This window comes from Pseudomonas sp. LG1D9 (assembly GCF_002949995.1).
Taxonomy (GTDB): Bacteria; Pseudomonadota; Gammaproteobacteria; order Pseudomonadales; family Pseudomonadaceae; genus Aquipseudomonas; species Aquipseudomonas proteolytica.
Genome location: NZ_CP026881.1, coordinates 6,164,663 through 6,275,535, shown reverse-complemented (window position 1 = coordinate 6,275,535; position 110,873 = coordinate 6,164,663). Strand labels below are relative to the sequence as shown.

Below are 110,873 nucleotides of genomic sequence, written 5' to 3'. Positions count from 1 at the left end.
CACCGCGGGTGACGAGGTAGGCGAGTGTGGTGTCTTCAGCACTGCCGACAGGCCCGAGGAAAGCATGCTGAAAGGTTGCGGCGAACAACTTTGCCTGAAGCCTGCGAGGATCGAGTTGCACAGTCTCCAAACCACGATTGCGCAACTTCACCGCCGTCACCCAGTAATCACCGAGTCGCCAGGCGGCGATGGGCGTGCTGGACACGTTTTCGGTCGGCAGCAAGGTCGGCAGTTCGCTGCGCAGCTTGAGCGGGACGCGGCGTACACCGGGCAGGGACTCCACGGTGCGCAGCGGCGCGTACAGGCTTTGCGCGGCGTAGCGCGTCAACGCGACCGGGATCGGTGTGCGTTCTGGAACAGGGACGGCGCTCGATTCAGCCTCGGTAGCTTGCCCCTGAGCATGCTTGAGAATACGCACCGGCTCCAGCGGTTGATCGCCGGGCGTGGTCGCGATATCCAGCAGGATGATCTCACCCGTCGCGACCGATTGCAGTTGCAGTCGGGTCGGGGCAATGGCTTCCGACGCGCGCAGGTACAGAGTGCCGCCGGTGGATTGCACGCGCAGCTTGCCCGTCAAGGTTGAGGGCACGCCGACGCGAACAGCCTCATCGACAAATACCACTCGCTCCTGATTGATCACCAGCGGGACCGCGAGGGGGAGGCGTTCCCAATGCATCAGCTCGACGGCCTGTGCCGCGACTCCCCACAGCGTTAGTGCGACGGTGAGTCCCAGGGTCGACATCCGCTTCATGGTTCACCTCCAGGCAGGAAGATTTTTTGCGGAGTGCCCTGGTAGCAGTCCAGAGCCAGCCCCCACTTGTTGCGCTCGGGATCCAGGTCAAAACGCACCACGCGTAATGGATAACGCACCACCACCCGTTTCACCGGTTCGGCGGCGTAATACTCATCGGCATTGAGGTCGAGTTTGACCAGCCAACTGTCGCGGTCGAGTTGCTTGACCCTGAGTTCCGGGTCTTCGCTGTAGCCTCGGCCCAGAATTTCGTAGACGCCACGCACCCGCTGGCGCAGCTCGCCGGCGGCCTTACGGAACTCATAATCACCGTCGAGGAAGGCCTTGCAGGCGGGTGTCAGGTAGGACTGCAGGCCATAGATGGCGCGACGATAATCCTGCTCGCCATCCGAGGGCCAGCGGTTGAGCTGACCGAAGATGTACAGGGCAAAGGCATAGACATTCTCCGAGGGGATATCCCACCACTTGCGCGTGCTGCCCGAGCGCAGATCTGGCGGTACATGTACGGTCAGATCGGTCGGTGCCGAGCGCCAGCCATACCAGAGTCCGGCACAGAGCAGAGCAAGGATCACTACCGCCAGACGCAGGCTGAAGATGTGTGCCTGTTGGGCATCGACCTTGTTCCGAAATCGGCTCATGGCTGCCACCGTGACAGGGCAGGACGCAGCCGACTTGAACGGCGGACCGTCCAGGCACCGGAGTGGAGGATCAGACTGCCGCGACCCAAGCGCCAACGGCTGGCGAGCATCCATTCGAGTTTGCGGTACAACCAGGTCTCGGGGCGAGCCCGTTTGGCCCGGCGCAGTAGCGTGCCACCGGCCAATAACACCAGCGCCATGCCGGCGATCATGCCGGTCGGCGCTATGGCAATGGAAGCGGTGGCAATCGCTAGAGGGACGCCCAGCAGCAGGCCAATGACGGCGCCAGTGCCGAGTGCTACCCACATCTCATCATTGGTCAACCCTCGCAATACGGCGGGATCACGATTGAGTCGCTCTGGAAGAAAGACCAAGGTGCCGTCGGCAAGGCGTTCGATAGTGTCGTTCATACCGACCTCACAGAATGGCGGCCGCCTTGGTCAGGAACCAGATGATGATCACCACCAGCAGGGCACCGATGCCGACCACTGCACCCAAGTCCTTCCAGGTCTTTCGTTGGTTTTGCACGTCGGCGTACACGGTCAACGAGTGCCACGCCACCCCCAAGAAAGCGAGTAAGGCGATCAGCAGACCGAGCAGGATGCCGCCGTCGTAGGCATAGTTTTTGATCGTCTCGATCAACCCGGAGCCTTCGCCGCGCGAAGGGGCTTCCATGGTGGGGAGCTCGGCAAAAGCCAGGCTTGGGCCGAGCACCAGCAGCAGTCCGATCAAGCGCTGGCTCGCACGATCACGCAGGTTGTTTTTCAGAGGGGTAAAACACTTGAGCATGGCGGCGATCTCCTGGGTTAGGACAGGGTGAAGAACATCAAAACCAGCAAGGTGAGCAGCACGCGTGCGGCGCTGCCGCCGAAGGCTCCAAAGCGCACGCTGCCGCTCGCCCAACCCCGGTAAGCCGTCCACATCACCCAGGCGCACCACAGCAAGGTCAGGACGAGAACCAGGGACAGCCACAGCGTCGAACTGCTCTGCGGTGCGAAGCCGGCGGCGTTTTGGAACGCAGCGATCTGAACGTCAGTCATACTCATGGCGAGGGCTCCGCAATCGGAGTGTCGAGGCGGTAATCACCGACCAGTTCACTGGGGTCGCGGGGTTGCGCACGGGAGGGGTACAGATAGCTCTGCACCCCTTGGCGGATGCGCTGAATGTCCTGGGTCAGTCGGGGGTAGTCGAATCGATAGCGTTCGATTGGTTCAAGGGTACGGGCTGCCTCCGCTCGCGTCGCAAGGCGTTCGAGAGTGTCGAGTTGCTGCTGGACTAGGCTGAGCTGTTCCTGTTCCTGCTCATGAGTCGATGCGGCATAGCCGCTGACATGAGCGATGGCCAGTGAAAGGAATAACAAGCAGCGAAAGACGGTAGTCGACATGATGCTGGTCCATGTGGAGATGGCGCCAGCATCAAGATAGGGGTTGAATTACTCAGTATGAAACGCGAGATGGGATGTATCGCTTTTTTGGAGGCGAGCGGAAGAAACTTACTCACAGATACACGAGCAATCGATTGGGCGAAAAAGAGAGCACAGTCTAGCAATCCTTCCCCATTAGTAATGTGTTGCTCATAGGGCAATGAGTGAATTCACTTCTGCTTGAAACGCGTATGGGTGACGAAGAGTCAATCATCGCTTAGCATGAGGGCGTTCACTTCTCATTTCCCTAACCTGAAGGAAGTTTCACATGTCTCGTTTGGCTGAATTTCGCAAGCTTGAACAACAACTGGCTGAACAGCTCGCAGAGCTCGAGTCGATGAAAAGTGACTCCGGTCTGAAAAAAGAAATGGAATTTGAGAGCAAACTACGTGCGTTGCTTGGCGAGTACGGCTTCAGCTTGAAGAACATCATTGGCATCCTGGATCCAGAAGCTGGTCGTCGTACCTCGACACCAATAGCTGCCCCCGTAAAGGCAGTCCGTAAGGCTCGCGAAGTGAAGATTTACAAGAATCCAAACTCGGGTGAGGTGATCGAAACCAAAGGTGGAAATCATCGACAACTTAAAGAATGGAAAGTCGAGTTTGGCGCAGACGTTGTTGACTCGTGGCGTACTCAGTAAGATCGGTTTGATGATCAGGGGCCTGTAAAGGCCCTTTTTTATTGGTGAGAATTATAAGTCAAGAGTGCAAGTCTTGACCCAGTCCTGCACCAGTTTAATTGCTGGTTAGATCCTTGAATTCCGCCCAAATCTTGGAAGCCTACATTTCATCTGATGCTCTAATCCATAGTGGGAGTCGAGGACGACCTCTAGCAGCTTTATTTGCATCCGTATGGTGTGTCAGTTTTCGGCCGCTGGATAACTATCCTGGCATCGGGACATGTAAAAAAAACTGGTTTTTCCGAATCAGAGATACTTCTTGAATGTCGTTGCCGTGATTGCCGTAATGATGCCGAGCATCACAGCACAAGGGAAAAACACAGCCATGGGATTGAGTGAAAAGGGTAGAGACAAGTAGATAACCCAGGGCACGATCAGCAGTGGTAACACGGCTCGTTTAGCTCGATGGTAGACAAAGCTACTTTCTCTCCCTGCGCCAAATTTACGTAGGTCCCGGCGTATCAGTCCATCGACAAAACCAGTGAATATGGCCAGCAGAAACAGGGGGATGGCCAGGACCAGAATGGTCAGGCGCGCCACGAAGGTTAAGGTCACATACACTGCAGCCAGTACGAAATCCTCGATGCTCACGTATAGCTGATTGGTCCAACTCCAGAAGCCGTTGCCCTGGCTCGACACCCGAGCCTGCCGGGCAAAATCCGCAAAGCCAGTCTCGACCAGCAGCCACTGATTTAGAAAATCCAGTACTTGAACGATCGTTTGCCCGGGTTGTTGGAGGATGAGTGAAGCTTTGAAGTGCTCGCCGAGCCATCCCAATTCGCTATTCAACATGGCCTGGCTGTGTCGCCAACCCTGATCCCCCCAGAACAGTAGCAGACCTGCGAACTCGATGAGGATCGAGAACAGCAACGAGGCGATCAGCAATCCGATGATGCGGAGAACCAGGCTGATCACCGAGATGATCAACCCCGGGCGCTGGACCGATTGTGGCGGCGTGTTCTGGACGGAAGTCGCCATCGTTCACTCCATTGCGCACTGCAGAGTTGAGTTGGGCACGACGTCTTCCGGATCGCTTTCTGTTGAGTCGAAACCTAGGTCAGGGTAGGGCTACCCCACCTGATCTAAATCGAAGTTTGTTGTTGGGCCGCCACCGCTTGCGCTCCACCACTGACCCGCCTGCGCGTTGTAGGCCGCCCGCATCCGTTGAGTGAGTTCCTGTAGGTCCTTGGGCATGGCGTCGTCGTTGGAGGGTTTTGGCAACGGCATGCGGACTTTCCAGAGCTGCCCACCGGCCTGGAAGGAGAACATTTGCCCCTTGGGCAAACTGACGATATGAGCAGGCTCGATCAACGGCACACTGGTGCTGCTGACACGGTCCTGTGAGGACGAGGTGAAGTCCGTGTTGGCCTCCGGATCGGAGGTGTCGGTCGCACCCGACACCAGGGTCTTGGTCAGCACGTTAACCTTGGGTATCTGCTGGGTGAGCAGTTCAGCGGTGGCGGTTTCGCGCACGCGGAGCATCTGCAGGGTGTTGAAGTTGCCAATCACCTGGCCAGCTTTGGCGCGGTTGCCGATACGTGCTTCGATATCGCTGAGGGTCTGGGTGTAGGCGGTTACCTGGATACCGGCGCCGCCACCTTTGTTGATCAGGGGGATGAACTCATCGCCCATCAATTCGTTGAACTCATCAGCGTGCAGGTTGATCGGCAGCTTGTCACTGCTGCTGCCTGATGGGGGCAGGCCATGGTCAATGCCGTGTTTGTAGATGTGGCCCGCGACCGAGACCAAATCAGCAAACATGGAGTTGCCCACAGCGGCTGCGACTTCGGCGTCGGTCAGCGCATCCAGGCCGATGTAGACGATGCCGCGTTTGCGAATGATCTGCATCCAGTCGAATATTGGTCGCGGGTCATCTAGGTCGGTGTAGTTGGGGGCCAGCAGTTGGGCGGTCTTGCCGGTGGTGAGTTTCTCCAGCAGCGGCAGCAGCGAAGCAACGATTTTGTCGAAGTAGGTGCGGTCGTAACGTACTGCCGAGCGCAGTCCATCCAGCACCGGATCGAATACCCGTTTCACCGCCAGGTACTGTTCGATGGCCACCACACGCTTTTCGCGTCCCACCATATGCCGGGGAATGTTCTTCTCAGTGAGTTTGCCTTCCAGTTGGACGATCACTTCCCAGGCTTTCGGATCGGTTTTGGCGAAAAACTGCTGAGCGTATTCGACGAACAGCGCGTCGATATTGACCACATGTCGCTGGATCTGCAGGTAGTCCGGACGCCGGCCGAGCTCGATCAGGGCACGGGCGATGATATTGACAAAGCGCCAGGCGAACTCACGGAAGGCCGCAGAGTTACCTTCACCACTGAGCTGCCCGGCGATGCGTGACGCCACTTCCGAAATGCGTCCGAAACGTCCCACCGCGTTGTAGCGCGCGGAGATCTCCGGCCAGCCCAGATGGAAAACATAGAATTCCTTTTCCCGACCGGCCCGTTTGGCTTCGACATACATCCGCTTGAGCAAGTCAGCATCGCCTTTCGGATCGAAGACGATGACTACCTCATGTTCGATGCGATGAATGTCCTGGGTGATGTACACCTCGGCGAGTCGCGTCTTGCCGACACGGGTAGTGCCGAGCACCAGGGTGTGTCCGACCCGTTCGCCCAGCGGCAGACTGACTTCCGTTTCATCGGGCTCGACCCCATGCAATAGTGGCGAGCCACCTACCGGGGGCAAAGGGCGCATCGGATTGAAGGCACTGTCCCAGGCCGTGACACGGGCCAGTATCGAGAGTGGAAACGGTGCATGCTCCAGGCGCCGTTCGAGACCACGGGCCAAGCGGTAGCTGGTCGGTTGGTCGACATAGTGGGCGACCGCCGGATCCTGGGCCTCGACCAAGCGCTGGGTGTGCAGGCGGGTCCAGCGAAAGCCGCGACCCATGAACAAACGCTTACGGCTGACCGGAATCTGGCGACTGGTCAGTTCGTAGCGGGGCAGCCGACGGATATTGCGCCGATAGCGCAACACCTCCCATGCTTGGCGCAGACGAATCAGGCCAAACAGGGCATAGGCCAACGCTGCAACCAGACCGATCTCGGGTGACAGGGCCACGGCCCAGGGCGAGTACACACACAGCACAACGGCGGCGATGCAGATCGCCACGGTGTACAGCTCCACCGCTGGCCGGAGCTTGGACTCCATTGCATGGTCGGCCATGGCTTGGACTCACTGTTCCAGTGATGTGGCGGTGATCAATACGGGGTAGTGCTCTATCTGCAGGCGAGTGGCGATGTCGTTGCCGTTGACCGGCAGGATGGTGATGCTCGGAGCGGCTGCTCGAATCCGGTCCAGGGCTTCATTATCGGCCACTTCGACGGCGAGGCCGGCCGCGCCCATTTCCTGCAGTTCAGCTGCGCGTTGACGCAACCAAGCCAGTGATTGGGGATCCTCACCGACCAGGAAAAATGGCCGCAAGCCCGGCATGTTCAGGGCGCGAGGCGTGATTTTGCCGGGGCTCAACTGAGAGCTGCGGATGGGCAGTATCCAGGCTTCATCGGTAACCGTGGACAGGTCCGCATGCATGGCCCGATCAGGCTGGGTCCTGTTGTTTATTGGCGGTCTGGAAACTTGAAAATGGGGCCGGGTGAAGTCGCTGGGCTGATCCCCGGCTACGCTCAGTTCCGGCTGGGCGAAAGGTGCCAAGAGCAGGGTGAAATAGTAGGTAAGGGGGATTCGCTTCATGGTGGTGTGCCCTGTTCGAAGGAAATCAGCAGCTGTTCGAGTCTCTGGGAAAAGCCAGCACGGTAGCGTGCTGCCGGCGCGCCTCCTGCCGGACGATGATAGCGCCCGGCAGCCAAGACCCAATCACCGGTGGCAGCGTGATGCTCCTGCAGCAGTGCGGCGGTCACCGCGAGATTTCGGTAGGGATCAAGGGCTTCGCAGGGACTGGAAAAGCGTTGTCCGTGGTAACCCAGGTTGGTTTGCCCGAGACCGACATCGACCCGCTTGGCGTCATGTCGGGCGAGTGCCTGAAGTAAGGCGTGACAGGCGGCCTGGCGAGTGGCGAAGCGGTAAGGGCTACCGGCGATGTTCAGGGTCCAAGGCCAGGGCCGCAGGCGACCACGGACGCGGATACCACTCTCCTGCAGGGCAATCGCGAACAACACCGTAGAAGGAATGTCGGCGTCATGCGCCGCCAGTTGGTAGGCAGGAGGCGGCAATTCGTCAGCTTGGACGGCGAGCATCGTCAACAGGAGCGCAATAGCACTCAGTCGAGGCGTTGCCATTGTCCGTTCACCTGTTGAAATGTGGCAGGCAATGGCCCCGGGGCACCCAGGTTGAACCAGCGACCACGGTCATGGTTCAGGGTGATCTGCCGACGTTGGACCCTTGCCGGATCGATGTCCGCTTGCCGAGCCCAGCTACGGATGCGTTCATCCTGGCCTTGGCTGCCCACCAGATAGATATCGAACGCCGTGTCACTGCTTTGCAGACGCTGCGCTTCGGCGGTGCACGCTGGGCAGTGGTCCTCGACAAACAGAGCTTGGCGCGGCGCGACCGCTGAGTTGGTAGGGGATGGGGATGCCATGCCCTGGATCGGCAGCAGCCCGGGAAACAGCTTGGCCCAGGCTGCGGTGTAAGCGTTCTGGTAGGCCAGTTCGCGCTCGGCGCGTTTGGCTTCCAGCGCTACCTGTAATTCGGCATAGCGCTGGCGTTCCTGGTCGGTCTGGGCCTCGACCCCGAGCGCGGTCAACGGATCGAGGTTCGGGCTCCAGAACCCGCGCGGGCCGGCTTGGATCTGTTCGAAGCGCGTCCACTCCTGCTCCGTCAGCCCCCAACTCGCCGCCTGTTCAGAGTCAGAGCGCCCCAGCGGAGCAGACTGCGTGTCCTGGGTCCGAGACTGTGTCGTGACGGGGTTGCCCATCGCAGCGCCCATGGCCAGTAACGAAGCGAGACAGACAACGGTGGGCAGTAGCGCTCTGTTCATGATCACTTCTCAAGGGAGGAGCACGGTCTGATCTGACTGAGCGGCCACCGCGAAGATGGCTGAGTTCGGCTCCAGCACTTTCAGGTGCCAAGTTCCGAGATGCTCGCCGCTATGCAGCAGTCGAACATCCATGAGAGCGCGACTGTCATGAGGTGCGATCGCCAGAAAGCGCTCACCCCCGCGGGACTCGACACCCAACACCGAGAACGGGGGGGAGAGCGGGACGGGCTTGGGGCGAGCGGCTTTTCTCGGTTTGGTTACGGAAGACGTCAGCGGTGGGTGGGATGACTGGGTCCTGAGGTCCAGAAGCTGCTGCTCGACGTGCTCAAGGCGTGCGTGTAGCGCTGTTATGTCTGCTGCGTTGGCGCGGGCTGCCAGACCATCGCGCAATTCCTGTATCTCTTGCGCCCACTGATCCAACATCGGATCAAGGGTATTGACCTGTTGCTCACCAGTATCGACCATCTGCTTCAGGTCTTTCAGCGCGTACTGCAGCTTCTCCTGTGCATCCTTGAGGGCGTTTGAATCACGTTGCAGGATGTCCAGGGTTTGTAGGTGTTGAGTGTTCGTGCTCTGCAGTTCGGCCACGCGTTGATACTGGTTATACAAACCACCACTCAGGCCGGCGACCACTAGGCATAGCAGCCCAATGATGAGGGTTTGAAACGTCGAGGCTTTCATGGGCGTAACTCCGACTGATCGGGCGAGACGGGTGTGATCAGAGCGATGCCGGCATCAGTTTTTTTCTGTTCGAAGCAGACCGAACGGCTGACATCATCGGTCGTGAGTTGCCAGGCGGGGCCAGCGAGCACTTGCAGCGCGCTGTGCAACGGGATTGGGCCAAGCCGGTAATGGGCCGCGGGCAGAGGGCGGGTAAACAGCACCTTCACCGACGCGGAAACAGGACAGAGCGCATAGCCCGAGCGTTGCAATACATACTGCAACGCATCCTGCACTGAAGGGCTCAGGCTGGATGGGATGTTCACGTCAATAATTTGGGCAAGAAGATCGCGTTGTTCCATGGTGGGCTCGGTGCTGACCAGTGTGTAGCGGCCATAACGAAGTTCTGCCGGATGCCTTTCGTCGGCTGTGGCCCTCGAGTGCTGGGCCCGATTGGAGCCACTGTCTATCTCTGGATTGGTCGGCAAAGGGTCGGGGATTTGCGCGGTACAGGCGCTCAACAAACCCAGCAGGCAGACAGGCGTGAAAAAACGCTCCATGGAAGAAACCTCATGTCAGATTCAGTGCAGAACCTGACATGAGGTGAAGGAGCGATTCAGTGAGAAAGTTGATTCAAGGTGGGTCGTGTTAACACTGAACACGTTGCTATTCATCGAAAATGGCGAGCCCATCCTAGACGGCAGCGTCGGGGTCGAAGATCAACAATCGCACATCCGTCAATGCCGCCAGATACAGTACGTTGACCAAGGCTTCCGGTGTGCCTGCGCCGAGTTGTTCTTGTCTCAAGCTCGAATAACGATTGCCCTCAATGTTCAACAAGTTCTCGTCCGTCCATGTCATGCCGATCAGTTTGCAACCGATACCGCAGCAATCTGGCAGCGTAAAAAGCTCGAACAAGAGGCCGGTTTGCCTCGGAACGAAGTGACTGACCCACTCCTGCAGATAAAGCATCGCTTCTTCGGGAAGGTGCGCGGTACTGATTTCCCAGGCTCGACTGTAGTGTCCCGATTCGAAGCTCAAGCCACGAACCATGGCTTTTGCCTCTTCCAGGGAGTACAGGTCGCCGACGTGATACGGCTCGTTGAGCATTTCGCCCATCACAGCGTAGATCACTTGGCGCACCAGTCCGGTGGACTGACAGCGTTCATCCAAATCATCCGGAATGGATTGGCCTTCGCTGATCACGGCGAAATCGTCATTGAACAGGCAGGGGAACAGTTGCAGCGTCGGGCAGATGGGTCTGTGCGTCGTGTACGGGTCGAAAGCAGGGAGGGCAGTCGTCTTCGTAGATGATCAGTAGCAGCCGATCGATATGAAGGTTGTCGTAACTGCGAGCAAATGGGTTTGAGGCCGCCAGCAGGGCTGCAGCTTGGTGTGTGGGGTTCATGAAGGTTCTCCAGAATGAAAATGAACAAGGCGCCCGAAGACGCCTGTGAGGGTTAAAGCCAGCCATGTTCGGCAAGGGAGAGAGGACGACCTTCACCGACGATGAAGTGATCCAGTACGCGCACTTCGACCAAGGCCAAGGCCTCCTTCAACCGTGCGGTCAAGATGCGATCCGCCTGGCTGGGTTCCGTACAACCTGAGGGGTGGTTGTGAACAAAAATGGCGGCCGCGGCGTTATGCGCTAGGGAGCGCTTAACGACTTGGCGGGGGTAAACGCTGGCACCATCAATGCTGCCGTGAAAGAGGACTTCGAACGCCAACACCCGGTGTTTGGCATCGAGAAATATCACACCGAAGACTTCATGCTCTTGTTGCACAAGGTGCAGTTTTAGGTATGAAGCCACGGCGTCAGGCGACGTCAGGTTAGGGCCGCGGGCGAACAGCCGACGATCCAGAATATGCAGTGCTTCGTCGATCACCTGGTTTTCTTGGACAATGCGATCAGCCTCGAAATCCGAGGTCTCAGTCAGTGTGAGTTGGGTGCTCATGGTGGTACCTCCGAAGGGAACAATCAGGGGTACACGCCCGAGGGGAGTGGTGTCCCCGAGGTGGGTGTGGAGTCGCGGGCGTTAGCAGATGGCGCGCTGTTTACAGTCGCGTGAATCGATGGCGTTGACCGTGTAGGGGCGAACTACAACCGTCGCAGGGCAATGGGGAGAAGGTTCTTATTCCACGGCCTGTTTCGGGATCGAAGTCGGCGCTGATGGGCATTAACCGAACCAGTTCTCGATGGATGCCGGCGATGCGTTTCTCAATTTCATCCGTTGTGTAATAGAGCGATAACGTGCTGTAGTCCTCGTAAGCAGTAGCAAACAGGCAGTCGTCGCAAAGCCAGAAGGATTCCATGTCGTTCTCCTGTGCTATTGAAGAAAAGGCGCTCGAGGGAGCGCCTTTATGTGGAACATCGTTGACTGTTCAGGCGGACTGAACGGTACGGGTGGCATCACGGCGGGCCGTGTGGGGAGTGGGTAAAGATTCAGGTTCGACCTGAGCCTCTGTTGGTTCGTCGGTCCCCTCAGCTTCGGCCTCAGCCGATATTGGAGATGGCTCACTGGTGGGCGCTTGCTCAGCAGGTGCTGTTGCTTCCTGCCTGGCGGGCGCTTTGTACTCGAACGTGCCGTCGACCTTGATCCAGTCGATGAACAGCAAACGACCTTTCAGACTGGCGCCTGGTTGACCTTGTTTAACGCCTTTCTCGTAGAGAAACGGATCGATCCAGAGATCGCCGATACGGAACGACAGCAAGACCTTTTTCTCGGCGTTGACGGCGTCCATATAGAGACGAATCAAGCGTTCAGCTTCATCCCCTGCAACTTTGCAGTCGAAGCGGGTGTACTCCACCGCATCGGTGGCGCCGTGCAGGGCTGCGATATCGCAGGCCATGAATGGCTGGCCGCGGCGGACTTGGACTTCACGAACACGGTTAAGGTAACCGATACCGATGGTGTGCAGGTTGAAGTAAGTGGTCGCTTCTTGGGAGTGGTTGGCATGGGCCATGGTGGTTCTCCTGTTTCAAGGGAAAACGGCGACACACAATCCCTGAAGGGGAAGTGAGCCCCCGTCGGGTGGATAAGGTGAAGGCGAGCGATGAACGACTCGCCACCGGCAAGCCGATGGCAAGCAAGACGATGTGTCTGGAGGAATAGCGGTGCAACTGAGGAACGTCTGCGGTAGTGGTCCGCAAACATGGGGTAGTGGGCATTCATCACCGCTGAAGCGGTAACCGTGCGAGCTTCCGAACGCTGATCGCTCTTGGGTAAACCACCACGAACGTGGCGTAGCCTTGAAGGTTCTGGCTACCTGGGCTGGGCTGTCAACGACAGCAAACCACGCCCCTTGTATAAGCCTGTCACAGGGGAGCGTCAAGACGCTGCAACCGGATTTTTTAAGGCCGGAATACAATGGCAGTCACTGGATTGAAGAAAGTGAAGAGCGGGCCTGGCGGGGTGCCAGGCGAGGAACAGAAAAGCCACCTTTGGCGGTCTTACGCAGTCGACAAGCTCCTCGCAAAACTTGGTTTAACTGCGCCATGATTCGCCAACCGACCCTTGTCATGGCCTGGGTCGGAAGCTGCTGGCACGCATCCGCGCACAAAGGGTGCCCAGTGTTTCCCCGGCGGGCTCCGGGACTGAATACGATCGTCGAAGCGGATGACCGCTATTGCCTGGCAGAGGCAACAGTGGTCATCCGCCACCACAATCAGGTCGAGCACAAAATGGGAGTGAAATTCCGCAGAAGAGAAGGCTCCGAACTCTAGGAGTCCGACCGAGCTGCCCGGAGCGAATCGGTCTTGGGTCGCCGTTGGCGGTGATCCTGAGGCACTACAGCAGAGAGGGTGGGACGACGTCAAGACAGAGGGCGTCCCTCAGAGCCCCCTATATCGAATGCGAGCGAAGGAGCTCACTTGTTGGCGAGATGAGCGGCTAATTGTTCGACGGTTGCCAAGATATAGGCACGGTCGCTTTCTTTCAGTCCACTCAGCAGACCTGCGATCATCTGGCCCTGGTCATTGGGACGATTGCTCGACTCCGTCAGCAGTTCATCCATTCGGCAGTCGAAAATGTCCGCCAACTGCATCAGCTTGACCACGGAAAGCTCCACTACACCCCGCTCCAGGCGCGATATGGCTTCACTGCCGATCCCCATGCGCTCAGCCACCTCTTCCTGGGTCAGATTACGCTCGGTCCGGTGTTTCGCGATCATGCGCCCGATTTGGGCTTGGGTTGGATGTTTATGTGCCAAGGGATGAGTTCTCCAGTTCAACCCGAATGGTTGAGCAAAGACCCATTGACATGAACATCCTTAACGGTTGAGTATCGACTTATTGGGTTGCTATATTGGCTGAAATCGCTGTGTAATGCGACGTGGGTTCTATTCCTCCAGGAATCAGAGTCCAGGGTGGCCCGTGAGAATGAATGGTCTGATAGGGCCAAGCTGAGGAATGGTTGAGCATGGAAGAGCAGAGCGAGAACGTCATGGATCTGATCTGGGATCGAACACTGGAGCTGTTCATCAAGATTCATGATTGCCCTGATAACCACGAACACTTCGACAGCCTTGTCCGTTGGCTCAACGAAAATCCTGCTCACCTGAAAGCGTTCAACGAACTAGGGCAGATATGGATTTCGACAGGCATCGCCTTGGCGCGTGAAATTGGACAACCACTCAGCGACTTAGAGAGGTATCAGCCGCCGTTGATGATGCACTGACCAGTACATCGCCTCCAATATTCATGTTGATCTTCAATGGCGCGTCATGGGCGACACGAATCTTTTCTGATGGGCACAGTGCCTTTGCAGTCTGGGTAGTGGGAGCACGACCAAAATGGCCCTGATTTCCCCTTTCGTCTGAGTGTTGAGGCATTGCATATGGGGCACGCTGGACCGGCTTCGACAGGTACCGCCAAGGTGAGCGTTCCGCAGTGTTCGACCAATTGCGCAATCCAAGTCGCCTGCTTGGCGACGAACGCATCCAGGGTCAGACGTCCCACTTCGATTTCGTCCAGAGCCTGTTCCCAGATCGCGGTCATACCCGGATCCGCGACCGCAGCAGGTACCGCCTCGATCAGGGTACGGGCCGCTGCGGAGGCCATCAAGGCGCGTTTTTTCTTCAGCAAATAACCGCGATCAATCAACGCCTTGATGATACCGGCTCGCGTGGCTTCGGTGCCGATACCGGTGGTGTCCCGAAGTTTTTGTTTCAGGCGTGGGTCGTTGACCAGCTTGGCCACATTTTTCATGGCCTTGATCAGATCGCCCTCAGTGAGTGGTTTGGGAGCGGCAGTGCGCATGGACTTGAGTTCGACGTCGTCCACTGCGCACTGAGTACCTTGTTGTAAGTCTGGTAAGACTTGAGACTTTTGACTGGGCGCATCGTCCTCGGTGTTGTCGGAGAGCAAGCCTTTCCAGCCCTGGACCAGGATCTGTTTGCCAACAGCGGTCAATCGTTCTTCGCCACACTTCAGTTCGACCTGGGTCCGATCAAACTCATGATGCGGAAGAAATTGCGCGAGGTAGTGGCTACGAATCAGTTCGTAGACTTGGCGTTCTTGTTCGGACATCCGCGCCAGGTTCGCCGGCTCGATGGTGGGGATGATGCCGTGATGCGCTGTGACCTTGGCATCGTTCCACGCACGGGAGTGCAGTAATCGATCGAGTCCTCCCAGTGCGGGCAGCAGTGCGGGATCTGTTTTGAACAGGGCATCGAATACCGCGGGTACCTCGTCGAACATACTCTCAGGCAAATATCGGCAATCGCTGCGCGGGTAGGTGGTGGCTTTGTGGGTTTCATACAGAGCCTGGACGATGTTCAGGGTTTCCTGAACGCCGAGTCCCAGCTTGCGTGAGCAGACTTCTTGCAGTGTGCTCAGGTCTAAGGGCAGGGGCGGCGGTTCTCGGGAATGCTCAGTCTGCAGCGAGAGTACTGTGGCGGTCTTACTGCTAGAGATCGCTTGGACCGCGTGACGGGCAAGCGCCTGCTGCAGGCAACGACCGGCCTCATCTCGTCCTGAGCTTGGTGGTAACCACGATGCGATGAATGGTTGCCCCATTGAGGACAGGTGCACATCCACGTCCCAGTAGGGTACCGAGACGAAGCTGGCAATCGCGCGATCCCGATCGACTACCAGACGTAAAGTGGGTGTCTGGACGCGTCCAACCGACAATACGCCGTCGTAGCCCGCCCGCCGTCCGAGGAGGGTAAACAAGCGACTAAGGTTCATACCGATCAGCCAGTCGGCGCGGCTGCGGGCGAGGGCTGAATGATAGAGCGGGAAGGTCTCCTGGCCGGACTTCAGCGAGGACAATGCTTTGCGAATCGACGCCTCGTTGAGTGCGGATAACCAGAGGCGCTGAACGGGGCCTCGATACTTGCAGAGCTCCAGTAACTCGCGGGCAATCATTTCACCTTCGCGATCGGCGTCGGTGGCGATAACGACGGTGGAGGCTTCGCTGAGCAGGTGTTTGATGATTTTGAACTGCGCGGCAGTCTTGGGTTTGACCTCAACCTGCCACTGCGTGGGAATGATCGGTAGATGATCCAACGACCAGGATTTGTACTGATCGGCATAGGCTTCAGGTGGGGCTGTCTCGAGCAGATGTCCGATACACCAGGTGACGGTTGAATCGGTGCCGATCAGGCAACCATCACCGCGTCGAGTGGCTCCGAGAACCTTGGCGATGTCACGACCTTGGGAAGGTTTCTCGCAGAGGAAGAGACGCATGGAACTACTCCGGATTGAGTTCGGAGCAGCGTTGTTGGAAACAGCCGTTGCGAGATATGAGAAACCTGAATGGCAGGTTCCTCATATTAGTCGGTGAGGACGGGCATAAATGGTCCGAGGCCGCTAGCCGATTGTAGCGTGGACGATAGTGTGGATCTTCACGAGCAGCGAGTAATAACAACCAGCTACTTCGCGCAAAGGCGCAATTTTTATGCCTGAAGTCAGTCCGTAGATGGCTGTCCTCTGCGCTTTCTGGGTTTGGACGTAGCTGAACTGGCCTGCTCTGTATTTTGCCCGACGTGCGTCGCAGATGCCGCCGGTTCACTGGAGCGTTCCCGCATGACCACACTGTGCACCCGGCGAGGTAGGATGCCGACTCGACGGGCCTCGATCTTGAAGGTCACCCGCGCATTGTCTTCGCTGTCCTCCCACTCATCGCGTACGGTGCGGCCTTCGACCAGCACACGCATGCCTTTCTGGTACAGCGTGCTCCAGTGTTCAGCCTCGCGGTGCCAGAGCTCAACCGGCGCCCAATAGCCGCCTCGATCTTCATAGCTGCCCTCGCGTGGCACGGGGTTGTCGAAGTACACATTCAGCCGTAGCAAACGCCGTGGCTCGTCATTGCCTGAGGCGAATTCCTGGAACTCTGGCGCACTGCCGATGTTGCCTTCGCCGACGAAAAAAGTACTCATCGTGATACCTCCACTGCGGTTGTGAACTGGCGCAGCAGCCGTTCGGCACTGTCCATTTTGATCGCACAGGTCGTGGCCTGGCGGTAGAGCGAATGCACCACACTCATCTGTAGATTCAGTGCGATGCGATTGCATTCGAAACGGCGCAATCCCTCGCGTACTACCTGCGTCAGGGCTTTGTTGGAGATCTGGCGTTCCCAGACCGCCACCCCCATACGGGTGAAGTCACGGGTGCGCCAACGCAAAAAGGTGCTGCCAGCGCTGGTGTTCTGCAGCACCAATCGGATACCCAGCAGTGAGTAAGGGGGCTGTCCGGCTTGCTGCACCACAGCCTCCATCAAGTCACATAACTGCGCCTCGATTTCCCTCGCCATCTGCGCCAGCTGCTCCAACTCCCCCTTACCCTTAAAAGGTTTTAAAAGGCCTTTTAGGGAGGCCGCGTGTTCGAGCTGCCGATAAGCATCCGGTGTCAACGCTTCGAAGGGCATTGGTTGAATCGGGATCATGGGATTCATGCTTCGTCCTCCGACTCATCCACTGTCGCAGATGGCTCTCCGGCTTCCTCTGCCAACGCGTCAGCATCATCCACTGCTACCGCACCACGACGAATGATTGGCGGCGCGAACTGGGAGCGACGAATACCTTCAAGGATGTCCATCGGGGGCAAACCCAGTTTCTCAATGGCCGCAATGGCACGGGCGTTGTTCGCCGCCATGTCGTCGCGGGTGACGCCAGCATGCCGATAGCGTTGCGCTTGGCCGAACAGGCTGCGCAGCAGATGGGCACCGTCGTCGATCCAGGCTTCCATGTCTCTGCGACCGATCAGGGCGGTGTGATGGGCCAATAGGGTACGACGCACCAGGGTGTCGTAATCGGTCAGCAGGTAGACCGCCAGAAAACCCAGCTGGCTGCCGATATACAACGGCAAGGTCACGGGGTGGATATTGAGGTTGTCGCCCATATCGATCTGCGTCGGCAGGTCTTGTCTGATCCGATCTAGCTGTTGGGTCAGTTCCAGCATTCCGATCTTGGCTTGCGTCAGTTTTTCTTCGAGTTGCACGATGGCCCAGTCGGCATAGGGATCATCCTGGGCCGCGGTTTGTTTGATCAGGTTGGTGGCACTGATGTAACCGGCCATGCCCATGATCGAGTGGACGCCTTCGCGTGCGGTCCGACCTTGCCAGATACGGGCGGCGTGGTGAGTGTGCAGGGTCAGGGTAATGCTGCTGCGCAATGAACCCAGATTGAGTTGATAGTGATCGGCCACGGTGATGTCCTCGCATTCGCTTGGAGGGGAACGTTGCGACAGATGAGAGGTAAAGACAGCCAAAAAGCTGAATGCGGTCTGTTCGGTTTGGTTTAAGAGTGCTAACTATGTAGACGTCAGTAGATTTGATGCCAGTGGCATCAAATCTACTGACGTCCACCGCGTTTGCCACGCAGTTGGCGTAGCTCATTCAGGCACGCTAGTGCGAGGGCGGATGCGGGTTCGCCCTGTTGTCGCGTTGATCGCGAGGTGGCCGGTAGGGGCGGTTCTGCAATGGGTAAAGGTTCTGCCTGACCTGCCCAAGGACGAAAATCGCCTTTCAGCGCACGCTGGATTAGACCCATCAGATAGGCCGCTGGCTTGCGGATTCCACCGGCCGCACAGCGTGCCCCCGCTTCGTTGAGCACCGCCTGCCGATCCGCTGGTTTAAGTTTGTTCAACGCCACGGTGACGGCCTGATGCTCGCTTGGGCTCAGGTGCAGTGGGGTGGGCCAGAGCAGGTTATCCACCGCCGGGGTCGCGCGCGGTACAGTACAAATACTTTCTTTTAATACAGTACAGGCGGCGTTCGGATTCCGAACGGTGCCGGAAACGCTGGTGTTCAAGCCTGGTTCGGATTCCGAACGAAGGTCTGCACGATTCCGAACGCGGTGATCGCCACCCCGTTCGGAGTCGCGTAACGCGTCAGCGGTTGCCCGATCCAATCCTTGCTGTGTCCAATGTTCGCCCCAACTGTCGAGCCGCGTCGGTAACCGATCCCGATCGATATTCGTGTCCTGGCGGACCTCCTCCACTACGTGCTGGGCGACAATACGCACCGCTTTGGTGGCATGAGCGAGGGCATGTCCGACCAGCTCCAGGTAATCCTGATCCAGTTCCATGGCCTCTGCGGGGGTTAACGGCTCATCGTGTAGAACATACAGAGAACCTTGATGACGTCCGCTGATCTGATCGCGGGCGCGACTCACCAAGCTGAGCCAGCGGGTCAGTCTGAGCATCGTCAAGACGCGGGCGATGGTTTCACGGGAAGCTGATGCACCGTAGGGCACGCTCGAAAGGTACGGCTGCAAATCTTCATAGCGCGGCGTGACCACGCCCTGGCCTTGCAACATGAGTCGAAATACTTGCCAGGCATTACGTTCCAACGGCGTCAACCGACTATCCAGCAGCAGTCGACGCGGCACGACTTCGTGTGATTGACCACTGAACAGAAAACCAGCTTGCAGAGCCTGGTAAGAGGGCTGTTCAGTGGTAGGGCGTGCTGGCCAGCGTTCACTCAGCTGTTGGGTGCATTGCTGCAGGACACGCTGCCAGCGACTGGAAGGGGCGGTGTTCATATTTCGTTGATGTAATGGTCGATCTGCTGCCACACGATGGTCAAGCTGATCTGTTGTTCTTCGGCCAGCATCATCATGGCGTCGAGCTGATCCTCGGTACCGTCCTGCGCGCGTAGCTGGCACCATCGCTGCCAGAGCGCATGTTCCTGGGCTTCGCTCAAATGCTGAGGACGGCCCTTACGGGTTTCTATCTTGAGCAGGCGTCGACGCAGGGCGGTTTCCGAATGCGCCAAGCCGAAGCAGCGATACATGATGGTGCTGCTGGCGCCCAGCTTGAGCGCTCGATTGATCAGCCGTTCGTTCTGCTCGTCGCGTTCGGCTTGCTCGATCAACCGATGTAGCACCGGCGAGTCAATCTTGACCTCAACCCAAGGTACGGTGGCATGGGCCAGGCGCGACAGCGTGGTGGGCGGTAAGGATTGCAACAGGTAGATGTCGTCCTCACCCAAGCCGAGTGCTTTGCAGCGTTGCAGGTTACCCAGGCGCAACTCGTGAAGGACCTGGGTCAGCATGGCCTGGTTGAGCACATTGAAGGATAAGCTCATGGCAATTCCTTCGGTGAGTTGACTTCATGGGGAAGCGTTAAGTCGATCAGGCGACGGGCTAGGCGGATCAGGCGATACAGTTTGATGAGCAAGCCGTCGGGCAGTCGCTCCAGTCCCACATCCACGGCGGGACGATCTGTCAGCGGGAGTTGGTAGACCCCCAACAACAACTGGCCGAACAGGGCTGAGGGCAGTTGCTTGCGGTCCTCCCAGTTAACGTCGTCTTGAGCGCGTAGCAGGGCCAGGAGCAGTAGGTGAACGCCGGTCGCGCGAGGCGCTGCAAGATCAAGTGGCTCGATGTTGAGGGCAAAACCCAAGCCATGCGTCTGATCGATGATGCTCTCGGGATGTCCGGCATAGGTCGCCATTTCCCGCGCCAGTCCGGCAATGGCTAAACGCAGTTCTTCGGGGCTATCCAGTGTGGGTGCGATGATCCAGATGTCGTCGATCGCGCATGCCTCGACGGTCGGTGCTGTATCGATTGAGATCTCGCGCTCGATCTGTTCACGAATCTGTTGAACACGTGACGGAGGGCTGACCTCTGAAACGACATTCGTTTCGTGCGGTGTGAGCCGTTCCTCTCGCGCTGTTTCGGTCAGGGACTTGGTCTCAGTTGATTTGGGATGCTGCTCGGAGGAGAGAGGTTCTGCCGCGGCTTCATTAACGCTCGGCAGAGGGGTGTTCTCTGAGGGCGTGGTGATGACAATGCCAGGCGTCGAGATGACTCGTTGGGTATCGCTCAGCTCCAGGGCCAACATACGGTAGGACTGTCCGAGTAAACGGCTCATGCGTTCAAGCAGTTCATCCTGGAGCTGCTCAAGATCGAATGACTCGGGGTCGGTGTCAAAGTCGCCCAGGGTATCGAGCCAAAACTCGGCGAACGCAACAGTGACGGTTGGATAATGGTTCCAGGTTCGTTCGGCCTGGCTACGCAGACCGATTAGTCGTTCGATCTGTGGTTTACCCAATCCGGCATACAGGGTTTGTGGAATGGCGGGCAGTACGTGTTCAAGGGTGTCCAACATACGGCTGATGTGTGATTGCGAAATCGGATAGCCTCCAGCGGCAAGACGTCGTGCCAGCTCACGTTGTGATAGCACAGCTCCCTCTCGTTCGAGCATGGCTTTGAGTTTGGCTACCGCCAGAGCCCGTTCGATGAACGTGAGTTGGCCATGTAGATCGCTTTCAGCCAGATGGCCGAGTAGGGCGGTGATTTCATTGCTCCAAGGCCGGAACAGGCAATGAATGCGAAAGAAGCGCTCGTCGCGGGTTTCCTGCCACAGCTCGCCGAGAATCGCCAATCGCGTATTACCGCCGTTGCGGATGATGAAATAGGTCTCTCCGGGGCGGCGGGTAATCGGTGGCGGTTGATCCAGCCCGCGTTCACGGATCGAAGCTTTGATATCGTCGTATAGAGGATTACGGATGAAGCGCGGGTTGTGTTCGTACGGCCGCAACTGCTCCAGCGTCACCAACATAGGCGTGTCAGCAAGTGGATCGGACAGCCGCTCCAGTTCTGAAGCTCGAGGAAAATGGTCCTGATGCAGCTTGTCGGTGACTTCCTCCTGACTGAGCTTTTTCATCTGAATAACCTCAGTTAACGGCGGTTGTGCAAATGATCACCGACCTCGAACTTGACGATCTCGGCAGTCCCTGAACCTTCGAAGTGTCGGGAAAGTTCTGCGAGGAACCAGTTCATGGCCGAACGCCCACCCTGCAGGCGAAAGACCACAGTGCAGTACTCCTCACAAGGTCGGTGGTGGGGTTGAATGGAGGGTGGAACGATGATGGGCAGTTGATCCAACATCAGAAGACTCCTAGCCAAACATGGTTGGTCTCAAGGTCGATCAAACTCAATGACGGGGTGAGAAATGCCAGTTGGGTGATTTGTCTCATTGAACATCCGCGCATCTGTTCACCGTAGATATCGCCTCGCGCCATTCCGGAAACAACTCAATGGCCAGCGCTTGCATAGTTTCCAATGCTGGTGGCGAGCGTCGTTCGCGTGACCGGCGCGTCTCGATTCGGTGGACTGGTAGGCCGAGGGAGGCGGCATTGAGATACGCCACTCGGTCTGGAACTATGGTTTCTAGAACCGAGATGTTGGTAGCCCCAGCGAAGGTCTCGCGCAGGCCTCGGATGATCATTCGCGTGTCTACTCGGATGCTATTTACCTGGTTCAGCAGCAGTCGCAACGGTGGCGGCGTAATACCCAGGTGACGAAATGATTCGAGATCACTGAACAGCCTCAAAGTGCCGCGGCGTAGTTCGCGGGCGGCTAGCATTTCCGGTGAGATGGGGGAGAGGGCGATATCGCAGGCGAGGATGGCCATCTCTACTAGCACGCTACGTGCGCCTTGGGTGTCGATCAAAAGCAGGTCATAACGGGGGCGAAAATCGTCGAGCAAATTGCGCAGCCGTAATCTCCCGTCAGGGGCGTGCAGCAGTAATGTACTCAACTGGCCCTGAGCGTCGTTGGAGATGATGAGGTCGAGCCCTGCAATCACGGTCCTGGAAATAATCTGTGCAGGCGTTGTTAACTTGAGTGCAATGAGCTCGTGAGCGCCAGCAACAGCTTTCTGGCTCAAGGCGTAATAGCTGGAGAGGGTGGGTTGGCTATCCAGATCGAGCAGTAGAACACGTAGACCAGCATCCGCCAGCAGACCGCCGAGATTGGCGGCTACTGTGGTTTTGCCTACGCCACCTTTGGTGGACACCACTGATACCACGCGCATGGCATCAGGCCTGCTGCGCCAAACGTTCATTGATCCATTGCTCGATCTCCAGCGAGTCCCAGCCAACTGCGCGCAGCCCAATGCGTTTGGCTTGAGGGAATTTACCTTCCTTCATCAAGTTGTAGATGTGCGCGCGCTTGAAGCCGGTTTTACGCTCCACCTCCTCACGCCGCATGATGTGACGTTCGAGCGGCGGTTGGAGCAAGTCTGCAATAGGTGAAAGCTGATTGGACATGATGGTCACTCCTCGCGTCGATTGGCGCGTAGTGGGAAGTGACCTGAATTGAATAGCAGAAACGGTAGAGAGTCATTGCACTGCAATTGGGATGATTGCGGTGCAATGGGACTCAGCGCTTCGAGAGACTTCGTTTGGCAGCAGCGAATTTTTCATCCAAGGTGCGCTTGGAAATGCCAGACAGGTTTTTATGGTGAGCGGTCAGCGCGTCGACAATGGCAGCTTGGGATCTGAAAACTGAATGAGGTTTTCCCGAGGGGGAGTGATCTAGGAAAAGGCTGACCATTGCACCGATGATGTGGAGGTACGCGGTTTCGCTCCGGTCGCTAACCTTACTATTGGTCTTGAGCAGGTGATGTATGTTCTCCTTTTCCAATCCGATACTTTCAAGTTCATTTAACAACTGCTGATAGGCTATTTCTATATTTTTTAACTGTAGTTGCAAGGCGTCCCGATCACATTGTAAGGTTAAATATGCACCTATACTTATAGTATTCTGCTGCTTGAGTGAGCCTTCAAAAAGAAACGCCGGTCGCTGGTCAGGATAGTATCGCGACATCCAGAACCTAAGATCAGTATGACGCACGGTTATTTGGTTGCAGTCAATGGGTGTTCCAGTTGCGACTGGCACGCCGAAGCAACCGTAGGCGAGTTCTCCATGTTGAATCCCATCCAAAATTTTTTCGGTATTTGCATGCAAACATGGCCACTGTGGGAAGGCGATTTTGAGCATGGTGGTGCAATGCCGCCCTGCCTCAAGAATTTCCCTCTCGAAGGCCATTAAGTTACACCAACGTAAGGCCGCATCAATGGGCCGATAAAAAATCTTCGCGTTGGGATGGCAGCTTCGAGTTGCGTACATAACAGTTTCTCCTCCTTGAAATCCGTTGCTCCTGAAGAGTTTATTTTTGAGTGTTTTCTTGAAAAATTTAGGCTTACTAAATTTAGGGGGCATCCAAACGAGCTTTGATGGAACCAACGGTTTTAACTGCTGCGCGAGCTTAATTCAGATCGGCTGAAAAAAAATGACAAAAAGTTGATGATTTCCGCCAATTTTTTTGCTGATTGACCTTTGGAAGCTCTTACGTAGTTGATAATTTCTCTGTTGTCAAACGATCAACCTATATTTTCATGCTCTGAAAGTGAGTTGAAGCAGTTGAACACCTAGAGCAGTTATCAATCGTCATAACGGTCTTACTGCGTCCGTTTTCGCTCAGCCGCTAATAACAGCCTGACGCCGGAAGAGTTTGATATACAAACCTTTTCCTCGTTTGGCGAGGCTGCAGGTGCCAAAGTATTTGGCGGGTATTAGGGAAATGTTATCGGCGTATACTACGCCGATCGAGAAACCTAATAGTGAGGAAACCTTTTAAGGAGTCATCCAACGGCTAATATTTCTTGCATGACTGACGGCGGATCAGATCAAAGGCGGCGGGATTGGAGACTGAATATTTTTACATTTGGGACGAGAAAACTTGACTCTCACTGGTTAGCTACTTTCATACGGCGAGAGTAATAAGAAAGGCCGAATTGCTGGGCGTGATAAAAGTCTGGAGGCCTATTCAGTAAAAACTTCAGATGAACGTAAATGTTCCCTGTAGGCCGGTGCTGCGGGCAAAACTGTATTAGCCTTCTGCGTTCTACGCGTGGTCGCGTCTCTAAATCTTGAAAGGATAATTGATACAGCATTTACTTCTTCGTAGTTGCAAAAGAAAATCTGGAATGGAAGAGGTTGGGCTCCTGTTGATAGGGGCACGTATTGGGAGGCTTTGGCTTGGCAGTTCTCTTTTTCGTAGACGGAAAAATTCGTGGTTTAATCTCAGTGAGAACTTCTAAGTACCGTAAAAGTGAGCGAGACCTATCGACACTGGTGCGTGAGGCTACTGGAAAGATAGAGCGTCTTTCTTCTTCGGGTATTATAACAATCAAGTTTCTTTGTTTGGATTCAAGAATTCGCCAGCATTAGGTTTGTTTCAGCTTGCTTTAAAGAAAAATACGATATTTTATAAGCGTAAGAAAGAATTTATTATTAGACTCCTAATAATTTAGATTCATTCGTCGTGCTTAGAGTGTGTTCGGTGTTTTCGCTGCGTGTTCGGCTTTTTCTTGTTGGCAGTTGGAGGAGGGGCTGATCAGTTTGGCTGAAATCGTCAACGTTTTGTCTCTTTTTAATTTGAGCGTTCAGTTACAGTATTTCGTAAGTAGATGCGCTGCTTGACGCATTAGTTTGTTGGCTGTGGGGAATGTCTAAAAAGGTTTTGGTTATAGGGTGTCGTCTTTATTTTTTTGACGGGTTCGGAGTTGACTATATGTCGGGCGCCATAAAAAGTGTCATGGAGTTTGAGGAGGAAATGGATGGCACTTTTAATTCTGCAGTTATAGGTTTTCTTGATCTCCTGGAATATCACCACCAGAGCTCTGCAAGGTGGGGGTTGAGGGGGCAGGAGTTACAAATGGTTGGCTGATTGAGTGTTGCTGGATTGATAAAAAGTTCAAGGATGATCATGTTCAACTAATACAATTACAGGGCTTATGAACCATGGACCAGTCACTCAAACTCTTGTGGTATACACTCGCGGCTCTTGCCGTGCTGGTCATAAGCGCTTGCGGTAAAGCCCCGGAAACCGCCGCCAGCATGCCGGCCGCCAAAGTCAGCGTGGCCAAGGTGCTGGAACAACCGGTGAATGAATGGGACGAATTCACCGGGCGCCTGGAAGCCCCGGAAACCGTTGAAATCCGCCCACGGGTTTCCGGCCAGATCGATCAAGTGGCCTTCACCGAAGGCGCCCTGGTGAAAAAGGGCGATTTGTTGTTCCAGATCGACCCACGTCCATTCCAGGCTGAAGTGCGCCGCCTTGAAGCCCTGGTCGCCCAAGGCCGGGCCAACGCCACCCGCAGTGAAAACGAAGCCCAGCGCGGTGAGCGCTTGCGCACCAGCAACGCGATCTCCGCCGAACTGGCTGACTCGCGTACCAGTGCGTCCCAGGAAGCCCGTGCCGCCGTTGGCGCAGTCCAGGCGCAACTGGACCTGGCCAAACTCAACCTGAGCTTCACCCGCGTCACCTCGCCGATCAGTGGCCGTGTCAGCCGTGCGGAAATCACCGCCGGCAACCTGGTCACCGCCGATACCACGGCCCTGACCAGCGTGGTTTCCACCGACAAGGTCTATGCCTACTTCGATGCCGACGAACGTGTGTTCCTCAAGTACACCCAGCTCGCGCGCCAAGGCCAACGCGGTGTCACCACCCCGGTATACCTGGGCCTGTCCAATGAAGACGGCAACCCGCACCTGGGCCAGATGAACTTTGTCGACAACCAGGTCAACCCGAAAACCGGCACCATCCGTGGCCGCGCGGTGTTCGACAACAGCGACGGCACCTACACCCCAGGCCTCTATGCTCGCCTGAAGCTAGTGGGCAGCGGCACCTACTCCGCCGTGCTGATCAACGACGAAGCCGTGGGCACCGACCTGGGCAAGAAGTTCGTGCTGGTGATGGACGGTGACAACACCGTCTACCGCTCCGTCGAGTTGGGGCCGAAGATCGAAGGTTTGCGCATCGTGCGCAGCGGCCTGAACAAGGACGACACCATCATCGTCAAGGGCTTGCAGCGGGTGCGTCCAGGTTCGCCGGTCACCCCTGAAGTCATCCCCATGGCCAGCAAAGAAACCCTCGCCGCTCTGGCGCAACAACGACAAGCACTGGAAGCCAGCAACCTGCCTCAAGCCACGCCCGTCAAAAGCGCGCCTGGTAGGGCAGTGAAACTGGCCAGCACTGCGGCTCCACGCGGTTAAGGGACGACAACTCCGATGAATTTTTCCCAATTCTTCATTTCACGGCCGATCTTCGCCGCGGTGCTTTCGCTGCTGATTTTGATCGCTGGTGCGATTTCGCTGTTCCAACTGCCGATCAGCGAATACCCGGAAGTGGTTCCGCCCACTGTGGTGGTACGCGCCAACTTCCCGGGGGCCAACCCCAAAGTCATCGGTGAAACCGTGGCGGCGCCGCTGGAGCAGGCCATCACCGGCGTCGAGAACATGCTGTACATGTCCTCGCAGTCGACCGCCGACGGCAAGCTGACCCTGACCATCACCTTTGCCCTGGGCACCGACCTGGACAACGCTCAGGTGCAGGTACAAAACCGTGTAACACGGACCCAGCCGAAACTGCCTGAGGAAGTGAGTCGCATCGGTATCACTGTGGACAAGGCCTCCCCGAACCTGACCATGGTGGTGCACTTGACCTCGCCGGACAAACGCTACGACATGCTCTACCTGTCCAACTACGCGATTCTCAACATCAAGGATGAGTTGGCCCGCCTTAGCGGTGTGGGTGATGTGCAGTTGTTCGGCATGGGCGACTACTCCCTGCGCGTCTGGCTGGACCCGAACAAGATCGCGTCGCGTAACCTGACCGCTACCGATGTGGTGACCGCCATTCGCGAGCAGAACCGTCAAGTGGCCGCTGGTGCCTTGGGCGCCCAACCAGCCCCGAACGCGACCGCCTTCCAGTTGTCGGTCAATACCCAGGGCCGTCTGGTCACTGAAGAAGAGTTCGAGAATGTCATCATTCGTTCCGGCGATAACGGTGAAATCACTCGGCTGAAGGAGATTGCGCGGGTCGAGCTGGGCTCCAGCCAATACGCGTTGCGCTCCTTGCTTAACAACCAGCCGGCGGTGGGATTGCCGATCTTCCAGCGTCCTGGCTCCAATGCGATCCAGATATCAAACGACGTTCGTGAAAAAATGGCTGAGTTGAAGAAAAACTTTCCGCAAGGTATGGATTTCGCCATCGCCTACGATCCAACCGTCTTCGTGCGTGGCTCTATCGAGGCGGTGGTCCACACTCTGTTTGAAGCCTTGATTCTAGTGGTGCTGGTGGTGATCCTTTTTCTGCAAACCTGGCGCGCCTCGATCATTCCGTTGGTGGCCGTGCCGGTGTCGCTGATTGGTACCTTTGCGGTCATGCACCTGTTCGGTTTCTCGCTTAACGCGCTGTCATTGTTCGGTTTGGTACTCGCTATCGGTATCGTGGTGGACGACGCCATCGTGGTGGTGGAGAACGTTGAGCGCAACATTGAGCTGGGCCTGGAGCCCCTCCCGGCCACTCAAAAGGCCATGAGCGAAGTCACTGGTCCGATCATTGCCACGGCACTGGTGCTGTGTGCGGTGTTCATTCCAGCGGCCTTTATAAGCGGCTTGACCGGGCAGTTTTACAAACAGTTCGCCCTGACCATTGCGATTTCCACGGTGATTTCGGCGTTCAACTCGCTGACCTTGTCCCCTGCTCTGGCCGCCGTGTTGCTGCGTAGCCATAACACGCCGAAGGATCGTGTCTCAAAAGCGCTCGACAAACTGTTTGGTGGCTGGTTATTCCGTCCGTTCAATCGCTTTTTCGAGAAAGCCAGCCATGGCTACGTCGGCGCCGTGGCGCGTGTAATCCGCAGCAGCGGTATTGCCTTGGTGCTGTACGCGGGGCTGATGGTCCTAACCTTCTTTGGTTTTTCCAACACCCCGACCGGTTTCGTACCTGGCCAGGACAAGCAATACCTCGTGGCCTTCGCTCAACTGCCGGATGCGGCGAGCCTTGATCGCACCGAAGACGTGATCAAGCGCATGTCCGACATTGCCTTGAAACAGCCGGGAGTGGAAAGCACCGCGGCGCTCCCAGGCTTGTCGATCAACGGCTTCACCAACAGCACGAACAACGGTGTGATATTTGTCACCTTGAAGCCGTTCGACGAGCGTAAAGACCCAAGCATGTCCGCCGGCGCGATTGCCGGTGCGTTGAACGGAAAATTCGGCGAAATCCAGGAAGCCTACATGGCGATCTTCCCGCCGCCGCCGGTACAGGGCCTGGGCACCATTGGCGGGTTCCGCCTGCAGATCGAAGACCGGGGCAACCTGGGCTACGACGAGCTGTACAAAGAAACCATGAACATCATCAACAAAAGCCACGGCGTGCCGGAACTGGCTGGGCTGTTCACCAGCTACACGGTGAACGTGCCCCAGGTCGATGCCGCCATCGACCGCGAAAAAGCCAAGACCCACGGCGTGGCCGTCAGCGACATCTTCGACACCCTGCAGATCTACCTGGGTTCGCTGTATGCCAACGACTTCAACCGCTTCGGTCGCACTTACCAGGTCAACGTCCAGGCTGAGCAGCAGTTCCGCCTTGAACCGGACCAGATCGGCCAGCTCAAAGTGCGCAACAACAAAGGCGAAATGATCCCGCTGGCGACCTTCATCAAGGTCAGCGACACCTCGGGCCCGGACCGCGTGATGCACTACAACGGCTTTATCACCGCTGAAATCAACGGCGCCGCCGCGCCCGGCTACAGCTCTGGCCAGGCCGAAAAAGCCATCGAGAAACTGCTCAAGGAGGAACTGCCCAACGGCATGACCTACGAGTGGACCGACCTGACCTACCAGCAGATTCTCTCGGGCAATACCGCGCTGTTCGTGTTCCCGCTCTGCGTATTGCTGGCGTTCCTGGTGCTCGCCGCCCAGTACGAAAGCTGGAGCCTGCCACTGGCGGTGATCCTGATCGTGCCGATGACCCTGCTCTCGGCCATTACCGGGGTGATCCTGTCGGGGGGTGACAACAACATCTTCACCCAGATCGGTTTGATCGTACTGGTGGGCCTAGCGTGTAAGAACGCGATTCTGATCGTCGAGTTTGCCAAGGACAAACAAGAGGAAGGCCTCGACCCGCTGGCTGCGGTGCTGGAAGCCTGCCGCCTGCGTCTGCGGCCGATCCTGATGACCTCGTTCGCCTTCATCATGGGTGTGGTGCCCCTGGTGTTCTCCAGTGGTGCCGGTGCCGAAATGCGCCACGCCATGGGTGTTGCGGTGTTCTCCGGGATGCTCGGGGTGACCTTCTTCGGCCTGCTGCTGACCCCGGTGTTCTACGTCCTGATCCGCAACTATATGGAACGCGGTGAGGCTCGCAAAGCGGCCCGCGCCCCGAAGTTGGAGGCGCAACAATGAGCCTGAAAGTCTTCCTGCCGAGCCTGTTGGCCGTGGCCCTGAGCGCCTGCGCCGTGGGCCCGGACTACAAGCCCCAGAACCTGGAGGCGGCCCATATCACGGCCGCCACCGATGGCGCCGCCGGGCAAAAGAACTTTGACCGAGCACGCTTTGAAGGCATCTGGTGGCAGCAATTCGAGGACCCGATCCTCAACCAATTGGTGACCCAGTCGTTGCAGGGCAACCGCGAACTGCGGGTCGCCTTTGCCCGGCTGCGGGCGGCACGGGCGATTCGCGATGACGCCAGCAATGACGCCATGCCCACCATCACCAGCCGCGCCAGCAGTGACCAGGCCAAGGGCCAGATCCCTGGGCAAACCACCCGGCGCGTGAAAAGTGAACGTTACGACCTGGGCCTGGACATGGCCTGGGAGCTGGACCTGTTTGGGCGTATCCAACGCAACCTGGAAGCCAGCGACGCCGACCAGCAGGCCGCCGAGGCCGACCTCTACCAACTGCAAGTCAGCCTGATTGCCGAACTGGTGGACGCCTACGGCCAACTGCGCGGCGCCCAACTGCGGGAAAAAATCGCCCTGGCCAACCTGAACAACCAGCAGGAGTCACGCAAGATCACCGAAAGCCTGCGTGATGCCGGGGTCGGCGATCAGCTCGACGTGGTGCGCGCCGACGCGCGCCTGGCCTCGGTTGAAGCCAGCGTGCCGCAACTGCAAGCCGAACAGGCACGCCAGCGCAACCGCATTGCCACCCTGCTCGGCGAACGCCCGGACAAACTCACGGTGGACCTGAGCCCGGCGCAGTTGCCTGCAATTGCCAAGGCCTTACCGATTGGTGACCCGGGCGAACTGCTGCAACGGCGCCCGGACATTCTCAGCGCCGAACGCAAACTGGCTGCGTCCACTGCGCGCATCGGCGTGGCCAAGGCCGACCTGTTCCCTCGGGTCAGCCTCAGCGGCTTCCTCGGCTTTACTGCTGGGCGCGGTTCGCAGATCGGCTCCTCGGCCGCCAATGCCTGGGCGCTGGGCCCGAGCATCACCTGGGCTGCGTTTGACCTGGGCAGTGTGCGGGCCCGCTTGCGCGGCGCCGATGCTGAAGCGGATGGCGCCCTGGCGACCTACGAACAGCAAGTGCTGCTGGCCCTGGAAGAGTCGGAAAACGCTTTCAGCGACTACGGCAAACGCCAGCAGCGGCTGTTCTCGTTGATTCGTCAAAGCGAATCCAGCCGCGCCGCCGCCGACCTGGCCGACATTCGCTACCGCGAAGGCACGGTGGACTTCCTGGTGCTGCTCGACGCCCAGCGCGAACGCCTGGCGGCTGAAGACTCCCAGGCCCAGGCCGAAGTTGACCTGTACCGCGGCATCGTTGCCATCTACAAAGCCTTGGGTGGCGGCTGGTCACCGGAAACAGTCGCCAGCAAGTAACCAACAGAGCTCCTTTGGTTGGCCGCATCCAACCAATGTTTTGTCCCGTGACCTATTCGGTCGCGGGGCTTTTTTTTGGTTCTTCACGGAATCCCGAGAAACACAGAAACAAGAACGCCGATTTGATTGATGATGTTCGTGCGAGCAAACACATCTAAAAAACCGGCGTTCTTATGCACGATATTAATACGTTCCTTCCTTTTTGGGAGGGCTTTTCTGTTGTCACGATCAGGCCTGATGGCGACGCGATTCAGATCGACCTGATTCCCCACGTCACCCGTTCCCTTCCTGTAGCGGCGGCCAAAAACGCTGTTCAACCACGCCTGAGTATTGCGAGCGAACTGTCCGGGATTTACCAATTCTCGGGCGGACGCTGCGCCTCAGCGTGTTGCTCAGGCGTGTTGGCTGTCGTGACTGCGGTAAACGTATGGAGGCCGTCAGTTGGCTGGACCGCTATGCCCGCATGACGCGGCGTTTGGCCGAGGCGGTCATTCAAGCCTGCGAGCGCCTTCCCACACTGCACGTGGCTCAACTGTTTCGGCTGCACTGGGGCACCGTTCGGTTGCTGGAGCGTCGAGCCTTGCAAGCGGCGTTGAGCGTTTTGCCAAAGGTGCGACCGCGACGTCTGGTGATGGACGAATTCGCCCTGTTCAAAGGTCATCGTTACGCCAGCGTGGTCCTGGATGCGGATACACGACGCGTGCTGTGGGGCGGTGAAGGCCGCAGCCGAGCAGTGGTCAGGCCTTTCTTCGAGCAACTGGGGCCAGAGAGTTGCGCTCGAATAGAAGCGGTGGCGATGGACATGAACACCGCTTTTGACTTGGAGGTTCGTCAGCAATGCCCTAACGCGCGAGTGGCCTACGATCTGTTCCATGTGGTGGCCAAAAATATGGCCGAGAGGTGATTGATCGGGTCCGCGTCGACGAGGCTAACCGGTTGCGTCACGACAAGCCTGCCCGCAAGGTCATCAAGGAGGCGCGATGGCTGTTACTGCGCAATCCGCAGAACTGGAAAACGCCGGAACAACAGGTCCGACTGGAGGATCTGCTGGCGGCTAACCAAGCGTTGATGACGGTCTACTTGATGAAATCTGAACTCAAAACACTCTGGACGCCGAGTACTGCATGGGGTTGGCGATCGGCCTTGAAGCAATGGCTGCGCCATGCGCACGAAAGCGAAATACCAGCTCTGATCCAGTTCGCCAAATGGCTAAAGGGTTACTGGCGGGGAGTGGTGAGCCGGGTTCGTTGGCCGATGCACACCGTTCAGTTGGAAGGAAGAAACAATCGAATAAAGGTCATCAAGCAGATGGCGTACGGTTACCGGGATAGCGAATTCTTTTTCATGAAGATTAAGAGCGTCTTTCCCGGTAATCCGTGAGGAACCTGATATTAGGGGGGGCCACATCGCGACTACTTTTTGCAGCGCTCGCGCAGGCTTGAGCGGATGTACTGCTTGGCCAGCAAACTGGGCAGTTCAGAGGCGGCTTCAAGCGCCACACTTACTTCGACATCCAGTCGATCACTGCCTTGTAATCCTCAGCAGTGCAGTTCATGCACAGGCCACGCGCCGGCATGGCGTTGAACCCTTCGGTCACATGCTTGACCAGTACATCATTGCCTTGCTCCAGGCGCGGTTTCCAGGCCACCTTATCGCCTTTTTTCGGCGCCATAGGCAGTTGGCCGCTGTGACACATCGTGCAGGAGCGATTGAAGACCGCCTCAGGATCCTGTGCAGCATGGGCAGTAGAAAATGCGAATACCAAGGCCGCAGCCAATATTTTTTTCACGGTTGACCTCAACGAGTATTTTTATAATAAGAAAGCTCGCACTCGAAGTGGCGCATGCCCTCCGTGGCGTATGAAACGTGCTGCCGCTTGCTCTCACGGCAGCCGCGATCCAAGTCTATTGAGAGGCTTTGAACAGTCAAAGTGCGACGTTCTGCCGCAGTGTGTGGCTGGGGCTTGAATACCATCGAGTTTGGGCGGCGATGCTTTTATATGTGGCGGATTGTCGCAGCCTCGCCCGTCATCGGCTGCGTGCTAAATTTGAGGATGACGCGATGATTTCTCTTGGCAGGGTTAGAGTCGTGTTATCAAACGCCTGTGCCCTGAAATGGGATAGGCGTTTTTTTGTGGTGCGCCAGGCATGGCGCATCGCGCCTTGACGGGGGTGTTGGCGCTCGCCTCTGCGAGTAGTTCCACAACCCAGAATTCTGAAGTGCTTGCGCGATTCATTGATCGCGCTGTGCAAGCATGTCTACGTGGTGAGTCCTGATGTCCAAACCAACGGGAAACCCAGCGCCAGGTGCGCTGCATGCTTTAATCAGAAGACTGCATTTTTATATTGGTTTTTTAGTCGGTCCGTTTTTGCTGGTGGCAGCGGTCAGCGGCGTGCTGTATGCACTCACACCGCAAATCGAAAGCCGCCTTTACGACCATGCTCTTCATACCGATTCTCAAGGGCCGTCCTTGAGCCTCGCGCAAATAGTCCAGTCAGCTCAGGTAGTGGTGGGGCCTTCCGCGGCGGTGACAGCGGTGCGCCCCGCCCCTGCTCAGGGCGATACTGCGCGCGTGTTAGTTGCGATGCCTGGGCTGGGGCCTTCCGAATACCGTGCGATATTCGTTGATCCCGTCAGTGGGCAGGTGCGTGGCGACATGAAGGTGTATGGCACCAGTGGCGTGCTGCCACTGCGGACCTGGATCGATCAGTTCCATCGTGGGCTGATGCTGGGTGATATCGGCCGCATTTATAGCGAACTGGCAGCCTCCTGGTTGTGGGTCGCCGCACTAGGCGGTTTGCTGCTGTGGTTCGCACAACACCGCAAAAAGATGCCTGCAACGAGGCCAGCGAAAAAAGGCCTGCGCCAGCTTCATGCAACGCTTGGACTTTGCCTGCTGCTGGGGCTGCTGTTCTTCTCGGCGACCGGGTTGACCTGGTCCCAGTGGGCGGGCGACAACATCGGCATACTGAGAGCCTACTGGGGTTGGTCCACTCCCAGCGTGTCTACCACGCTGGGGCAGACTCACGCGACGAACAGGCCGTCGGATGAACATGCAGGACACCACATGGCCGGCGTGACGATGCTCACATCGACCCTGGACCTCTCTCTGTTTGATACGGTGCTGGCCAAGGCGCACGCTGAGGGGATTGATGCCGCCCGAGTCGAAATACGCCCGTCCTCGGCACCGGACAAAGCCTGGACCGTCACCGAGATTGACCGCCGTTGGCCAACCCAGGTCGACGCCGTGGCGATTGACGCCGCCACCCTGGCCGTCGTCGACAAGGTTGTGTTTGCCCAGTACCCACTGGCAGCCAAGCTGACCCGCTGGGGCATCGATGCCCACATGGGCGTGTTGTTCGGGCTGGCGAATCAGTTGGTGTTGATTGTGTTCGCCACTGGGCTGGTGGTGTTGGTCGTCATGGGTTACCTGATGTGGTGGCGCCGTCGGCCTACACGAGCACTGAGCGGGGGGAGGGCTGCCACGCTGCTCAGCGCTTGGCGTACGTTGAGCCGCGGCGCGCAAGTCGCGGTAGTCAGCGTCGCGCTGTTGCTGGGTGTCGCACTGCCTGTATTGGGTTCCAGCCTGTTGGTGCTGGTCGCTTGGGATGCATGGCTGACCGTCATGCGCAGCCCGGTCGCGCTTGCTGAAGACAAGGTCTGACCGCACCGTGATCGCCTGATGGGAAACCGCCGCCGGATTGGAGCATGGCTGAGTATGTTCGCCATGTTGAGATCTATATCGGTTCGCTGAAGAAGGCAATGATCCAGATGGCTGTAGATTTCACGAGGAGTGCAGAAACACTTGCTGGTATGACGAAAGGTTGAATCTCCAAGACTTACTGCGCGTTCCATTTCAGGGGCGCGCCGTGAGCATTCATTCACGGCGAATGTTATGAGTCAGCGTCCAGTGAACACACCTTTGCTTTCTGGCATTCGAGAGTATGGTGCCGGTCTGTGTTGAGTAGGCATTACTCCGTTCAATGTTAGGGTGCCGATGCCACCATCGAATGGCTATCTCTTCACCGCGACTACTCTGACTCAAGCGTTACAAATTTACCGGATGCGTTAAATTTTTAGGTCAGTCTTCGCATCAACTCCAGCTTTCCAGGCTGAAGACCATGAACATCAGACCCAAGGAATCAAAACGATCACTGCAATGGGAAGTGCTAGTGCTGCAAGCAAAGTTTGACTAGCAATTATCCCCGCCATGAGAGGTGCGTCTCCACCTAGCTGTCTCGCCATGATGTAGGACGACGAGGCTGTAGGCAGTGCCTGGAAGAGCAATGCCGCTATAGCTGCTTTGCCGTCTAATCCAAACACATGACATGCGCACAGCGTGGTTAGTGGCATGATCATGAACTTGACCACCGATGAATATGCGACGGGCCGAATCCAGCTGCGCACAGAGCCAAACTCAAGTGCTGCCCCTACACACAGTAAGCCCAGTGGTAAGGATGCCTGCCCTAAAGCCTTAATCATCGGCTCAATGCCAGCAGGCAGGCCCAATCCTAGTGCCTGAAGCAGTATCCCTCCGAAACAGGCGAGTACCAGTGGGTTCAGTGCCAACTGCTTGGCAACATTGCCCGCAGACATCCTGCCACCTGTGCCGTAACGCGCGAACACCAGTACGCACAGAATGTTCACGGTCGGCACTATGGCCGCATTGGCTACGGCAGCCAGAGCGATGCCCTGAGCACCGAACAAGCCGGCCACCACTGAGACGCCCACGTAGTTATTAAAACGCACCCCTCCCTGGAAGACGGAAGTGAACGCTGCGTCGTTACCCTTAATGATCCCACGGGCGCCGACCATCAGCAGTGCGACCATGATCGTCGAGAGTACAAGCGCCATGATCATCCCTTGGACTGGCACGTTGTCCAATTTGGCGGTCGCCAGACCATGCAAAAACAGCGCGGGTAGGAGAACGTAGTAGCCTAGGCGCTCTGCCTGTGCCCAGAAACTGTCTTCTAGAAACCGACTGCGCTTGAGCCAGGCGCCCATGGCAATCAGCAGGACAATAGGCGCGAGGGCAATCAAAAGTTCGGCAGTCACGAGTACGCCTCGAGCGCACGAACCAACCGTTTACACCCTTCAACCAGGGTAGCTTCGTCCGTAGCAAAAGAAAGCCGAAGGTGGCCAGGCAGCCCAAAAGCACTTCCGGGAACCGTTGCGACGCCGACTTCGAGCAGATCAAGCGCGAGAGTTTGATCGTCTACACCCGTTTTGATCTGAGGAAGTAAATAAAACGCACCCTCTGGGCACGATACCTCCAGTTTATTGCTCGACCGGAGGACATGAAGTGCAGCATCTCGGCGCTGACGATAGATCGCATTGCGCTCAGCTAGAAAGTTTCGTGGCCCTTCAAGTGCTGCGACCGCAGCGAGTTGGCTCAAGGTGCTGGTCTGCGTGCAGTTTTGAGATTGTACGGTAGTGATCGCCGAAATCAGCGACCTCGAGCCGCACCCCCAACCTACACGCCAACCTGTCATGGCATAGGCTTTAGATACGCCATCGACGATGAGGATACGTTCTGCCAGGTCTGGCGCTACCGATGCCAATGTCAGATAAGGGTCTTGGGTGAATCGAATTTCCGCGTAGATATCGTCTGACAGCACCATCACATCTGGGTAATGGCGCAGAACTTCAGCCATCGCTTGCAACTCGGTCTCAGAATACAAAGAGCCGGAAGGATTACCAGGTGCATTGAGAATTACCCACTTTGGCAATTTAGCCAGGCGCAGACCTGCTGCCAAGTGCTCCGCTGTCAATCTGAATCCTTCCGAAGCGGTAGTCGGAAGAATGATCGGTTGCGCACCGCACATCTTGATCATGGCGGGATAGCTGGCCCAGTAAGGGGCGGGGAGAATAACGTCATTACCGGGCTTAAGGGTCGCTTGGAAGGCGTTAAAGATGATCTGTTTTGCGCCACACCCAACCGCGATTTGATCATCACCGAAATCTAATCCTCGGTCTTCACGTGCCCGCATACGGATAGCCTTGCGAAGCGGCTCAATACCGTTTGATGGGGAGTAGGTTAGACGGGCACCTAGCGCTAGGTGCGCTGCATCCAGCACGTGCTCAGGCGCATTGAAATCAGGTTCGCCAAGCGTTAAGTCAATAACATCCCGCCCCTCAGCGCGCATGGTGGTAGCGCGTTTGGCCATGAGTAGAATGGGTGACTGGAAAGCGCTGGTTGGAGTTTCGTTGCCGTGCATGATGCCCTTCGAAATGCGATTGGATGGGCACTACGATAAGGAATCGATACCTAAAGTAAAAACGATATAAAATTCATGTTTCGACAAGTTTTACTCATTAGTCGTTACATGGGGGCGTGCTTTTTGACAGCCTCCGCCAGGGCCGCTGCCAGCCGACCTAATGGCCTTTCTTCTTGCTCCAAAAGCACAACACAACGCGTTTTTTGCGGTGATCCGAATGGCTGGACTTCCAGGTGTTTGAGTTGTTCGAGGTTCTGGCTGGAAAGTGGAACCACTGACACCCCCAGACCACTGGCAACCATCTGGATGATCGCATCCTGACTGTCTAACTCCATACTGGTTTGCACGCGAAGGCGCAGCCGACGAAGCTCCCGGTCAATGGTACGCCCGGCCCAAGCCCTGCGGTCAAAGCGGATAAACGGTAGTTGCTGAAGTAGCTGTCTAAAATCTAAACCTGCGCATGAGCCCGGAGCAATGATCCAAAAGCCTTCTTCGTAGAGTGTTGTACTAACCAAACCGTAAGGGTGCGGTTTCACAGGTTCTGTGGTGAGTGCGACATCCAACTCACCAGCCTCTACGCGCGTGGCCAATTCGGCAGACATGCCTGAGGCTACGTTTATGCGTAGATGTGGGTGCTCGGCAGCTAGCGCGGCCAGGGCCAAAGGCAACGCACTGGCCAGTGCAGTCTGGATGGCACCAATTTTCAGTCGACCCCGCAGCTCGTGATCACCTCCAATGTCCGAAGCAATGCTGTCGTAAAGTGCAACGATCTCGCGCGCCCGCTCCACCGCTAAGTGGCCTGCGTCGGTTAATACGGGCGATCGACGCGAGCGGTCAAACAACGAAGCGTTGAACTCCTCTTCAAGTGACTTTATGTGCAGGCTCACTGCTGATTGTGTGAGATGAACTGTGTCTGCGGCTCGCGCAAATGAACCGTGCTGAGCGATAGCAATTAAGGTACGAAGCGCGCGTAATGACATAGTGATCTCTCATGTGTTGCGGCCGGCAAGCACACCTCAGCGGCAGGAGCTCGTTGGTAAGCTTATTGGAGCGTTCCAAGCATGGCTGTTCGTTTTGCTACATTGTCCAGCAGGTATCATCCAGCCACCCAGCAAGTTTGCGTCCATGTGAGGTATGGGATTGAGGGCCACGTCACGAATGATGATCTGATCTGCTAGCAGTCATTCTCCTTGATCAGCGACCTGTTGTCGCATAGCACGGCAACAAGGCCAGCGTGACACCGCCAAGTACGACGGCTGATATCATCAATAGGTACAGCGATATCGGCTCGTTCAAAATTCGTACGCCTGCCAACAACACAATGATTGGAGCGCTTAACTGAAGAGTGGCGGCTTGCTGGGAACTGATATGTCTGACGATGCGGTACCACAGCGCAGAGCCAAAACCTGATGTCAACACACCCGATGCAAGCGCGTACATCACTCCGGGAAATCTCATGTGAAGGCCACTTCCGAACACGGTTGCTGGAGCCAGTAAAGCAGAAAGGTGAGGCATCTCGCAAAATTGTCAGCGGTTTCCGCGAGTGGATTCACGGCTGATTTTCCGAACACTGAATAGGCGCCCTACGCCACGCCGGAAATCGTCATTAGCAATGCGGCTACCCAAGGGAGATGAACTGGCGCTTGGTAGCAACAACACGAACAACCCGCAGGCTGCCACCAGCATTCCGATTACCACGTTCTTCTGGAAGTGTTCACCTTGCGTCCAGGATAAAGTAAACATTGTGACTTGCACCGCGCCGAACAAAATCAGAAGCAGAAACAAGCCGCCGCTGGCTAACAGTATCGCCGTGAACGACTCGGTATCGATTTGACCCTCCATTAATTCCTGCCGACAAAAAATTGAATTTGCCGTAAATGCCATTGAACATAAGTCACTTAGAATATCCAGCATGGGCGGTTAGAACGGCCTCGCTCAGCATTTTTATTTATGATTATTGCCAAAAACCATGTAAATAGCAAAATTTTACCGTACTGGGTAGGTGATTACGCAGTAGCACTGAAAATATTGAATAAGTTCTATGCTTGTCCAAATTTGAGCTCGTTTAGAACAACGATCTTCTATGCTGATCGGGTCTATGTTCAGCGCTCCGAAGCGTGATGAGTTGTCACGACACGATTCATCAGAAGTCGTTCATAGGGAGCGTTTTTTGCGTTGAATACCCTGCGTTAGTAAGCGGACGCTCAACATTCCTTTACAAGGCTTTCACGTTATTCGGTTTCGATGGCAGCTTCTTCCCCAATGCTTCTTGGCCTGCCTAAGAGCAGCAGCCAGAGTGAACCCCAGCAGCAGGTTCGAACAGTTACTCAACAATCGGGTATTTTGGAGTGTTTGAAACGAATGGCCTGAGCGGTTAATCAATTAACTTATTTTTTATCACGCTCAGTTTTGCTTTATGCGCCGAACTGATGATGGCCTCAGCCGTTTTCTTCCATTTGAAGGGTTTGGCTGAATGCTCGTTATGAGCTTCGATAAATTGACGGATAGCTGTTGTCAAATCGGCCACGCTGGTGAAGGCGCCCCGGTACAGCGCTCGTCTTTCCACTTGTGCAAACCAGCCCTCCACGGCGTTCAGCCAGGATGCGCTGGTCGGGATGAAGTGCAATTTGAAGCGTGGATGCTTTTCCAGCCACTACTTGATGAAGGCAGTTTTATAAGTTGAGCTGTTATCCAGAAGCACATGCAAGTCCATTCCAGTTGGCGTGTTGCGATCGATCTGTTGCAGAAAGGCCAGAAACTCCTTGGCGCGAAGGCGCTGGGTAATCCGTCCGATGACTTAGCCGGTCATGATGTCGAGGGCTGCGTACAAGCTCGCTGTTCCATGACGCTTATAGTCGTACGTGCGGCGTTCGATCTGACCTAGGCGCAGCGGCAACATCGGCTGAGTACGAACCAAAGCTTGGATCTGAGTTTTCTCGTCAACCGACAGCGCCAGCGCGTTATCCGGCGGGTTCAAATAGAGCCCAGCCACGTCGACCGACCTTGTCCGCGAAATGGGGATCATTGCTGATTTTGAAGATCTTCAGACGATGGGGTTTGAGGTCGGAAGCCGCCCAAAGCTGTCGAACCTGCCACGTGCTGACCCCAGCATATTTGGCCATCAAGCGAACGCTCCAATGTGTGGCCTCTTTAGGGACGCGCTTGGTCGTCAGCCTGAGAATTTCGTTGATTTTTTCCGGCCACAAGCTTGAGTGATTGACCGCTGCGCGGCAGATTCTCCAGTCCCTCAATACCGGCTTCCAGATAGCGCTTTCGCCACTTAAATACCGTCGGCCGTGTGACCTGCACCTGGTCGATGACGGCCTTGGGTGTCATTCCATCACCCAACAGAAGTAGGATGCGAGTCTGCTCAACAAGGGCCTTTCCCAGGGTACTCATCCTCATCCAATCTTGCAGGGTAATGAGATCAGAAGGCGTTAAAGCGAAGGGAGAATCTGGCCGAGGCATATGTATAACCAATCCATGACATTCGGCGCTTAGGATATCGTCGTTTGTAGGGAAATAAATTAACCGCTCAGGACACTAGAGTTTTAGTACATGGGTATGGCGACCTTGAAGCTGGCATAGTGGACGACTATCTTTCGCTCGGCGCCATCGATCGCATCGATGCAATGTATTCAGAGCGCGGCTGTATTTAAAGCAATACTCCATCTAGGCAATTTTATTTTTGTGTAAATAATGTGGCTGCCACGCAAAGTGACTTAGGCCGCTATTGATTTTTTTACAATGCACCACATCTACTCTGTGGGTATTTTACTCAAGCGCTGGTCGAGTAATTCAAGGGCTTGTTGTTGGATTTCTCTCTGTTATCGTATTTCGGCGACGATTTCCTGCTCACGCTTATTGTTTGTCCACAAGGGTGTTAGTGAGCGTTTAATGTTGGAGTCAACCGTTCCCAAGTAATGCCCGCCTGGTGTGTAGAACTCCAGTGAAAGAAACGACTCCGGTTCTGATGCGCGGTTGTTGATAAGCCGCGTTTTTATATCCAATTTTGCGATGAGTGGCGAGTCGCTGCGTGAAGCTTGTTCAATTGATTGATAGTTATGCACTTCGCCGAAGCGTTTTTTAAGTGCCTGGGTGACGCCGTTTAAACTCAAAGCAGGATCTGAGGTCTCTACATATGCTTGGCGTATGGAGTCCATGTAAAAACGAGCGGTCCAGCTATTTTTATAATGGTTGTTGTAGGTGCTCAATTGTCTGATCGTTTCAGTTGCTGAATCAGAGATGATAAGGGCGATAGGACCGTGCGGTAATTTTGTTGGGGGCGAAGATTTATGGTCAGTTTCTTCGTAATGTTGTGTTTTTGCACAGCCTGAAATAACCAAAAACAAGATTGCCGACAACATCGGCTTCAGTAGGTTGAGTGGCTTCTTTGAGCGTTGAGCGCGCAGATAGTTGTATGAGATACACATGGCAGTACTCAAATATTGATATGGGGTGAAATGGCTGAAGGATGCATCTATTTGCAAGTCGCTGCCCGGAGGCTATTTTTTTACGGTTACGCTGAGGCAGCGCAGCTTAATGTGGCGGTATTTGAAACCTCTCCGAAAGATAGTCTGGAACACCTGGATGCTAGGAGTTTGAGAAGAACCTGCAATGACTTGGAGGAGAAATGAGCTAGCATGGAGGCCGCATCATACCAAACTAACTCTATCAGCCACTCGCCGGAGCTTGGGTTCTTTTTAAATGTGCCGCCAGCACAACGAGGAGAATTCTTTTTAATGTTATTCAAGAGCAACAGTATTTCAAGATGTAGGCTCTCATCCATTTGAGTTTCAAGCTCGATGATGCTGCGTACTAATTTTGCCATGGTGAAGTTCTCTGAGGAATTACTCGCGCAGAATGAGTGTTGAGTGTCTAACTAGATTAATGATATGACATGAGATCAACTAGGAATCTTTTGCGAGTTGTATGAAGACTTCACTCGTTGGGTGTGCATTTTTCAGGCTGTAAAATAACTATAAAATAATCTGGGTTCTTAGGAATGCCAAAACGTTGATCATTTCCGCCATTTTTGACGATTTTTATGTTTGGCCTATTCCTTGCTATGCGTAACGGTTTCGCTACTACTGATCAGTCGGCCTTCAAGGTTTTGACCTCAGAGCCTGCGACAATCTGCCTCAGTCATCGAGTTAGGCGTTGTTGCAACCTGTAATACGGGTGAATGCTTTTTGGTGTGGCAAATTGTCGCAGTGCAGATTGCCTATAGGTGAGTGCTACCTTTGTGCATGACAGGCGATTTCTCTTGGCAGGGTTAAAGCGTTGTCATCAGGCGCCAAGGCTTGAAAAAGCCTTGGCGCTTGTTCTTATGTTCGAAGTTCAGGATTTGGGCTCGGTGCGCAGACTAATACCATCTGATCTGTGCGTCTTACCTTACTGTGGTGACGTCTTGCCTTATGAAAATCGCGCGCAATGAACGCTCTCTCGTCGCATGGATTCTCTATGGATGCATCCTGTTCAGCGCGTTCACCTGCGCCATCAGTCATGGTCAGATGGCCGGGTTGCAACTCGCTGGCCTTGATGGCCCGTCTTGTTCCATGGGTGGCAACTTCAACGCGGATGATCAGCTTGATGATTCCGGCCTAGTCACGCCGATTACTGCCACAGACTCCACGTGCGTGCTGGTTAGCCTGTTCGGTGCCATTATTCTCGCCGCGTTTTTTTGTCTATGGGGCTTACTTCTTGCCGACCAGACACGGCCTCTTCCCAACGTGCAACTCTCGCGACTAAATCGGTATTGCTGGCCTGCGGCCAATCCTCGCGCATCCCCCTTGGGACTTCCCTCGCTCTGAAATTACCCGTTCAGTTTGGCTGTCATGCCAAGCAGCGTGCGGATTTATCGAATAAAAAGTCTGGAAGTTCTCTATGTTTCGCATGACTACTCTGACGCTGCTCGTCGGTAGCAGCACCCTTGCGTGGGCGCAAGATGACGCCCTGAAACTGCCTGCCGTCAACATATCCGCTGTTGCTGCCGAGTCTAAAGAGGCAACCGCTCTTAGTCTGGACAAGACCATCGACAGCGGTTCGCGCCTCAACCTGAGTGCACGTGAGAACCCCGCATCAGTTAGCGTGGCCGACCGTCAGACAATGGAGCGCATTGGGGCGCGCAACTTTCAGGACGCGGCCAATGCGCTGCCTGGGGTGAATGCCTCTGCACCTCCCGGCTGGGGAGGTTATGTCGCCTATCGTGGTTTCAACGGTGCGCAGATCGGCCAGCTATTCAACGGTATCAATCTGCAATCTGGCGGCGCGGCCCGTCCTGTCGGCGCCTGGATCTATGATCGAGTCGAGCTGCTGGGCGGGCCCTCGTCCTTTCTCAATGGCAGCGGGGCAGTGGGCGGTAGCCTGAACTTCATTACCAGGCTGGCCAGCCGCGATAAGGATAGTGTCGAGGGGCGGGTGAGCTATTCGCGATATGACACGTGGGAAACTGCCATCGGTGTCAATCAGGCCCTCAACCAGGGAGATGGGCCTCGGCACTATGCGCGCCTGGACTACAGCCGCACTCACACCAATGGCTACATCGATCGTCAGGAGAACGGAGCCGGTAATCTCGCGTTTTCACTGTTGAGCGACGTCAACGACCAGCTATCCCACACACTCGCCATTGAGTATCTGGAAGAGCAGGAAGACAGCCCGTATTGGGGGTCGCCGGTGTTGCAACCGCTGACTGGCAAGCTGCATATCGATAAACACAACCGCTTCAACAATTACAACGTTGATGATGGGCGTTACGAACAACGTACGCACTGGCTGCGCTCAATCACCAACTACCGTCTGGATGATGCTACCCAACTGCGCAACACCTACTACCACTACGATGGCCAGCGCGATTATCGAAACCTGGAGGTGTATCGCTACAACAGCGACAACACTGCCGTGTCTCGTTCTGGCGCCTACCGCCAGCGACATGACCAAGAGGTAAACGGTAATCGCCTGGAATTGACGCATACAGGCGAGTTGTTCGGTCAGGCCAGTGACTGGGCCTTCGGCTTGGAATACAGCCGCAATAAACAGTTCGTCTATCCGCTGTCTATCAATAGCCAGTTCGGGGCGGCGGTAGATCCGAATGGCTTCGATCCAGGTAACTTTCTCGACATTCCAGGCATGGATGCCCCCCGTACCAAGAGCCGTAGTACCTGGACGGACACTTCGTCGACATTTGTGGAAAACCGCACCCGGCTGACCGATCGCCTGGCGCTGGTTACTGCGTTGCGCTACGACCATATCGATTTCGAAGTGGTTGATCATACGGCTCGAAATACGCTGAATCGCCGGTGGGACGCCTTCACCGGTCGGGCCGGATTAGTCTACGACGTGAGCGATACCGCCAGCGTCTACACCCAATACAGCACGTCCGCCGAGCCACCGGGCGGAAGCCTGACCAGCGCCAGCATCGGCCAGGTCGGTAACTTTGACCTGAGCACAGGCCGACAGGTCGAGGTGGGTAGCAAACTCGACTTTCTCGAGGGGCGTGGAGCGGCCACGGCAGCGGCCTATCGGATCGTGCGCAAGAACATCTCCGTACCATCTTCCACCCTGCAGAACACCACGGAGCAGGCGGGTCAACAGACCTCCACCGGTATCGAGTTGGCGGCATCGTTCAAAGTAACGCCGCAGTTACTGGCTGCCGGCAACTTCGCCTGGGTGCGTGCCGAATACGACGAGTTCAATGAAACCGTTGGCGGGGTGGTGCATTCACGCAAGGGCAAGAACCCGGTGAACATTCCGGACCGTGTCGCCAACCTCTGGCTGACCTACGATTTGACTCCGGCGTGGCAAGTCGGGGCTGATGCGCGCTACGTCTCTTCGGTCTACGCCAACACGGCCAACACCATGTGGGTGCCGTCTTACACCGTTTACGGACTGTCCATCAAGCACGACCTTGACGCTCATACCGAGCTGAGCGCACGCCTGCGCAACCTCACCGATGAGACCTACGCGCGCTTCATTCATCAGACCAACACCCAGTATTACCTGGGTGAGCCACGCAGCCTGGAAGTGGCTGTGCAATGGCGCTACTGATGCTGTAACAACGCTGGGTGAGCGTTAACGCTACCCCACTTAGCCAACCCGGTAGGCGTCTATTTCCGATACCGCCTGCCTAACTGAATAGGTAACCCCATGTTCCTGAAAAAATTCTTGCTGGCGTTCTCGCTCCTGTCTCTGGGGCACATTGCTCATGCACACGAGTTTCAGGCAGGCGACATTACAATAGTTCATCCGTGGTCACGTGAACTCCCTGCGGTGGCACCAACAGCTGCTGCGTATTTCGTTCTCAAAAATCAGGGTAGCGAAGCTGATCGCCTGCTTTCTGCAACTACTAGTGTCGCTGGCAGAGCAGAGTTGCACGAGCATGTACATGCGGGTGGTGCGATGAAGATGCAGCAGGTAATGAGCGTAGAGATTCCTGCTGGCGGTGAGGTGAAATTCGAACCCATGGGCTATCACGTGATGCTGCTCAATTTGAAACAGCAAGCCAAAGCCGGTGAGCACTTTCCTCTTACATTGATATTCGAAAAGGCCGGCGCGCTAGAAGTCGACGTCGTCGTACAGAAGGACGCCCCTACGGAACACCAACCTGTGCATAGCCATGGCGAAGGCCACCAACACTGACACTCAGGGTGGCAGGGGGGGGCTTTTGGTGTGCCGCGCAGCCCCCTCGTTGTAACGCGCAAGAATATGTGCGTCGCGTGGAGACATGCCCTGAACGCATGTTTTATAGCATTCTCACTAGCGAGCTCGCATCGAGTTCTGATTGCAATTTCTGGAGATGGAAATGCGTCGTTTGCTGATGTTGGTGACCGCTGTATGTGCGGTGGGCGCAGGACTTTTCTATTGGGTTATGAAGGCAGAACTGTTGGATGAGTCGGCGCTGGCGAACGCCGGTATTGTGCTGCTGCCCAGCCCGCATGTGCTACCAGATGCGCGATTGGCAACGGTAGATGGCCAGGCTTTCGACTCAAAATTCTTCGCCGGAAAGTGGACATTGGTACTTTTCGGCTACACCTTTTGCCCAGACATTTGCCCAACTGCCCTCAGTGAATTGCGGCAGGTGTATCTCGCTCTGCCGCCTGATGCGCGCAAGCTCATGGGGGTAACAATGGTCAGCGTGGATCCGCACCGAGATACACCCGAGCGTACCCAGCAGTACGTGAGTTTTTTCGACCCAAGCTTCACTGGCATGACCGGCAATCTTGCAGCGGTGCAGCAAGCCTCCAACGACATTGGTCTGCCATTTGTGCCAGGGGACATTGATCAGCCTGACTACACAGTCGTACACACCGGAAACCTTGCGCTGATAGATCCAACAGGCAGGCAGGTCGGTTTTGTCAGAGGGCCGCTCAGGGTGAAGGAGCTGATTCGGATTCTGCCTGGGCTTTTCGCTCAGAGCGTTTCGGAGTGATGCCTAATGTAAGTGTCAGGTGTGGGAGTGATTTAAAAGGGCGCGCGGAGAGGGCGCCTACTCCGCCATTGGACCCGGAGCAGAACTGACCGCCCATGCCGTTGAGGCTGGGTCGGTCATCTGCCAATACTGCAAATGGACTGAACAGGATGCAGGCGTAGAGCACCCAGGCGCTCAGCGAGCGGTGAGTGTGGACTACTTCAATAGCAACTCGTCAATGCATCTTGCTATGTTCCGGGGCGCCCAAGGCTCGGGCCGGGGCCTCGACCTGGATCGACTGCTTTTCACCCTTGGCGTCTTCGACGGTCAGGGTCAGCGGTACCTTGTCGCCTTCCTTAACCTGAGCCACCAAATCGATCAGCATCACATGGTAACCGTGAGGGCTCAGGCTGACCGCTTTGCCTGCCGGCAGATCCACCGACTCCACTTGTTGCATACTCATCACATCGTTTTTCATGCTCGACTCATGAATTTGTACGATCTTGGCCACTGGCGAGGTCGCGCTGATCAGCTTGCTGTCGCTAGTGGCGGTGAGCGTCATGAACGCCCCGGTCGCTTGCTGACCGGCTACCGTTGCCCGAACCCAAGGCTCGCTGATATTGACCTGGGGTTGCGCCGCGGCCTGTCCTGCTAGCGTCAGCAGGGACACGCTCAAGAACAGCTGTTTCAGGCGTTGGTTGTTGGTTTTTTTTGCAGGATTAGGGTTCATGAACGAACCTCCATGACAGTGAGTAAATCTTCCGCACATTCCTGTGCGGTCAGTGAAGCGGACAAACTCAAGCGCAGTCTGCCCAGGGAGTCATAGACATAACTGGTGGCGGTATGAGACAGGGTGTAGGTGTCTCCACTTGGGATTTTTTCATAAAACACGCCGAACTCTTTAGCCGTGGCCGCAGTTTGCTCCAAGGTCCCATAGAGCGCCTGGAAGCTGGGGTCGAAGGCTTTGACGTATGCATCCAAGACCTTGGGCGTATCCCGTTCGGGATCCAGGGTGATGAAGATCACTTGCAGCCGGTCACCGTCACGGCCCATCAGCTTCTTGATTTGTACCGCCCTGGCCAAGGCGGTAGGGCAGACCGCCGGGCACTGGGTGAAGCCGAAGAATATCATCGGCACCACGCCTCTATAGCTGGTGAGCATCCGTGTTTCACCTTGTGGATCCTTGAGCTTGAAAGAGCGGCCCATGATCGTGTTGCTCAGATCCTTTGCGTATTTGAAGGACGGCTTGTTGCTGTCACATCCCGTCAACAGGCCCAGGCCAAGCACGCTCAGGCTGCCAAGTACTGCGCGCCGTGAAAATACCGATTTCATAGGGGGATCCTTTCTACAAAGAGTTCAAGAAACTGATCAGTGCTTCGCGTTGCGCCTGGTCAAACTGCAGTACAGCGTTACGCGAGCCTCTTGCTTCCCCGCCGTGCCAGATGATGGCTTCCATCAGATTTCGCGCGCGCCCGTCATGCAGGAACAAGGTATGCCCGCTGACTTGTTGCGTCAGACCGATGCCCCATAAAGGCGGCGTACGCCACTCATTGCCGTCAGCCAGATATTCGCCACGTCCGTCGCCCAACTCATCGCCCATGTCGTGCAATAACAGGTCGGTGTAAGGGTAGATTTTCTGTTGGCTCAACTCGGGTTCTGCCGCCTCTGCAGTGACATAGGAGGGCACGTGGCAGGTCGCGCATCCGGCTTGGTGAAACAGGGCTTTGCCCCTCAGGGTTTGCGGCGTATCCACGTCTCGGCGCATCGGCACCGCCAGGTTACGTGTATAGAACAGGATGCTGGCCAAGATGCTGTCGCTGACCTCAGGGGTGCCACCGTTCAGGGCTTGCTGGCAGGCGACCTGATTCTTCGTGCAGTCGTCTTGGTTCAAAACACGGCTGGTCAGCCCCATGTCGCCGGCAAAGGCATGGGCATTCTGCTGGTTGAGATTGGGTTGGCCGGCCTTCCAGCCAAAGCGCCCGATGACGGTTTTACCCTGGACGTCATCCCACACCAGGTTGGCCTTGCCGCTGACGCGTCGTGAGCTTTCGGCTTGCTGCACTGCATTGGCGCGGATGTCGTTGTCGCTAATGGCCTCCAGCAAGCCCAGACCGATCATCGGTGGGGCGATGCGGGCTGAGAATTGGGTCTCTGGATGCATCGGGCCATAGCCGAGCGAGTCGATGTGCATGTGTGGTTTACGCAGGCTAATCGGGCTGCGGTCGGAAAAAACCATGGGGATCTCGGTGTATTCGACCCGCACGCTACCTTCAGGCAAGTAGCCTGCTATCGCGGCATCCTGCAGTTGCCCCCCGTAGGTGGGCTCTGGCACCACGCCACCACGCTGTAACTGGTAGGAGTCCGTGGCGCTGGGCTTGATCGAGAGCCGGACCAACATCGATACCGCGGGGCCGTTGGCACCGGTCGGTGGGTGGCCGCGTCCATCCTTGATGTGGCAGCTCTGACAGGTGTCGGTATTGAACAGCGGGCCCAGGCCGTCACGTGCGTGCTGTTGCGTGGTCGCAACCTTCCAGGGATTGCGGAAAAAGCCGTTACCGACAAAAAAATCCATTCGCCTAAGGGGCGACAGGTTGGCAGAGGGCATGGAAAACCCATTACTGTCTGTTTTGGCAACACTGGTCGAACCGCCAGAGAGCTTTTCACCAGGCTCCGGGGTGGCGAACTCCTCTGACGGCTGGCAGCCGCTTAGGGCGATCCACAATGCACACGCCAGCAGGCCACCGCTGGAGGCACGCCAGGGTTTTTGAGTGGTTGGCGAGGCTGTTGGGAAAGTATGCCAAAGGTGCCTTTTGAGCATTGCTTAAGACCGGGCCGCAGGAGGGGCCGTAAGTCTAACGACGCTATTTATTCTTAATAACCTGCGACATTCTGGCACACCTGTGATGTGCCGCTCGCGAGCGTTGGCTCTGTTGTCGGGGTGTGGCAGGTTGTCGCAGTATGAGTTCCCCTGATAGGGCGCCGCCCCCTGATGGCCGATGCTTTGTGTCGCAGTTTACGCGACCCTAATCGCGCTTCAATCCACGTGCTGTTCGGTGTTAGAGTCGCCGCCATGAAACTGACCCGCTCAGACCGCTCGCTCATTGCATGGACGTTATATTTTTGCGTCCTGTTCAATGTGTTCGCCTGCGGGTTGGCTCATGGGCAGATGATGGGCCTGGAGCTCAATGGTGTAGGCGGGCAGTTCTGCTCGTCCCTAGGCAGCCCTGCACCGGCATCGAAAACGGATCTCACCGATCTGTCCGTCAGTGGTTGGTCAGGTAGTTTTTCCTGTCCGATCTGCTCGGCCGTGACCTTAAGCATTGCCTTGCTGTTTTGTCTTGGCTGGTTACTGCGCATTGGCCAAGTACGCCGGCCTGACCGCGAACAACGCTGCAAAGCCCCCCCTCGTTATTCCTGGCCCTCTGCCAACCCTCGTGCATCCCCTCTGATCTGACCTATGTAAACGGTTAGCTGTAATTAACTAAACACCGCTGGTTTGCTGCCGCCCCTTTTTTGCTCTTGCTATGCAGGTGTGAGCGGGCAGGCGCTATTCAATAGTGATTATTCAGAGCGTTGCCGTATGCCTTTCTTGTGTTGCCTGCTGACAGTGCGCCTTGGCGCAATGTGTTATCTGAGCGGGCTGGCCTGATGCGCTGGGGTGGAATGAGTCGCGCCAGCCATCAGAACGCCTGGGTCGCAGCGTTCTTGGCGATTGTACTCAAACTCATGGCGCTGCCGATGGCCAGCGCCTTTGGCACTCTGAGCCTGGAGCAGTTGCTGACGGGCAGCTTTTGCTCGTCGGGTGGCGTGCAGCAAGTCTCGCTCACGCTGGAAAAAAAAGAGCCATCGCTCTCCGCCAAGGCGGATCAAGCCCATTGCTGTTGCTCCCAGTCCGTCGGGGCAGTACCGATTCCGGCGCAAGCGCTCGCGGTGCCAGAATTTATCGCCGCGCTCCTGTTGCGGCCGACCGAACCCTTGCGCTGGCTATCGCCCCGAAGCCGCTGGCCATCGATCAACCCTAGAGCCTCTCCAGCACCTTAAGTATGACCGCGTTTATCTAAGCCCTCTCTTGCCCGTGGTAACGCAGGCATCGTCGATGCGTTGCGAGGGCTCCACGGTTAAAGGTGACATTGGAGAAGCACAAAAATGGCTCATGTATGTGAAAGTCTGAATCGCCTGTTACTGCCAGGTTTTGCAGCGCCTGATGACTTAAAACGCAATTCGACACGAACAGCGAAACCGATTAGCTGGAGGTCACTATGCGCGTGCTAGCCGTTCCATCCGGTGTGTCTCGATTGCTTAGCAAATCTTCGCGGCTACGCACTCAGGGCGAGCTTTTACTGCCGTTTCCGGATTATCCCGGCAACGCGCGCAGCTTCGTGCACCTCGATACCAGGCTGCTGCCTTACTGGCATACCTTGTTCGATGTGTGCCCGGGCTTACTCAAGCTCGATCCGCCCGACGGCCTGAATATATTTCGCGGTTTCATGACCTGGGCCTATCGCAATCACCCACCGCTGAACTGGACCTATTACTTGAGCGTGTGTCGCTGGCTGCTGGGCTCCAAGTATCAGGCACGGATTAATGAGGAGCATATCGAGGCCTTTATGAGTGCTGCCGCGGCACGCTGGGTCAATAGCGATGACAGCCAGGCACGAGGGTTGGTACTGGCCTGGCAAGACTCGCCTGAGAGGGTGTTCGATTGGAAGTTGGCGCCGCGTCTTGTGGCCGGGTATGAATCTGATCTGGAGGAGCTTCCGCCTGTACCTTGGGACTTTGCCTGGTGCCCTTTAACCGGAAAAGGCGGTGTTGGGTTTCGCCGGTGGTTGCCGATTCCGTGATGGGGTTTACCCTGGGAATCCGTTCATCAGCACTCTTGATCTGCGACAAAACACCACGTCTGATCAGGCCTTTTCACAAGCGTCGCCAGGCGCGTGGATCGGACCGAAAAGAGAAGTTTGCGCGTCCGATTGTCGCAGTTGTTGCCTGTAGGCTGCCCACATAAAGTGTGCGGGCTTTGAGCGGAGGCAGACACTTCCACGGTAGCTCGAGGCTTCGCAATTTAACCAGTGCACGTTCTGGTTGCTCCGCCCTCTGCCCAGGGGGCTTTTTTTTATCTGAAAAACCAGGTCATCACTCCAGGGTTAACCCTGGCTCTTATGAAATGACCGGCTTGCCTTGTGCGCATCACAGGGGCAGGTGATTGGGTACAGCAGACAGGGGATACATGATGTTCAAGGATTCACTGAGCAAGGAAATCACCGTCATCTTGGTGATCAAGCTGTTCGTAATTTTACTCATCAAGTTCATCTGGTTTGCCCAGCCCACACTTCCAGCCCTCGATACCCAACCCATCGTTGAGCGTGTGTTGGGCTCTGGTGAAAAACCATCTGAAGGAGAGCCGAGATGATCTCGGAAAGCGTTGTTGATCTATCGCGCTTGCAATTTGCAATGACCGCGCTCTATCACTTTCTATTTGTGCCGCTGACGCTGGGGTTGTCAGTGATCCTGGCAATTATGGAGTCGGTCTATGTAATGACCGGAAAAGAAGTCTACAAAGACATGGTTAAGTTCTGGGGCAAGTTGTTTGGTATCAACTTTGCCCTCGGTGTGACCACTGGCCTGACTATGGAGTTTCAGTTCGGCACTAACTGGGCATATTACTCACATTACGTCGGGGATATTTTCGGAGCGCCACTCGCTATTGAGGGCTTGATGGCGTTCTTTCTCGAGTCGACGTTTATCGGCTTGTTTTTCTTCGGCTGGGATCGGCTGTCGCGACGTCAACACCTGGCGGTAACTTGGTTGGTGGCACTGGGCTCAAATCTATCGGCTTTGTGGATTCTGATTGCCAACGGTTGGATGCAAAACCCAGTGGGGGCCGAATTCAACATTGAGACCATGCGCATGGAGTTAGTGAGTTTCAGCGCACTGCTGTTCAACCCTGTGGCCCAGGTCAAGTTTGTACACACCGTGGCTTCGGGTTATGTCACGGGCGCTGTGTTCGTGTTGGCCATCTCTAGCTTTTATTTGCTGAAAAAGCGCGATCAGGGTTTTGCCCGGCGTTCATTTGCCATTGCATCGGCGTTTGGCCTTGCGGCTATTGCATCGGTGATAGTGCTCGGCGATGAGTCTGGTTACGAGATCGGTGATGTGCAAAAAACCAAGCTGGCGGCCATTGAAGCCGAATGGCACACCGAACCTGCACCGGCAGCGTTCACTTTGTTCGGGCTACCCAACCGAGAAACCATGCAAACAGACTACGCGGTAAAAGTGCCGTATCTGTTGGGGCTGATTGCTACCCGCTCGCTGGATAAACAGGTCACCGGTATCAGCGATTTGTTGGTGCAGCACGAGGTGCGGATTCGTAACGGCATGATCGCTTACGGATTGTTGGAACAAGTTCGTGGTGGCGACAAGTCAGCAACCACCTTGGCGGCGTTTTATGCGGTCAAGCAGGACCTGGGGTACGGCCTGCTGCTGAAGAAATACACCACCCGTGTGGTGGATGCCAATGCTGAACAGATTCGGCAGGCAGCGCAGGACACCATCCCCAATGTGTTCAGCCTGTTCTGGAGTTTTCGCCTGATGGTTCTCTCTGGCGTGCTGATGCTGGGCCTGTTTGTCTGCGCGTTCTGGGCCTCGGCGCGCAAAAACGAAGAGCGCAAACCCTGGTTGCTGAAGTGGGCCCTGTGGAGTCTGCCGCTGCCATGGGTAGCGACTCAGACCGGCTGGTTTGTGGCTGAGCACGGTCGGCAACCCTGGTCGATTGCCGAAGTGCTGCCGACCCATTTATCCGCCTCCAGCGTGTCCAGTTCGGATGTCTGGGGCTCGCTGATGGCGCTGGTGGCGTTCTATAGCGTGCTGCTGGTTATCGAAATGTACCTGATGATCAAGTTTGCCCGGCTTGGCCCAAGTAGTTTGCACACGGGGCGCTACCACTTTGAACAGACGCTGATCCCACAGCCTGCCCACGCTTGAGGAAATAAGCATGTTTGATTACGAAACAATGAAGTTGATCTGGTGGGTACTGATCGGCGTGCTGCTGATCGGCTTTGCCCTCACTGACGGTTTTGATCTGGGCGCTGCGGCACTCATGCCCTATGTGGGCAGGAGCGACGACGAGCGGCGCGTAGTTATCAATACCATTGCACCGCATTGGGATGGCAACCAGGTGTGGTTCGTCACGGCAGGCGGGGCGTTGTTCGCCGCTTGGCCCATGGTGTACGCCACCGCATTTTCGGGTTTTTACTGGGCGTTGCTGTTGGTGTTGTTCGCTCTTTTCGTACGGCCCGTGGGGTTCGATTACCGCAGCAAGCTACAAAACCCCCGCTGGCGCGCCAGTTGGGACTGGGCCCTGTGTACAGGGGCGATCGTGCCTTCGCTGGTGTTCGGCGTGGCGTTTGGCAACCTGTTTCTGGGGGTGCCGTTTCACTTCGATGGCGACTTGCGGTTAACGTTCCAAGGCAATTTCTGGCATTTACTCAGCCCCTTTGCGTTGCTCTGCGGAGTGGTCAGCCTGAGCATGTTGTGCCTGCATGGCGGTACTTGGTTAATGATGCGTACCGAGCAGGCTTTGGCCCAGCGGGCCCGACGGGCCGTGCAATGGGTGTTGCTGGTTTATGTGGCGAGCTTTATCGCGGCCGGCATCTGGCTAGCTGTTGGCAATATTGAGGGGTTTGCCATTCGCTCAGCGTTTGATCCGGGAGCGGTTCTCAATCCCCTGGGGAAAACCGTTGAACAGAGCAATCACGGTTGGTTGGTCAATTATTCGCGGTATCCGTTGACTCAACTGGCGCCTGTTATTGCCTTGCTGGGCGCTGCGTTGGCCTTTGTTGCCGCGGCGGCGCGTCGTTCCGGGCTTGCCTTTCTCGGCTCCAGCCTGGTAGTGGTCGGCACCCTGTGCACCGCCGGTTTTGCCCTGTTCCCGTTTATCCTGCCGTCCAACCTGGATCTAACTTCGAGCCTGACGGTATGGGACGCTGTGTCCAGTCAAAAAACACTGGGCATCATGTTGGTGGCCGCGAGCATTTTTGTGCCCTTGATCCTCTGCTACACACTCTGGGGTTACTTCAAAATGTGGGGCACCCTCAACTCGGATCACATCAAAGCCAATGAACATGGCCTTTACTGAGCCGCAGAGGAGACGATTGTTATGTGGTATTTCGCTTGGATTCTCGGTGTATTGCTGGCCTGCAGCGCGGGAATCATCAACGCATTGTGGTTGGAAAACTACCTGGACTTGGACGCGGAGCCCGAGGCCGATGCCTGACCTGAACGGATGGACACAGCATGGCGCCTGCCGGGCTGTGTCCTTGGCGCTGGCGGCGCCGATGGGGCTGTTACTGCTGATTCATCCGGGCTCTATGGTCGGGCCCGATGGGCGTTACAGCCATGGCCTGCTTATGCTGGTGATGCTGGGGATTTGCACGGGGTTTGTGCACGGCGTAGGTTTCAGCGTCACGTCGCATTGGGCGCGCTGGCTGACCAATCCGCTACTAAGTTGGTTCTTGTTGGTCGGGGGCTACCTGATGCTGCTGCAGGTGCAATAGCTGACCGCAGCTTCCTGCCTCAACCGCCTCACACGCCTGCCCGGGGTTAATCTGCAACCGTAGGGCAGGTCTTCAGGTGAGTAGGGTAGGTGGCGTTACTGGCCCCAAATCTGGGTCGATTCAGTCAGTTGCTCCGAGAGTGGTTTTCATGCAGATATCTCGATCAATGGATAGGCTTGGCCTCCAGAGCGGCAAACAACAACATTCCGGCCAGCATCGCCAACATGAACACGATTGCTTGCCAGTGGCCTGCCAGAAGTATGACCATCGCAGGGCCAGGGCAAATGCCTGCCAATCCCCAGCCCGTGCCAAACAGCAGGTTGCCGCCAATCAAGCGCGGGTCCAACTTACGTTCGGTTGGTAACTGTATTGTTCTTCCCAGCAACGAACGGGATTGTTGGCGTGCCCAGGTAAACGGGCCTATGGCGACGGCAATCGCACCTATCATGACTAGCCCCAGTGAGGGGTCCCAGGCGCCAGACAAATCCAGGAATGCCAGTACTTTTCCTGGGTTGACCATGCCCGCCAAAAGCAGGCCAACGCCGAACAGCAGGCCAGCGATGAAGGAAGATACTTTGATCATGTTCATCCCTCCAGCACATGACGCAGGACGTACACCGTCATGAAGCCGCTGAGCATGAAACACGCAGTGGCAACCATTGAGCGCGGCGAAAGGCGCGATATACCGCAGACTCCATGTCCACTCGTACATCCTGAACCATACCGTGTTCCCATCCCGACCAATACGCCGGCGACGATGAGTTCGAACCCACCACCTTGGAACTCGATTAGTGGCAACGTGACAAACAGACCCCATAGCAGTGGCGCGGCGAGCAGGCCAAAAAGAAACAATGCCTTCTCACTTTTTCCTTCGCTATGACGTTGCAGAAGGCTGCCAATCAGACCGCTGATGCCTGCGATCCGCCCATTGGCGACCGCCCACAGGCCGGCTGCCAGGCCAATCAAAGCGCCGCCGGCAAGGGATGACCAAGGTGTGAAGTGAATCCAATCAATTGTCATGAGGTTGTTCCGCGCAAGACTGTTGATACGGGTTTTGGAGCCTTATTAGGGCAGCAGGGTTGCTGATGCTAGGTATGCTTCCACTCGCGCAGGCAAAACTGGTACAGGACGATCAAACGACCCGGATTGGTGAAGACCTTTCAAGAATCGGCTGGGGGTATAAAAAACAAGCGCCCCGAAGCAGTAGGGGCGCTTGTTCGGCTCACTCTCGGTGCGTTTATCACACCTTCTGCCTAAGGCCCTTGGCGATGTGTCTAATCGCCTGAACATTCAGATGAAGCACAAACTGAGTCTCATGAGCTTATGCCGAGAGGTACTCGTCTACCGCTTTAACGGTGGCGTAGCCGAACTCAAATGCTGCCATCATCGTCGCATGCGCGTGAGCTGCGGGCACGGTCACGCCGCCAAAGGTAAGATCCAGGGTGGCGCAAGCGTCATGCAGTACGGTTACTGGATAGCCCATGTCTGCTGCAGCGCGTACCACCGCGTCGATGCACATGTGGCTCATTGCACCTATGACGACGATTTCTTGGACATCGAAAGTATCCAACTGCTGTTTGAGATCAGTATCTCTGAATGCATTGATGTGTTTTTTTACAATCACGGGTTCTTGAGCATCAGAGGCGACAGCTGCCTGAGTTTCTGCTCCGGTAGTTCCCTTGGCGAAGAATGGAGCCCCCTCATCATCGAATTCATGCCGTATGTGAAAAACTGGAATACCTTCATTTCGCGCGTGACTGATCACCCGGCTAGCATTCGCCACAGCCGCTTCGATGCCGGTCAAAGGCAATTTGCCAGTGGGCAGGTATTCGTTTTGCAGATCAACTACTACAAGACCTTGTTTCATGAACGATCTCCAATCAACTTATCAAAGTGATGCTGTCCTGAAGGCTGAAACGGCTTTTGGGTCAGCAAGCTGTCTTCTGCCATGGCGCAGCGGGGTTTGAATCAGAATTCCAGTGAGGCGCCGTCTTCTGGAATATCGACGCGAGTCTCGATACCTTGCTTCTTGACATAGGTGCGCAACTCTTCACGTGTCAGGGACATGTGATTGACTGCGTCCATGTGTACCGCGACGATTTTCGCGTTTTTCGCGGCCTGTGAAGCGCGTAGGACGTCTTCCTCACCCATGATGATTGCACCCTCGAACCCGTTCACTTTTGCTTTCCCTGCGTTGAGCACGATGACTTCAGGGTGATATTTCTCAATGGTCTGGTCTACTTCTTTACGCCAAATAGTGTCACCGGCAAGGTAGAGGGTCTTGTAGCCTGGAGCCTGAAACACAACGCCCATGGCTTCGCCCAGAAGCTTTGCGAGCGGGGCCGCAGCATACATTTCGTCTGTGCCATGCTGACCACCGGCTTTGGTGATTTTGACGCCACCGAATTCAGCTTCATCCGTCAGCACGCGCACATTTTTAAAACCTTGGGAGCGAATCAGCTGCGCATCCTCTTCGTGCTGAGTGAACAAAGGGATGTCTTTAGGTAGCGCTTTTTGTGCGGCATCGTCCCAATGGTCAAGATGCGTGTGAGTGACGATGACTGCGTCGACCCCTGCGATCACTTTAGTGGGCGACTCAGTTAGATCGACCAGGGGATTACGCAGGTTGCTACGGTAAGTATTTTCAAACCCTGGGTAGGTTCCCTTTTTGGCCAGCATCGGGTCGATCAGGAAGGTCGTGCCGCCGTAGGAGATTTTCACCGTTGCGTTACGAACTTGCCGCAAGTCTACTTTATGGGAGGCGTCCGCTGCGTTGGGGGTGTTTGAACCCGCACATGCTGATGTGGCTGCCACAGTGCAAGCAATGCTAAGGGCAAGAGGAAGAGTTCTAAATTTCATCGGATTAGTCCAGCTGATAGATCGAGGATTCTATTCTTGCCGAATGCTCTGGGGCCTGACAGTGGCCTGAATGACATATTTCGATATAATTGGGCCAAGCGGCCAGGGGGTTTTAGGGATGTGGAGGAGGGTGATGTATGCCTTTCTTCGGTGAGAGTTCGTACGCCTGAGCGATCGACCATAATCCCAGTAGGCGATAGATATGAGCCAAAACAGGGCTAATCCGAGGTTGCCTGATGCCATCCATACGCGTTGCTGTTCTAGCTTTTAACGGCGTAAGCCTGTTCCATCTTTCTGTGCCGGGTGTGGTGCTGGGTGCGGTTCAATCCGCACCAAGTGAACCTCAATACGAGGTCAGTTACTGCGCAGAAGTGCCGGGAATGGTGAATAGCGACCAAGGCATCGGGCTTGCGGTAACTCAAGGTCTGGAGCTGATGGAGGTGTCTGACGTAATCATCATTCCCGCGTGGGGCGATCAATCGGTCGCTGCATCTGCGCGACTCGTGAGCGCTTTGCAAGTCGCCAATGCCCAAGGCAAGCTCATCGTTGGCTTATGTTTAGGCGCATTTGTGCTCGGAGATGCCGGGCTACTTGATGGGAAAGAAGCAACCACTCACTGGTCGGCTCGTGATGAGTTCGCGCGACGTTTTCCTGATGTTCGCTTCAGGCCCGAGGTGCTCTATGTCAGTGCCGACAATATTATGACCTCTGCAGGAACCGTGGCGGCAATCGATTGTTGCCTGCATCTGATCCGCCAACGACTCGGTGCGGATGTGGCGAATCGCACCGCGAAGATGCTGGTGACCCCCCCACATAGGCAGGGAGGCCAGGCGCAGTACGTTGAGCGCCCTGTGCCGCAACTGTCCAGCGAGACTCATTTATCTGATGTACTGGCGTGGGCTCGAATGAACCTGAGCAATGACCTGTCGCTCGACGTGCTGGCGGACATGGCGAAAATGAGTAGACGCACGTTTACTCGGCGCTTCAGGGAAGCAACTGGCAGTACCGTCTCAAAATGGTTGAACGCAGAGCGCGTTGTCAGAGCACAAGAACTGCTGGAAACGACGGACTTACCTATCGAATGTGTTGCCGATGAGGCAGGTTTTGGAACGCCCTTATCGCTAAGGCAACAGTTCGGCATTCATCTCGGCACGTCACCTTCTGAGTATCGGCGAACGTTTTTTCGCGAAATGAATCCGGGTCGGGAGGTGAACACGAGTAAATGAGGTATCGACTGCTTATCGTTGTGAGTTAAACCGTGCACGATATTCCTTGGGGGTAATAGCGAATTTTTTTATGAAACTCCTTATGAAAGTTGACTCATTGCCCAGTCCGCAGCTTTGGGCTACTTTTTTGAGCGGGCTGTTGGATGTGGCGAGTAAATGCCGTGCGGCTTCCAGGCGGAGCAGTTCAACCGTCTTGCTGGGAGTTTTTCCAGTGTTTTCACTGTATTTGCGTGTGAATGTTCTCTCGCTCATGTTCATGAAATTCGCTAGCGCTGGAATCGACAGGTCAGCATTAAGGTTGTTGTTTATCCAAGCGTGAAGATCTGAAAACTGGCTACTTTTTGATTGCAACGTCAAGGATGAACTGAATTGATTTTGATCGCCAGGGCGCTTTAAAAATACTATCAGATGACGTGCGATTTCCAGTGCAGCAGAGTGTCCGAGGTCTTCTTCAACTATTGACAGCGCCAAGTCAATTCCAGAAGTGACACCGGCCGACGTCCATATGTTTCCATCATTAATAAATATAGGGCCGCGCCTGATCTTAATTAAGGGGAAGTTATGCTCAAGCTCATCATATGAAGACCAATGTGTAGTGGCTTCTCGATCATCTAGCTTTCCGGCAGCCGCTAGTGCGAAAACCCCCGTGCAAACTGAAACCAAGCGGGTAGCTTTGTCAGCATGGTTTACAAAATGTGAAAAAAACTTCGGATCCTTGCAAAAGTTATGTATGCCGGGCCCGCCGGGCACGATCAAGGTATGCGCTGATAGCGTTTCCGGCTGTAACGTTTCGGCACTAACTGAAAAGCTTGAAAGAATTTCATTAGTCGGGTTTAACGCATGAATAGAGATCGAATACGGTTTCTGATCAGGGGGCGAAAGATGATTAGCGGCGATAAACACATCCAGAGGGCCAGCCAAATCCAATAGGCTTACCTGAGGGTACGTAATAAATTGTATGGATTTAGCAAGCATATTCGATTATCCCTAAAGACCATTGGCTGAGATTCTGATCATTTTGGCTGAAATCGTCAATGTTTTGTCGTTTCGTATTTAGCATTTCAGTTATCTTACTTTCTTAAACTCATAGCGAGTAGCGCAAGTCAGAATGTTCAGTATTGGCTTAGGTGCAAGTGCTGCCTCAGTTGAATGTTTTTATGGGCCTTGTCGTCTTTTCTGCTCTCAGGTATGGAGTTGACGTTATGTCAGATCTTATAAAAAACGTGATGGAATTCGAAACCAGAATGAACCTTTCTCTTAAGGCTGAGATATCGGTATTGCTCAGCTTGATAGAGTACCAATCTCGTGGTTGTGCAAGATGCCAGTTGAGAAAGGCTGAGGGCTTCAATGGCTGGGTGGTCGTGTGCAATTGGTCGGATGAAGAATAAATGCGCACTCATTTTCAATCGGCGCCATCGCAAGACTTGATATGGGTTATAGCGTGCAGATCGCGCAGCATTAGATTTCAGTCATGGTTGGCGCTGTTGCCGGGGCCTATCAAGCCCCGGCAGGTGGTTTGATCAAAAATCCACGCTAACGCCTGTATACACCGCACGCCCATCACCTGGTGAGTGGAGAGAGGCTCGGGCTCCGTCCGGGTCGTACCAGGCATATTCGTAGTAACGGTTGGTGAGGTTTTTCAATTGCAGGTCAACGCTAACGGCCTCAGTCACTTGGTACGTAGCGCCGAGGTTCATCAGAACATAGCCGCCGTAAGTACCCTTGGTGTTCTCACGTTCCAGGTAATAGTTGGTCTGGCCGTTCATCCATGCCGTCAACTGCAGCGCCGGGGTAACCTTGTGGCTAACACCTGCGCTGTACAGATGATGTGGGATATGGTCGATTTCCTGGCCTTTACTGTTGGGCAGAGACGAGCTTGGCTGGAGTATTTTCGAATACTGCCAGGAGTAGGCCAGCCAGATATCTGTGCGTTCATCTGGGCGTAGGTTCAACTGCAGGTCATAACCCCAGCGCCGGGTTTCGCCGACGTTATCCGACTCGCCACTGGGGTCGTTTAGACGCCGACTGACTTCACCGCTCGCTTCTTGTTGCCAGTAGGCTACTCGGCCGTCGACCCAGTCCGCCGGTGTGAACTTAATTCCCGTTTCCCAACCTTCGTTGATGGACGGTGCAAGGTCCGTATCCCTCGGTGGAATTTTATAGGCCGCAGCACCGGTACCCACCTGGAACGTGCGCCCCCAGTTTGCGTAGATGCTGGCCACGTCCCACGGGGAATACACCACGCTGAGCTTGGGTTGTTTGATTAACCCATAGTCATTGATGTCGTAGTCTAGGCCAGTCATTTCATTGGTGAAATCGCCCTGGATCTTGTCGACGCGATACGCCGGGATGATTTTGAGCGATTCAAACGGTTTGATCTCTGCCTGGACGTAAGCACCGTAGGTGTCGAAATCAAATTGCTGGTCACGGGTTTGAGCTTGGCGTGCGCGGTCCTCGGTTCGGTAACGTTCGCTTTGGTTTTGTTGGCGCTGGATGTCTGCGCCACCTTCCAAAGCGAAGTCGTACAGCCAGCTTACTTCGGGGCGCCAAGTCAGGGAGGTGAGAGCGCCATATTGGGTTTCGTAAGCGTCACGCTCCTGTTGAGAACTGGTGCGCCAGTATTGCGTCCAGCGCCGGTCATCAAAGGTGTTGAGGTAGGTTTTTGCAGACCAAGCGAGTGTCTCGGACACTTCGGTATCGAAGTGCACGCTGACCTGGTTCATCCGCCGAGTGCCTTTGTCGGTGGCGTTATAGCTGTTGGTCATGGATGGGTGGTGGCGAGCATCCTCTTCACTGAGATAACCAGGCTCCTGCGCCTCGGTTTCATAGTGACGCGCGATCAGGCCGATGCGATAGCTGTTGTCGTCTGGGGTATAGAACCATTTTCCGGACATCGAAAATTTGTCAGCCTCGGAGTGATCGCGGTAACCGCCGGATTTTTGGTAGGCGAAGAAGTAGTTCTGCGTCCAGTTGCTGCTTTCGATGCCTGCGGCGAGCTGAGTTTCCCGCGTGTTGTAGCTGCCATAGCGAATTCGCGCCTTGCGGTAATCACCCCCTGTACGTGTGAGCATATTGACATTGCCGGCGATATTATTGAGGCCATAGCGGGCATCGCTGGTACCGCGCACCACTTCGATGCTGTCCAGTTCCATCGGAAAAATCATGTCCATAAACGGCATATTGCCGTCATTGCTGTTGCTGGGAATGCCATCGATCAACAACTTGACCGCGTTGACTTCGCCTTCACCATTAAAGCCGCGAAAGGAGATTTTGCCGGAAGTGGTGCCTTGATTGAATTCGGTGAGCATCACCCCGGGAGCCCGACTGAACAGTTCCCAGCTGTAGTTGACCGGCATGTTTTCCAGTATGTCCGCGCCAAGAATATCCACTGAGCTGAGCACGCGGCTGGTGCTCAGCGGACCACTGCCCGCGGTATTGCCTTGCACTGTCACGGTGCCCAAGGTCAGTATCGAGTCTTCTGATTTTTTGGCTTCAGCCAACGCTGAGGACAATGGATTGAGGGCGAAAAGACTAACTGACAGTAGGGGCCATATAGAGATAGAGCGGGACATGGGTTTACGCTTTGCGCTAGGCAAAATTAGGGGAGAAGGCATGACATACATTTCCTGAAACCGAAACACTTTAAGGACGTTTAACCAGCCACCCCAGTTACGTGAGATTTTCGTTAGCTCACGTACAAGGCAACTCGCTTATTAGAATGCTTTTAGGTATTAAGAATTATTGTGTTCAAGACTAAGTTAAATATAGTTCAAAAAAGTCTGCCAAGTGGATAACTATTTTGACATCCAGTTAATCACGGCTTGATAATCTTCCGCGCTGCAATCCATGCAAAGGCCACGAGGCGGCATAGCACCAAAGCCTTCTGTTACGTGTTTCACAAGTGTGTCCATGCCTTTATCCAAGCGTGGTTTCCAGGCAGTCTGATCGCCTTTTTTCGGAGCCATGGCTAATTGGCCACTGTGGCACATCATACAACTACGCTTGAATACGGCTTCGGGCTCCTGAGCGGCTTCTAAAGAACCAAGTAGGAAAAAACAGGCAGCAGCGATATTTTTTTTCATGATTCACCTATTATTTTGTATGTTTAGGTGTTGGCGGAACTAGCAAAATTTATTCATGACACCATTTCCCGAGTAGCATAATGAGCTGGCAGCTAGGCACCAAGTGCGACAGGTTGACGCAGCTTGTGGATAGAGGCGGGCGACCCTCTTCAAATAAAAGCTGCAAGTGTGAGGGCGGTAGGCTGCGCTTATCCGGGCAAGCGTATGTGCGTGTCAAACTGTCGCAGTTTCGGCGTTGGAACTCAGGCTATAGAGTCTGGTCGTCTGCCTCTGGACGCCCCAATGACCGAAAAGACGCCTCTCATGACCAGCCCGTTAGGTTTCATTCGCCGTCACCCTCTGCGACACATGCCGCCTGCCTTGCCGTAGGTTTTTGCTTGCATAACAGCGCCTACGCGCAACCTGACGCAGTATGTGATCCTTCGCTTCGGTCGCGGAGCTGGACCTTTGAGTCGATCAACGTTTCCGGTAATGAGGAAAGCTATACCACGCCAAGTTCTGCTTCGGCCACGCGGACCGAAACTTCCTTGATCGAAGTTCCGCAATCGGTGCAAGTCGTTACTCGCACGATGCTCAGGGAGCACTCATTCGCTTGCCGACGCACTGGTAAACGTCTCAGGTGTAAGGGCAACCAAGCCCCAAGAGGCACTGTTCACTCAGCCAATCGTGCGCGGTTTTCCGGCGGAGATTTACATGAATGGGCTGTCGGCTTTCGGCGGCACTGCGGCGAGCATTGACCCGACAAGTCTCATCGGTACCGACCGCATTGAGGTGCTTAAAGGTCCTACTTCAGCGCTTTACGGTGGTGGCATTGGTGCGCCGCTGGGTGGCTTGATCAACGTGATTTCCAAACGGCCCGAGGCCGAGCCTAGCGCGTTTCTGTCGATGCGTACCGGTAGCTTCGGCACGGTAAACCCTTCGCTGGATCTCAATACACCTATTGGCGACAAGGTCGCGGCGCGGATAGCAGCCGACTATCAGGAAAACGACAGCTGGATTGACCACGTCAAGGGCCATCAGTGGTCGATACAACCCAGCATCGCGTTCCAACTCTCGCCAGAGACTGAACTATTACTGCGTGGCCAGTACGAGGATCGCAGCCAGCTCGAATTTTCCGAACTACCAGCCGCCCAGGCATTGAGTGGTCAGATTGATCGCAACGGGTTCCCAGGCGCGACCAGAGGGCAGCCGCGCACCACCATCGAGAATCGAACCACCACGGCCGAACTCAAGCATGAGCTTAGCGATGACACGCGAATGATCGTCACCGCCCAGTATTACGAAGGCAAAATGCGCGACAACGGCGCCTTCATATTTCCGGAGCTTCTTGGGGCGAATCCTGTGACACCCACGGTTTACCCGATCTTCAAGCCCTACCTGCCAACAAATATTCGGGAGAGCACGCTGGATTACCAACCTGGGCACCAGATTCGAAGCATTGGGTGGCACCCACGAACTGTTGGTGGGCGCCAGCTACGACCGTACCGACTTCACCTCAGGTGTTTCCAATGCCGAGCTGATCGGCGAGCTTGACCTGGCCAGCCCCAGTTATGGGCTTTCTTACGGCGCGACGCCGGAAACGATTGTGACCCAGACCAACCGCTACGAGACGAAAGCCCTCTATCTTTAGGATCAGGCGACCTATGACCGCTTCCACCTGTTGGAGTCATTGCGTCTCACCCAGCTCAACCTTGAGCAGCAAGAGCAGGGCGTTGATGCGGGGCTACTAAAGGGCTTTAAGGCAACTTCGCACTGGTCGTGCCGGGATGCATTGGCCGGGTTTGGTGCAATTCCAACCGAAGCGCGTGTTGTACGCGACCGTAACAGGATTACGGGTGCTGGGGTGACAGCAGGGCTGGATTTTGGCCTGAGCATGGTTGCTGAGCTGCGCGATCAGACCTACGCCGAGTGTGCTCAACTGATGAGCGAATATGACCCAGATCCTCCGTTCAACGCGGGTTCTATGAAAACCGCTCCGGCGTATGTAAAAACTGCCATGGTCGACCTGGTGGCAGACTTCACGAAAAAAGCGGATGTGCTCGCGGGCCTCACGAAGGGCTGAAGTCCACAGCGCTCAAAGCGCTCCATTGCACGGGCGCGCCGTCGGCGTTCATTTCACAGCAAGTGTTTCGCGACGAATCGGTACTTCAGTAAGCTTCAACGCGCAGACCAACTGGAGTTGAATTCCGGGCGTAAAGGCTCAAACAATTCGTGCCAGCAATGTCGTGGCGTGCCTGATACCTTTCTCACGAAAAATACTGCCGAGGTTGAGCCCTTCGGCGTGGATAAAGGTGATGTCGTGTATGCCAATAAACAAGAGGATCTGACGTAGGTACGGCTCTTGGTGATCCGAACTGTCATCAGCATGAATTCCGCCTCGGGCCGTTAGGACGAAGGCGCGCTTGTCGATTAATAAACCTTGAGGGCGTGCAGGGGTGTATTTGAACGTCACGCCAGCACGGATCACATGGTCTAGCCAAGCTTTAAGCGTGCTGGGGATAGTGAAGTTATACATCGGTGAGGCTATAACTAACACGTCGGCGGCCATGAGTTCGTTGGTCAGTTCGTTGGATCGTTCCAAGCAGGCCTGCTCGTTTTCGCTGCGCTGTTCGGCAGGCTTCATCCAGCCGCCGATTAAGTTTGCGTCCATGTGGGGTATAGAATTAAGGGCCACGTCACGAATGATGATCTGATCTGTTGGATGGGCAGTTTGCCACTGGTTGATAAATTGTTGGGTCAGTTGGCGAGAAACCGACTCCTGTTGGCGGGCGCTGCTTTCGATGATTAGAACACAGGACATGATTTTTTATTCTCTATCGGCTTGAGTCGATATGGTCGAGATTAATGCCTTTCACATCCTAAAAAAGCGCAAAAAACCGTTGTTACTTATCTATAAAATCGTTTAATAGCTGTACAGGCTGAGCGGATCCAAGAGCCATTCACCTGGCGATTAACGACCTGTTGCCCAAGAGCTTGGCAACAATGCTAGCGCGACACCACCCAGTACGGCCCCTGATGTCATCAATAGGTGCAGCGATATCGGCTCGCTCAGAATCAGTACGCCCGCCAGCGAAGCAATTATCGGAACGCTTAATTGAAGAGTGGCGGCTTGCTGAAAGCTGATGTACTTAACAGTGCTGTACCACAGCGCATAGCCGCAACCTGATGCAAGCACGCCAGATGCAACCGCAAACATCACTCCAGGAAGGCTCATATTGAAGCCATGTAGGTTGTGGGGGCTAAAGAGGGAGTGCTGAAATAAGGACTAGGACTGAGATGCCTGCTGGTCAGCCTCAGCGAGCAGCCAGTTTCGAAAAGCTTGCACTTTAAGCAGATCACTGCACTCAGGGCGATAAACGATGTAATAAGCCTGGGTCAAGGGGCAGTCCACGCCTTTGTCGGCAAACGGTCGTATAAGACGACCCGCTGCCAAATCGTCCTTGACCATGACGCTTCGGGCGAGCGCCAGGCCTTGCCCATCTATCGCGGCCTGAAGAACCGAAGCTGAGTTGTTGATCCGCAATCCATGGTCTGAATTGACCTGCGTGAACCCAGAAGCGTCCAGCCACATACGCCATGTGGGGTAGTCGCGGTCGTTGGCCATTGATAGGTCATGAATTAGCGTACAGCGTTCCAATGCCTTTGGCGTCAGTCTTCCCTTCTTCAGGTATGCGAAGTCCGGGGCACACACAGGGTACATAACTTCATCCATCAGATGCACAGCTGTAAGCCCTGGCCATTTTCCCGCGCCGTACCTCACACCCACATCGATACGCTCAATCTGGAAGTCCACGGATCGAGCGTTCGTATCTAATAGAACGTCTAGCCCCGGGTATTTCTGTTGAAACCGCTCAATTCGTGGCAGTAACCATTTTGATGCGAAGGCCGGACTTACCGTCACCGTGAGCCCCGCATGCACGCTTGAGTCTTTCAGACGACTCAATCCGATAGACAAGCGATCAAACCCTTCTCGGATATCAGGTAGGGCAGTTCGTGCGACGTCAGTCAGCATCAGGCGAGCAGTCCCGCTGCTTGCACGCATGAATAAGGCAATGCCCAACCATGACTCCAGGTTTCGAACTTGCTGCCCTACGGCGGCGGGCGTGACGTTCAACTCGGCAGCGGCTGATGAAAAGCTCTGGTGTCGCGCCGCTGCTTCGAAAGCTCGCAATGCATTCAGGTATGCGGGAGTTGTCATTGATAGTTTTTCTATCTCATTAGCGAAAACTTCTGGGTCGTCAGATAGGGAGCTTTTCTTCAGGATGTATGCCAAGCCAGTAATCGCAACTACGAATAGGCGAACTTAGCACCATACGCCGTTCATCATCCGAAATCCCACCCAGGAGATTAAAGCATGCAAAGTTTTTCTAACAAGGTAGCCATCATCACTGGAGGCAGTTCGGGTATCGGTAAAGAAGTCGCGAAACGTCTTGTTCAAGCGGGCGCTCTCGTCGTGATCGGTGGTCGAGATGCTGACAAGCTCGCTCAAGCGGCATTGGAAATCGATGCGTCAGGAAAAAAGGTACGCGCTTACGCAGGGGACATCGCACAGCCAGCCACAGCACAAGTTCTGGTTGATGCCGCAGTCAACAACTATGGTGGGGTAGATATCCTCATTAACAATGCAGGCATCTTCAATCCCAAACCATTTCTTGAGGTGAGTCCGGAGGAATATGACTCCTTCCTAGATATCATTTTGAAAGGCAAATTCTTCATGGCTCAGGCTGCGGCTAAAGCCATGCAGAAGCGTGGAGGAGGGGCAATCGTGCAAACAGGCTCCCTCTGGGCAATCCAAGCCGTCGGTGCCACCCCGTCCGCAGCCTACTCCGCAGCAAACGCCGGCGTGCATGCGCTGACACGGAATCTTGCACTAGAACTCGCTGGTTCCAACATACGAATTAACACTGTTGCACCTGCGGTGGTCGAGACGCCGGTTTACGGAACGTTCATGGATGCTGCTCAGGTTGCAAAGGTACTGCCGACCTTTAACGCTTTTCATCCGCTCGGGCGTAATGGTCAGCCAGCAGATGTAGCCCAGGCTATTTTGTTCCTTGCTTCAGATGAGGCGTCTTGGATTACCGGGACTGTATTGCCTGTCGATGGTGGCGTAACTGCAGGACGTCAATAATTGGAATGACGAAATGGATCAACTGGAAGGAGCATATCCTCAAGCTACATGGAGCGGCTGATCGACTTTTAAAGCTGTAAACAGCAGCTTGGCCCGAATTGTAGCTTCACGTGGCCAAGCATAGCTGTACCCCTTACTTTGTTTCAGCAATGCTCTTCATCGCTTGCCAGCCATGGGTAATACCTCCACCAGCACGAAGGGCCGTCGCCACCATGATTGCTTCAGCCACATCTTGCTTCGACGCCCCCGCGTTGACTGCTCGCTTTGCATGGTCGGCAATGCAGTTGGAACACTGTGTAGTGACGGCTACTCCCACGGCGATCAGTTCCCGTGTGGCTAGGTTAAGGCTACCGACATCTTTATCGAATACAGCTTTATCAAAACTGAAAAAAGCCGCGACCATCTCGGGGGCGGCGTCTTGCAGGTCGCGCATGTAGTTTGCGTCAGCTTGATGGTTGTGCATTTCGGTGTACCTTTGAGTTCGCTGTTAAGGAATGGAGGCAAGTTTGAAGCTTTTCACTGCTCATCTGATGCGGGCTTCATGCGGTGGCCAGACTCGAACACGTTGAGTCCCTGCCGCGTCAGTGCTGTGCCGACGGGTGTTTGCGGCTCATAGGCAGTGAGATAGGACAAGCGCTCCGCTGCACGTTGATTGAGCCAATTGGTGGACAGCCGTCTTTTTCGCATTGTTTGCAGATCTAACTTAAGTGCATTGATCAGCCTTCGCTGCAACCATAGATGTTTGGGCGGGCCTAACAGATCAAATCCCACATATAGCAAGCCGAGTCCGACAGCGATTCCTAGTCCCGTGGACAGGCACTGATCGATTGCAAATGTCATGTAGTTACTCGGCTGGACAATCACCGCCAAAGTGAGGCAGAAACCGAGACCGTAGGGTGCGAGTGTCGGGGACGTCATACTCATCAGCCCCAGAAAAAGAGGCGCAGAAAGCACTAGGATCAACATTTCGAAATCGGCCGAACCCTGCGCGAGCAAGCTGAGCACAAACAGGATGGCGATGGGGATGGCGATCAACGCTCCACCCAGTAACTTTGCAGTAGCCACGCGTGGAGCCGGGTGTGATGAGAATATCTGGGAGAGTAGAGCAGGTAGCACGATCATCATGATGAGTGCGGCGTGTTCGCCCGACATGATCCATATTCCGATAGCACTCAGGAAAACAAGTGAGCTTCGTAGCGCCGATCTCAGTCCGACGAGCCAGTCACGATGTCGATTGAACCGTGGAAAGCGTTGCGTCCCGTGCGATCCTCCCGCGATTGAATCGCAGGCCCCACGCATCGCTGAAAGTGCCTCGGATACTTTATCCAGGCTCTCTGTCTCCAGCAAGCTACAGCCATGAGCGTGTTGATCGACGAAACGGGCCAGCATGTCCGGTAACCGCTTTGGGTTGTCACTCAATATGCGCTCGATGGTTTGCCCCCTGGCAACGATGGTGAAGGCATTGCTGGCGGTGATTAAGGCTGCATCGACATTGCTTGCCAGTTCATAGCGTCCTGCATTGGCGTCATCGTTTATGGACGTGGCCAAGGCGATGATACCTATGCGCTGCTGATGGACGGCTGTCGGATTTGATTGAGCCTGAAGAATCGCCGACACGTGGGTGAGGCTCAAATCCCGTAGGCGATTCATACCCGTCTCCAGCACCTTTTGCACCTTGAACGGATAAAGCAGGACGCTGGCCAAGATGGCGCTACTTGCTCCGACCAGAACTTCACTCAACCGAGCGCGTACCACCATGAAAATTGATCCGCTGTTGGTATTTGCAGGGTCGGCCATGGCAAAAAGTACAATCAGGATCGCTGTAACGCTCACCAAAGCTGTTGCGAATACGAAATTCACATGTCGGATGGTGGAGGCAATCGCAGATGTGACGGCAACGCACAGCACAAGTGCACCGATGGCTAACACTGGGTAAGGCGTCAGATTGTCTAGGATCAGAATGGCTATTGCAGCGCCAACCGTTGAACCCAAAACAAGACACGCGGCTTTTTCTATGACCAATCCTGCTTCGGGGCGAGCTTGGAGCATCATCGACGCCACCATTGCCCAGAATGGTTTGTCCAGATCCAGGCTCATTGAAATCGCTAAAGCGAGCGCAACGGCAGAGAGCCCTTTGCAAGTGAACATGATGCTGCGCAAATCAGGCTTCAAGTAGTGGGTGAGGGCAGGACTCATGGTTTGCCCATCTCCGTGGCGTGTTTATAAACCCTCACTGATGCACTCATGCCAGCAATCAAGCGCGTACTCGCCGTGTTTGCATCGAGTTTTATGTCGACCGGTATGCGTTGCGCCAGCCGCACCCAGTTGAACGCCTGTTGCACTTGAGGCAAGAGCATTGGATCTGCTTGCGTATTGGAGTTCGCGACACCTTTGGCGATGCTCAGGACACGGCCAGTGATCGAGGGCCCTCCGGTCATGAGGGAGATATCGGCCAAGTCCCCTTCACGGATGTCGATAAGCTTCGTTTCCTCGAAGTAAGCAGTCACATAAAACGAATCGTCTTTGACGAGTGAGAAGGCGGGAGAGCCTTGGGCTACGTAGTTGCCTTCCTGCAGTCTGACGTTGGTGATCGTACCGTCGGCTGGGGCTGTCACGGATGTGCGGGCCAGGTTGATCCTGGCTGTCTCCCACTGTGCCTTGTTAACTTCATATTGGGATTTGGCCAGCAAGACTTGGGAATGGGCGTTATCCAAATCCTCAGCGCTGATGGCGTTGATCCTGGCCAATGGAACACGGCGGCGCTCCAAGAGTGATGCAAGCTCCCACGCATGCTTTGCGTGTTCCATCCGTGCTTTCGACTCGTTCAAGAGCGAGCGATAACGTGCGGGATCAATCTCAAAAAGCAGGTCGCCTTTTTTTACCGCCTGGTTGTCTCGCACTTCAAGCTTGGTTATCCAGCCTGCTACATCGGGTGCCACGACCACGACATCTGCCCGAACTCGCCCATCCCGCGTCCATGGTGAGACTCGGTAGTGGTTCCATGTCCACGAGCCTGCCAGCACCGCGGAGCAGGCGATCAGCAACGTTGCACAGACCCGGATTGTCGAATTCATTTCCACCCCCCGTCGAGAAAGGCGAGTGCGCTGGCGATGTAGCAGACGAATAGGGAGAGCCCCAGCCATGAGCGCTTCCAAATCCATTGCTGTATTACCCATTCCGGAATGAGCAGGTGCGTAATCCAGGTCAGGGATGCCGCAGCGCCAACGCAGATCACCATTGGGGTAATCAACAAGCCTGCGACGGAAAATTCACGCAACATCATCAACCTCACAATTCAACTGTATCGCCATGCGGTAACTGTATCGCGAATGTGTATTGTATCGCAATATGGTACAGTGACCGAAATATTGGAGGTATCGATGGACGAGCGGGTTCAAGCAGGGGCCAGCGATGAGCGCAGCGGGGGGATTCAGGTTATTGCCCGCGCTGCAAAAATTCTGAATGTATTGGGAGGGAGCGCTGGCGGTATGAGTTTGGGCGAAATAGCCCAGGCGGTAGATTTGCCTCGCTCAACGGTGCAACGCATCGTAGGCGCGCTCGAAGAGCAGGGAATGATTCGTACTGAAGGCGCTGGAGGAATCAGCCTTGGCGCGGGTTTGTTGAGGCTTGTTGCGAACGCCCATGTCGACCGCATGACCGTCGTCCGCCCTTGGCTGCATAAGCTGAGCGAGAAGGTTCAAGAGACGGTTGTCTTTTCTAGGCCTGCCGGCATCCAACTGATCGTTGAGGATCGTGTTGTTGCCGATCGTGAGTTGCAGGTGATGCCACGTCTTGGCCAACTGGACACGCCGCTCTATGGCACATCTGCTGGACGGGCTCTTCTGGCTTTAGACCAAGATGAGGATGTGAAGGCGTTGTTTGCAGCTGAAAGCGCTACCAAGGAGAACACGTCGGAATTTCAGACTCTTTTCAATCAGCTGGCCGATATTCGCAAAGCCGGGGTTTCAAGCGATCATGGTGAACTCATTGAGGGCATCACTACAACGGCCGTCGCTCTGGATACGGTGTTAGGCCGTTTCGCGATCTCAATGCCCATTCCTACATTGCGTTTCGAAAAGAATCGCGATGCGTACATTGAGGAGCTATTGGTTTGCAAGGCCGGATTGCTCAAGGAAATCGGTATAGACGGATAACGCTCAAGCCAGGAGTTCTGAGAGTTAGCTTTGTTGATTCTGACACGATGGAAGCTTGGTACGTTGCCTGACAGTAGCGAGCAGCGCTTGCAGCGGATGTAAAACGGTCACTCCGTCCTGTCGTTTCACCTGGCTACGGCAAGAATATCCGTCGGCCAATAACCGTCCAGAAGTATTGAGCTTCGTCACGAGCGGCGCCCAGGACTGTTTGTAGATCACCACAGAGGTGCCGGCGTTTTTTGTCTCATGTCCATAGGTGCCGGACATGCCGCAGCATCCGCTGGCTTGAACGCTCAGTTTAAGCCCCATTCGCTCAAAGACTTTTTGCCAAAGCCCAATGTTGCTCGGCTCGTTTGTTTTTTCAGTGCAGTGGGGAAGGAAGTAGTACGGAGCAGCATCTTCGACGCGTTGAGCCTGTGGAAGTACACCTGCAAGCCACTCCTGAGGCAGCAGAACGGAGGGGGCCTTGTCGCTGCCCAGCGTCTTCGCATATCCCTGTCTATGCACCAGTGTCATCGCGGAATCAAGCCCCACCAACGGTATCCCGTATTTCTGAAGGTGGCGCAACGCTTCACCGTTGAAATGCGCGGCTTTTTCAAAGGCTTTGATGAAGCCTTGCACCTGAAGCGGTTTCCCGTTGGGCCCGAGCGGGGCGATGTAGACCTGGTAGCCAAGCCTTGAAATTAGTTCGATCCAGTCCGAAAGCACGGGGGGGGCGAAGTAACGTGTAAAGGCATCCTGGATGTTGATTACGCCTCTAGCACGCTACTGCGTATCCAATGTCGACAGAAGCTCAGGCGTGGCGATCTGAACTTTCCAACGACGGCATATGGCGTCGAAGTCCGTGGTGCTGAGCAATGGGCTGTCGAGCATTCCGCCAACATATTCAAGCATGAATCGTTGTCTCGCTGATGCAGATGGGAGCCGCTCACCTATCTCGATATCGCAGTAATTAGCGCCGATTAAGGCCTCTTTATCATCATATCGAAGGTGGAAGGATACTGAATGACCTCGTACAACTGGCGCCGGCCATCTCTCCAAAAGCGGCACGCGACGATCGGCGCAATTAATGAGGTTGACAGTCTTCGTCTACTTCAGAGAAAAATCTTCCAATGTTCCTATTGTTGGCACCTCAAGCACATTTTAAAAACTCGAGAAGCAATCGAACGGATCAACGGACGATCAATTGACTATGCCTGTCTGTACAAGTATGTATTAACGAGTTAAAGTCGACCAGGCGTCTCAACACGGTTATCCGCAAATTGGGGTCTGTGTGTGCTCTGCGTAACGCCACGCGCGCTCCATAACTGTACTCGTGCGCTCCAAGCGCTTCTGTTGGTTATTAGGAATAAAAACAATGAAAAAATCTATTTTGACCCTTTCAGTATTGGCTCTGTGTGCGGCTGCTGGCTCTGTCGTGGCCAAGGAGTACAAGGAGTTGCGTTTTGGAGTCGACCCATCTTATGCACCCTTCGAATCAAAGGCGGCCGACGGCAGCCTTGTGGGCTTTGATATTGATCTGGGTAACGCGATTTGCGCTGAACTGAAGGTCAAGTGCAGATGGGTTGAAAGCGATTTCGACGGCATGATTCCCGGCCTCAGGGCCAACAAATTCGACGGCGTGATTTCTGCAATGACCGTGACGTCTTCGCGGGAAAAAGTCATCGATTTCTCCAACGAATTGTTTTCCGTGCCTACGTCCTTCGTCTTTAAGAAGGGTTCTGGCCTGAGCGAAGACATCACGACGCTGGCTGGAAAAACCGTGGGCTATGAGCAAGGCACCACCGAGGAAGCCTATGCCAAGGCGGTACTGAACAAGGCCGGGGTAAAAACTCAGGCCTACGCCAATCAGGATCAAGTTTACGCTGACCTGGTCACAGGTCGCCTCGATGCCTCGATTCAGAACATGCTGCAAGCTGAAATGGGTTTCCTGATGTCCCCGCAAGGCGCTGACTTTGAAGTGAGCAAGCCAGTCCATCACGAACTGCTGCCAGCAAAAACGGCGATCGGTCTGCTCAAAGGCAATGCCGAGCTTAAAGCCCTAGTGAACAAAGGCATACAGGCGCTTCACGACGATGGCACCTACGTGGACATCCAAAAGAAACACTTCGGTGATCAGAATATTTACAGCGGCAAATAACGACGCTGCGCCCATTCACGGATGGGCGTTTTCCTGATTGACGAAGGGCTTCCCCATGTTAGAAAACCTATTGCAGATGCTGGGGCTGTCGGGCTTCAGCCTCAAGGGCTTTGGCCCACTGTTGCTGCAAGGCACCTGGATGACGATCAAGTTATCTTTCCTTTGCTTGCTGCTAAGCGTGGTCTTGGGCCTGATCGGCGCCAGTGCCAAGCTTTCAAGGTCGGCGCTGTTGCGCGTCCCCGCACAGGCGTACACCACGCTGATTCGTGGAGTGCCGGATCTGGTTCTGATGCTGCTGATCTTCTACAGCTTGCAGACCTGGCTCACCCAGCTGACCTCAGCCTTAGGGTGGGATTACATCGAGATCAATCCATTCAGTGCCGGCGTGATCACCTTGGGCTTTATCTATGGTGCGTATTTCACTGAGACTTTCCGAGGCGCCATCCTCGCCGTGCCGCGTGGCCAGATGGAAGCGGCCACTGCTTACGGCCTTACCCGCGCGCAGCGTTTCCGCCTCGTACTGTTCCCGCAGATGATGCGTTTTGCCTTACCGGGTATCGGCAATAACTGGATGGTCATCCTCAAGGCCACCGCGTTGGTCTCGATTATTGGGCTGGCCGACCTGGTGAAAGTGGCTCAAGACGCCGGCAAGACCACCTATCAACTGTTCTTTTTCCTGGTGCTGGCGGCCTTGATCTATCTGGTCATCACCACTGCATCGAACTACGTCTTGCGCCGGCTGGAAATCCTCTATGCCGCAGGCACCCGGGAGGCCGTGCGATGATCGAACTTCTGCAGGAATACTGGAAGCCTTTCCTCTACAGCGATGGCTATCACATCACCGGGTTGGCGATGACCTTGTGGCTGCTAAGTGCTTCGCTTTTCCTGGGCTTTTTGATGGCACTCCCGCTGTCGATCGCCAGGGTCTCCAGCAATATATGGGTGCGCTGGCCGGTACAGTTTTACACTTATCTGTTTCGCGGTACGCCGCTGTATATACAGCTACTGATCTGCTACACAGGTATCTACAGCCTTGCAGCGGTGCGTTCGCAACCCATGCTCGATGCATTCTTCCGGGATGCAATCAACTGCACCATTCTTGCCTTCGCTTTGAGCACTTGCGCCTACACCACGGAAATTTTTTCCGGGGCGATCCGTAACATGAATCACGGCGAGGTCGAAGCGGCCAAGGCATTCGGACTGCGCGGCTGGAAGTTGTATGCCTACATCATCATGCCATCTGCGCTGCGCCGATCGCTGCCGAACTACAGCAACGAAGTCATACTGATGCTGCACTCGACCACAGTCGCGTTCACAGCGACTGTGCCGGACATTCTCAAGGTCGCCCGGGATGCCAATTCGGCAACGTTCCTGACATTCCAGTCGTTCGGTATCGCCGCCGCGATTTACCTCGCAGTCACTTTCTCTCTGGTTGGCCTGTTCCGTCTGGCTGAACGCCGCTGGCTGTCTTTCCTCGGCCCGGCTCATTAATTCAGGGTGTTTGAACATGTACAAATTGACCGTTGAAAACCTGCATAAAAGCTATGGCAGCCACGAAGTACTCAAAGGCGTTTCCCTAAACGCCAAGACCGGCGATGTGATTAGCCTGATTGGCGCCAGCGGGTCGGGCAAGAGCACCTTCTTGCGTTGTATCAACTTTTTGGAAACGCCCAACGATGGCGCCATGGGCCTGGATAACCAGCCGATTCGCATGATGCATGACCGCCACGGCATGCATGTGGCCGACGCTTCTGAACTGCAGCGGCTGCGCACACGGCTTGCGATGGTGTTCCAGCACTTCAACCTCTGGAGCCACATGACCGTGCTGGACAACATCACGATGGCTCCACGCCGCGTCCTGGGTATCAGCAAGAAAGATGCTGAGGAGCGTGCTCGGCGGTATCTGGACAAGGTAGGTTTGCCGTCTCGCGTTGCCGACCAGTATCCGGCTTTTCTCTCTGGCGGGCAGCAGCAGCGGGTCGCTATCGCTCGGGCTTTGGCCATGGAGCCTGAGATCATGTTGTTCGACGAGCCGACTTCGGCGCTTGATCCAGAATTGGTGGGCGAGGTGCTCAAGGTTATCCAGGGTCTGGCCGAAGAAGGTCGAACCATGATCATGGTGACTCATGAGATGAGCTTCGCGCGCAAGGTGTCGAGTCAGGTGTTGTTCCTCCACCAAGGACTCGTGGAAGAGCAGGGCTTACCTGAAGATGTCTTGGGCAACCCCAAGAGCGAGCGCCTGCAGCAATTCCTTAGCGGCAACCTCAAGTAACCGCTATGCCTTCGAGCGACTCTTTGGTCGCTCATTAGCTTCAAATTACCTTGCCCTTCGTCAGTGACCATGCTCGAGTAAAATTCGCTTGATTATGGTTGTATATACATGATTGTATTTGTGCGTGACCTGTAGCGTTAAACCAATAAATAGGCTGAGAAAGTCATTTCGAGAGGATTACCGGTGAGCAAGCCATCCCATTTCCGTAATGTCGAAATCCGCGCCGCGCGTGGTAACACGCTGACCGCCAAAAGCTGGCTGACCGAAGCGCCACTGCGCATGTTAATGAACAACCTCGACCCGGAAGTGGCCGAGAACCCAAAAGAACTGGTGGTGTATGGTGGCATCGGTCGTGCGGCGCGTAATTGGGAATGCTACGACAAGATCGTCGAAAGCCTCACCAATCTAAACGACGACGAGACCCTGCTGGTGCAATCCGGCAAGCCGGTCGGCGTGTTCAAGACCCACAGCAGCGCCCCGCGCGTGCTGATTGCCAACTCCAACCTGGTGCCGCACTGGGCCACTTGGGAGCACTTCAACGAACTCGACGCCAAAGGCCTGGCCATGTATGGCCAGATGACCGCCGGCAGCTGGATCTACATCGGCAGTCAGGGTATCGTCCAGGGCACCTACGAAACCTTCGTAGAAGCCGGTCGCCAGCATTACAACGATAATCTGAAGGGTCGTTGGGTGCTGACCGCAGGCCTCGGCGGTATGGGTGGCGCCCAGCCACTGGCGGCAACCCTGGCCGGCGCCTGCTCGCTGAATATCGAATGCCAGCAAGTCAGTATCGACTTCCGCCTGAACAGCCGTTACGTCGACGAGCAAGCCACAGACCTCGATGACGCACTGGCCCGCATCGCCCAATACACCAAAGAAGGCAAGGCTATCTCCATCGCCCTGCTGGGTAACGCGGCGGAAATCCTGCCTGAACTGGTCAAGCGCGGCGTACGCCCGGACATGGTCACTGACCAGACCAGCGCCCACGACCCGCTAAACGGTTACCTCCCGGCCGGCTGGACTTGGGAAGAGTATCGCGCTCGCGCCAAGACCGAGCCTGCCGCTGTAGTGAAAGCCGCCAAGCAATCGATGGCCGTACACGTCAAAGCGATGCTTGAATTCCAGAAAATGGGCATTCCAACTTTCGACTATGGCAACAACATCCGTCAGATGGCGCAAGAAGAAGGCGTGGAAAACGCATTCGACTTCCCGGGCTTCGTACCGGCCTACATCCGTCCGCTGTTCTGCCGTGGCATCGGCCCGTTCCGCTGGGCTGCGCTGTCGGGTAACGCTGAAGACATCTACAAAACTGATGCCAAGGTCAAAGAGCTGATCCCGGACGACGCGCACCTGCATAACTGGCTGGACATGGCGCGCGAGCGCATCAGCTTCCAGGGCTTGCCGGCCCGAATCTGCTGGGTAGGGCTGGGTCTGCGCGCCAAGCTGGGCCTGGCATTCAACGAAATGGTGCGTAGCGGCGAATTGTCGGCGCCGATCGTCATCGGTCGCGACCATTTGGACTCCGGTTCCGTGGCCAGCCCAAACCGGGAAACCGAATCAATGCAGGACGGTTCCGACGCCGTGTCCGACTGGCCACTGCTCAACGCACTGCTGAACACCGCGAGCGGCGCGACCTGGGTTTCCCTGCACCACGGCGGCGGCGTCGGCATGGGCTTCTCTCAGCACTCGGGCATGGTGATTGTCTGCGACGGTACCGACGAAGCGGCTGAGCGCATTGCACGCGTGCTGCACAACGACCCGGCGACCGGCGTGATGCGTCACGCCGACGCGGGTTACCAGATCGCAATAGATTGTGCCAAAGAACAAGGCTTGAACCTGCCAATGATCACCTCTGTTAAAGGAGCAAAAGCATGAACACACTCAACATCATCCCTGGCCAACTGAGCCTTGCCCAACTGCGCGACGTCTACCAGCATCCGGTCAACATCTCCCTCGAGGACAGTGCTTCGGCCCAGATTGAAGCCAGCGTTGCTTGCGTGGAACAAATTCTCGCCGAGAACCGCACCGCCTATGGGATCAATACCGGTTTCGGCCTGCTGGCCTCGACCCGCATCGCTACCGAAGACCTGGAGAACCTCCAGCGCTCACTGGTTCTGTCTCACGCTGCCGGTGTTGGCGAACCGATCAGTGACGCGCTGGTCAGGCTGGTCATGGTGCTCAAGGTCAATAGCTTGAGCCGTGGTTTCTCCGGCACCCGCCGTACCGTCATCGAAGCACTGATCGCTTTGATCAACGCCGAGGTTTATCCGCACATTCCGTTGAAAGGTTCGGTCGGTGCATCCGGCGACCTCGCACCCTTGGCCCACATGTCGCTGGTGCTGTTGGGTGAAGGCAAGGCTCGTTACAAGGGCGAATGGCTGGAAGCAACCGAGGCGCTGAAAGTCGCCGGCCTGACGCCACTGACATTGGCTGCCAAGGAAGGGCTGGCGTTGCTCAACGGCACGCAGGTATCCACCGCTTATGCACTGCGTGGTTTGTTCGAGGGCGAAGATCTGTTCGCTGGCGCACTGGCGATCGGTGCTCTGACTGTTGAAGCGGTTTTGGGCTCGCGCTCGCCGTTCGACGCACGTATCCACGCCGCGCGTGGCCAGAAAGGCCAGATCGACAGTGCTACCGCCTACCGAGACTTGCTCGGGGAGCGCAGTGAAGTCTCCGACTCCCACCAGAACTGCGGCAAGGTTCAGGATCCGTACTCCCTGCGTTGCCAGCCGCAAGTCATGGGCGCGTGCCTGACCCAGTTCCGTCAAGCCGCGGAGGTATTGGTCATCGAAGCTAATGCGGTCTCCGACAACCCATTGGTCTTTGCTGTCGAAGGCGATGTCATCTCCGGTGGCAACTTTCATGCCGAGCCGGTGGCCATGGCTGCTGACAACATGGCATTGGCGATAGCGGAAATCGGCTCGCTAAGCGAGCGGCGTATTTCCCTGATGATGGACAAGCACATGTCGCAATTGCCGCCATTCCTGGTGGCCAACGGCGGTGTGAACTCCGGCTTCATGATTTCCCAAGTTACCGCAGCGGCCCTGGCCAGTGAAAACAAGGCGCTGGCTCACCCCCATTCCGTAGACAGCCTGCCCACATCCGCGAACCAGGAAGACCACGTGTCGATGGCTCCTGCAGCGGGCAAGCGTTTATGGGAAATGGCTGAAAACACTCGCGGCGTCCTCGCTGTTGAGTGGCTCGCTGCGTGTCAGGGCCTTGACTTGCGCGAAGGCTTGAAGACCTCGACGAAGCTGGAGCTTGCCCGCATCAGCCTGCGCAGCAAAGTGGCTTACTACGACAAAGATCGCTTCTTTGCGCCGGATATCAACGCAGCAAGCGAGCTGTTGGCTTCCCGGTGCTTGAACGAACTGGTGTTGCCAAAGTTGCTGCCTAGCTTGTAATCGGGGGGAAGGGGCGTTTGGCTCCTGTGTGAGCAAGCTGAATTGCTCGAATCATCCCGCACGAGAGCTACAGTGTTTATGCAGTTTTTTGGCTCTACAGCTATCGGCGACAGGCAGTTGTCGTAGCTGTGGAGCTTTTTTACTTTTGTAGTACAGGAAACTCACTGGTGAAATTCTGCGTCAAGAGGTTGTCCGGAAAGTAGAAGCAGCAATGGCATTTCGATCCCGGTTTATGATGGATCAGTTCATCAGATGCCTTCAGGCATCAACTGTCTCTATGCGCCCCGTTTACCGGCAGGCGACTGCCGAGTCGATAGCGTGAGGACGGGTGAACCAAGCGCACGTAAGTCACAATTTTGCTTTGGCTCCAAGTGCGGCGGATAAGCGCTAAGCAAGGTTCGTTGGCGTCGATCTGCATATGTTTGGTTTCGTCAATGCTTGGGTGACAGGCTTCGACGATATGCTCCATTTCATCGGGTTTGACGACGCGCAACAGGTATTTGGCGGGTTGCAAGTGCTCCCCGAAGTCTTGCTGCAGAAATTCTGGCACCAGCTCGGGATTGACGTAACGATCCTCAAGTTGTACAGGCACGCCTTCTTCGCTGTGAACACAGACCAGATGAAAAACTGAAGAGCCAGTGGTCAGGCCCAAAGCGGACGCCACCGACATTGAGGCCGATTCACGACCCAGGTGTAGGACGCGGCAGGTGTAGCTGTGGCCTCGGGCCAGGATCTCGTCGGCAATGTTGGTGATGCGCAGCAAGTTTGATTGCGGTTTGCTTTCGGCTACGAACGTGCCGACGCCTGAAATCCTGACCAGGTGGCCCTCTTCAGTCAGTTCGCGCAAAGCCCGATTGACGGTCATGCGCGAAATGCCCAGTTCTTGCACCAGCTGGTTTTCTGAAGAAATCAGGTCACCAGGTTTCCAAACGCCTGCCCGAAGTTGGTCTTGCACATAATCCTTTGCACGCCGGTAGAGCGCTTGTGGTGCATTTTTGATCATTAGTCAGTCCGTGTCTCGAGTGTGGCAAGGACGCTTGCCAGTGCTGTGAGGAAAAGGTCGTTATCCTCACAGCTTCCGACAGAGACGCGCAAGTACTCAGTGTAACCAACTTCGCGCCACGGTTTGATGATTACCCCTTCGCGCAGTAGCGCTTGATTGATGACTTCGGCCGGAAAAGGCGTGCTGAAAAACAAGAAGTTGGCAAGGGAGGGCGCGGTTGTGATGCCTTGCTCGTGCAGTGTCGCCTCCATTCGCCGGCGTTCGCTAGCGACATGGGACAAGCAGGCGTTCAGATGCTCATCGTCAGCCAGTGCGGCAATCGCTGCGGCCTGGGCTACGTGGTTGACGTTGAAGGGAGTACGTAGGCGGTTAATAAGATCAGCCAACATCGGATCGCTCACCACCCCGTAGCCTATGCGCAAACCCGCCAGGGAATAAGCCTTGGAGAACGTCCTCAGCAGGATGAACGGTCTGCCGCTGCCTTGAATCAGAGCAAGACAGTCCGGGTATTCGGCTTCCCATTGTGCATATTCGTAGTAGGCCTCGTCGAACACCAACAAACATTGCGGTGGCAATGCGTCGAGCAGTTGTTGCAGCTCGTCGGCGCTCAGGGCGCAGCCAACCGGGTTGGATGGGCAGGAAAACATCAGCACATGCGTGTGGGGAGTGAGTGCTGCGACCATCGCTGGCACATCGAATGTGCCTTGCTGGGTCATTGGCACACCAATCACCTTGGCGCCGGCTGCCAGTGGATAGATGAAGTGCAGACCGAACGAAGGCACTACGGTCACGACTTCGTCGTCGTGATCCAAAAACACTCGACTGATGACGCTCAGTAAATCCTCCGAGCCGTTGCCGAACACCAACTGGTTTTCCGGCACACCCAGCTTTTCAGAAAGCGCAGTACGCAATGCTTGGCAGCCGGCATCGGGATACAGCGCAATTTCGCTGCAAGCTCGAGCCGTTGCGGCGCTAACGGCGGGTGCTGTGCCCATTGGGTTTTCGTTGCTCCCAAGTTTGGCTACGCGTGTAAGGCCGAATCGTTTGCGCACGGCATCCGAAGCCAGGCCAGCGTTATAGCTGGCCAATTCGCGCACTTCTGCGCGGGCAAGCAGGTTCAAGTCATTCGCATTCATACAGGGCTAACCTCAATTAGTGTCTTGCGGGAAGGCATCTCGGTTCAGTCGGTTCTGCAGGAGTTGCTGCAGACGCTACTACTTGGCGTTATGTCTGATCTCGAATGGGGGATAGCTGGATGGATCTGAGCGGTACCATTGGATTCATGATGTGACGTCCTTAGCGAACAGCGTAACGTGGCAAATGATCTGTATGATCCTGTATATACCACAAGGGAAAGATGCAAGCCAAAACCTTTGTTCGGTAATAGAGCCGCGGTTAAGGCCTGTTTTCAAAGAAGTGGATCAGATGCTTGCTCATGTAGGATTTTCAGTCTGTAACCCATGATTCCGCGGGGGGGGTACTCTCACTTCATGGCGTGTTTAAACGAAACATTTATTGCCATACGCATTTGATGCGCTAACCATGCATGGACAGCTACTGGCTTTGCCTTAGGCGTCTGGTGTGGTTTGTGCGAGCGATATTGAAAATTCCTTATCCTGTATATACATGATCAGCTTTTTAAGCTAAAACCTAGTTCAGCCCTTGCTGTCACGACTGACCAGTGAGTCAACATGATTTCCGAATGCTGTTCGCTCTGTATGCATGGCCAGCGCCCGCGAGGGGGCAGATGCTCAAGCGCATTTACGACTTGTTGCCTAGCCGTGAGCACAGATGGGCTGCAAGCGATGATTCACAATCGGTGCTCGCTGATGAGCAAATATTTGAATACCCAGGAGAGAACTGCCATGACCGTAAGCAATCTGCCCTTTTCCAAAGTCCGCCACAGCCAAGGCCTGGTTTTTTTGTCTGGCGAATTGCCGTTTGGTGAGGACGGCAGCTTTCCTGAAGGTATCGAGGCGCAAACGCGTTTAACCCTGACGCGTATTGCCCAGACGCTGAAAGCCGAATCGCTGTCGCTGGACGATGTTGTCAGCGTCACCGTATACCTGACCGACCGAAGTGATTTCGCCGAATTCAATCGGGCTTACGCATCATTCTTCACGACCAACCTGCCAGTGCGTGCGACCATCTGCGCCGGCCTTGTGGTCGATGCATTGATAGAGATCAGTGTGATCGCGCAGCAGCGTGCTTGATTCGGAGGCAGTGTGAGCGAAAAACAAGTGGTGGTATTGGGAGCCGGTATTGTCGGCGTTTGCACGGCGTTGCATTTGCAGCGCCGCGGCTGCGCAGTGACGCTGGTGGACAAAGGGTTGCCAGGGCGCGAAACGTCGTTCGGTAACGCAGGCATTATTCAGCGCGAGGCCATTGAGCCTTACGCGTTTCCAAGAGATCTAGCCAGTCTGATAAATGTGGCAACCAAGCGTGACATCGGGGTTAATTATCATTTGAGCGCGATGTCTGAATACGTGCCTGCCTTGGTCAGGTATTGGGCCAACTCGGCACCGAAGCATTACCAGGCAATTGCCGATGCCTTCCGCACGCTGATTGAGCATTCGATTAGTGAGCACTCGGAGCTGATTGAGCAAAGCGGTTCGCAGAACCTTATCGTGCGCAAAGGGTGGATTCAGGCTTTCCGTAGCCCACAGCAATTCGAAGAGGCGGTGGAGCGCGCGGTACGCGTGAGTGCACACGGCGTATTGTCCGAGCATTTGGACGGTGTTGCGCTAAGACTCGCGGAACCCGCCCTGAGCGAGGCATTGGTGGGGGGCATTCATTGGTTGCAACCCTGGACTTGTATTGAGCCTGGAGAGTTAGTGCAGCGTTATGCCGATCTGTTCGTGAGTGAAGGTGGGCAAATTTTGCGCGGCGATGCGCGATCGTTACGTCAATCGGGAGCCGGCTGGAGCGTCGACACCGATTCCGGATCGGTTGGCGCATCGGAGGTGGTAATAGCGCTGGGGCCTTGGGCTCATGAGCTGCTGTGTGAGTTGGGCTACCGCATACCGTTGTTTGTCAAACGGGGTTACCACGCTCACTTTGCCGATGGAGCAACGTTGACCCGACCAGTGCTGGATACCGAACAAGGCTACATGCTGGCACCCATGAAACGCGGTATCCGCCTATCGACAGGGGCAGAGTTCGCCAGTCTAAGTGCGCCTCCAACACCGGTGCAGCTAGGCAAGGCCGAGTGTGCAGCACGGCAAGTCTTGGCGTTAGGGCCCCAAGTTGAGCGCACACCATGGAAGGGCGCCCGGCCCTGTACGGTAGACATGAAGCCGGTAATCGGCGCAGCGCCCTTGCATAAAGGGCTCTGGTTCAATTTTGGCCATGCCCATCAGGGGTTTACGCTGGGCCCGGTCAGCGGTCGACTGCTCGCAGAATTGATGATGGGCGAGACGCCTGTAGTCGATCCAGCACCCTTTGCTCCGGGCCGTTTTTGAGCTGAGCTGAGCTGCAGTACATGAACCTTCCGCCCGTCTCCGTTGGAGTAGCGGGCGAGAACCTGGCCTGTAAGGAAAATTAACACTGATATTTATCTACGGACGCTGTCCCTGCAGATTTCGCGTCAGTCGTCGTGGGCGCTGTTTTGATTCCAATGGGTGTATCCGTTCCATCGGCCCGCCCTAAATAATTATAAGTACCCGTTGGAGAGGTCATGAATATCAAACAGAAGCTGACATGGGTATTTGCTGCCATCGCCTGTCTTCCAGTGGTTATGGTCGCGGTGCTCGTCGTATTGAACTTGCGGAGCGCGGCGCAAGCCAATTTCCTGGATAGCAGCGGTCGTGAAATTCGCCAGATTGATAACGGCATGAAGCAGTTCTTTGAAAGCATCCGCCAAAACGTCGAATACCTTGCCAAGGATCCTCGGATCGCCAGCGTCAAGGGATTGAAAAACTATACCGCTGCCAATGCTGAGCAAACGCCTGTCAGCGAAGCCGATCAGCGGCTCCAGATTATTTTCGATCGATTTGCCGAGACCCACCCGACCACCGCGTCCATTTCACTGGGGCTCAACGACGGCGGATTTGCCGGCTGGCCCGACGATCCCAAAATGGCCAGCTACGACCCCCGGGTGCGTCCCTGGTACAAAACCGCCATGGCCGCCGCATCAGGCTTAACCGTGCGCACGGGCGCCTACTACTGGGCGCCGGATGACATGGTGCTGGTCAGCACGGTTCGCGCTTTCGCCGACGCAAGCGGCAACCCGGTAGGCGTCGTCGGTGTAGACGTCTCGCTAAAGCAACTAACGGAACTGGTTAAAACCATCAAGCTGGGCGACAGCGGATACCTGATGATGGTCGAAGCCAACGGCAACGTTTTAGTCGATCCCGCCAATCCCCAAAACAGCTTCAAACCCTTGGCCGATTTGGGCCCTGGCTACTCCGATCTGGCAAAGACTGGCGATGGCGTCACCAGGATCGAAATCGATGGCGTGCCCTATATGGTCAATGTGGTGAGTTCCGAAAGCCTAGGCTGGCGCTTCATCGGTCTAATTAAGCGTGACGAAGTCATGGCTCAGGCCACCAGTCTCACATGGCTTATTGCGATGATTGCCGCCGTGTTGGCGATTGTATTCGCCATCGTAGGCGCGAGCTTCGCCGGCGTAATCGTTAGACCAATTCGCAGCGTTGCCAATGGCTTGCAGGAAATTGCCGAAGGGGAAGGTGACCTGACACGCGAACTCGAAGTGCGGGGCAAGGACGAAACCGCCACTTTGGCTGGTTGGTTCAACCAGTTCCTTGGGATGATCGCGCAACTGATGAGGCGCATCCGCAGCGCTTCCTCCGATTTGCAAGAGGTCGCTGCGGATACAAGTCAAGTGGCCAGCAACATGAACAACGCCGCAGTGCGGCAGCGCGAAGCAGTTGAATTAGTAAGCACGGCTTTCAACGAGATGGTCGCTACCTCTAACGAAGTGGCTCGCTCATGTAGTCGCGCGGCTTCCAGCGCGGACGTTGGTTATCGAGAGGTGCACGACGGGCAACGGCACATTGGTGAGGCCACGGGCAGCGTTCTTAAATTGAGTGAAGACCTGCAGCAGTCGGCATGTACCATGCAGATGCTCGAGCAGGACAGTAAGAACATCAACACGATCCTCGATACTATTCGTTCGATCGCTGAGCAGACCAATCTGTTGGCACTCAATGCCGCCATCGAAGCGGCGCGCGCCGGCGACCAGGGGCGTGGATTCGCGGTCGTGGCCGACGAAGTTCGCGCCTTGGCGCGACGTACTGCCGATTCAACTGGCGAGATCGACAGCCTGCTCGGCAACTTCAGGCGGCGAACCAAGGAGGTCACCCAGCAGATGCAACGCAGCTTGGAGGCGTCGCAAACCAGCGTTGAATGTATCCAGCAGGCGAGCGACAGTTTCGACAAGATCCGCGATTCAGTGGATTCGATTCGCGACCAGAATGCTCAAATCTCCACGGCTGCAGAGGAACAGCATCAGGTGGCTGAAGATATTAACCAACACATCGCACAAATCCACGCCGATGCCCAGGTGGTGGAGAGTGTTGCGCACTCGGCGTACACCGGATCAGTTCGCCTGACGGACATTTCTGTTCAACTGAAAGGGCTGGTGGGGCGTTTCAAGTTCTAGCTCGTGTTGATTTATGACGCAACCACGATAAGCAATGCAAGCGGAAATACTCAGGCGACGATTTTCCGCTGCATGATTGGTCAGGGCTTGGAATGGTTAGAGTTCGAACAGCGCTTCGCAACGAAGATTTAGGGTGTATAGAAATCCGGTGCGACTCAATCTAAACCTCGATCTAAGCACCCCTGAATGTAAACGAGTTAGCTACTAAATCGAACAACCGTTGCGAGTCAGTAATTCGTCTACCCACCTCCAGTCTGACGTGCCGGCTTTGATCTGCGCCATCAACTTCACTTCATCATTGTGTTTTTTCAGCGCCAGCGCATGGACTTCCTCGACCTCGTGACGCGCCACGCTGACCACACCGTCGGCATCACCACAAACCAAATCACCAGGGAGAATAACCATTCCGTGTTGGGCGATGGGTACATTGACTTCTCCAGGCCCATCCCCGAACGGCCCTCTATGGGTCACGCCCAAGGCGAAGACTGGAAAACTACCAGCCAGCAATTTTTCTTCGCTGTCACGAATAGCACCTGATATGACAAGCCCACCGAGTTTGCGGTGTCTTGCATGGGCGATCATCAACTCACCGACCAAAGCGTTGGTCAGGTCTCCACCGGCGTCCACTATCAAGATGTCGCCTGGATCCGCGATGTCCAGTGCCTTGTTTACCACCAGATTGTCCCCCGGCCGTGTCTTGACGGTTAGAGCCGAGCCGACCATGCGTGGCCCTTTATAAAATGCCCGTAGGTTGGCGCCACCTGCAGTCATGCGCGCCATGCAATCGCTGATGTTTGGGACGGGCAGGTTGCGGAACGCCTCCACCCATTGTGGCGCGACTTTTTCGCCGCTTGCTTTGATTCTGAAACTGATCATGACTCGCTCCGCCAAAATGGCTGACACAGGGGGACTCTTCAAAAATCGTTGCGAGCGTGGTAACTCCGCAGAAATTGCTGTAAACGCGGCTCTTCGCTTTCCTTGAGTACCTGCTGCGGCGTACCGAACTGAACGATGCACCCTCCGTCCAAGAACGCGACTTTGTCGGCGGCTTTGGCGGCGAAGCCCATCTCGTGTGTAACCACCACCATAGTCATGCCTTCGCTGGCGAGGTCGCGCATCACTTGGAATACTTCACCCACCAGCTCCGGATCGAGTGCCGAGGTAGGTTCGTCAAATAGCATCAGGTTCGGATCCATGGACAACGCTCGCGCGATGGCGACACGCTGTTGCTGACCGCCAGACAAAGCCGTTGGATAGTTCTCGGCTTTTTGTGCCAAGCCTACTCTCTCAAGCATTCGCAGTGCCTTGGCCTTCGCGTCGGTTGCATTCATTTTCTGAACGCGCAGCAACGGTTCTGCGACATTTTCCAACGCAGTCATGTACGGCCAGAGGTTGGAACTGCTGGAACACCATGCCAATGCTGCGGCGCATTTCCCTCAGTTCGCGGGCAGCCATGAGTTTGCGTTTACCGCCAGCCTCTTGATAGCCGATCAGTTTTCCGACAATCGTGATGGAGCCTTTGTCATAAGTTTCAAGAACATTGATACAGCGCAAGAGCGTGCTGTTTCCCGAACCACTCGGGCCGATCAGGCAAATGAACTCGGAGCGCTGGACGTCCAAGTTGACGTTCTTCAGCACTTCAAAATCACCGTAGCTTTTGTGAACATTGACGATGCTTACCAAAAACTCACTCATGCGCTTCTCTTCATATTCAGGTGCTGATTGATATGGCGTTTGCACGTTGACCCAAGCGGGAAAAAATTTCGATCAGTACCCAGTACCCTAGCGCCAGGGTCAGGATCGACTCGAACGAGGCAAAAGTCTCTATCGCCATTTTCTGGACCTCGAATGTCAGGTCGGCCACAGTGATGATCGACAACAGCGCGGTTTTCTTGCAAACATTAATGATCATGTTTATCAAGGCAGGCGAAGCTGCGTTGAGGGCGCCGGGTAGGGTTACCCGACGTAAAATTGCGAATGACGTCATAGCCAGGCTGTGGGCGGCCTCGATCTGACCTTTGGGAACCGCGCTGAAACCACCGCGGAAAATTTCAGCGAAATAGGCGATCGCTATCCATCTGCACCCTAAGGGCATAAGCGGCAAGTAACTCTCCTGCAGCGCTAGGCTGCATGCCGCGCGCCGTACGCTCAAACAGCAGAGTGTCCAGGCTGGCTTCCAGTTTTGCGATCTGCCGACTAATGGCTGACGACGCTACATTTAGCCGTGAGGCCGCTTCGCTGATGGAACCGGATCTGACGACTTCTAGAAAATAACGGGCGGCGGGTTCTTGAAGGATTTTTTTAGAGCTCATCATAATCACTCAAAATGTTCTATCTCAATTTAGCATTGCCGATTCGGCACAGGCATATGAGATTGTTCAACTCGCTTGATGATTGAGCCAATTCGACCCCGAGTTTTCGTTGTCTTCGGAGTAACGCAAGACCTTGCCGATACCGATGCATTACAGCGGCGGACGTCGGTCGATGCGCGGGTACATGCGCAGGTTGTATTGGGAGTCGATCTTGTGAAAATAGACGATGCGGCCTTCGTCGAGAATGCCCAAATGCACAATCTCGCCAGTCAATTCGTTGATGCGCCGCATGCCGGTTTTCGCCTCGCGGAGGACGTCCACGTCGGGCAGGGCTGGTCTGCCCAGCCGAGCCAACGACCCTGGCATCCTGCACCATATAGCCGCGGGCACGATCTCAGGCTTCAGCCGGACCTTTGGCGGCGACCCACTCAATGCCGAGGTCTGTCCCGATTGAATCCATCCATCAGATTGTCGTGGACTATGTCATCGCCATCGGCGCTGATAGCTTCAGCGACGCCATGCATTGGTTGCGGTGCGACGAGGGCGTCGGCAGCCAATATGTGCGTGATTGACGCATCTGCAGGAGGCGCTCTCACGCCGCAGCTTTGACATCAGCCTCGATAGCTGATTTGCGGGTGCGTCAGCTCCAGCCGTGGCAGTGGGAGCAGCTGCTTTTTGGGCAGAGCAAAACGTGGGTCGCTGGCCTCTAAAATCAAGAGCGCCTTTCACATTCGGAGGAAAGGCAGTTGTGCTGAGATCTGATTAGCAAGGTTATCCACCATGCTGCCTTCGCAGAAGATCGATCTGATCTGAAGATACTAGCGTACGTAAGGTCTTGTAAAGCGCTCGTGTTTCCAGCAGGTTCCACACTCGCAACATGGTTTCCAGTGCATCCAGAGGTTTGCTGATGAAATCCTTGGCTCCCAGCGCCAGGGCGCGCAAGCGCGTGTCGCGCGTGGCGTCGGCGGTGAGCACGAGGATCGGCAGGTATTCACCGCCGGGGATGCGCCGGTTGAGTTGCTCCAATACTGCAAACCCGTCGAACTCCGGCATGTGCAAATCGAGAATGACCAGATCAGGCTCGAAGCTGTTGAATAGATCCAGAGTGCGCAAGGGCTGTGTACTGCTCAAGACGTTGGTCAAGCCTTCGCGCGCAAGCAACTGCTCCACCAGGTCCAGATTCGGACGTTGATCGTCGATGATCAAAATGCGCAGGTCAATGTTCACATGGGCTCCGGAAAGCATTTGTCGAGGTGGGCGAGAAACGCGGGTACGTTGATTGGTTTGGTCAATACGGCCGTCGCTCCGGCTTCTTGCAAGGCCTGACGGGTGAGGTCGCTGGCGTCGGCGGTAATCATCAATACCGGTGTATTTTGAGTGATCGCAGACCGGCGCAGGCGCTGCAGCACCTTCAGCCCGTCGAGGTCCGGCAGTGAAACATCCAGCAGAATCAGCTGTGGTGCATGCTGTGCGGCCAGGTCCAGCCCCAATTGGCCTTGCATGCTCGAAAGCAATTTTATCCCCGGCCTGCGCTGCAGCAACGTCTCGATCAGCGCCAGGCTGGATAGATTGTCTTCAATGCACAACACGTTGCCCTGAATGTCGGGGGCGACGATGTCAGGAGCTAGCGATAGGGTGTGGGCGACTGCTGCGGCGGCGCTGGGAGGTTCCAGCAAGCGCACGAATGGCAGCTCTATCGTGAATCGGGAGCCTGAGCCGTATTGGCTCTGCGCCGTCAAACTGCCCTTCATCATTTCCAGCAGGCTTTTACTTAGCGCCAGGCCAAGCCCACTACCTTCCACGCTCGGATCGGCGTTCAGTCGCTCAAATGGCTTGAACAGTTGACCCAAGTGATCCGCCGCAATGCCGTTGCCGGTATCGCAGACTGCCACAGTGATTCGCTGCTGCGTCACGTTGATCTCAATACTCACGTGTCCTTGAGGGCGGTTGTACTTGATGGCATTTGACAGCAGGTTCAGCAGCACTTGGGTCAGGCGCTGTCGATCAGCGACGATCCCGATGTCGGCGGCCAGCGTTGGCAGCGGCGTCAATTGAATGCCGGCATCGGTGGCCATGGGGGACACCAGCGACAGTGCTTCTTGCAGTGCGATGGCCAAGGCGATTGGCTCGATGTTCAACGGCAATCGTCCCGCTTCGATCTTGGCAATGTCCAGAACCTCGTTGATCAGCGTCAGCAGGTGTTGGCCTGCACGTAGAATGTGACCGACCTGCGCCGTTTGCCCAGCAGGCGAGTCCATGTCCAGCAGTTGTGCAAAGCCCAGAATAGAATTGAGTGGGGTACGCAGTTCGTGGCTCATGCGCGACAGGAACTCACTTTTGGCACGGCTGGCGCGTTCGGCTTCCTCGCGGGCTGTGCTCAAGGCAATTTCGGCCGCACGGCGGTCGGTAATGTCGCGTGTGATTTTCGAAAAGCCTCGCAAGGCGCCGGCGCCATCGTACTGCGCGGTAATCACAACACTGGCCCAGAAGCGCGTGCCGTCCTGGCGGCAGCGCCAGCCTTCTTCCATATAATGGCCATTGCGGGTGGCCTCGCTCAGTGCCATATCAGGGTGTTGTGGGCACTCTTGCGGCAGGTAGAACACCGAGAAGTGCTGGCCGATGATTTCCTGTTCGGTGTAGCCCTTGATCCGTTCGGCGCCGGCGTTCCAACTGGTGACGTGACCCGCTGTATCTAGGGCGAAAATCCCGTAGTCCTTCACCCCATCGATAATCAGCCGCAGGCGCTCCTCGTTTTCGCGCAACGCGCGTTCGCGCTCGGCCAGCAGGGCCCCGGCTTCTACCAGGCGCGTGCCCAGTTGACCAATCTCGTCTTTTTCCGGCGGCTGCGGCCGCAGGGGTTGGCCGAGGGCCAGACGCTGCGCATTGCCTTGGACGTTCTGCACCCGCGCAACAATGCCCTTGGACAGAAACAGCACCGCGACGATTGCACCAAATAGTCCGCAGATGGCGGCCAGCCAGGTGGACAGTAACAACCGTTGGCGAGTCTCTGATGCCGCGGCCGTACGCTCGGCCAGCAACGAGTCCTCGAGCGTGAGCATGGCGCTGATGTGTCGACGCAACTCATCAAGGATGTGTTTGTTGCTGACCAAGATGTTGGTAATCGACTCAGGGCTCGTCGCCGGGTCACCAAGCATGTCCTCCAGTCCATCGATTTTGTTGTTGATCAGCGGCCTGATTGCCGTCAGTTGCTCACGCACTCGCTGATCGCGCACGTTGCGGTCGAGCCGGCGCAGGGCTGATTCAATCTGGGGCTTGGCGTTCAAGTATCCAGGTAGGAAATCCTCACTGCGTGTCAACAGGTAACCGCGCACACTGGCGGCGGCTTCGGCGAGCAGGGTGTGCACGGCCTGTATGTCACCTTGTACCCGCAGTACCCTGCGTACGTCTTCTTCCGCGCGAGCGGTCTGTCGTTCGGTGTTGTAGATCAGCACCAGGGACAAAAGCAGCACCACCAGGGGCAGGGAAATCACCACCAGCGCCTTGCCGCGCAAGGGTAGGTCAGTCCAACGCCTGGCGTAGAACACGTTCATGATTGTGTCACCAGGCCTAATGCGATGCCACGGACCGCGGCTTGGGTTCGATCGGCCGCACCGAGCTTGCCGATGACCCGTTCAACGTGGGCCTTGGCCGTACCGGTGGTAATCCCCAGGTTTTCTCCGATTTTGCGGTTGCTCATGCCGTTCGCCACCAGTGCGAGCACTTGGCGCTCCCGTGGGGTGAGGTTTTCAGTCGGAACAGCGCCGCTGGCGTTGCGCTCGGTCATGCGTCGTAACAGTCGGGCACTGACTGCACTATTGAGGACCTCTTCACCGGCAGCTACCCGTTGCAACGCATCGATCACCTCGTCACGGCTGGCGTCTTTGAGCAGGTAACCCACCGCGCCGGCATTCATGGCCGCTTCCAGATGATCGGGGCTGTCGTCCATGGTGAAAACCACTACTTTGAGGGCTGGCAGACGCTGTTGCAGCAGACGTGCCGCTCCCAGGCCATTGAGAATCGGCATTCGAATATCGAGAATGACGATATCCGGCAGTAACTGCTCGCACAATTCAACCGCTTGCTGGCCATCGCGGGCCTGGCCGACCACATCGAATTGCGGATGGCCGGCCAGCAGGGCGACGAAACCGGTGCGCGTGACTTCATGATCGTCCGCCAGCACCAGACGCAAGATATGGCTCATTGAGAGGCTCCATCAAGGTCCGCAGGCACGCGGGCGTGCAGTTGCGTACCGCCGTCGATCGCGCTGACGCAGGTGAGGCGGCCGCCGAGCAGGCTGGCGCGTTCATGCATGGTGGCAAGGCCCAAATGCTGAGCATCATGGCCGTCGGGCATTTGGCCTGCACAGAAGCCTTTACCATTGTCTTCTACTTGCAGTGAGGCCAGGCCATTGTGCAGTTCCAGTGTCAGTCGGACGTGGCTGGCCTGTGCATGCTTGAGAATGTTGTTGATCGCCTCCTGGCCAATCCTGAACAAGGCGATTTCTACCTGGCTGGGCATCCGCGCCTCGCTGCGCCTGCTCCACTGTACGCTGACTCCGGCTTCGCGCAGGCGATCGGCTTCTTTGTCGAGCGCCTTGGATAAACCGAAATCATCCAGCACCGTTGGGCGTAGGCCTGCGATCAGCTGTCGACCTTCACCCACAGAGTGCTGGGCCAAGGTCAGAATCGCCTGCAAGTCCGCTGCCAGTGTGTCAGGCAGCGTCGGGCAGCGGCCAGCAAAACCTTGCAGGCGCTGATGCAATCCGGCCAGGGTTTGAGCCAGGCCATCATGAAGGTCGTAGGCTACGCGTTTGCGTTCGTCTTCCTGTGCGCGAAACAACCGATTGACCAAGTCCGACAGCGTGCGATCTCTCGCCATGAGCGTCTTCAATAGCCGATCATTCTCAAGGTGCGCGGCCAGCAGCGTGGCGAGCAACTGCAGTGATTCGCTGTCATCATCAGCCGGCGCGCGCAGGGACACGCTGTTGGCCAGGAGCAGAGCGCCAAAGGCAGCGCCGTCGCTGCCGCGCAACGGTACCTGCAACATACTGGGCAGGCCATCCGCTGCAAGCTCTTGCCAGCACGGCGCTTTCAAGCTGCGGTTGACGACAGCGGCCAGGTTGAGCAGCCGGGCAGGATGGCCATGCCGGGCGGTGGTACTGATGCCTCCCTCGTTGTCCCATTCCAGCAGCACCCCATAGTCCATCGCAAGGAAGGCGCATGCCCGCACCAGCACGCGTTCGCGCATGGCATCCGGAGTTAGTTGGGTCAACTCTTGGCCGGTATCGACCAAAAGCCGCAGACGCGCTGAACGGCTCTCCGATTGGCGATAGTGAGCGCGGATGGCCAAGGCACTACCGGGATCGTGGGGTGGGTTTTGCATGCTTCAGCTCCGGTGTTACAGGCCTGCGGGCGTAGGGGGCTTATTAAACCTTGCTGGACATGTCGAGCGCCATCTGCCAAATGGCATAGGCAAATGACGCCGGTTGGCCGATGTCGGGTGGCAGGCAAGTTGGCAAAGTGGGCTCAACGAACACCACTGGAGTATCGCAATGAAATTTAAAACTGCATCGATCGCCCTGATTTTCGCCTTGAGCGCACCGTTTGTTCAGGCTGCCGAGACGGCACCCTATGTCTACCGTGATACTGCGCAAGCGCCTGCGAATGTGAAAGACCGAGAGATTGCCGGTTTGTTTGACCGTTGGAACAGCACATTGCAGACCGGTAACGTACAAAAAGTGGTCGACTTGTATGCGCCGGGCGCCGTGTTGCAGCCAACCGTGTCCAACCAGGTACGCACTACGCCAGCGCAGATCAAAGACTACTTTGAACATTTCATGGCGCTCAAGCCTGTTGGGCAGATCAACTACCGCGAGATCCGCCAGTTGGGCAGCAACGTGGCCATGGACAGTGGTGTGTACACGTTCACCCTGACCGAGGCGGACGGTAAGATCCGTCACGTGCAGGCACGCTACACTTTCGTCTACGAGCAGGTCGGGGGGCAGTGGAAGATTCTCAACCATCACTCTTCGGCCATGCCGGAAGTACGGGTGAAACACGCCAAGCATTAAAGCTTTATAAAAGTGTCCACTACCCTCGCGGGGGTGGACATTGATTCACAAGAGTTCGAACACTTGCGGCAACCGTTCCGCCGCGACCGCAATGCGCAACGCTATTGCGCCGAAGAATAGGGTATGGAGTTCGGCATTTTCGACAACACCGTCGCGCGGTTTGACGGCCGGGGCAAACACGTTCTGTTGGTAGATCACGTCTAGCAGAACAGCGAACGGCTTTGGTTCTAGTTCAACGTGCGTGGTCTGCCCGTACCGAGCTCATGAACGCCTGCGTGGCCGACGACTGGATTCGATGCCGACGAGTGATCAAACCGTACGGTGGCAAGCGAGCTTCGAACTTGATCGGCAAAACAGCTAACAAGTCCCGACCGGGATAATCCTCAACCACCGAAACCGGCGTCACACCGAGCATGTCGGTTTTTTGGATCAATGAAAGCAAGGTCATGATTGATGTGGTTTCGACGATGCTGCTGGGGATGTCGACCCGGGCGTAGTGGAACACCTGATTGTGATTGCGTGCATCGGGCTCGGATGTTGTTGCAACACCCAGGAAATGCTCTGCAATTCGGCCCAACTCAGGTGCGTCGCTTTCGCCAAAGGATGCTGTGCCCCCGAAATCACGCACAAAGCCTCTTCGCCGAGGTTGTCGAAGAGCAATTCTTCGGCGCGGGCACCGGCTGGAATTGTCCCAGCACGATGTCCAACTGATCCTGCAGCAGCGCCTGCACGAGCACGTCGCTGGTGTCGACCTGAATGCTCATGGACAACCGTGGGTGGCTTTGTTTCAACGTGGCGATGGTGCGGGTCAGCAGGCCCGAAGCCAGCGCCGGGATAGCGCCGACTGCCACCCGGCCGATGTTGCCGGATTCGAGCGCCACCAGTTCTTCGCGCATACCGCTGAGTTCAGTGAAGACCACGCACGCGGAGTAAATGACGGTTTCTCCGAACCGGGTGGAGGTGTGCGAGGCGATGGCACACGGCGGACCGTATCCAGCGACGTCCGATTCGCGGGGGACGTCGGTGGGTTCGCTGGCCGTTGATCGCTTTCTGGCGTCGGTGTGTTTTCAGAATTATTCCGGATGCGTTGTTGCCTCAGGCATTGCAGAACACTAATCCGCTTGGGATTCGACGGTTAGCGGATGGAGAGATGAGTGACTAAGCCTGCTCATAAAGACGGGTTTGGGTTACGGAGGCTTAAAAGTCGTTTATGTCTTGAATGACAAGGTGCCGTTTGCTGTTTGCTGGAGAGCTTCCAACTACTCGTTTTCTGGAGGGAAGCGCCCACGCTTCGCCAGTATTCGCGAACTGGAACTCCGTTCCCGCGTTGTTGCTGCTTGACGAGTCTATCTCGGCACTGGACGGTGCTTGGGCCGAAATTCAATATTCCCAGTCGCTACGCCGTGACCCCGGACCCACGCCTGTCAAGGAGACTTCACTGCTCGGCAAAAAGACTGATATTTCAGATAGAATTCAGGATTTAAGCCTGAAGCTACTGAGTTCCGTTCACTCGCCATGCGACATCAGTGACGCCGTTCTTTTCAGCATGAGGCTTTGAAACCATCTTCATTGGTGAACGGTCTGGCTGCGGATTGGGGGCAATGCCTACATTGCAGTCGGTCCTGTGCCGCGCTTGTCGCACATTGCCGCCAGTTGACACGTTACCTCAAACCTATCGCTTGCTTAATGCGCCTGGACGATAGTGTCCAGGCGCTGGCGATAGATCACGTTGCGGTCATCGATTGCGTGTGAGGCCGGCACACCTGCTAATGGACTTTCAAACAGTTGGACATACAGTCGATCGCTTTGCTGTCAGGCCTGTCATCGATGAAAAAGCCATCTCGATTTGGCATTTTTATGGCGGCCAAGGTTGCTGCATCGACAGTCGCATTAGCGTCAAGCAGTTTGTTGACGTGCAAGACGTAACCGGTTACCGCGTACACTTGGTCATTGGTTAGCGACTGGGGAGACTGGAAAGGCATTGCCCTACGGATGTAGTCAAAGAGGGTCGTCGCATAAGGCCAATAACTGCCTACCGTCTTAAGTGGTTTGTCAGTGGTGAGGGACCCATTACCTCCTGCCAATGCCGGGCCAATGCCGCCTTCGAGTTTTAGACCATGACAGGCGAGGCAGTTATTCATATAAACCTTTTCACCGTCCGCTACCGTGGCGCTTCCCGGTGGCAACGCTTTCCCGTCGGGTGCCACGTCGATGTTCCAACTGGCGATCTGTGCGTCCGTAGCGCTTGTGCCTAACCCGTACTTGGGTTGGGCGGCGACACAGGTTAATGTGCAGGCGCAAAACAATCCCAGCAGGAACGAACCCTTTTTAAGCCCGTCCATTGGTCACCTCCCCACTGCTGGACACGCGCCACGGTTGCACCGAGTTGTTGTGATAGAAAGAGACCTTGCCGCGTTCATCGATCAACTGTTCCAGCATCGGTTGCACATACCCGGTCTCGTCGATGGCGCGGCTCATGATCATCAACTCTTGGCCTTTCCATTCGAAAGGGGCCCTGAAGGCGGTCAGTGCCTTGGTCAGAATAGGCTCCTGTAACCTGGCTTGCGTCCAGTTGTCGCCGCCATCGATGGAAACGTCAACGCGGGTAATTTTGCCGTGTCCGCTCCAGGCGATGCCACGCATCTCATGCAGACCCTTGCGCGTCAGTTTCTGGGTGCCTGAGGGGTAGGTGACCAGCGATTTGCATTCCATAACAAAGGAAAACTTCCGGGCTTTGCCATCGGCCATCAAGTCGGTGTATTTGGCGGTTTCTTCCCGGCTGTAGGCGGGCGCGTCGGTGACGTGAAGTCGGCGCAGCCATTTGATGTGAGTATTGCCCTCGTAGCCGGGTACAAACAGGCGCAGCGGGTAGCCCTGTTCCGGCCTTAGGCGCTCGCCGTTCTGGCTGTAGACGACCATCACATCGTCTAGGCATTTCTCGATGGGAATGCTGCGAGTCATTGCCGCGCCGTCCGCCCCTTCGGCGATGATCCACTTGGCTTGCGGCTTCAGCCCGGTTTCATCCAGCAAAGTTTTCAGGGTAACACCCGTCCACTCAGCGCAACTCACCAGGCCGCTCACTTCGGCTGCGGTTTTACCCCAGGGTGGTAGAAACGATGGATTGCCCGAACACTCCATGAAGTGCACCCGTGACACGGCGGGGAATTGGCGTATCTCATCCACGGTAAAGATCAAGGCTGTTTCGGTGAGGCCATGGATCACCAACCGGTGTTCCGCCGGATCGATTTGCGGGACGCCCGCGTGGTGGCGCTCATAGAACAGGCCGTTCGGCGTAATGATGCCGTCCAGTTCTTGAAGTGGGGAGGTGCTGTAGGCGGACATCGTGTCCTTCAGGCCGGGATATAGATTCCTGACGGCTTTGGTTTCGAACGTTGAAGGTTTGCCGTAAGGGCTCGCCGTGGGAGCGCCAAGACTGCGGGTCCATTGCGGGACTTCAAGGGGCAGGTTCGAATCAAGAGGGACGCTATTGGTCGTCTCGGCGTTGATGAGGGCGCTATCACCCAGAGCAAAGGCGGCAGTGCCGATAACGGCCCCGCTTTTTATCAGGAAATCCCTGCGAGCCAACGATGTCCGAGGCGCGTCTTGCTTGGTGGGGACCATGGATTTTTTTGTCATTGTTTTTCCCTCTGGTTCTTTGTCGGGATGGACCCAACGGCAAGTCAGTAGACTGATCGGTCGGTCTGTAGCTAGCCTAGAACGAAAAACGCGCGTGGTCCAGTCACAAGGACAACCATCGGTGATGGGCCGTGAATGAGGAGGAGGTCGAAGGATGCGGCGCATTTGAAGCGCCGCTGATCATAGTCAAGCCAGGCGTGGCTCAACCTTCAGTCCGGGCAGGAGGGTGTCGCAAAAGAACGTCGCGATGGATTCCGGAGAGCGCGGGCCACCGGGCTTGATCCACAGATAGCTGTAGTGGTGGATGCCAAGAATAGCCTTCACCGACAACGAGTCAGATGTACGGAAGGTCCCCTCGCTCACGCCAGCCTTGAGGATTTGCGACCAGAGCTTTTCATATTGGCGGTGCAGGTCGAGTAACTCGGTCTGGCGCTCGCCAATGACGGAATACACTTCTCGAAAACACACCGTCATTTCGGCCAGGTGGGTGACAATCGTGCGCATCACGATGGCCGAGAATTGGCGAAATTTATCTTCTGCAGGCTGGTCGCTCTCGCACAGGGGCGTACCTTCTGCGATGAGCACCCGCAAATACCGGCTGGTGATTTCGAACAGTAACTCTTCCTTGCTGCCAATGTGGTAATACAGCGCGCCTCGAGCCAGGCCAGTGGCTTTTTCCAACTCAGCCATGCCGGTCGCGTGAAACCCGCGCGTCGAGAACAGCTGCGCAGCGATCTTCAGTATCCGCTCTTTAGTGCTTGTTTCAGCAGGTTCGGCAGCGACGACGGCGTTCTTTTTTCCCATGGGTCAATTCCAAGCGGTTGAGCGTCAATCATACCCATGCGTACGCGTTGAAGGATACAGACGGGAGAAGCTCATCCCATAGTCGCAGGAAGATAGCTGTATTGACCGATCGGTACAGAGGCGTTTAACGTGTTTTTAAGGGCGCGGTGGCGTCAAGAGTTCTGAGAGCCTGCCTAGGCATTGGGATCGACCATGACAATAAGCAACCCCGTAACGAAGGCTTCCAGCTCTTCAGCCTCGGCAACATTGATCGCGATGATCTGTTTCGCCATGCTCGCCTTTGCCGCGAACTCCTTGCTGTGCCGCCTGGCGCTTAAGCACACCGACATTGATGCTGCGAGTTTCAGCGTTGTCCGACTGGCCAGCGGGGCCTTGGTGTTATGGCTCATGTGTGCCTTGAGGCGGACCTCAACCATAGGCAAAGGCAGTTGGCAGGGGGCCGCTGCCTTGTTCGTTTACGTCTTCGCTTTTTCCTTCGCGTACCGTCATTTGGAGACCGGGACGGGGGCATTGCTGCTGTTTGGCGCGGTTCAGCTGAGCATGGTTCTGTACGGCATGTTCAAAGGCGAGCGGATGCACACGCGGGCAATCGTTGGGTTTGTATTGGCAATTGCTGGCTTGGTCTGTCTGCTGCTTCCAGGCGCAGCCGCCCCTGACCCCGTTAGCGCACTCACGATGCTGTTATCGGGGGTGGCATGGGGGATCTATTCACTGCTTGGCAAAACTGTCGCCGATCCGCTGGCAACCACAGCCGGCAATTTCCTGCGCTCGATTCCCCTGGTCTTGATTGCAAGTTTGCCGTTTCTCTCAGCGCTGCGTTGGGATCTGCTGGGGATATTTTATGCGGTTCTTTCCGGCGCGCTGGCGTCGGGCGTGGGCTACGCGGTCTGGTACGTCGCGGTGCGTAATCTTGCAGCGCTTCAAGCCGCGACGGTGCAATTGAGCGTGCCCATCCTGGCTTCGCTGGCTGGTATCATTTTTCTGGGGGAAAGCCTAAGCGTAAGGATGGTGTTGGCATCCGTCGCTGTGCTGGGGGGGATTGCGTTGGTGCTGAGCGGCAAACAGCACGGCTAGTTGTCACCGGATGACGATGCTGAGGAAAATCACTGCTGCTTTTAACCTGATGAGTAGTTGTTCGATTGGCTATGGGCCGAGCTCATGAGGTTGGATCATTCTCTTGGCCCTTGATGCCCTTCAAAGACAAGTCCAGAATTAAGCCTTTTCCTGCTTTGGCAAGAAAAGAAATTCTTTAGATTTAAATGGGGCGGTAACAAGCGATATGATTAATGGGGGCGGGATCGGAAAGCGCTAAGGCTTCTCAGCAGCCAGAAAACCCCAACGCCGCTCAGTATTTTGGTACCAAGGCAGTACTGCGGGACTAGCCAATCGCTTAACCAGGGCGTATTACCGCCCTGGCGCTTCAAAAGAGTGGCAGTCAAGCAGAGATTTCGGCTAGCCACTGATCCACCGTGCGAGGTGTTAAGGCCAATTGAAGTTGAGCGCTGGTATTACCTGTAATGGCATTCGCAGAAGCATTTGCTTGAGCTACATAGGCGGCAACAACTCCAGCTGCAGCATCTGCTCCGAACAGGGGCGCAATCATGTCGCCGAAGGCCTGCGGCTCCACGCTGCTGAACGCTACCGGACGTTTCAGGTACCGTTCGAAGCCTTCAGCGAGCTGTTCTCCAGTGATCGCTGGCGATTGACCTACACCGACCAAGCCTGTAACCGTGGTGTCGGTGAACAGTTTTTCCGCGACCTCAGCAACATCCAGATGTGAACACCAGGACACAGGGTAGTCCGCTCGGATGGGGTATCGAAGAACGCCTTCTGATTTAACAGCATCCAAGACGAGAGGATTGAGTAGATTCTCAAAAAATAATCGTGGCGCCACTACTGCAAATGACACACCTGATTCTTGTACACCTCGAATCAGTTCCGCGATAGCACTGCTCGGTGGATTTTGTAGCGGGGAGGCAGGGTTATCCACTACCCAGCCACTGGTTGAGATGATTACTCTGTCAGGCTTAGTTTGTTTGATCGCTTCTGCAATATTTTGTGCATGAATGAAGCGTTCTGCCTCAGCCGCTACAGGCAGATGAATGAAAACACCCTTGGCCTCTTTGTAAGCCACAATTAGCGAGGCTACCGATGTATTGTCAACCTTAACGCAAGGCATACCTTTGACAGAGTCCGTGTTGCGAGCAGCAGCTATCGCATTATGGCCGGAATGAATCAGGCGTTTTAGAAGCGGGGCACCTTGTGCTCCGTTGGCGCCATGGACAATATAGCGACTCATTTACTTACCTCGTTGCGATTTGATAGCGAGAAACCAAGATCTATTACCACGGTTGGTTACGTCAAATGCACTATTGGAAGATTCTTTAGCATGAAGCAAAAAAATAGTCCTTGCTGTGGTGTCGCTCGTTTTCTTGCCCTGCTTGAGGGGCCATGGGCCACCTTGATCGTGAGAGAGTTACTGGGCGGACCATTGCGTTTTACCCAACTAAAACAAGCTTTGCCGGGTATTAGCGCTCATACATTGACGCACCGTTTAAAAGGCTTCGAACGCCACAAATTAGTTACACGTACTGCATACGCAGAAACGCCTCCTCGGGTCATGTATGAGCTCACTCCTCTGGGGCAAGAGTTACGTGACGTGTTAGAGGCAATGCGCAGGTGGGGGGACTTGGTTCCGGATGAAATTTCTCTCGAAAATGATCCTGAGCACGCGCCTGCTGATACTGAGACGGCGATACCAAGGCGGTCGCTGAAGAGGTGATAGGCAAATATAGTGGCCGTCGTGACTTCTTTGGATCTCAGCGTTTGCTCTGCCCCTTAAACTGTTCGCGAACAGGGCTCGGCCTAAACGCTATCGTTGTTCATGTATAATCCGGTTGGCCGGATTCACTCATTATTCAAAATATGGGGCGGTGTAAGTGCCACTATGGCTAGGTCCTAGCGCACCAGGGCATTTGTCAATATCTACACCCAGAATCCCTTTTTGGACGAGCTCAGGTGGGGTTCTCCTGCAGATCCGTATATCTGTCTTGTGGAGGCGGAGGCCGGACAGCCTTAGCAATACGTCAAGGCAAAAGTCTAGGGCTTGTCTGAAGAGCCGGCCCACAAACATCTTTCGATGCAGGCCAGTGTGACCATGACCTTAACGCTGCTGGCCAGTTCGGCGTAGCGCGTACAGATCCGACGTTCTTCCTTGAGCAAACTGAACAATTGCTCAATAGCGTTACGTTTTTTGTACTGAGGCCCCTCACACAGCCGAGGTATGCCTGGACCGGGTTTATTATGCATCTTGCGCTGAGGAATCACCGACTGCATGCCGTAGCGGGCATTGCCAAATATCGAGGTGGGCGTACGCATGGCGATCCACCCCGTGCGCTGCTTGGCTTGCCGCGCATCCTGTCTACCGCCGAAGATGCCCAGTGGTTGCTGGACGCTGCCCCCAGCGCCGCCAATGGCCTGACGTTCTGCACCGGCTCTTATGGCGTGCGTGAAGACAATGACCTGGTGGCGATGGCCAAGCACTTCGCGCCGTTCATCTACTTCACACACCTGCGCTCAACCCGCCGTGAGGCCGACCCGCGCAGCTTCCACGAAGCTCATCATCTGGGGGGCGATGTCGACATGGTCGGGGTCATTGGTGCCCTGGTGGCGGAAGAGCGCAGGCGGGAACGTGAAGGGGCCCCACGCTTGCCGTTGCGTCCTGACCATGGGCAATCAACTGCTCGACGACCAGCACCGTAAAAGCAACCCGGGCTATTCGCTGATCGGTGGCCTCAAGGGGCTGGCAGAGATTCGCGGCGTCGAGTTGGCCATGCGGCAACAGTTGAACTGATCGCTCAGGCCTGAACGGGCGGTAAGCGCGAGCGTTTACTGCCCGTCCTACCGGGCGGCGATGATTTTTTCCGGCTCCAATGCCGGTACGTTGATTGGCTTGGTCAATACGGCCGTCGCTCCGGCTTCTTGCAAGGCCAGGCGAGTGAGGTCGCTGGCGTCGACGGTAATCATAAACACGGGCCTATTTTGAGTGATCGCAGATCGGCAGAGGCGCCTCAAGAACGCCGGCATATCGGAGCTCTCGCCACGAACGTAAAAAGGTCGAAATGTTGTTTGTCCACTTCAAGCGCATCCTGAAATTGGATCGTATGCCGCTACGAGGCATGAGTGGCGCGACGGGTGAATTCACGCTGGCAGGTGCGGCGCAGAACCTGCGACGGCAGGTCGACAACCGTAATCTCTCGGCACTGTTCGGCTACCGCCTGGGTGGGCATCGTTTCAGCTTGGGTTACATGCATTCCACGGGGGACACGGCGACGCCGTACATATCCGGGACCGAATTGATGGGCATGAGCGAACTGACCATGAGTTCGGACTTTCTCAATGCCAAGGAACGCACCTGGCAAGCGATCTACGACTACGACTTCGCGGCGGCCGGCGTGCCAGGCTTCAAGAGCCGGTTGCGTTATGTACGCGGCGACAATATCGAGCTGGCGGCCTTCAATGCCAAAGATCGCAAGGAACGCGAGTTCCAGATGGAGCTGGCGGCGCAGCCTTTCGCGATGAAAACCAGACCCGCTTCCTGGTGCTCTACACCTTGCCGATCTGGTAAGCGCCGCTCTATGAGCGGCTGTCAGTCCTGATACACCTTCTTCAGCAAGCGCAGCAGTTCTTCACGTTCCCGACCGTCCAAGGCGGCAGTGGAGTCGAGGTCGCTCTGTGCGGCGATTTCCTTGAGCTTCTTGAGTAGGGTCTCGCCGGTCTTGCTGAGGAAGATCCCATAAGAGCGCTTGTCCGGCTTGCAGCGCACCCGTACCGCCAGGGCGCGGCTTTCCAGCTTGTTCAGCAACGGCACCACCTGGGGTGGCTCGATGGCCAGGGCCCGGGCCAGATCGGCCTGCATCAGGCCGGGGTTCTGGTCGATGATCGCCAGGGCCGAGAATTGCGCAGGGCGCAGGTCGTGGGCCGAGAGCCGACCGATCAGGTTCTGGAACAGCTTGAGCTGGGCGCGACGCATGGCATAACCGATCAGCTCGTCCAGGGCCGAATCCAGCGGCGCCTGCACCTCGCTGCCCTCGGAAAGCACCTCACTCACGTCGGCGATGTTGGACGGCTTGGCCATTGAAAGTGGAGTCCTTGCGCAAATGAAGTTAAGAAAGCTATCTAGTTTGCCGAGGTTATCGGCCGATGGCTACCATCACCTCCCGGCCGTGTCTAATCTCTAGGGTGGCGAGGGGCTCAAATGCTCGGCTTCCACGGTCGAGCGTCTATCGATACGCGCCATGGTATAGGCACACACCCCAAGTACTGCAGGGCATAGGGCTAAAATCGCGAAGCTCTTCACCACGGGCATGCCGCTGTTGAGCACATAGGCGCCGAGTAATGGTCCGCACACCGAACCGATCTTGCCCATCGAGGCCGCCCACCCCGCGCCGTTGCCGCGAATGGCGCTGGGATAGAAAATCCCGGCGATGCTGGTGATGCCATAGTGGCTGCCCTTGACAAAAATCGCCCCGATCAGGCTCAGCACAATGAAGGCGTTGCCCTGTAGGTCGCCGATACCCAGGGCCAGCAGGAAGGGGAGCGACAATAGCGGATAGATCATCACCGCATAAGGCCCCCGGGTGTCGACAACGCGCATCAGTATCAGCCCGGCCATGGCTCCACTGAACGAGGCGAAGGAGCTCACCCAGGAGGCGGTCGCCCGGTCGAAGCCCGCATACTGGTAAACCAGCGGGCTCCACGACGCGAGAAAGTACATGGCCATGGAACTGGCGCCGAAGCCGATCCAGATCATGGGGGTGATCCATTTGAGTTTGCCGATGAACAGCTGTCCGACGCGAAATGGCTGGTCGCCGATATCGATTTCATCGGCAAGAAAGTACCGGTCCCCGGGGCGTATCTCTATGCCCGGATCCAGACGCTTGAGGATCCGCTCCACGGCTTCTGGATGCTTGTGCTTGCTGACCAGAAACCGTACCGATTCCGGCAGGGTGAAAAACAACAGCACGCTGGAGAGCAAGGTCGCGATGCCGCCCAGGGCGAACACGCTGGCCCAGCCATAGTGAGGCGCGATCCATACGGTCAAGGGGCCGGCGACGGCGCCGCCGAGGCTGAAACCGACCATGATGATAGTGATCACGCTTGCGCGGTAGCGCTTGGGCACAAACTCGATATTCAAGGCCCAGCACAGCGGCAGCATGGCACCCAGGGCGAAGCCGTTGAGAAATCGCAACACCAGCAACGAGGTGTAGCTGTCGGCGAGGGTAAACAGCAAGGTCATCAGGCCGAAGGCGGCGGTGGACAGGATGATGGTCGGACGGCGGCCGATCCGGTCACCGAGGTAACCGAAAAAGAATCCACCCAACATCATGCCGAACAAGCCAATTGAAAAAATATTGCCCAGCTGCAACTTGCTCAGTCCGATCTCGTCGGCCATATAGGCGGCGGTATGGGACAGCATCAGCAGGTCAAACCCGTCGAGAAAGGTGATCAGCACGGACACGCAGATGATCACGTAGTTGAAGCTCGACAGTTTGCGCCCCTCTATCAAGGCGGCGACATCGATGGCGCGTGACGCAATCATGGGTATTCTCCACACAATAAGAGGTAAGCGGACAGGTCCCGGCGTGCCGGGCTCACCACAATTTCCAGCTGTAAGCGACGATCAGGCGGTTCTCATCGAGCTGCTGGGTCAGGCCATCGCCGGATCGATAAGTGACGTTGCGCCAGCGCAGGTTCAGCCCCTCCAGCGTTCCGCTCTGGATCACGTAGGTCAGGTCGGTATCGCGTTCCCACTCACTGCCGTCGCTGACCGTACTGGTGCGGATATCGCTGCCTTTCACATAGCGCGTCATGAATGTCAGGCCGGGTACGCCGAGCGCGGCGAAGTCATATTCGTAACGCAGTTGCCAGGACTTCTCGTTGGCTTTGGTAAAGGTGTTGTAGGTGACAAGGTTCGCCACGAAAGGAGTGCCGGTGTCGATCACCGGAAAGACGCTGTCACCCGACAGGCGCTGGAACGCGGCGGAGAATCGCTGGGCCCCGACGGTCAGGGTGAGTATGCCGTTGAAGTTGCGGTTGTCGATCTTCCCGGCCTTACCGGTGCCGATGTCAGTGCTGTCGAAATAGCGCAGGTCCGAACGCAGGCTCAGGCCTTGTCCCAAGGGCAATACATGAACCAGCCCGGCGAACTGCTGGCGGTAAATGTCCTGCAGCTCACCTTGGTGGTAGCGCAGGGTCAGGTTCTTGCCAATCGCGTAGTCGCCGCCGAGCAAGTCCAGATGATCGCTGCCCTGGCCGGCGTAGCTGATGTCGTCATTGCTGGATGAATCACGGCCATTGGCTTCGGTCAGTCTCGCTGCGGTGACGGTCAGGTTGTCGATTTCGCTCGACGTCAGGTAAGCACCGGTGAACGTCGAGGGCAGCAAGCGGGTATCGCTGTAATACGCCAGCGGATGGATCGGCATCAAGGTGCCCACATTGAGCTGGGACTGCGACAGGCGCATTTTTGCGGTCAGTCCCAGTTCGCTGTAATCATCCACCGGCTGGTTGCTGTCGGGCCCATAGGGCAACAGCCCGGTGCCGCGTCGACCCGCGCCGGAATCGAGCTTGATGCCCAGTTCAGCCAGGGCGTCGAGGCCGAATCCAACGGTGCCTTCGGTGTAGCCAGATTGAAGTTCGGCGAAGAAACCCTGAGTCCATTCCTCGGCCTTGGCCTGTGGCGCGCCACTCTGGCGGAAGTCTCGATTCAAATAAAAGTTGCGCGTGGTCAACGTCGCGCTGCTGTCCTTGAGGAAGTCTGCCTGGGCGCTGGCGAAGTGGCAGCAGAGCAGCAGTGCGGTGACGAAGGGTAGCTTCCTGTTCATTTTTTATTGGTCTCAGGATAAGGATGAAGATTATTCAGGACGAGTTTTTCCTGACCGCGTCGGTGACGACGCGGTGTGGCCTGTGTTGGCCTGTGTGGGTCAGGTGCTGCGGATCAGAGGATGCCGGTCACGTTTGTACAGGTGAGGGCAGAGGTTTCTCTGCAAGGTCGTGACGGGTCAGATGCCCGATGGCGAATGCGCAGGCGGCCAGTATGGCCGGGCAGGCAGCCAGGACCAGGAAGCTCTTGACCACGGGCATGCCGCTGTTGAGTACGTATGCACCCAGCAATGGGCCGAGGATCGAGCCGATCTTGGCGATGGATGTGGCCCAGCCAGCGCCATTGGCGCGGATGGCGCTGGGGTAGAAGACCCCGGCAATGCTGAGGATGCCGTAGTGGGAGCCTTTGACGAACACGGCGCCGATCAGGCTCAGCATGAGAAACGCGGTGCCCTGCATGCCGGTGATGCCCAATACCAGCAAGAAAGGCAACGCCAAAAGCGGGTAGATCATCACCATGTAGGGCCCGCGAGTATCGACGAATCGCATCATCGCCAAGCCCGCCATCGCGCCGCTGAACGAGGCAATGGAGCTGACCCACGAAGCGGTCGCACGATCAAATCCTGCGTACTGATAAACCAATGGGCTCCAGGAGGCGAGGAAGTACATGGCCATGGAACTGGCGGAGTAACCCAGCCAGATCATCGGCGTGAGCCATTTCAAGCGGCCGATGAACAGCTGGCTGACGCGAAATTCCTTGCCGCCGATATCCGGCTCGTCCAGCAGGACGAATCGGTCGCCAGGCCGCAGATCCAGGCTTGGGTCCATGCGCTTGAGAATCGCCGCGATTTTACTCGGGTCTTTGCGCTTGCTAGCCAGAAAACGCACCGATTCGGGCAGGGTGAAAAACAGCAACACGCTCGCTACCATGGTCAGCGCGCCGCCGAACACGAACACCCCCTGCCAGCCGATATGCGGCGCCAGCCAGACGGTCAGGGGGCCGGCCATCGCGCTGCCGAGACTGAATCCGACCATGATGATGGTCACCACCGTAGAGCGATAACGCTTGGGTACGAACTCGATGTTCAAGGCCCAGCACAACGGCAGCATGGCGCCCAGCGCAAAGCCGTTGAAAAAGCGCAGGACCATCAGCGATTCATAGCTGTTGGCCACGGCAAACAGCAAGGTCAATAGACCAAATGAGCAGGTCGAAAAAATAATGGTGGGGCGTCGGCCGATGCGGTCACCCAGGTAGCCGAAGAAGAATCCGCCGAGCATCATCCCCAGCAGGCCGATGGAGAAAATCTCGCCCAGCTGGATCTTGTCCAGGCCGACTTCGTCGGCAATATAGGAAGCGGTGTGCGACAGCACCAGCAGATCGAAGCCATCGAGGAAGGTGATCAGGACCGAGACCAGAATCACCACATAGTTGAAGCGCGACAGTTTGCGGCCCTCTATGAGCGCCGCCACATCCAGGGTGCGGGACTGTGACATGTACGTTCTCCACTGCATTCTTATTGTTGTTGGAGTGGCGCCCCCGTCTGCACGGTGGGCGCGTCAAACCGCTTGAAACCTATTCCAGGTTGAACGCCAGCCGCTCGCGCAACGCTTGGGACGGTATGTCACTCACCCTGCCGCCGGGGCCGGCGAGGTCCAGCGCATGGGCCGCAGCGGCGCCCATGGCGATACAGGGGCCCATAACGCGGACACTCGACAGCGCGGCCGCATCGGCGTCGATGCAGCGACCGGCAACCACCAGGTTATCGCTGCCCTCGGGCAGCATGCTACGCAGCGGAACACTGTGGATGTGATCGTCATCAAAGGGTTCCCATTGATAGCCGCTGGTGTTGCCATGCAATTCCACCGGCCAGGAGGTGCGCGCTACCGCGTCCGGGAACATCGTCGCAGCGCGCACTTCGTCGGTGGTCAGGTGATGATGACCGACAATCCAGCGGGTCTGGCGAATACCTGGCAGTGCGTATGCCCGCACCTTGGCCTTGCCGTAGGCCGCGGGGTATTCCGACTGGAGGAAGTTGATCACTTGATCCACTTGCTGGCGCCCGGCGATCGCGACGTGGGAGGCGGCGATCGGATCCAGGGGCGTTTCTATATGAGTCATGTTGAACGCTGCCGTGCCGCGTCCGGGGAACTGAAAGAACAGGCCGTCGTCGCGTTCTATACCGTAGCTTTTGGCCTGTTGCTTGATCCGTTCGGTGAACTGCGCACGCGTGGGCAGGTGGGCTTCATCGATATGCTCAAGGACGAACATCTGGGTGCCGTAGATGGGCGTGTCCGGCTCTCGGCAGGCAAATCCGGCGTTCCAGGCCAGCGCCGCATCGCCGCTGGCGTCGATAAAGCCGTTGGCCGCCACGCGCACATCGCCGTAGCGGGTGGCCAGTTCGACTTCCTGGACCCGCGGACCTTCGCGCACTACATCGCGCAGCACCGCACCGAGGATCACCGTGATGCCGGCGTCGAGAACCTTTTGGCCAATCCAGCGACCCAGGGCGACTTCGTCGTAATAAACCACGGTGGTCAAGGGACCGACGGTGTGGTGCAAATCTCCCGAGGCGCCCAGGTCGCGCAGAATGCCGTCGGCAATGCCGTGGGTCAGCAGCTGGCGGTTCGGGCCGTTGGAAAACAACCCGCAAAAGGTCCCGATGATCGAGCCGACCGCCTGACCGCCGAGCATCGGCAACGCATCGAACAGCACCACGCGCTTGCCGAGCGCAGCGGCTTCCAGAGCGGCGGAAATACCCGAGATGCCAGCGCCGGCGATACATACGTCAGCCTGCAGGCGTTGGGCGGTGGGAGCGCTGGTACGGCGTACCGTGCGAATTACATGAGCCATAAAACTACCTTCGAGGTGTAAAAAAGGGCAGCCGACCCCGAGCCCGTCAGCCTGGGCCACGGAAACGGTTGTTTCGGCAAGCGGATCCGGGTTACGGCTGGTCCTGCGTTCGGTCCAGGTCCGGGTCGAGGTCGACCGGGTGTAGTGTTTCGTGCTGATCGGTACGGCGTTCACGCGGGGTCACTTCGACGGTCCCGGCGTCGGCATCGACGCGCACCCAGTCCCCGGTACGGATCCGGTACAGCGGGTTT

112 protein-coding genes and 13 pseudogenes (2 of these 125 running past the window's edge) are annotated in these 110,873 nt (G+C 56.0%); 42 read left to right on the top strand and 83 right to left on the bottom strand.

What is annotated here, in order from left to right:
- The 6 genes in view from C5F71_RS28790 to C5F71_RS28765 are tightly spaced (at most 17 nt apart) and all read right to left on the bottom strand, a layout consistent with a single transcriptional unit that may run on beyond the window.
- A protein-coding gene (locus C5F71_RS28790) for a TIGR03749 family integrating conjugative element protein (RefSeq protein ID WP_029290846.1) crosses the window boundary here: on the bottom strand, positions 1 to 751 show its 5' portion. 62 nt of this gene lie to the left of the window's left edge; only the first 751 of its 813 coding nucleotides appear in the window; the start codon lies at positions 749 to 751; its stop codon lies off the left edge, out of view.
- Complete coding sequence (locus C5F71_RS28785) at positions 748 to 1,389, bottom strand: PFL_4703 family integrating conjugative element protein (RefSeq protein WP_029290848.1); 642 nt, start codon at positions 1,387 to 1,389, stop codon at positions 748 to 750. The genes C5F71_RS28790 and C5F71_RS28785 overlap by 4 nt, the downstream gene beginning before the upstream one ends.
- Positions 1,386 to 1,799, bottom strand: coding sequence for a TIGR03750 family conjugal transfer protein (locus tag C5F71_RS28780; protein ID WP_029290850.1), 414 nt, complete (start codon positions 1,797 to 1,799; stop codon positions 1,386 to 1,388). Before C5F71_RS28780 ends, C5F71_RS28785 begins: the two co-directional genes overlap by 4 nt.
- 7 nt (positions 1,800 to 1,806) lie before the next feature.
- A complete protein-coding gene (locus C5F71_RS28775) occupies positions 1,807 to 2,178 on the bottom strand; it encodes a TIGR03745 family integrating conjugative element membrane protein (protein WP_020300904.1) in 372 nt (123 codons plus the stop codon).
- Between the two features lie 17 nt (positions 2,179 to 2,195).
- A complete protein-coding gene (locus C5F71_RS28770) occupies positions 2,196 to 2,435 on the bottom strand; it encodes a TIGR03758 family integrating conjugative element protein (RefSeq protein WP_029290855.1) in 240 nt (79 codons plus the stop codon).
- A complete protein-coding gene (locus tag C5F71_RS28765) occupies positions 2,432 to 2,773 on the bottom strand; it encodes an RAQPRD family integrative conjugative element protein (protein ID WP_029290858.1) in 342 nt (113 codons plus the stop codon). Before C5F71_RS28765 ends, C5F71_RS28770 begins: the two co-directional genes overlap by 4 nt.
- Before the next feature lie 307 nt (positions 2,774 to 3,080).
- Between C5F71_RS28765 and C5F71_RS28760 the strand changes: the two genes are divergently transcribed.
- Positions 3,081 to 3,452, top strand: coding sequence for a histone-like nucleoid-structuring protein, MvaT/MvaU family (locus tag C5F71_RS28760; protein ID WP_029290860.1), 372 nt, complete (start codon positions 3,081 to 3,083; stop codon positions 3,450 to 3,452).
- A gap of 285 nt (positions 3,453 to 3,737) precedes the next feature.
- Here the strand turns inward: C5F71_RS28760 and C5F71_RS28755 are convergent, their stop codons facing one another.
- The 12 genes and pseudogenes from C5F71_RS28755 to C5F71_RS28700 form a co-directional block, all read right to left on the bottom strand.
- Entirely contained in the window at positions 3,738 to 4,469 is a 732-nt protein-coding gene (locus tag C5F71_RS28755) for a TIGR03747 family integrating conjugative element membrane protein (RefSeq protein WP_104912571.1), read from the bottom strand.
- Positions 4,470 to 4,559: 90 nt separating this feature from the next.
- On the bottom strand, positions 4,560 to 6,665 hold the full coding sequence (gene traD / locus C5F71_RS28750) for a type IV conjugative transfer system coupling protein TraD (protein ID WP_029290864.1): 2,106 nt from the start codon (positions 6,663 to 6,665) through the stop codon (positions 4,560 to 4,562).
- A gap of 9 nt (positions 6,666 to 6,674) precedes the next feature.
- Entirely contained in the window at positions 6,675 to 7,190 is a 516-nt protein-coding gene (locus C5F71_RS28745) for an integrating conjugative element protein (protein WP_029290866.1), read from the bottom strand.
- Positions 7,187 to 7,735: a lytic transglycosylase gene (locus C5F71_RS28740; protein WP_029290868.1), complete on the bottom strand. Its 549-nt coding sequence runs from the start codon at positions 7,733 to 7,735 to the stop codon at positions 7,187 to 7,189. The genes C5F71_RS28745 and C5F71_RS28740 overlap by 4 nt, the downstream gene beginning before the upstream one ends.
- Positions 7,717 to 8,436, bottom strand: a complete 720-nt coding sequence (locus C5F71_RS28735; protein ID WP_029290870.1) for a TIGR03759 family integrating conjugative element protein — start codon at positions 8,434 to 8,436, stop codon at positions 7,717 to 7,719. The genes C5F71_RS28740 and C5F71_RS28735 overlap by 19 nt, the downstream gene beginning before the upstream one ends.
- A 9-nt stretch (positions 8,437 to 8,445) precedes the next feature.
- The gene (locus C5F71_RS28730) at positions 8,446 to 9,117 is read right to left on the bottom strand and encodes a chemotaxis protein (RefSeq protein WP_029290872.1); all 672 of its coding nucleotides are present in this window, start codon (positions 9,115 to 9,117) and stop codon (positions 8,446 to 8,448) included.
- Positions 9,114 to 9,656 carry a PilL N-terminal domain-containing protein gene (locus C5F71_RS28725; RefSeq protein ID WP_029290874.1) on the bottom strand — a complete coding sequence of 181 codons (543 nt, stop codon included), beginning with the start codon at positions 9,654 to 9,656 and terminating at the stop codon, positions 9,114 to 9,116. The genes C5F71_RS28730 and C5F71_RS28725 overlap by 4 nt, the downstream gene beginning before the upstream one ends.
- Positions 9,657 to 9,789: 133 nt before the next feature.
- Positions 9,790 to 10,504: pseudogene (locus tag C5F71_RS28720) on the bottom strand (ABC transporter substrate-binding protein).
- A 52-nt stretch (positions 10,505 to 10,556) separates the two neighbouring features.
- Entirely contained in the window at positions 10,557 to 11,051 is a 495-nt protein-coding gene (gene radC / locus C5F71_RS28715; protein WP_104912570.1) for a DNA repair protein RadC, read from the bottom strand.
- Between the two features lie 100 nt (positions 11,052 to 11,151).
- Positions 11,152 to 11,409: a hypothetical protein gene (locus C5F71_RS28710; RefSeq protein ID WP_104912569.1), complete on the bottom strand. Its 258-nt coding sequence runs from the start codon at positions 11,407 to 11,409 to the stop codon at positions 11,152 to 11,154.
- Between the two features lie 69 nt (positions 11,410 to 11,478).
- Positions 11,479 to 12,060, bottom strand: coding sequence for an STY4534 family ICE replication protein (locus C5F71_RS28705; protein ID WP_104912568.1), 582 nt, complete (start codon positions 12,058 to 12,060; stop codon positions 11,479 to 11,481).
- Positions 12,061 to 12,963: 903 nt separating this feature from the next.
- Entirely contained in the window at positions 12,964 to 13,305 is a 342-nt protein-coding gene (locus tag C5F71_RS28700; protein ID WP_029290882.1) for a helix-turn-helix domain-containing protein, read from the bottom strand.
- Positions 13,306 to 13,514: 209 nt separating this feature from the next.
- Here C5F71_RS28700 and C5F71_RS28695 point away from each other — a divergent pair, with 209 nt between their 5' ends.
- Positions 13,515 to 13,772: a hypothetical protein gene (locus C5F71_RS28695; protein WP_029290884.1), complete on the top strand. Its 258-nt coding sequence runs from the start codon at positions 13,515 to 13,517 to the stop codon at positions 13,770 to 13,772.
- Between the two features lie 44 nt (positions 13,773 to 13,816).
- Here the strand turns inward: C5F71_RS28695 and C5F71_RS28690 are convergent, their stop codons facing one another.
- From C5F71_RS28690 to C5F71_RS28640, 11 genes are all read right to left on the bottom strand, one after another.
- Positions 13,817 to 15,784, bottom strand: a complete 1,968-nt coding sequence (locus C5F71_RS28690; RefSeq protein ID WP_104912567.1) for a DNA topoisomerase III — start codon at positions 15,782 to 15,784, stop codon at positions 13,817 to 13,819.
- Positions 15,785 to 16,005: 221 nt separating this feature from the next.
- Positions 16,006 to 16,476, bottom strand: coding sequence for a single-stranded DNA-binding protein (locus C5F71_RS28685; protein WP_029290887.1), 471 nt, complete (start codon positions 16,474 to 16,476; stop codon positions 16,006 to 16,008).
- Entirely contained in the window at positions 16,473 to 16,991 is a 519-nt protein-coding gene (locus tag C5F71_RS28680) for a DUF3158 family protein (protein ID WP_029290889.1), read from the bottom strand. The genes C5F71_RS28685 and C5F71_RS28680 overlap by 4 nt, the downstream gene beginning before the upstream one ends.
- Entirely contained in the window at positions 16,988 to 17,743 is a 756-nt protein-coding gene (locus tag C5F71_RS28675) for a PFL_4669 family integrating conjugative element protein (RefSeq protein WP_029290892.1), read from the bottom strand. The genes C5F71_RS28680 and C5F71_RS28675 overlap by 4 nt, the downstream gene beginning before the upstream one ends.
- A 146-nt stretch (positions 17,744 to 17,889) precedes the next feature.
- Positions 17,890 to 19,080 (bottom strand): STY4528 family pathogenicity island replication protein, encoded by a 1,191-nt coding sequence (locus C5F71_RS28670; protein ID WP_029290894.1) that lies wholly within the window; start codon positions 19,078 to 19,080, stop codon positions 17,890 to 17,892.
- Positions 19,077 to 19,625: a DUF2857 domain-containing protein gene (locus C5F71_RS28665; RefSeq protein WP_029290896.1), complete on the bottom strand. Its 549-nt coding sequence runs from the start codon at positions 19,623 to 19,625 to the stop codon at positions 19,077 to 19,079. Before C5F71_RS28665 ends, C5F71_RS28670 begins: the two co-directional genes overlap by 4 nt.
- Positions 19,622 to 21,208 carry a ParB family protein gene (locus C5F71_RS28660; RefSeq protein ID WP_104912566.1) on the bottom strand — a complete coding sequence of 529 codons (1,587 nt, stop codon included), beginning with the start codon at positions 21,206 to 21,208 and terminating at the stop codon, positions 19,622 to 19,624. Before C5F71_RS28660 ends, C5F71_RS28665 begins: the two co-directional genes overlap by 4 nt.
- 14 nt (positions 21,209 to 21,222) lie before the next feature.
- A complete protein-coding gene (locus C5F71_RS28655; protein WP_029290900.1) occupies positions 21,223 to 21,432 on the bottom strand; it encodes a hypothetical protein in 210 nt (69 codons plus the stop codon).
- 85 nt (positions 21,433 to 21,517) lie between these two features.
- The gene (locus C5F71_RS28650; RefSeq protein WP_029290902.1) at positions 21,518 to 22,360 is read right to left on the bottom strand and encodes a ParA family protein; all 843 of its coding nucleotides are present in this window, start codon (positions 22,358 to 22,360) and stop codon (positions 21,518 to 21,520) included.
- A gap of 4 nt (positions 22,361 to 22,364) precedes the next feature.
- On the bottom strand, positions 22,365 to 22,595 hold the full coding sequence (locus C5F71_RS28645; RefSeq protein ID WP_029290904.1) for an AlpA family transcriptional regulator: 231 nt from the start codon (positions 22,593 to 22,595) through the stop codon (positions 22,365 to 22,367).
- A 112-nt stretch (positions 22,596 to 22,707) separates the two neighbouring features.
- Entirely contained in the window at positions 22,708 to 23,457 is a 750-nt protein-coding gene (locus C5F71_RS28640; RefSeq protein ID WP_029290906.1) for a hypothetical protein, read from the bottom strand.
- A gap of 1,677 nt (positions 23,458 to 25,134) precedes the next feature.
- Here C5F71_RS28640 and mexE point away from each other — a divergent pair.
- From mexE to C5F71_RS29815, 4 genes and pseudogenes are all read left to right on the top strand, one after another.
- Positions 25,135 to 26,388 (top strand): multidrug efflux RND transporter periplasmic adaptor subunit MexE, encoded by a 1,254-nt coding sequence (mexE, locus tag C5F71_RS28630; protein WP_029290909.1) that lies wholly within the window; start codon positions 25,135 to 25,137, stop codon positions 26,386 to 26,388.
- A 15-nt stretch (positions 26,389 to 26,403) separates the two neighbouring features.
- Positions 26,404 to 29,583: an efflux RND transporter permease subunit gene (locus tag C5F71_RS28625; RefSeq protein WP_104912565.1), complete on the top strand. Its 3,180-nt coding sequence runs from the start codon at positions 26,404 to 26,406 to the stop codon at positions 29,581 to 29,583.
- Entirely contained in the window at positions 29,580 to 31,001 is a 1,422-nt protein-coding gene (locus C5F71_RS28620; protein WP_029290914.1) for an efflux transporter outer membrane subunit, read from the top strand. The genes C5F71_RS28625 and C5F71_RS28620 overlap by 4 nt, the downstream gene beginning before the upstream one ends.
- Positions 31,002 to 31,174: 173 nt before the next feature.
- A pseudogene (locus C5F71_RS29815) lies at positions 31,175 to 32,381 on the top strand (ISL3 family transposase).
- Positions 32,382 to 32,502: 121 nt separating this feature from the next.
- Here the strand turns inward: C5F71_RS29815 and C5F71_RS28610 are convergent.
- Positions 32,503 to 32,790: a cytochrome c5 family protein gene (locus tag C5F71_RS28610; protein WP_029290919.1), complete on the bottom strand. Its 288-nt coding sequence runs from the start codon at positions 32,788 to 32,790 to the stop codon at positions 32,503 to 32,505.
- Positions 32,791 to 33,276: 486 nt separating this feature from the next.
- Here C5F71_RS28610 and C5F71_RS28605 point away from each other — a divergent pair, with 486 nt between their 5' ends.
- A complete protein-coding gene (locus C5F71_RS28605; RefSeq protein ID WP_029290921.1) occupies positions 33,277 to 34,665 on the top strand; it encodes a PepSY domain-containing protein in 1,389 nt (462 codons plus the stop codon).
- A 464-nt stretch (positions 34,666 to 35,129) separates the two neighbouring features.
- On the opposite strand, the gene C5F71_RS28600 is transcribed toward C5F71_RS28605, so the two are convergent.
- The 9 genes and pseudogenes from C5F71_RS28600 to C5F71_RS29010 form a co-directional block, all read right to left on the bottom strand.
- A complete protein-coding gene (locus C5F71_RS28600; RefSeq protein ID WP_050492694.1) occupies positions 35,130 to 36,005 on the bottom strand; it encodes an AEC family transporter in 876 nt (291 codons plus the stop codon).
- Positions 36,006 to 36,052: 47 nt separating this feature from the next.
- Positions 36,053 to 37,219, bottom strand: coding sequence for a pyridoxal phosphate-dependent aminotransferase (locus C5F71_RS28595; protein WP_104912564.1), 1,167 nt, complete (start codon positions 37,217 to 37,219; stop codon positions 36,053 to 36,055).
- Between the two features lie 104 nt (positions 37,220 to 37,323).
- Positions 37,324 to 38,199 (bottom strand): LysR family transcriptional regulator, encoded by an 876-nt coding sequence (locus C5F71_RS28590; protein WP_029290928.1) that lies wholly within the window; start codon positions 38,197 to 38,199, stop codon positions 37,324 to 37,326.
- A 43-nt stretch (positions 38,200 to 38,242) separates the two neighbouring features.
- Positions 38,243 to 38,391: pseudogene (locus C5F71_RS29515) on the bottom strand (ACP phosphodiesterase); the annotation flags it as partial.
- A 22-nt stretch (positions 38,392 to 38,413) separates the two neighbouring features.
- On the bottom strand, positions 38,414 to 38,659 hold the full coding sequence (locus tag C5F71_RS29510) for an EamA family transporter (protein ID WP_236321057.1): 246 nt from the start codon (positions 38,657 to 38,659) through the stop codon (positions 38,414 to 38,416).
- 87 nt (positions 38,660 to 38,746) lie between these two features.
- Positions 38,747 to 39,103 (bottom strand): hypothetical protein, encoded by a 357-nt coding sequence (locus tag C5F71_RS29505; protein WP_236321053.1) that lies wholly within the window; start codon positions 39,101 to 39,103, stop codon positions 38,747 to 38,749.
- Between the two features lie 490 nt (positions 39,104 to 39,593).
- Positions 39,594 to 40,687: pseudogene (locus C5F71_RS28575) on the bottom strand (IS630 family transposase).
- Positions 40,688 to 41,046: 359 nt separating this feature from the next.
- A complete protein-coding gene (locus C5F71_RS29015; protein ID WP_158682921.1) occupies positions 41,047 to 41,652 on the bottom strand; it encodes a hypothetical protein in 606 nt (201 codons plus the stop codon).
- A gap of 86 nt (positions 41,653 to 41,738) precedes the next feature.
- Positions 41,739 to 42,050 (bottom strand): hypothetical protein, encoded by a 312-nt coding sequence (locus tag C5F71_RS29010; RefSeq protein ID WP_135196258.1) that lies wholly within the window; start codon positions 42,048 to 42,050, stop codon positions 41,739 to 41,741.
- A 586-nt stretch (positions 42,051 to 42,636) separates the two neighbouring features.
- Between C5F71_RS29010 and C5F71_RS28570 the strand changes: the two genes are divergently transcribed.
- From C5F71_RS28570 to C5F71_RS28555, 4 genes are all read left to right on the top strand, one after another.
- Positions 42,637 to 43,032: a DUF2946 domain-containing protein gene (locus tag C5F71_RS28570; protein WP_081041709.1), complete on the top strand. Its 396-nt coding sequence runs from the start codon at positions 42,637 to 42,639 to the stop codon at positions 43,030 to 43,032.
- Between the two features lie 73 nt (positions 43,033 to 43,105).
- Positions 43,106 to 45,265 carry a TonB-dependent siderophore receptor gene (locus C5F71_RS28565; RefSeq protein WP_029290932.1) on the top strand — a complete coding sequence of 720 codons (2,160 nt, stop codon included), beginning with the start codon at positions 43,106 to 43,108 and terminating at the stop codon, positions 45,263 to 45,265.
- Between the two features lie 99 nt (positions 45,266 to 45,364).
- Entirely contained in the window at positions 45,365 to 45,856 is a 492-nt protein-coding gene (locus C5F71_RS28560; protein ID WP_104912563.1) for a copper chaperone PCu(A)C, read from the top strand.
- A 163-nt stretch (positions 45,857 to 46,019) separates the two neighbouring features.
- Positions 46,020 to 46,646: an SCO family protein gene (locus tag C5F71_RS28555; protein WP_029290936.1), complete on the top strand. Its 627-nt coding sequence runs from the start codon at positions 46,020 to 46,022 to the stop codon at positions 46,644 to 46,646.
- 214 nt (positions 46,647 to 46,860) lie between these two features.
- On the opposite strand, the gene C5F71_RS28550 is transcribed toward C5F71_RS28555, so the two are convergent.
- Genes C5F71_RS28550 through C5F71_RS28540 form a run of 3 tightly spaced genes read right to left on the bottom strand, consistent with a single transcriptional unit; the run spans position 46,861 to position 49,443 of the window.
- Positions 46,861 to 47,355, bottom strand: coding sequence for a copper chaperone PCu(A)C (locus C5F71_RS28550; RefSeq protein ID WP_029290938.1), 495 nt, complete (start codon positions 47,353 to 47,355; stop codon positions 46,861 to 46,863).
- On the bottom strand, positions 47,352 to 47,957 hold the full coding sequence (locus tag C5F71_RS28545) for an SCO family protein (protein WP_029290940.1): 606 nt from the start codon (positions 47,955 to 47,957) through the stop codon (positions 47,352 to 47,354). The genes C5F71_RS28550 and C5F71_RS28545 overlap by 4 nt, the downstream gene beginning before the upstream one ends.
- Before the next feature lie 13 nt (positions 47,958 to 47,970).
- Positions 47,971 to 49,443, bottom strand: coding sequence for a di-heme oxidoredictase family protein (locus tag C5F71_RS28540; protein ID WP_081041710.1), 1,473 nt, complete (start codon positions 49,441 to 49,443; stop codon positions 47,971 to 47,973).
- Between the two features lie 252 nt (positions 49,444 to 49,695).
- Between C5F71_RS28540 and C5F71_RS28535 the strand changes: the two genes are divergently transcribed.
- From C5F71_RS28535 to C5F71_RS28500, 8 genes are all read left to right on the top strand, one after another.
- The gene (locus C5F71_RS28535; RefSeq protein ID WP_029290944.1) at positions 49,696 to 50,079 is read left to right on the top strand and encodes a DUF2946 domain-containing protein; all 384 of its coding nucleotides are present in this window, start codon (positions 49,696 to 49,698) and stop codon (positions 50,077 to 50,079) included.
- A gap of 209 nt (positions 50,080 to 50,288) precedes the next feature.
- The gene (locus tag C5F71_RS28530; protein ID WP_223271409.1) at positions 50,289 to 50,666 is read left to right on the top strand and encodes a DUF2946 family protein; all 378 of its coding nucleotides are present in this window, start codon (positions 50,289 to 50,291) and stop codon (positions 50,664 to 50,666) included.
- A 218-nt stretch (positions 50,667 to 50,884) separates the two neighbouring features.
- Entirely contained in the window at positions 50,885 to 51,466 is a 582-nt protein-coding gene (locus C5F71_RS28525; RefSeq protein ID WP_029290948.1) for a putative natural product biosynthesis protein, read from the top strand.
- 389 nt (positions 51,467 to 51,855) lie between these two features.
- Positions 51,856 to 52,035, top strand: a complete 180-nt coding sequence (gene cydP, locus C5F71_RS28520) for a cytochrome oxidase putative small subunit CydP (RefSeq protein ID WP_032866299.1) — start codon at positions 51,856 to 51,858, stop codon at positions 52,033 to 52,035.
- Positions 52,032 to 53,606, top strand: a complete 1,575-nt coding sequence (locus C5F71_RS28515; protein ID WP_029290951.1) for a cytochrome ubiquinol oxidase subunit I — start codon at positions 52,032 to 52,034, stop codon at positions 53,604 to 53,606. Before cydP ends, C5F71_RS28515 begins: the two co-directional genes overlap by 4 nt.
- Positions 53,607 to 53,616: 10 nt before the next feature.
- The gene (gene cydB, locus C5F71_RS28510) at positions 53,617 to 54,759 is read left to right on the top strand and encodes a cytochrome d ubiquinol oxidase subunit II (RefSeq protein ID WP_029290952.1); all 1,143 of its coding nucleotides are present in this window, start codon (positions 53,617 to 53,619) and stop codon (positions 54,757 to 54,759) included.
- A gap of 21 nt (positions 54,760 to 54,780) precedes the next feature.
- Positions 54,781 to 54,897: a cytochrome bd-I oxidase subunit CydX gene (cydX, locus tag C5F71_RS28505; RefSeq protein WP_029290954.1), complete on the top strand. Its 117-nt coding sequence runs from the start codon at positions 54,781 to 54,783 to the stop codon at positions 54,895 to 54,897.
- Positions 54,890 to 55,177 (top strand): cyd operon YbgE family protein, encoded by a 288-nt coding sequence (locus C5F71_RS28500; protein ID WP_029290956.1) that lies wholly within the window; start codon positions 54,890 to 54,892, stop codon positions 55,175 to 55,177. Before cydX ends, C5F71_RS28500 begins: the two co-directional genes overlap by 8 nt.
- Before the next feature lie 163 nt (positions 55,178 to 55,340).
- Here C5F71_RS28500 and C5F71_RS28495 read toward each other — a convergent pair whose 3' ends face one another.
- The 4 genes from C5F71_RS28495 to C5F71_RS28480 form a co-directional block, all read right to left on the bottom strand.
- Positions 55,341 to 55,760 (bottom strand): DUF6691 family protein, encoded by a 420-nt coding sequence (locus tag C5F71_RS28495; protein ID WP_029290958.1) that lies wholly within the window; start codon positions 55,758 to 55,760, stop codon positions 55,341 to 55,343.
- A 2-nt stretch (positions 55,761 to 55,762) separates the two neighbouring features.
- The gene (locus C5F71_RS28490) at positions 55,763 to 56,197 is read right to left on the bottom strand and encodes a YeeE/YedE family protein (protein WP_029290960.1); all 435 of its coding nucleotides are present in this window, start codon (positions 56,195 to 56,197) and stop codon (positions 55,763 to 55,765) included.
- Between the two features lie 301 nt (positions 56,198 to 56,498).
- Entirely contained in the window at positions 56,499 to 57,044 is a 546-nt protein-coding gene (locus C5F71_RS28485; RefSeq protein WP_029290962.1) for a cysteine hydrolase family protein, read from the bottom strand.
- Positions 57,045 to 57,145: 101 nt separating this feature from the next.
- Positions 57,146 to 58,036, bottom strand: coding sequence for an MBL fold metallo-hydrolase (locus tag C5F71_RS28480; protein WP_029290964.1), 891 nt, complete (start codon positions 58,034 to 58,036; stop codon positions 57,146 to 57,148).
- Between the two features lie 236 nt (positions 58,037 to 58,272).
- Between C5F71_RS28480 and C5F71_RS28475 the strand changes: the two genes are divergently transcribed.
- On the top strand, positions 58,273 to 59,262 hold the full coding sequence (locus C5F71_RS28475; protein ID WP_029290966.1) for a GlxA family transcriptional regulator: 990 nt from the start codon (positions 58,273 to 58,275) through the stop codon (positions 59,260 to 59,262).
- A 12-nt stretch (positions 59,263 to 59,274) separates the two neighbouring features.
- Here the strand turns inward: C5F71_RS28475 and C5F71_RS28470 are convergent, their stop codons facing one another.
- The 3 genes from C5F71_RS28470 to C5F71_RS28455 form a co-directional block, all read right to left on the bottom strand.
- Complete coding sequence (locus C5F71_RS28470; RefSeq protein ID WP_029290968.1) at positions 59,275 to 60,237, bottom strand: GlxA family transcriptional regulator; 963 nt, start codon at positions 60,235 to 60,237, stop codon at positions 59,275 to 59,277.
- Positions 60,238 to 60,782: 545 nt separating this feature from the next.
- Positions 60,783 to 62,834: a TonB-dependent receptor gene (locus C5F71_RS28460; RefSeq protein ID WP_081041711.1), complete on the bottom strand. Its 2,052-nt coding sequence runs from the start codon at positions 62,832 to 62,834 to the stop codon at positions 60,783 to 60,785.
- A gap of 222 nt (positions 62,835 to 63,056) precedes the next feature.
- Positions 63,057 to 63,344: a cytochrome c5 family protein gene (locus C5F71_RS28455; protein WP_081041712.1), complete on the bottom strand. Its 288-nt coding sequence runs from the start codon at positions 63,342 to 63,344 to the stop codon at positions 63,057 to 63,059.
- Between the two features lie 603 nt (positions 63,345 to 63,947).
- Here C5F71_RS28455 and C5F71_RS28450 point away from each other — a divergent pair.
- Complete coding sequence (locus C5F71_RS28450; RefSeq protein WP_104912561.1) at positions 63,948 to 64,877, top strand: TonB-dependent receptor plug domain-containing protein; 930 nt, start codon at positions 63,948 to 63,950, stop codon at positions 64,875 to 64,877.
- Between the two features lie 136 nt (positions 64,878 to 65,013).
- Entirely contained in the window at positions 65,014 to 65,406 is a 393-nt protein-coding gene (locus C5F71_RS28440; RefSeq protein ID WP_223271408.1) for a DJ-1/PfpI family protein, read from the top strand.
- Positions 65,407 to 65,544: 138 nt separating this feature from the next.
- Here the strand turns inward: C5F71_RS28440 and C5F71_RS28435 are convergent, their stop codons facing one another.
- The 3 genes from C5F71_RS28435 to gcvA form a co-directional block, all read right to left on the bottom strand.
- Positions 65,545 to 66,144: an FMN-dependent NADH-azoreductase gene (locus tag C5F71_RS28435; protein ID WP_029290972.1), complete on the bottom strand. Its 600-nt coding sequence runs from the start codon at positions 66,142 to 66,144 to the stop codon at positions 65,545 to 65,547.
- A 150-nt stretch (positions 66,145 to 66,294) separates the two neighbouring features.
- Positions 66,295 to 66,558 (bottom strand): EamA family transporter, encoded by a 264-nt coding sequence (locus C5F71_RS28430; RefSeq protein WP_223271407.1) that lies wholly within the window; start codon positions 66,556 to 66,558, stop codon positions 66,295 to 66,297.
- A gap of 51 nt (positions 66,559 to 66,609) precedes the next feature.
- Positions 66,610 to 67,542, bottom strand: a complete 933-nt coding sequence (gene gcvA / locus C5F71_RS28425) for a transcriptional regulator GcvA (RefSeq protein ID WP_029290974.1) — start codon at positions 67,540 to 67,542, stop codon at positions 66,610 to 66,612.
- A gap of 156 nt (positions 67,543 to 67,698) precedes the next feature.
- Between gcvA and C5F71_RS28420 the strand changes: the two genes are divergently transcribed.
- Entirely contained in the window at positions 67,699 to 68,472 is a 774-nt protein-coding gene (locus C5F71_RS28420) for an SDR family NAD(P)-dependent oxidoreductase (protein WP_029290977.1), read from the top strand.
- A 133-nt stretch (positions 68,473 to 68,605) separates the two neighbouring features.
- Here the strand turns inward: C5F71_RS28420 and C5F71_RS28415 are convergent, their stop codons facing one another.
- Genes C5F71_RS28415 through C5F71_RS28400 form a run of 4 tightly spaced genes read right to left on the bottom strand, consistent with a single transcriptional unit; the run spans position 68,606 to position 71,755 of the window.
- A complete protein-coding gene (locus C5F71_RS28415; RefSeq protein ID WP_104912559.1) occupies positions 68,606 to 68,935 on the bottom strand; it encodes a carboxymuconolactone decarboxylase family protein in 330 nt (109 codons plus the stop codon).
- A 53-nt stretch (positions 68,936 to 68,988) separates the two neighbouring features.
- Positions 68,989 to 70,668 (bottom strand): FUSC family protein, encoded by a 1,680-nt coding sequence (locus C5F71_RS28410; protein WP_029290983.1) that lies wholly within the window; start codon positions 70,666 to 70,668, stop codon positions 68,989 to 68,991.
- Positions 70,665 to 71,546: an HlyD family secretion protein gene (locus C5F71_RS28405; RefSeq protein WP_029290985.1), complete on the bottom strand. Its 882-nt coding sequence runs from the start codon at positions 71,544 to 71,546 to the stop codon at positions 70,665 to 70,667. Before C5F71_RS28405 ends, C5F71_RS28410 begins: the two co-directional genes overlap by 4 nt.
- A complete protein-coding gene (locus C5F71_RS28400) occupies positions 71,543 to 71,755 on the bottom strand; it encodes a DUF1656 domain-containing protein (RefSeq protein WP_032866305.1) in 213 nt (70 codons plus the stop codon). Before C5F71_RS28400 ends, C5F71_RS28405 begins: the two co-directional genes overlap by 4 nt.
- Before the next feature lie 97 nt (positions 71,756 to 71,852).
- Between C5F71_RS28400 and C5F71_RS28395 the strand changes: the two genes are divergently transcribed.
- Entirely contained in the window at positions 71,853 to 72,626 is a 774-nt protein-coding gene (locus C5F71_RS28395) for an IclR family transcriptional regulator (protein WP_029290989.1), read from the top strand.
- 24 nt (positions 72,627 to 72,650) lie between these two features.
- On the opposite strand, the pseudogene C5F71_RS28390 reads toward C5F71_RS28395, so the two are convergent.
- A pseudogene (locus tag C5F71_RS28390) lies at positions 72,651 to 73,622 on the bottom strand ((Fe-S)-binding protein); the annotation flags it as partial.
- 361 nt (positions 73,623 to 73,983) lie between these two features.
- Here C5F71_RS28390 and C5F71_RS28385 point away from each other — a divergent pair.
- The 6 genes from C5F71_RS28385 to hutH all read left to right on the top strand — a co-directional run bounded on the left by C5F71_RS28385 (position 73,984) and on the right by hutH (position 80,442).
- Positions 73,984 to 74,766, top strand: a complete 783-nt coding sequence (locus C5F71_RS28385; protein ID WP_029290994.1) for a transporter substrate-binding domain-containing protein — start codon at positions 73,984 to 73,986, stop codon at positions 74,764 to 74,766.
- Positions 74,767 to 74,821: 55 nt separating this feature from the next.
- Entirely contained in the window at positions 74,822 to 75,550 is a 729-nt protein-coding gene (locus C5F71_RS28380; protein ID WP_029290996.1) for an ABC transporter permease, read from the top strand.
- Positions 75,547 to 76,257 (top strand): ABC transporter permease, encoded by a 711-nt coding sequence (locus tag C5F71_RS28375; RefSeq protein WP_029290998.1) that lies wholly within the window; start codon positions 75,547 to 75,549, stop codon positions 76,255 to 76,257. Before C5F71_RS28380 ends, C5F71_RS28375 begins: the two co-directional genes overlap by 4 nt.
- Positions 76,258 to 76,273: 16 nt before the next feature.
- Positions 76,274 to 77,038, top strand: a complete 765-nt coding sequence (locus C5F71_RS28370; protein WP_029291000.1) for an ABC transporter ATP-binding protein — start codon at positions 76,274 to 76,276, stop codon at positions 77,036 to 77,038.
- A gap of 183 nt (positions 77,039 to 77,221) precedes the next feature.
- Positions 77,222 to 78,913 carry a urocanate hydratase gene (gene hutU, locus C5F71_RS28365; protein ID WP_029291002.1) on the top strand — a complete coding sequence of 564 codons (1,692 nt, stop codon included), beginning with the start codon at positions 77,222 to 77,224 and terminating at the stop codon, positions 78,911 to 78,913.
- A complete protein-coding gene (hutH, locus tag C5F71_RS28360; RefSeq protein WP_029291004.1) occupies positions 78,910 to 80,442 on the top strand; it encodes a histidine ammonia-lyase in 1,533 nt (510 codons plus the stop codon). Before hutU ends, hutH begins: the two co-directional genes overlap by 4 nt.
- Before the next feature lie 265 nt (positions 80,443 to 80,707).
- Here hutH and hutC read toward each other — a convergent pair whose 3' ends face one another.
- Both hutC and hisC read right to left on the bottom strand, forming a co-directional pair.
- Positions 80,708 to 81,445 carry a histidine utilization repressor gene (gene hutC, locus C5F71_RS28355; protein WP_029291006.1) on the bottom strand — a complete coding sequence of 246 codons (738 nt, stop codon included), beginning with the start codon at positions 81,443 to 81,445 and terminating at the stop codon, positions 80,708 to 80,710.
- A complete protein-coding gene (gene hisC / locus C5F71_RS28350; protein ID WP_029291008.1) occupies positions 81,445 to 82,581 on the bottom strand; it encodes a histidinol-phosphate transaminase in 1,137 nt (378 codons plus the stop codon). Before hisC ends, hutC begins: the two co-directional genes overlap by 1 nt.
- Before the next feature lie 729 nt (positions 82,582 to 83,310).
- Here hisC and C5F71_RS28345 point away from each other — a divergent pair.
- The 4 genes and pseudogenes from C5F71_RS28345 to C5F71_RS29805 all read left to right on the top strand — a co-directional run bounded on the left by C5F71_RS28345 (position 83,311) and on the right by C5F71_RS29805 (position 87,068).
- Positions 83,311 to 83,658 (top strand): RidA family protein, encoded by a 348-nt coding sequence (locus C5F71_RS28345; protein WP_029291010.1) that lies wholly within the window; start codon positions 83,311 to 83,313, stop codon positions 83,656 to 83,658.
- A gap of 12 nt (positions 83,659 to 83,670) precedes the next feature.
- Positions 83,671 to 84,906 (top strand): FAD-binding oxidoreductase, encoded by a 1,236-nt coding sequence (locus C5F71_RS28340; RefSeq protein WP_029291011.1) that lies wholly within the window; start codon positions 83,671 to 83,673, stop codon positions 84,904 to 84,906.
- 215 nt (positions 84,907 to 85,121) lie between these two features.
- A pseudogene (locus C5F71_RS29810) lies at positions 85,122 to 86,159 on the top strand (cache domain-containing protein); the annotation flags it as partial.
- Positions 86,160 to 86,213: 54 nt separating this feature from the next.
- Complete coding sequence (locus C5F71_RS29805; protein WP_371923406.1) at positions 86,214 to 87,068, top strand: methyl-accepting chemotaxis protein; 855 nt, start codon at positions 86,214 to 86,216, stop codon at positions 87,066 to 87,068.
- A gap of 204 nt (positions 87,069 to 87,272) precedes the next feature.
- Here the strand turns inward: C5F71_RS29805 and C5F71_RS28330 are convergent, their stop codons facing one another.
- The 5 genes and pseudogenes from C5F71_RS28330 to C5F71_RS28310 form a co-directional block, all read right to left on the bottom strand.
- Positions 87,273 to 87,944 (bottom strand): RraA family protein, encoded by a 672-nt coding sequence (locus C5F71_RS28330; RefSeq protein ID WP_104912558.1) that lies wholly within the window; start codon positions 87,942 to 87,944, stop codon positions 87,273 to 87,275.
- Positions 87,945 to 87,982: 38 nt separating this feature from the next.
- Positions 87,983 to 88,763: pseudogene (locus tag C5F71_RS28325) on the bottom strand (amino acid ABC transporter ATP-binding protein).
- Positions 88,764 to 88,779: 16 nt separating this feature from the next.
- The gene (locus tag C5F71_RS28320) at positions 88,780 to 89,163 is read right to left on the bottom strand and encodes an ABC transporter permease subunit (RefSeq protein WP_057400998.1); all 384 of its coding nucleotides are present in this window, start codon (positions 89,161 to 89,163) and stop codon (positions 88,780 to 88,782) included.
- A pseudogene (locus C5F71_RS28315) lies at positions 89,129 to 89,380 on the bottom strand (LysR family transcriptional regulator); the annotation flags it as partial. The pseudogene C5F71_RS28315 and the gene C5F71_RS28320, both read right to left, overlap by 35 nt.
- 150 nt (positions 89,381 to 89,530) lie before the next feature.
- A complete protein-coding gene (locus tag C5F71_RS28310) occupies positions 89,531 to 89,671 on the bottom strand; it encodes a hypothetical protein (RefSeq protein ID WP_177411553.1) in 141 nt (46 codons plus the stop codon).
- A gap of 140 nt (positions 89,672 to 89,811) precedes the next feature.
- Between C5F71_RS28310 and C5F71_RS29005 the strand changes: the two genes are divergently transcribed.
- Positions 89,812 to 89,952 (top strand): hypothetical protein, encoded by a 141-nt coding sequence (locus C5F71_RS29005; protein WP_158682919.1) that lies wholly within the window; start codon positions 89,812 to 89,814, stop codon positions 89,950 to 89,952.
- A gap of 199 nt (positions 89,953 to 90,151) precedes the next feature.
- Here the strand turns inward: C5F71_RS29005 and C5F71_RS28305 are convergent, their stop codons facing one another.
- The 4 genes from C5F71_RS28305 to C5F71_RS28290 are packed head-to-tail and all read right to left on the bottom strand — an operon-like array spanning position 90,152 to position 94,762.
- Positions 90,152 to 90,607, bottom strand: a complete 456-nt coding sequence (locus tag C5F71_RS28305) for a response regulator (RefSeq protein WP_029291019.1) — start codon at positions 90,605 to 90,607, stop codon at positions 90,152 to 90,154.
- Positions 90,604 to 92,931 (bottom strand): ATP-binding protein, encoded by a 2,328-nt coding sequence (locus tag C5F71_RS28300; RefSeq protein ID WP_029291021.1) that lies wholly within the window; start codon positions 92,929 to 92,931, stop codon positions 90,604 to 90,606. The genes C5F71_RS28305 and C5F71_RS28300 overlap by 4 nt, the downstream gene beginning before the upstream one ends.
- A complete protein-coding gene (locus tag C5F71_RS28295; RefSeq protein WP_029291023.1) occupies positions 92,928 to 93,581 on the bottom strand; it encodes a response regulator transcription factor in 654 nt (217 codons plus the stop codon). The genes C5F71_RS28300 and C5F71_RS28295 overlap by 4 nt, the downstream gene beginning before the upstream one ends.
- Positions 93,578 to 94,762, bottom strand: a complete 1,185-nt coding sequence (locus C5F71_RS28290; protein WP_029291025.1) for a sensor histidine kinase — start codon at positions 94,760 to 94,762, stop codon at positions 93,578 to 93,580. Before C5F71_RS28290 ends, C5F71_RS28295 begins: the two co-directional genes overlap by 4 nt.
- Before the next feature lie 169 nt (positions 94,763 to 94,931).
- Between C5F71_RS28290 and C5F71_RS28285 the strand changes: the two genes are divergently transcribed.
- Complete coding sequence (locus C5F71_RS28285) at positions 94,932 to 95,450, top strand: SgcJ/EcaC family oxidoreductase (RefSeq protein WP_029291027.1); 519 nt, start codon at positions 94,932 to 94,934, stop codon at positions 95,448 to 95,450.
- Positions 95,451 to 95,682: 232 nt separating this feature from the next.
- Here C5F71_RS28285 and C5F71_RS28280 read toward each other — a convergent pair.
- A pseudogene (locus C5F71_RS28280) lies at positions 95,683 to 96,409 on the bottom strand (LysR substrate-binding domain-containing protein); the annotation flags it as partial.
- Here C5F71_RS28280 and C5F71_RS29500 point away from each other — a divergent pair.
- A pseudogene (locus tag C5F71_RS29500) lies at positions 96,396 to 96,612 on the top strand (aldehyde dehydrogenase (NADP(+))); the annotation flags it as partial. The pseudogenes C5F71_RS28280 and C5F71_RS29500 overlap by 14 nt on opposite strands.
- Positions 96,613 to 96,942: 330 nt before the next feature.
- Here the strand turns inward: C5F71_RS29500 and C5F71_RS29800 are convergent.
- The 5 genes from C5F71_RS29800 to C5F71_RS29495 form a co-directional block, all read right to left on the bottom strand.
- Positions 96,943 to 97,092 carry a DUF6555 family protein gene (locus tag C5F71_RS29800; protein ID WP_317617121.1) on the bottom strand — a complete coding sequence of 50 codons (150 nt, stop codon included), beginning with the start codon at positions 97,090 to 97,092 and terminating at the stop codon, positions 96,943 to 96,945.
- A 124-nt stretch (positions 97,093 to 97,216) separates the two neighbouring features.
- Entirely contained in the window at positions 97,217 to 97,792 is a 576-nt protein-coding gene (locus C5F71_RS28265; RefSeq protein WP_029291029.1) for a c-type cytochrome, read from the bottom strand.
- A complete protein-coding gene (gene soxC, locus C5F71_RS28260; protein ID WP_223271406.1) occupies positions 97,779 to 99,086 on the bottom strand; it encodes a sulfite dehydrogenase in 1,308 nt (435 codons plus the stop codon). The genes C5F71_RS28265 and soxC overlap by 14 nt, the downstream gene beginning before the upstream one ends.
- Before the next feature lie 186 nt (positions 99,087 to 99,272).
- Positions 99,273 to 99,890: a TetR/AcrR family transcriptional regulator gene (locus C5F71_RS28255; RefSeq protein ID WP_050492684.1), complete on the bottom strand. Its 618-nt coding sequence runs from the start codon at positions 99,888 to 99,890 to the stop codon at positions 99,273 to 99,275.
- Positions 99,891 to 100,063: 173 nt separating this feature from the next.
- Positions 100,064 to 100,279 carry a hypothetical protein gene (locus tag C5F71_RS29495; protein ID WP_223271429.1) on the bottom strand — a complete coding sequence of 72 codons (216 nt, stop codon included), beginning with the start codon at positions 100,277 to 100,279 and terminating at the stop codon, positions 100,064 to 100,066.
- On the opposite strand from C5F71_RS29495, the gene C5F71_RS28250 reads away from it, so the two are divergent.
- Positions 100,185 to 100,964: a DMT family transporter gene (locus tag C5F71_RS28250; RefSeq protein WP_223271424.1), complete on the top strand. Its 780-nt coding sequence runs from the start codon at positions 100,185 to 100,187 to the stop codon at positions 100,962 to 100,964. The two genes, C5F71_RS29495 and C5F71_RS28250, sit on opposite strands and share 95 nt — an antisense overlap.
- A gap of 361 nt (positions 100,965 to 101,325) precedes the next feature.
- Here C5F71_RS28250 and C5F71_RS28245 read toward each other — a convergent pair whose 3' ends face one another.
- Entirely contained in the window at positions 101,326 to 102,189 is an 864-nt protein-coding gene (locus C5F71_RS28245) for an SDR family oxidoreductase (protein WP_081041713.1), read from the bottom strand.
- Here C5F71_RS28245 and C5F71_RS29795 point away from each other — a divergent pair.
- Positions 102,169 to 102,672, top strand: coding sequence for a winged helix-turn-helix transcriptional regulator (locus C5F71_RS29795; protein WP_371923361.1), 504 nt, complete (start codon positions 102,169 to 102,171; stop codon positions 102,670 to 102,672). The genes C5F71_RS28245 and C5F71_RS29795 overlap by 21 nt on opposite strands.
- Positions 102,673 to 102,989: 317 nt before the next feature.
- On the opposite strand, the gene C5F71_RS28235 is transcribed toward C5F71_RS29795, so the two are convergent.
- Entirely contained in the window at positions 102,990 to 103,268 is a 279-nt protein-coding gene (locus C5F71_RS28235) for a transposase (RefSeq protein ID WP_081041715.1), read from the bottom strand.
- Here C5F71_RS28235 and uxuA point away from each other — a divergent pair.
- Positions 103,206 to 103,743, top strand: a pseudogene (gene uxuA / locus C5F71_RS28230) (mannonate dehydratase); the annotation flags it as partial. The gene C5F71_RS28235 and the pseudogene uxuA overlap by 63 nt on opposite strands.
- Before the next feature lie 47 nt (positions 103,744 to 103,790).
- Here the strand turns inward: uxuA and C5F71_RS29490 are convergent.
- A complete protein-coding gene (locus C5F71_RS29490) occupies positions 103,791 to 103,916 on the bottom strand; it encodes a hypothetical protein (RefSeq protein ID WP_256588045.1) in 126 nt (41 codons plus the stop codon).
- Between the two features lie 59 nt (positions 103,917 to 103,975).
- On the opposite strand from C5F71_RS29490, the pseudogene C5F71_RS28225 reads away from it, so the two are divergent.
- Positions 103,976 to 104,125 (top strand): annotated as a pseudogene (locus tag C5F71_RS28225) (IS5/IS1182 family transposase); the annotation flags it as partial.
- A pseudogene (locus C5F71_RS28220) lies at positions 104,126 to 104,517 on the top strand (OprD family outer membrane porin); the annotation flags it as partial.
- Between the two features lie 21 nt (positions 104,518 to 104,538).
- On the opposite strand, the gene C5F71_RS28215 reads toward C5F71_RS28220, so the two are convergent.
- The 6 genes from C5F71_RS28215 to C5F71_RS28190 all read right to left on the bottom strand — a co-directional run.
- The gene (locus C5F71_RS28215) at positions 104,539 to 105,027 is read right to left on the bottom strand and encodes a MarR family winged helix-turn-helix transcriptional regulator (protein ID WP_029291044.1); all 489 of its coding nucleotides are present in this window, start codon (positions 105,025 to 105,027) and stop codon (positions 104,539 to 104,541) included.
- 99 nt (positions 105,028 to 105,126) lie between these two features.
- Positions 105,127 to 106,491, bottom strand: a complete 1,365-nt coding sequence (locus C5F71_RS28210; protein WP_029291047.1) for an MFS transporter — start codon at positions 106,489 to 106,491, stop codon at positions 105,127 to 105,129.
- 52 nt (positions 106,492 to 106,543) lie between these two features.
- Positions 106,544 to 107,773 (bottom strand): OprD family porin, encoded by a 1,230-nt coding sequence (locus C5F71_RS28205; protein ID WP_050492686.1) that lies wholly within the window; start codon positions 107,771 to 107,773, stop codon positions 106,544 to 106,546.
- A gap of 127 nt (positions 107,774 to 107,900) precedes the next feature.
- Complete coding sequence (locus C5F71_RS28200) at positions 107,901 to 109,265, bottom strand: MFS transporter (protein WP_050492687.1); 1,365 nt, start codon at positions 109,263 to 109,265, stop codon at positions 107,901 to 107,903.
- A gap of 79 nt (positions 109,266 to 109,344) precedes the next feature.
- On the bottom strand, positions 109,345 to 110,622 hold the full coding sequence (locus C5F71_RS28195; protein WP_029291054.1) for an FAD-dependent oxidoreductase: 1,278 nt from the start codon (positions 110,620 to 110,622) through the stop codon (positions 109,345 to 109,347).
- 91 nt (positions 110,623 to 110,713) lie between these two features.
- Positions 110,714 to 110,873, bottom strand: partial view of an aconitase X swivel domain-containing protein gene (locus C5F71_RS28190; protein ID WP_081041716.1) — the end only. It continues 335 nt past the right edge of the window; only the last 160 of its 495 coding nucleotides appear in the window; the start codon falls outside the window, past its right edge; the stop codon is at positions 110,714 to 110,716.

What these genes read in the sequence shown, in the direction of transcription:
- C5F71_RS28565 (WP_029290932.1), top strand. Translation starts at nt 43,106, where the DNA reads ATGTTTCGCATGACTACTCTGACGCTGCTCGTCGGTAGCAGCACCCTT.
- C5F71_RS28380 (WP_029290996.1), top strand. Translation starts at nt 74,822, where the DNA reads ATGTTAGAAAACCTATTGCAGATGCTGGGGCTGTCGGGCTTCAGCCTC.
- C5F71_RS28420 (WP_029290977.1), top strand. Translation starts at nt 67,699, where the DNA reads ATGCAAAGTTTTTCTAACAAGGTAGCCATCATCACTGGAGGCAGTTCG.
- C5F71_RS28385 (WP_029290994.1), top strand. Translation starts at nt 73,984, where the DNA reads ATGAAAAAATCTATTTTGACCCTTTCAGTATTGGCTCTGTGTGCGGCT.
- C5F71_RS28245 (WP_081041713.1), bottom strand. Translation starts at nt 102,189, where the DNA reads ATGAGTCGCTATATTGTCCATGGCGCCAACGGAGCACAAGGTGCCCCG.
- C5F71_RS28460 (WP_081041711.1), bottom strand. Translation starts at nt 62,834, where the DNA reads ATGTCCCGCTCTATCTCTATATGGCCCCTACTGTCAGTTAGTCTTTTC.
- C5F71_RS29010 (WP_135196258.1), bottom strand. Translation starts at nt 42,050, where the DNA reads ATGGCAAAATTAGTACGCAGCATCATCGAGCTTGAAACTCAAATGGAT.
- C5F71_RS29015 (WP_158682921.1), bottom strand. Translation starts at nt 41,652, where the DNA reads ATGTGTATCTCATACAACTATCTGCGCGCTCAACGCTCAAAGAAGCCA.
- C5F71_RS28625 (WP_104912565.1), top strand. Translation starts at nt 26,404, where the DNA reads ATGAATTTTTCCCAATTCTTCATTTCACGGCCGATCTTCGCCGCGGTG.
- C5F71_RS28560 (WP_104912563.1), top strand. Translation starts at nt 45,365, where the DNA reads ATGTTCCTGAAAAAATTCTTGCTGGCGTTCTCGCTCCTGTCTCTGGGG.
- C5F71_RS28455 (WP_081041712.1), bottom strand. Translation starts at nt 63,344, where the DNA reads ATGAAAAAAAATATCGCTGCTGCCTGTTTTTTCCTACTTGGTTCTTTA.
- C5F71_RS28490 (WP_029290960.1), bottom strand. Translation starts at nt 56,197, where the DNA reads ATGACAATTGATTGGATTCACTTCACACCTTGGTCATCCCTTGCCGGC.
- C5F71_RS28730 (WP_029290872.1), bottom strand. Translation starts at nt 9,117, where the DNA reads ATGAAAGCCTCGACGTTTCAAACCCTCATCATTGGGCTGCTATGCCTA.
- C5F71_RS28525 (WP_029290948.1), top strand. Translation starts at nt 50,885, where the DNA reads ATGCGCGTGCTAGCCGTTCCATCCGGTGTGTCTCGATTGCTTAGCAAA.
- C5F71_RS28285 (WP_029291027.1), top strand. Translation starts at nt 94,932, where the DNA reads ATGAAATTTAAAACTGCATCGATCGCCCTGATTTTCGCCTTGAGCGCA.
- C5F71_RS28740 (WP_029290868.1), bottom strand. Translation starts at nt 7,735, where the DNA reads ATGGCAACGCCTCGACTGAGTGCTATTGCGCTCCTGTTGACGATGCTC.
- C5F71_RS28300 (WP_029291021.1), bottom strand. Translation starts at nt 92,931, where the DNA reads ATGAACGTGTTCTACGCCAGGCGTTGGACTGACCTACCCTTGCGCGGC.
- C5F71_RS28370 (WP_029291000.1), top strand. Translation starts at nt 76,274, where the DNA reads ATGTACAAATTGACCGTTGAAAACCTGCATAAAAGCTATGGCAGCCAC.
- C5F71_RS28685 (WP_029290887.1), bottom strand. Translation starts at nt 16,476, where the DNA reads ATGAGTACTTTTTTCGTCGGCGAAGGCAACATCGGCAGTGCGCCAGAG.
- C5F71_RS28470 (WP_029290968.1), bottom strand. Translation starts at nt 60,237, where the DNA reads ATGCTTGCTAAATCCATACAATTTATTACGTACCCTCAGGTAAGCCTA.
- C5F71_RS28690 (WP_104912567.1), bottom strand. Translation starts at nt 15,784, where the DNA reads ATGCGTCTCTTCCTCTGCGAGAAACCTTCCCAAGGTCGTGACATCGCC.
- C5F71_RS28545 (WP_029290940.1), bottom strand. Translation starts at nt 47,957, where the DNA reads ATGAAATCGGTATTTTCACGGCGCGCAGTACTTGGCAGCCTGAGCGTG.
- hisC (WP_029291008.1), bottom strand. Translation starts at nt 82,581, where the DNA reads ATGAATGCGAATGACTTGAACCTGCTTGCCCGCGCAGAAGTGCGCGAA.
- hutH (WP_029291004.1), top strand. Translation starts at nt 78,910, where the DNA reads ATGAACACACTCAACATCATCCCTGGCCAACTGAGCCTTGCCCAACTG.
- C5F71_RS28495 (WP_029290958.1), bottom strand. Translation starts at nt 55,760, where the DNA reads ATGATCAAAGTATCTTCCTTCATCGCTGGCCTGCTGTTCGGCGTTGGC.
- C5F71_RS28765 (WP_029290858.1), bottom strand. Translation starts at nt 2,773, where the DNA reads ATGTCGACTACCGTCTTTCGCTGCTTGTTATTCCTTTCACTGGCCATC.
- C5F71_RS28570 (WP_081041709.1), top strand. Translation starts at nt 42,637, where the DNA reads ATGAAAATCGCGCGCAATGAACGCTCTCTCGTCGCATGGATTCTCTAT.
- C5F71_RS28205 (WP_050492686.1), bottom strand. Translation starts at nt 107,773, where the DNA reads ATGAACAGGAAGCTACCCTTCGTCACCGCACTGCTGCTCTGCTGCCAC.
- C5F71_RS28255 (WP_050492684.1), bottom strand. Translation starts at nt 99,890, where the DNA reads ATGGGAAAAAAGAACGCCGTCGTCGCTGCCGAACCTGCTGAAACAAGC.
- C5F71_RS28555 (WP_029290936.1), top strand. Translation starts at nt 46,020, where the DNA reads ATGCGTCGTTTGCTGATGTTGGTGACCGCTGTATGTGCGGTGGGCGCA.
- C5F71_RS28780 (WP_029290850.1), bottom strand. Translation starts at nt 1,799, where the DNA reads ATGAACGACACTATCGAACGCCTTGCCGACGGCACCTTGGTCTTTCTT.
- C5F71_RS29795 (WP_371923361.1), top strand. Translation starts at nt 102,169, where the DNA reads ATGGACAATATAGCGACTCATTTACTTACCTCGTTGCGATTTGATAGC.
- C5F71_RS28640 (WP_029290906.1), bottom strand. Translation starts at nt 23,457, where the DNA reads ATGTACGCAACTCGAAGCTGCCATCCCAACGCGAAGATTTTTTATCGG.
- C5F71_RS28345 (WP_029291010.1), top strand. Translation starts at nt 83,311, where the DNA reads ATGACCGTAAGCAATCTGCCCTTTTCCAAAGTCCGCCACAGCCAAGGC.
- C5F71_RS28650 (WP_029290902.1), bottom strand. Translation starts at nt 22,360, where the DNA reads ATGCGCGTGGTATCAGTGGTGTCCACCAAAGGTGGCGTAGGCAAAACC.
- C5F71_RS28375 (WP_029290998.1), top strand. Translation starts at nt 75,547, where the DNA reads ATGATCGAACTTCTGCAGGAATACTGGAAGCCTTTCCTCTACAGCGAT.
- C5F71_RS28590 (WP_029290928.1), bottom strand. Translation starts at nt 38,199, where the DNA reads ATGTCATTACGCGCGCTTCGTACCTTAATTGCTATCGCTCAGCACGGT.
- C5F71_RS28695 (WP_029290884.1), top strand. Translation starts at nt 13,515, where the DNA reads ATGGAAGAGCAGAGCGAGAACGTCATGGATCTGATCTGGGATCGAACA.
- C5F71_RS28680 (WP_029290889.1), bottom strand. Translation starts at nt 16,991, where the DNA reads ATGAATCCCATGATCCCGATTCAACCAATGCCCTTCGAAGCGTTGACA.
- C5F71_RS28310 (WP_177411553.1), bottom strand. Translation starts at nt 89,671, where the DNA reads ATGCGGCGCATCAACGAATTGACTGGCGAGATTGTGCATTTGGGCATT.
- traD (WP_029290864.1), bottom strand. Translation starts at nt 6,665, where the DNA reads ATGGCCGACCATGCAATGGAGTCCAAGCTCCGGCCAGCGGTGGAGCTG.
- C5F71_RS28710 (WP_104912569.1), bottom strand. Translation starts at nt 11,409, where the DNA reads ATGGAATCCTTCTGGCTTTGCGACGACTGCCTGTTTGCTACTGCTTAC.
- C5F71_RS28485 (WP_029290962.1), bottom strand. Translation starts at nt 57,044, where the DNA reads ATGAAACAAGGTCTTGTAGTAGTTGATCTGCAAAACGAATACCTGCCC.
- C5F71_RS28785 (WP_029290848.1), bottom strand. Translation starts at nt 1,389, where the DNA reads ATGAGCCGATTTCGGAACAAGGTCGATGCCCAACAGGCACACATCTTC.
- C5F71_RS28435 (WP_029290972.1), bottom strand. Translation starts at nt 66,144, where the DNA reads ATGTCCTGTGTTCTAATCATCGAAAGCAGCGCCCGCCAACAGGAGTCG.
- cydB (WP_029290952.1), top strand. Translation starts at nt 53,617, where the DNA reads ATGTTTGATTACGAAACAATGAAGTTGATCTGGTGGGTACTGATCGGC.
- C5F71_RS28265 (WP_029291029.1), bottom strand. Translation starts at nt 97,792, where the DNA reads ATGGACGGGCTTAAAAAGGGTTCGTTCCTGCTGGGATTGTTTTGCGCC.
- C5F71_RS28475 (WP_029290966.1), top strand. Translation starts at nt 58,273, where the DNA reads ATGCCATCCATACGCGTTGCTGTTCTAGCTTTTAACGGCGTAAGCCTG.
- C5F71_RS28605 (WP_029290921.1), top strand. Translation starts at nt 33,277, where the DNA reads ATGTCCAAACCAACGGGAAACCCAGCGCCAGGTGCGCTGCATGCTTTA.
- C5F71_RS28215 (WP_029291044.1), bottom strand. Translation starts at nt 105,027, where the DNA reads ATGGCCAAGCCGTCCAACATCGCCGACGTGAGTGAGGTGCTTTCCGAG.
- C5F71_RS28415 (WP_104912559.1), bottom strand. Translation starts at nt 68,935, where the DNA reads ATGCACAACCATCAAGCTGACGCAAACTACATGCGCGACCTGCAAGAC.
- C5F71_RS28665 (WP_029290896.1), bottom strand. Translation starts at nt 19,625, where the DNA reads ATGAGCTTATCCTTCAATGTGCTCAACCAGGCCATGCTGACCCAGGTC.
- C5F71_RS28755 (WP_104912571.1), bottom strand. Translation starts at nt 4,469, where the DNA reads ATGGCGACTTCCGTCCAGAACACGCCGCCACAATCGGTCCAGCGCCCG.
- C5F71_RS29505 (WP_236321053.1), bottom strand. Translation starts at nt 39,103, where the DNA reads ATGGCATTTACGGCAAATTCAATTTTTTGTCGGCAGGAATTAATGGAG.
- C5F71_RS28430 (WP_223271407.1), bottom strand. Translation starts at nt 66,558, where the DNA reads ATGAGCCTTCCTGGAGTGATGTTTGCGGTTGCATCTGGCGTGCTTGCA.
- C5F71_RS28735 (WP_029290870.1), bottom strand. Translation starts at nt 8,436, where the DNA reads ATGAACAGAGCGCTACTGCCCACCGTTGTCTGTCTCGCTTCGTTACTG.
- C5F71_RS28400 (WP_032866305.1), bottom strand. Translation starts at nt 71,755, where the DNA reads ATGATGTTGCGTGAATTTTCCGTCGCAGGCTTGTTGATTACCCCAATG.
- hutC (WP_029291006.1), bottom strand. Translation starts at nt 81,445, where the DNA reads ATGATCAAAAATGCACCACAAGCGCTCTACCGGCGTGCAAAGGATTAT.
- C5F71_RS28600 (WP_050492694.1), bottom strand. Translation starts at nt 36,005, where the DNA reads ATGGGCGCCTGGCTCAAGCGCAGTCGGTTTCTAGAAGACAGTTTCTGG.
- C5F71_RS28595 (WP_104912564.1), bottom strand. Translation starts at nt 37,219, where the DNA reads ATGCACGGCAACGAAACTCCAACCAGCGCTTTCCAGTCACCCATTCTA.
- C5F71_RS29805 (WP_371923406.1), top strand. Translation starts at nt 86,214, where the DNA reads ATGATCGCGCAACTGATGAGGCGCATCCGCAGCGCTTCCTCCGATTTG.
- C5F71_RS28295 (WP_029291023.1), bottom strand. Translation starts at nt 93,581, where the DNA reads ATGAGCCATATCTTGCGTCTGGTGCTGGCGGACGATCATGAAGTCACG.
- C5F71_RS28395 (WP_029290989.1), top strand. Translation starts at nt 71,853, where the DNA reads ATGGACGAGCGGGTTCAAGCAGGGGCCAGCGATGAGCGCAGCGGGGGG.
- C5F71_RS28330 (WP_104912558.1), bottom strand. Translation starts at nt 87,944, where the DNA reads ATGATCAGTTTCAGAATCAAAGCAAGCGGCGAAAAAGTCGCGCCACAA.
- C5F71_RS28770 (WP_029290855.1), bottom strand. Translation starts at nt 2,435, where the DNA reads ATGAGTATGACTGACGTTCAGATCGCTGCGTTCCAAAACGCCGCCGGC.
- C5F71_RS28550 (WP_029290938.1), bottom strand. Translation starts at nt 47,355, where the DNA reads ATGAACCCTAATCCTGCAAAAAAAACCAACAACCAACGCCTGAAACAG.
- cydX (WP_029290954.1), top strand. Translation starts at nt 54,781, where the DNA reads ATGTGGTATTTCGCTTGGATTCTCGGTGTATTGCTGGCCTGCAGCGCG.
- C5F71_RS28235 (WP_081041715.1), bottom strand. Translation starts at nt 103,268, where the DNA reads ATGCGTACGCCCACCTCGATATTTGGCAATGCCCGCTACGGCATGCAG.
- C5F71_RS28530 (WP_223271409.1), top strand. Translation starts at nt 50,289, where the DNA reads ATGAGTCGCGCCAGCCATCAGAACGCCTGGGTCGCAGCGTTCTTGGCG.
- C5F71_RS28655 (WP_029290900.1), bottom strand. Translation starts at nt 21,432, where the DNA reads ATGTTGGATCAACTGCCCATCATCGTTCCACCCTCCATTCAACCCCAC.
- gcvA (WP_029290974.1), bottom strand. Translation starts at nt 67,542, where the DNA reads ATGACAACTCCCGCATACCTGAATGCATTGCGAGCTTTCGAAGCAGCG.
- C5F71_RS28775 (WP_020300904.1), bottom strand. Translation starts at nt 2,178, where the DNA reads ATGCTCAAGTGTTTTACCCCTCTGAAAAACAACCTGCGTGATCGTGCG.
- C5F71_RS28405 (WP_029290985.1), bottom strand. Translation starts at nt 71,546, where the DNA reads ATGAATTCGACAATCCGGGTCTGTGCAACGTTGCTGATCGCCTGCTCC.
- mexE (WP_029290909.1), top strand. Translation starts at nt 25,135, where the DNA reads ATGGACCAGTCACTCAAACTCTTGTGGTATACACTCGCGGCTCTTGCC.
- radC (WP_104912570.1), bottom strand. Translation starts at nt 11,051, where the DNA reads ATGAGCACCCAACTCACACTGACTGAGACCTCGGATTTCGAGGCTGAT.
- cydP (WP_032866299.1), top strand. Translation starts at nt 51,856, where the DNA reads ATGTTCAAGGATTCACTGAGCAAGGAAATCACCGTCATCTTGGTGATC.
- C5F71_RS28540 (WP_081041710.1), bottom strand. Translation starts at nt 49,443, where the DNA reads ATGCTCAAAAGGCACCTTTGGCATACTTTCCCAACAGCCTCGCCAACC.
- C5F71_RS28195 (WP_029291054.1), bottom strand. Translation starts at nt 110,622, where the DNA reads ATGGCTCATGTAATTCGCACGGTACGCCGTACCAGCGCTCCCACCGCC.
- C5F71_RS28515 (WP_029290951.1), top strand. Translation starts at nt 52,032, where the DNA reads ATGATCTCGGAAAGCGTTGTTGATCTATCGCGCTTGCAATTTGCAATG.
- C5F71_RS28705 (WP_104912568.1), bottom strand. Translation starts at nt 12,060, where the DNA reads ATGGCCCATGCCAACCACTCCCAAGAAGCGACCACTTACTTCAACCTG.
- C5F71_RS28670 (WP_029290894.1), bottom strand. Translation starts at nt 19,080, where the DNA reads ATGAACACCGCCCCTTCCAGTCGCTGGCAGCGTGTCCTGCAGCAATGC.
- C5F71_RS28410 (WP_029290983.1), bottom strand. Translation starts at nt 70,668, where the DNA reads ATGAGTCCTGCCCTCACCCACTACTTGAAGCCTGATTTGCGCAGCATC.
- C5F71_RS28760 (WP_029290860.1), top strand. Translation starts at nt 3,081, where the DNA reads ATGTCTCGTTTGGCTGAATTTCGCAAGCTTGAACAACAACTGGCTGAA.
- C5F71_RS28500 (WP_029290956.1), top strand. Translation starts at nt 54,890, where the DNA reads ATGCCTGACCTGAACGGATGGACACAGCATGGCGCCTGCCGGGCTGTG.
- C5F71_RS29490 (WP_256588045.1), bottom strand. Translation starts at nt 103,916, where the DNA reads ATGATTACCGTCGACGCCAGCGACCTCACTCGCCTGGCCTTGCAAGAA.
- C5F71_RS28210 (WP_029291047.1), bottom strand. Translation starts at nt 106,491, where the DNA reads ATGATTGCGTCACGCGCCATCGATGTCGCCGCCTTGATAGAGGGGCGC.
- C5F71_RS28320 (WP_057400998.1), bottom strand. Translation starts at nt 89,163, where the DNA reads ATGCCCTTAGGGTGCAGATGGATAGCGATCGCCTATTTCGCTGAAATT.
- C5F71_RS29510 (WP_236321057.1), bottom strand. Translation starts at nt 38,659, where the DNA reads ATGTACGCGCTTGCATCGGGTGTGTTGACATCAGGTTTTGGCTCTGCG.
- C5F71_RS28645 (WP_029290904.1), bottom strand. Translation starts at nt 22,595, where the DNA reads ATGTCCAATCAGCTTTCACCTATTGCAGACTTGCTCCAACCGCCGCTC.
- C5F71_RS28480 (WP_029290964.1), bottom strand. Translation starts at nt 58,036, where the DNA reads ATGAAATTTAGAACTCTTCCTCTTGCCCTTAGCATTGCTTGCACTGTG.
- C5F71_RS28745 (WP_029290866.1), bottom strand. Translation starts at nt 7,190, where the DNA reads ATGAAGCGAATCCCCCTTACCTACTATTTCACCCTGCTCTTGGCACCT.
- C5F71_RS29005 (WP_158682919.1), top strand. Translation starts at nt 89,812, where the DNA reads ATGCCGAGGTCTGTCCCGATTGAATCCATCCATCAGATTGTCGTGGAC.
- C5F71_RS28620 (WP_029290914.1), top strand. Translation starts at nt 29,580, where the DNA reads ATGAGCCTGAAAGTCTTCCTGCCGAGCCTGTTGGCCGTGGCCCTGAGC.
- soxC (WP_223271406.1), bottom strand. Translation starts at nt 99,086, where the DNA reads ATGACAAAAAAATCCATGGTCCCCACCAAGCAAGACGCGCCTCGGACA.
- C5F71_RS28725 (WP_029290874.1), bottom strand. Translation starts at nt 9,656, where the DNA reads ATGGAGCGTTTTTTCACGCCTGTCTGCCTGCTGGGTTTGTTGAGCGCC.
- C5F71_RS28200 (WP_050492687.1), bottom strand. Translation starts at nt 109,265, where the DNA reads ATGTCACAGTCCCGCACCCTGGATGTGGCGGCGCTCATAGAGGGCCGC.
- C5F71_RS28535 (WP_029290944.1), top strand. Translation starts at nt 49,696, where the DNA reads ATGAAACTGACCCGCTCAGACCGCTCGCTCATTGCATGGACGTTATAT.
- C5F71_RS28660 (WP_104912566.1), bottom strand. Translation starts at nt 21,208, where the DNA reads ATGAAAAAGCTCAGTCAGGAGGAAGTCACCGACAAGCTGCATCAGGAC.
- C5F71_RS28290 (WP_029291025.1), bottom strand. Translation starts at nt 94,762, where the DNA reads ATGCAAAACCCACCCCACGATCCCGGTAGTGCCTTGGCCATCCGCGCT.
- C5F71_RS29495 (WP_223271429.1), bottom strand. Translation starts at nt 100,279, where the DNA reads ATGAGCCATAACACCAAGGCCCCGCTGGCCAGTCGGACAACGCTGAAA.